At 65.6% G+C, this 111,073-nt stretch carries 103 protein-coding genes, 1 other RNA gene and 3 pseudogenes (2 of these 107 cut by a window edge); 51 read left to right on the forward strand and 56 right to left on the reverse strand.

Annotation, left to right across the window (positions count from 1 at the left end; genetic code table 11):
* Both ABZ720_RS11595 and ABZ720_RS11600 read right to left on the reverse strand, forming a co-directional pair.
* Positions 1-198: the 5' portion of a transporter substrate-binding domain-containing protein gene (locus ABZ720_RS11595; RefSeq protein WP_366555686.1), read on the reverse strand. The gene continues 651 nt to the left of window position 1, outside the view; 198 of the gene's 849 nt are visible here — the first part of the coding sequence; it begins with the start codon at positions 196-198; its stop codon lies beyond the left edge, outside the window.
* A 28-nt stretch (positions 199-226) separates the two neighbouring features.
* Complete coding sequence (locus tag ABZ720_RS11600) at positions 227-1,540, reverse strand: NAD(P)/FAD-dependent oxidoreductase (protein ID WP_366555687.1); 1,314 nt, start codon at positions 1,538-1,540, stop codon at positions 227-229.
* Between the two features lie 145 nt (positions 1,541-1,685).
* On the opposite strand from ABZ720_RS11600, the gene ABZ720_RS11605 reads away from it, so the two are divergent.
* Entirely contained in the window at positions 1,686-2,645 is a 960-nt protein-coding gene (locus ABZ720_RS11605; RefSeq protein WP_366555688.1) for a LysR substrate-binding domain-containing protein, read from the forward strand.
* Positions 2,646-3,081: 436 nt separating this feature from the next.
* Here the strand turns inward: ABZ720_RS11605 and ABZ720_RS17480 are convergent.
* The 3 genes and pseudogenes from ABZ720_RS17480 to ABZ720_RS11625 all read right to left on the reverse strand — a co-directional run bounded on the left by ABZ720_RS17480 (position 3,082) and on the right by ABZ720_RS11625 (position 5,839).
* A pseudogene (locus ABZ720_RS17480) lies at positions 3,082-4,249 on the reverse strand (IS701 family transposase).
* A 71-nt stretch (positions 4,250-4,320) separates the two neighbouring features.
* Positions 4,321-5,133: pseudogene (locus ABZ720_RS11620) on the reverse strand (Vgb family protein); the annotation flags it as partial.
* Positions 5,134-5,194: 61 nt separating this feature from the next.
* Positions 5,195-5,839: a UbiX family flavin prenyltransferase gene (locus tag ABZ720_RS11625; protein WP_366555690.1), complete on the reverse strand. Its 645-nt coding sequence runs from the start codon at positions 5,837-5,839 to the stop codon at positions 5,195-5,197.
* A 138-nt stretch (positions 5,840-5,977) separates the two neighbouring features.
* Between ABZ720_RS11625 and ABZ720_RS11630 the strand changes: the two genes are divergently transcribed.
* Positions 5,978-6,154 carry a YdcH family protein gene (locus ABZ720_RS11630; protein WP_366555691.1) on the forward strand — a complete coding sequence of 59 codons (177 nt, stop codon included), beginning with the start codon at positions 5,978-5,980 and terminating at the stop codon, positions 6,152-6,154.
* 42 nt (positions 6,155-6,196) lie between these two features.
* Here the strand turns inward: ABZ720_RS11630 and ABZ720_RS11635 are convergent, their stop codons facing one another.
* Positions 6,197-7,816: an acyl-CoA synthetase gene (locus ABZ720_RS11635; RefSeq protein ID WP_366555692.1), complete on the reverse strand. Its 1,620-nt coding sequence runs from the start codon at positions 7,814-7,816 to the stop codon at positions 6,197-6,199.
* Positions 7,817-7,951: 135 nt separating this feature from the next.
* On the opposite strand from ABZ720_RS11635, the gene ABZ720_RS11640 reads away from it, so the two are divergent.
* From ABZ720_RS11640 to ABZ720_RS11690, 11 genes and pseudogenes are all read left to right on the forward strand, one after another.
* Entirely contained in the window at positions 7,952-8,449 is a 498-nt protein-coding gene (locus tag ABZ720_RS11640) for an EndoU domain-containing protein (RefSeq protein ID WP_366555693.1), read from the forward strand.
* Between the two features lie 62 nt (positions 8,450-8,511).
* Complete coding sequence (locus ABZ720_RS11645) at positions 8,512-9,303, forward strand: LOG family protein (protein WP_366555694.1); 792 nt, start codon at positions 8,512-8,514, stop codon at positions 9,301-9,303.
* Positions 9,304-9,408: 105 nt separating this feature from the next.
* On the forward strand, positions 9,409-10,923 hold the full coding sequence (locus ABZ720_RS11650; protein ID WP_366555695.1) for a replicative DNA helicase: 1,515 nt from the start codon (positions 9,409-9,411) through the stop codon (positions 10,921-10,923).
* A pseudogene (gene alr / locus ABZ720_RS11655) lies at positions 10,913-12,038 on the forward strand (alanine racemase); the annotation flags it as partial. The gene ABZ720_RS11650 and the pseudogene alr, both read left to right, overlap by 11 nt.
* Positions 12,025-12,798, forward strand: coding sequence for an MlaE family ABC transporter permease (locus ABZ720_RS11660; RefSeq protein ID WP_366555697.1), 774 nt, complete (start codon positions 12,025-12,027; stop codon positions 12,796-12,798). The pseudogene alr and the gene ABZ720_RS11660, both read left to right, overlap by 14 nt.
* On the forward strand, positions 12,795-13,574 hold the full coding sequence (locus tag ABZ720_RS11665) for an ABC transporter ATP-binding protein (protein ID WP_366555698.1): 780 nt from the start codon (positions 12,795-12,797) through the stop codon (positions 13,572-13,574). Before ABZ720_RS11660 ends, ABZ720_RS11665 begins: the two co-directional genes overlap by 4 nt.
* Positions 13,574-14,965, forward strand: a complete 1,392-nt coding sequence (radA, locus tag ABZ720_RS11670; RefSeq protein ID WP_366555699.1) for a DNA repair protein RadA — start codon at positions 13,574-13,576, stop codon at positions 14,963-14,965. Before ABZ720_RS11665 ends, radA begins: the two co-directional genes overlap by 1 nt.
* An 18-nt stretch (positions 14,966-14,983) precedes the next feature.
* Positions 14,984-15,658, forward strand: a complete 675-nt coding sequence (locus ABZ720_RS11675; protein ID WP_366555700.1) for a CvpA family protein — start codon at positions 14,984-14,986, stop codon at positions 15,656-15,658.
* Positions 15,659-15,663: 5 nt separating this feature from the next.
* Positions 15,664-17,148: an amidophosphoribosyltransferase gene (gene purF, locus ABZ720_RS11680; RefSeq protein WP_366555701.1), complete on the forward strand. Its 1,485-nt coding sequence runs from the start codon at positions 15,664-15,666 to the stop codon at positions 17,146-17,148.
* 134 nt (positions 17,149-17,282) lie between these two features.
* Entirely contained in the window at positions 17,283-19,559 is a 2,277-nt protein-coding gene (locus ABZ720_RS11685) for a penicillin acylase family protein (protein ID WP_366555702.1), read from the forward strand.
* Complete coding sequence (locus ABZ720_RS11690) at positions 19,556-21,082, forward strand: GH3 family acyl-acid amido synthetase (RefSeq protein ID WP_366555703.1); 1,527 nt, start codon at positions 19,556-19,558, stop codon at positions 21,080-21,082. The genes ABZ720_RS11685 and ABZ720_RS11690 overlap by 4 nt, the downstream gene beginning before the upstream one ends.
* Here ABZ720_RS11690 and ABZ720_RS11695 read toward each other — a convergent pair.
* The 8 genes from ABZ720_RS11695 to irrA all read right to left on the reverse strand — a co-directional run bounded on the left by ABZ720_RS11695 (position 21,064) and on the right by irrA (position 27,907).
* Positions 21,064-21,723 carry an ABC-type transport auxiliary lipoprotein family protein gene (locus ABZ720_RS11695; RefSeq protein WP_366555704.1) on the reverse strand — a complete coding sequence of 220 codons (660 nt, stop codon included), beginning with the start codon at positions 21,721-21,723 and terminating at the stop codon, positions 21,064-21,066. The two genes, ABZ720_RS11690 and ABZ720_RS11695, sit on opposite strands and share 19 nt — an antisense overlap.
* Positions 21,716-22,675, reverse strand: coding sequence for an MlaD family protein (locus tag ABZ720_RS11700; RefSeq protein WP_366555705.1), 960 nt, complete (start codon positions 22,673-22,675; stop codon positions 21,716-21,718). The genes ABZ720_RS11695 and ABZ720_RS11700 overlap by 8 nt, the downstream gene beginning before the upstream one ends.
* A gap of 3 nt (positions 22,676-22,678) precedes the next feature.
* The gene (locus ABZ720_RS11705) at positions 22,679-23,470 is read right to left on the reverse strand and encodes an ABC transporter ATP-binding protein (protein ID WP_366555706.1); all 792 of its coding nucleotides are present in this window, start codon (positions 23,468-23,470) and stop codon (positions 22,679-22,681) included.
* A gap of 3 nt (positions 23,471-23,473) precedes the next feature.
* Positions 23,474-24,628, reverse strand: a complete 1,155-nt coding sequence (locus ABZ720_RS11710; RefSeq protein ID WP_366555707.1) for an MlaE family lipid ABC transporter permease subunit — start codon at positions 24,626-24,628, stop codon at positions 23,474-23,476.
* An 83-nt stretch (positions 24,629-24,711) separates the two neighbouring features.
* Positions 24,712-25,302, reverse strand: a complete 591-nt coding sequence (locus ABZ720_RS11715; RefSeq protein ID WP_366555708.1) for a DUF3501 family protein — start codon at positions 25,300-25,302, stop codon at positions 24,712-24,714.
* 22 nt (positions 25,303-25,324) lie between these two features.
* Positions 25,325-26,683, reverse strand: a complete 1,359-nt coding sequence (locus ABZ720_RS11720) for a heterodisulfide reductase-related iron-sulfur binding cluster (RefSeq protein WP_366555709.1) — start codon at positions 26,681-26,683, stop codon at positions 25,325-25,327.
* 143 nt (positions 26,684-26,826) lie between these two features.
* Positions 26,827-27,246, reverse strand: coding sequence for a rubrerythrin family protein (locus ABZ720_RS11725; protein WP_366555710.1), 420 nt, complete (start codon positions 27,244-27,246; stop codon positions 26,827-26,829).
* 226 nt (positions 27,247-27,472) lie between these two features.
* A complete protein-coding gene (gene irrA, locus ABZ720_RS11730) occupies positions 27,473-27,907 on the reverse strand; it encodes an iron response transcriptional regulator IrrA (RefSeq protein WP_366555711.1) in 435 nt (144 codons plus the stop codon).
* Between the two features lie 77 nt (positions 27,908-27,984).
* On the opposite strand from irrA, the gene fabA reads away from it, so the two are divergent.
* From fabA to ABZ720_RS11755, 5 genes are all read left to right on the forward strand, one after another.
* Positions 27,985-28,671 carry a 3-hydroxyacyl-[acyl-carrier-protein] dehydratase FabA gene (gene fabA, locus ABZ720_RS11735; protein WP_438264099.1) on the forward strand — a complete coding sequence of 229 codons (687 nt, stop codon included), beginning with the start codon at positions 27,985-27,987 and terminating at the stop codon, positions 28,669-28,671.
* A 65-nt stretch (positions 28,672-28,736) separates the two neighbouring features.
* Positions 28,737-29,957, forward strand: coding sequence for a beta-ketoacyl-ACP synthase I (gene fabB / locus ABZ720_RS11740; RefSeq protein WP_366555712.1), 1,221 nt, complete (start codon positions 28,737-28,739; stop codon positions 29,955-29,957).
* A gap of 70 nt (positions 29,958-30,027) precedes the next feature.
* The gene (locus ABZ720_RS11745) at positions 30,028-30,840 is read left to right on the forward strand and encodes an enoyl-ACP reductase FabI (RefSeq protein ID WP_366555803.1); all 813 of its coding nucleotides are present in this window, start codon (positions 30,028-30,030) and stop codon (positions 30,838-30,840) included.
* 91 nt (positions 30,841-30,931) lie between these two features.
* On the forward strand, positions 30,932-32,308 hold the full coding sequence (locus ABZ720_RS11750) for a glutamine synthetase family protein (protein WP_366555713.1): 1,377 nt from the start codon (positions 30,932-30,934) through the stop codon (positions 32,306-32,308).
* A gap of 74 nt (positions 32,309-32,382) precedes the next feature.
* Positions 32,383-33,324 carry a hypothetical protein gene (locus ABZ720_RS11755; protein WP_366555714.1) on the forward strand — a complete coding sequence of 314 codons (942 nt, stop codon included), beginning with the start codon at positions 32,383-32,385 and terminating at the stop codon, positions 33,322-33,324.
* Positions 33,325-33,367: 43 nt separating this feature from the next.
* Here ABZ720_RS11755 and ABZ720_RS11760 read toward each other — a convergent pair whose 3' ends face one another.
* The gene (locus tag ABZ720_RS11760) at positions 33,368-34,183 is read right to left on the reverse strand and encodes an IclR family transcriptional regulator (RefSeq protein WP_366555804.1); all 816 of its coding nucleotides are present in this window, start codon (positions 34,181-34,183) and stop codon (positions 33,368-33,370) included.
* A gap of 282 nt (positions 34,184-34,465) precedes the next feature.
* Here ABZ720_RS11760 and ABZ720_RS11765 point away from each other — a divergent pair, with 282 nt between their 5' ends.
* The 9 genes from ABZ720_RS11765 (at position 34,466) to ABZ720_RS11805 (ending at position 43,501) form a co-directional block, all read left to right on the forward strand.
* Entirely contained in the window at positions 34,466-35,272 is an 807-nt protein-coding gene (locus tag ABZ720_RS11765; protein WP_366555715.1) for an ABC transporter permease, read from the forward strand.
* The gene (locus tag ABZ720_RS11770) at positions 35,269-36,075 is read left to right on the forward strand and encodes an ABC transporter permease (protein ID WP_366555716.1); all 807 of its coding nucleotides are present in this window, start codon (positions 35,269-35,271) and stop codon (positions 36,073-36,075) included. The genes ABZ720_RS11765 and ABZ720_RS11770 overlap by 4 nt, the downstream gene beginning before the upstream one ends.
* The gene (locus tag ABZ720_RS11775; protein WP_366555717.1) at positions 36,072-36,830 is read left to right on the forward strand and encodes an ABC transporter ATP-binding protein; all 759 of its coding nucleotides are present in this window, start codon (positions 36,072-36,074) and stop codon (positions 36,828-36,830) included. Before ABZ720_RS11770 ends, ABZ720_RS11775 begins: the two co-directional genes overlap by 4 nt.
* Positions 36,827-37,159 carry a hypothetical protein gene (locus ABZ720_RS11780; protein ID WP_366555718.1) on the forward strand — a complete coding sequence of 111 codons (333 nt, stop codon included), beginning with the start codon at positions 36,827-36,829 and terminating at the stop codon, positions 37,157-37,159. Before ABZ720_RS11775 ends, ABZ720_RS11780 begins: the two co-directional genes overlap by 4 nt.
* Positions 37,160-37,161: 2 nt before the next feature.
* Positions 37,162-38,226 (forward strand): ABC transporter substrate-binding protein, encoded by a 1,065-nt coding sequence (locus tag ABZ720_RS11785; protein ID WP_366555719.1) that lies wholly within the window; start codon positions 37,162-37,164, stop codon positions 38,224-38,226.
* Between the two features lie 226 nt (positions 38,227-38,452).
* Positions 38,453-39,235 (forward strand): SDR family oxidoreductase, encoded by a 783-nt coding sequence (locus ABZ720_RS11790; protein ID WP_366555720.1) that lies wholly within the window; start codon positions 38,453-38,455, stop codon positions 39,233-39,235.
* 95 nt (positions 39,236-39,330) lie between these two features.
* Positions 39,331-40,068 (forward strand): SDR family NAD(P)-dependent oxidoreductase, encoded by a 738-nt coding sequence (locus tag ABZ720_RS11795; protein WP_366555721.1) that lies wholly within the window; start codon positions 39,331-39,333, stop codon positions 40,066-40,068.
* Positions 40,069-40,207: 139 nt separating this feature from the next.
* A complete protein-coding gene (locus ABZ720_RS11800; protein ID WP_366555722.1) occupies positions 40,208-41,674 on the forward strand; it encodes a catalase in 1,467 nt (488 codons plus the stop codon).
* 282 nt (positions 41,675-41,956) lie between these two features.
* Complete coding sequence (locus ABZ720_RS11805; RefSeq protein WP_366555723.1) at positions 41,957-43,501, forward strand: Fic family protein; 1,545 nt, start codon at positions 41,957-41,959, stop codon at positions 43,499-43,501.
* Positions 43,502-43,525: 24 nt separating this feature from the next.
* Here the strand turns inward: ABZ720_RS11805 and ABZ720_RS11810 are convergent, their stop codons facing one another.
* The 13 genes from ABZ720_RS11810 to ABZ720_RS11870 all read right to left on the reverse strand — a co-directional run bounded on the left by ABZ720_RS11810 (position 43,526) and on the right by ABZ720_RS11870 (position 55,001).
* The gene (locus tag ABZ720_RS11810; RefSeq protein WP_366555724.1) at positions 43,526-45,274 is read right to left on the reverse strand and encodes a complex I subunit 5 family protein; all 1,749 of its coding nucleotides are present in this window, start codon (positions 45,272-45,274) and stop codon (positions 43,526-43,528) included.
* Positions 45,271-46,785 carry a proton-conducting transporter transmembrane domain-containing protein gene (locus ABZ720_RS11815; RefSeq protein WP_366555725.1) on the reverse strand — a complete coding sequence of 505 codons (1,515 nt, stop codon included), beginning with the start codon at positions 46,783-46,785 and terminating at the stop codon, positions 45,271-45,273. Before ABZ720_RS11815 ends, ABZ720_RS11810 begins: the two co-directional genes overlap by 4 nt.
* Positions 46,782-48,266 carry a complex I subunit 5 family protein gene (locus tag ABZ720_RS11820; protein ID WP_366555726.1) on the reverse strand — a complete coding sequence of 495 codons (1,485 nt, stop codon included), beginning with the start codon at positions 48,264-48,266 and terminating at the stop codon, positions 46,782-46,784. Before ABZ720_RS11820 ends, ABZ720_RS11815 begins: the two co-directional genes overlap by 4 nt.
* Before the next feature lie 6 nt (positions 48,267-48,272).
* Positions 48,273-48,599, reverse strand: a complete 327-nt coding sequence (locus tag ABZ720_RS11825) for an NADH-quinone oxidoreductase subunit K (RefSeq protein ID WP_366555727.1) — start codon at positions 48,597-48,599, stop codon at positions 48,273-48,275.
* The gene (gene mbhE / locus ABZ720_RS11830; RefSeq protein WP_366555728.1) at positions 48,596-49,315 is read right to left on the reverse strand and encodes a hydrogen gas-evolving membrane-bound hydrogenase subunit E; all 720 of its coding nucleotides are present in this window, start codon (positions 49,313-49,315) and stop codon (positions 48,596-48,598) included. Before mbhE ends, ABZ720_RS11825 begins: the two co-directional genes overlap by 4 nt.
* Positions 49,316-49,319: 4 nt before the next feature.
* Positions 49,320-49,595, reverse strand: coding sequence for a Na(+)/H(+) antiporter subunit B (locus ABZ720_RS11835; RefSeq protein ID WP_366555729.1), 276 nt, complete (start codon positions 49,593-49,595; stop codon positions 49,320-49,322).
* Entirely contained in the window at positions 49,592-49,885 is a 294-nt protein-coding gene (gene mnhG / locus ABZ720_RS11840; protein WP_366555730.1) for a monovalent cation/H(+) antiporter subunit G, read from the reverse strand. Before mnhG ends, ABZ720_RS11835 begins: the two co-directional genes overlap by 4 nt.
* Positions 49,882-50,163, reverse strand: a complete 282-nt coding sequence (locus ABZ720_RS11845) for an MrpF/PhaF family protein (RefSeq protein ID WP_366555731.1) — start codon at positions 50,161-50,163, stop codon at positions 49,882-49,884. Before ABZ720_RS11845 ends, mnhG begins: the two co-directional genes overlap by 4 nt.
* The gene (locus ABZ720_RS11850) at positions 50,160-50,672 is read right to left on the reverse strand and encodes a Na+/H+ antiporter subunit E (protein WP_366555732.1); all 513 of its coding nucleotides are present in this window, start codon (positions 50,670-50,672) and stop codon (positions 50,160-50,162) included. The genes ABZ720_RS11845 and ABZ720_RS11850 overlap by 4 nt, the downstream gene beginning before the upstream one ends.
* An 80-nt stretch (positions 50,673-50,752) precedes the next feature.
* A complete protein-coding gene (locus ABZ720_RS11855) occupies positions 50,753-51,733 on the reverse strand; it encodes an HpcH/HpaI aldolase/citrate lyase family protein (RefSeq protein ID WP_366555733.1) in 981 nt (326 codons plus the stop codon).
* Between the two features lie 151 nt (positions 51,734-51,884).
* Positions 51,885-52,892, reverse strand: coding sequence for a site-specific tyrosine recombinase XerD (xerD, locus tag ABZ720_RS11860; RefSeq protein ID WP_366555734.1), 1,008 nt, complete (start codon positions 52,890-52,892; stop codon positions 51,885-51,887).
* Positions 52,893-52,906: 14 nt separating this feature from the next.
* Positions 52,907-54,880 carry a coiled-coil domain-containing protein gene (locus ABZ720_RS11865; protein ID WP_366555735.1) on the reverse strand — a complete coding sequence of 658 codons (1,974 nt, stop codon included), beginning with the start codon at positions 54,878-54,880 and terminating at the stop codon, positions 52,907-52,909.
* Positions 54,861-55,001 (reverse strand): hypothetical protein, encoded by a 141-nt coding sequence (locus tag ABZ720_RS11870; protein ID WP_366555736.1) that lies wholly within the window; start codon positions 54,999-55,001, stop codon positions 54,861-54,863. The genes ABZ720_RS11865 and ABZ720_RS11870 overlap by 20 nt, the downstream gene beginning before the upstream one ends.
* Positions 55,002-55,251: 250 nt before the next feature.
* Here ABZ720_RS11870 and ABZ720_RS11875 point away from each other — a divergent pair, with 250 nt between their 5' ends.
* From ABZ720_RS11875 to purH, 9 genes are all read left to right on the forward strand, one after another.
* Positions 55,252-55,863, forward strand: coding sequence for a shikimate kinase (locus ABZ720_RS11875; RefSeq protein ID WP_366555737.1), 612 nt, complete (start codon positions 55,252-55,254; stop codon positions 55,861-55,863).
* Positions 55,838-56,998, forward strand: a complete 1,161-nt coding sequence (gene aroB / locus ABZ720_RS11880) for a 3-dehydroquinate synthase (RefSeq protein ID WP_438264096.1) — start codon at positions 55,838-55,840, stop codon at positions 56,996-56,998. The genes ABZ720_RS11875 and aroB overlap by 26 nt, the downstream gene beginning before the upstream one ends.
* Before the next feature lie 68 nt (positions 56,999-57,066).
* On the forward strand, positions 57,067-58,368 hold the full coding sequence (locus ABZ720_RS11885; RefSeq protein ID WP_366555739.1) for an HlyC/CorC family transporter: 1,302 nt from the start codon (positions 57,067-57,069) through the stop codon (positions 58,366-58,368).
* A gap of 86 nt (positions 58,369-58,454) precedes the next feature.
* Positions 58,455-58,901, forward strand: a complete 447-nt coding sequence (locus tag ABZ720_RS11890) for a CBS domain-containing protein (RefSeq protein WP_366555740.1) — start codon at positions 58,455-58,457, stop codon at positions 58,899-58,901.
* Between the two features lie 165 nt (positions 58,902-59,066).
* Positions 59,067-59,639, forward strand: a complete 573-nt coding sequence (locus ABZ720_RS11895) for a DUF2889 domain-containing protein (RefSeq protein ID WP_366555741.1) — start codon at positions 59,067-59,069, stop codon at positions 59,637-59,639.
* A 64-nt stretch (positions 59,640-59,703) separates the two neighbouring features.
* Positions 59,704-60,999 carry an RsmB/NOP family class I SAM-dependent RNA methyltransferase gene (locus ABZ720_RS11900; protein ID WP_366555742.1) on the forward strand — a complete coding sequence of 432 codons (1,296 nt, stop codon included), beginning with the start codon at positions 59,704-59,706 and terminating at the stop codon, positions 60,997-60,999.
* A gap of 32 nt (positions 61,000-61,031) precedes the next feature.
* On the forward strand, positions 61,032-61,697 hold the full coding sequence (gene rpe, locus ABZ720_RS11905) for a ribulose-phosphate 3-epimerase (RefSeq protein ID WP_366555743.1): 666 nt from the start codon (positions 61,032-61,034) through the stop codon (positions 61,695-61,697).
* 15 nt (positions 61,698-61,712) lie between these two features.
* Entirely contained in the window at positions 61,713-63,512 is a 1,800-nt protein-coding gene (locus ABZ720_RS11910; RefSeq protein ID WP_366555744.1) for a heparinase II/III family protein, read from the forward strand.
* A gap of 63 nt (positions 63,513-63,575) precedes the next feature.
* Complete coding sequence (gene purH / locus ABZ720_RS11915) at positions 63,576-65,147, forward strand: bifunctional phosphoribosylaminoimidazolecarboxamide formyltransferase/IMP cyclohydrolase (protein WP_366555745.1); 1,572 nt, start codon at positions 63,576-63,578, stop codon at positions 65,145-65,147.
* A 28-nt stretch (positions 65,148-65,175) separates the two neighbouring features.
* Here the strand turns inward: purH and ABZ720_RS11920 are convergent, their stop codons facing one another.
* The 5 genes from ABZ720_RS11920 to ffs all read right to left on the reverse strand — a co-directional run bounded on the left by ABZ720_RS11920 (position 65,176) and on the right by ffs (position 69,549).
* Positions 65,176-66,582, reverse strand: a complete 1,407-nt coding sequence (locus ABZ720_RS11920; RefSeq protein ID WP_366555746.1) for a DUF4139 domain-containing protein — start codon at positions 66,580-66,582, stop codon at positions 65,176-65,178.
* Between the two features lie 70 nt (positions 66,583-66,652).
* Positions 66,653-67,246 (reverse strand): recombination mediator RecR, encoded by a 594-nt coding sequence (gene recR / locus ABZ720_RS11925; protein WP_366555747.1) that lies wholly within the window; start codon positions 67,244-67,246, stop codon positions 66,653-66,655.
* A gap of 19 nt (positions 67,247-67,265) precedes the next feature.
* On the reverse strand, positions 67,266-67,589 hold the full coding sequence (locus tag ABZ720_RS11930) for a YbaB/EbfC family nucleoid-associated protein (RefSeq protein ID WP_275819098.1): 324 nt from the start codon (positions 67,587-67,589) through the stop codon (positions 67,266-67,268).
* Positions 67,586-69,364 carry a DNA polymerase III subunit gamma/tau gene (locus ABZ720_RS11935; protein WP_366555748.1) on the reverse strand — a complete coding sequence of 593 codons (1,779 nt, stop codon included), beginning with the start codon at positions 69,362-69,364 and terminating at the stop codon, positions 67,586-67,588. The genes ABZ720_RS11930 and ABZ720_RS11935 overlap by 4 nt, the downstream gene beginning before the upstream one ends.
* An 88-nt stretch (positions 69,365-69,452) precedes the next feature.
* Positions 69,453-69,549: signal recognition particle sRNA small type (ffs, locus tag ABZ720_RS11940), an RNA gene on the reverse strand.
* Between the two features lie 126 nt (positions 69,550-69,675).
* Here ffs and nudC point away from each other — a divergent pair.
* Complete coding sequence (gene nudC, locus ABZ720_RS11945) at positions 69,676-70,602, forward strand: NAD(+) diphosphatase (RefSeq protein WP_366555749.1); 927 nt, start codon at positions 69,676-69,678, stop codon at positions 70,600-70,602.
* Positions 70,603-70,624: 22 nt separating this feature from the next.
* Here the strand turns inward: nudC and ABZ720_RS11950 are convergent, their stop codons facing one another.
* The 3 genes from ABZ720_RS11950 to ABZ720_RS11960 all read right to left on the reverse strand — a co-directional run bounded on the left by ABZ720_RS11950 (position 70,625) and on the right by ABZ720_RS11960 (position 73,561).
* Positions 70,625-71,704, reverse strand: coding sequence for an AI-2E family transporter (locus tag ABZ720_RS11950; protein WP_366555750.1), 1,080 nt, complete (start codon positions 71,702-71,704; stop codon positions 70,625-70,627).
* Positions 71,705-71,990: 286 nt separating this feature from the next.
* Complete coding sequence (locus tag ABZ720_RS11955) at positions 71,991-72,497, reverse strand: isoprenylcysteine carboxyl methyltransferase family protein (RefSeq protein WP_366555751.1); 507 nt, start codon at positions 72,495-72,497, stop codon at positions 71,991-71,993.
* A complete protein-coding gene (locus tag ABZ720_RS11960; RefSeq protein ID WP_366555752.1) occupies positions 72,494-73,561 on the reverse strand; it encodes a type III polyketide synthase in 1,068 nt (355 codons plus the stop codon). The genes ABZ720_RS11955 and ABZ720_RS11960 overlap by 4 nt, the downstream gene beginning before the upstream one ends.
* A gap of 329 nt (positions 73,562-73,890) precedes the next feature.
* Between ABZ720_RS11960 and ABZ720_RS11965 the strand changes: the two genes are divergently transcribed.
* Complete coding sequence (locus tag ABZ720_RS11965) at positions 73,891-75,423, forward strand: acyl-CoA carboxylase subunit beta (protein WP_366555753.1); 1,533 nt, start codon at positions 73,891-73,893, stop codon at positions 75,421-75,423.
* A gap of 23 nt (positions 75,424-75,446) precedes the next feature.
* Complete coding sequence (locus ABZ720_RS11970) at positions 75,447-76,580, forward strand: alanine racemase (RefSeq protein WP_366555754.1); 1,134 nt, start codon at positions 75,447-75,449, stop codon at positions 76,578-76,580.
* Positions 76,581-76,593: 13 nt separating this feature from the next.
* On the opposite strand, the gene ABZ720_RS11975 is transcribed toward ABZ720_RS11970, so the two are convergent.
* The 6 genes from ABZ720_RS11975 to trpB all read right to left on the reverse strand — a co-directional run bounded on the left by ABZ720_RS11975 (position 76,594) and on the right by trpB (position 81,547).
* Complete coding sequence (locus ABZ720_RS11975) at positions 76,594-76,755, reverse strand: hypothetical protein (protein WP_366555755.1); 162 nt, start codon at positions 76,753-76,755, stop codon at positions 76,594-76,596.
* 48 nt (positions 76,756-76,803) lie between these two features.
* Positions 76,804-77,115, reverse strand: a complete 312-nt coding sequence (locus ABZ720_RS11980) for a hypothetical protein (protein WP_366555756.1) — start codon at positions 77,113-77,115, stop codon at positions 76,804-76,806.
* 74 nt (positions 77,116-77,189) lie between these two features.
* The gene (locus tag ABZ720_RS11985) at positions 77,190-78,488 is read right to left on the reverse strand and encodes a bifunctional folylpolyglutamate synthase/dihydrofolate synthase (RefSeq protein WP_366555757.1); all 1,299 of its coding nucleotides are present in this window, start codon (positions 78,486-78,488) and stop codon (positions 77,190-77,192) included.
* Complete coding sequence (gene accD, locus ABZ720_RS11990; protein WP_366555758.1) at positions 78,472-79,488, reverse strand: acetyl-CoA carboxylase, carboxyltransferase subunit beta; 1,017 nt, start codon at positions 79,486-79,488, stop codon at positions 78,472-78,474. Before accD ends, ABZ720_RS11985 begins: the two co-directional genes overlap by 17 nt.
* Positions 79,485-80,333, reverse strand: coding sequence for a tryptophan synthase subunit alpha (trpA, locus tag ABZ720_RS11995; RefSeq protein WP_366555759.1), 849 nt, complete (start codon positions 80,331-80,333; stop codon positions 79,485-79,487). The genes accD and trpA overlap by 4 nt, the downstream gene beginning before the upstream one ends.
* On the reverse strand, positions 80,333-81,547 hold the full coding sequence (gene trpB, locus ABZ720_RS12000; protein ID WP_366555760.1) for a tryptophan synthase subunit beta: 1,215 nt from the start codon (positions 81,545-81,547) through the stop codon (positions 80,333-80,335). Before trpB ends, trpA begins: the two co-directional genes overlap by 1 nt.
* Positions 81,548-81,787: 240 nt before the next feature.
* Here trpB and ABZ720_RS12005 point away from each other — a divergent pair, with 240 nt between their 5' ends.
* From ABZ720_RS12005 to ABZ720_RS12015, 3 genes are all read left to right on the forward strand, one after another.
* A complete protein-coding gene (locus ABZ720_RS12005; protein ID WP_366555761.1) occupies positions 81,788-82,951 on the forward strand; it encodes an efflux RND transporter periplasmic adaptor subunit in 1,164 nt (387 codons plus the stop codon).
* Positions 82,951-86,127, forward strand: coding sequence for an efflux RND transporter permease subunit (locus tag ABZ720_RS12010; protein ID WP_366555762.1), 3,177 nt, complete (start codon positions 82,951-82,953; stop codon positions 86,125-86,127). Before ABZ720_RS12005 ends, ABZ720_RS12010 begins: the two co-directional genes overlap by 1 nt.
* Positions 86,128-86,238: 111 nt before the next feature.
* The gene (locus ABZ720_RS12015) at positions 86,239-86,832 is read left to right on the forward strand and encodes a GNAT family N-acetyltransferase (RefSeq protein WP_366555763.1); all 594 of its coding nucleotides are present in this window, start codon (positions 86,239-86,241) and stop codon (positions 86,830-86,832) included.
* A 26-nt stretch (positions 86,833-86,858) separates the two neighbouring features.
* On the opposite strand, the gene ABZ720_RS12020 is transcribed toward ABZ720_RS12015, so the two are convergent.
* Both ABZ720_RS12020 and ABZ720_RS12025 read right to left on the reverse strand, forming a co-directional pair.
* Positions 86,859-87,734 carry a DUF1848 domain-containing protein gene (locus tag ABZ720_RS12020; protein ID WP_366555764.1) on the reverse strand — a complete coding sequence of 292 codons (876 nt, stop codon included), beginning with the start codon at positions 87,732-87,734 and terminating at the stop codon, positions 86,859-86,861.
* On the reverse strand, positions 87,731-87,994 hold the full coding sequence (locus ABZ720_RS12025) for a hypothetical protein (RefSeq protein ID WP_366555765.1): 264 nt from the start codon (positions 87,992-87,994) through the stop codon (positions 87,731-87,733). The genes ABZ720_RS12020 and ABZ720_RS12025 overlap by 4 nt, the downstream gene beginning before the upstream one ends.
* Positions 87,995-88,253: 259 nt before the next feature.
* Between ABZ720_RS12025 and dnaK the strand changes: the two genes are divergently transcribed.
* The 3 genes from dnaK to ABZ720_RS12040 all read left to right on the forward strand — a co-directional run bounded on the left by dnaK (position 88,254) and on the right by ABZ720_RS12040 (position 91,833).
* A complete protein-coding gene (gene dnaK, locus ABZ720_RS12030; RefSeq protein WP_366555766.1) occupies positions 88,254-90,179 on the forward strand; it encodes a molecular chaperone DnaK in 1,926 nt (641 codons plus the stop codon).
* Between the two features lie 194 nt (positions 90,180-90,373).
* Complete coding sequence (gene dnaJ / locus ABZ720_RS12035) at positions 90,374-91,513, forward strand: molecular chaperone DnaJ (RefSeq protein WP_366555767.1); 1,140 nt, start codon at positions 90,374-90,376, stop codon at positions 91,511-91,513.
* 14 nt (positions 91,514-91,527) lie between these two features.
* A complete protein-coding gene (locus tag ABZ720_RS12040; protein ID WP_366555768.1) occupies positions 91,528-91,833 on the forward strand; it encodes a DUF3253 domain-containing protein in 306 nt (101 codons plus the stop codon).
* Positions 91,834-91,861: 28 nt separating this feature from the next.
* Here the strand turns inward: ABZ720_RS12040 and ABZ720_RS12045 are convergent, their stop codons facing one another.
* From ABZ720_RS12045 to ABZ720_RS12055, 3 genes are read right to left on the reverse strand one after another with little or no spacing between them, the layout of a single operon-like run.
* The gene (locus ABZ720_RS12045; protein WP_366555769.1) at positions 91,862-93,940 is read right to left on the reverse strand and encodes a molybdopterin-containing oxidoreductase family protein; all 2,079 of its coding nucleotides are present in this window, start codon (positions 93,938-93,940) and stop codon (positions 91,862-91,864) included.
* Between the two features lie 57 nt (positions 93,941-93,997).
* Complete coding sequence (locus ABZ720_RS12050; RefSeq protein WP_366555770.1) at positions 93,998-95,539, reverse strand: bifunctional aminoglycoside phosphotransferase/ATP-binding protein; 1,542 nt, start codon at positions 95,537-95,539, stop codon at positions 93,998-94,000.
* Positions 95,536-96,663, reverse strand: coding sequence for a zinc-dependent alcohol dehydrogenase family protein (locus tag ABZ720_RS12055; RefSeq protein ID WP_366555771.1), 1,128 nt, complete (start codon positions 96,661-96,663; stop codon positions 95,536-95,538). Before ABZ720_RS12055 ends, ABZ720_RS12050 begins: the two co-directional genes overlap by 4 nt.
* A 110-nt stretch (positions 96,664-96,773) precedes the next feature.
* Here ABZ720_RS12055 and ABZ720_RS12060 point away from each other — a divergent pair, with 110 nt between their 5' ends.
* From ABZ720_RS12060 to groL, 3 genes are all read left to right on the forward strand, one after another.
* On the forward strand, positions 96,774-97,676 hold the full coding sequence (locus tag ABZ720_RS12060; protein WP_366555772.1) for a DMT family transporter: 903 nt from the start codon (positions 96,774-96,776) through the stop codon (positions 97,674-97,676).
* A gap of 158 nt (positions 97,677-97,834) precedes the next feature.
* Positions 97,835-98,149 (forward strand): co-chaperone GroES, encoded by a 315-nt coding sequence (gene groES / locus ABZ720_RS12065; RefSeq protein ID WP_366555773.1) that lies wholly within the window; start codon positions 97,835-97,837, stop codon positions 98,147-98,149.
* 20 nt (positions 98,150-98,169) lie between these two features.
* Positions 98,170-99,801 carry a chaperonin GroEL gene (groL, locus tag ABZ720_RS12070; RefSeq protein ID WP_366555774.1) on the forward strand — a complete coding sequence of 544 codons (1,632 nt, stop codon included), beginning with the start codon at positions 98,170-98,172 and terminating at the stop codon, positions 99,799-99,801.
* A 68-nt stretch (positions 99,802-99,869) separates the two neighbouring features.
* Here the strand turns inward: groL and ABZ720_RS12075 are convergent, their stop codons facing one another.
* Complete coding sequence (locus tag ABZ720_RS12075; RefSeq protein ID WP_366555775.1) at positions 99,870-100,199, reverse strand: DMT family transporter; 330 nt, start codon at positions 100,197-100,199, stop codon at positions 99,870-99,872.
* A 158-nt stretch (positions 100,200-100,357) separates the two neighbouring features.
* On the opposite strand from ABZ720_RS12075, the gene cueR reads away from it, so the two are divergent.
* Positions 100,358-100,765, forward strand: coding sequence for a Cu(I)-responsive transcriptional regulator (gene cueR / locus ABZ720_RS12080; protein ID WP_366555776.1), 408 nt, complete (start codon positions 100,358-100,360; stop codon positions 100,763-100,765).
* Between the two features lie 66 nt (positions 100,766-100,831).
* On the opposite strand, the gene hydA is transcribed toward cueR, so the two are convergent.
* From hydA to ABZ720_RS12115, 7 genes are all read right to left on the reverse strand, one after another.
* On the reverse strand, positions 100,832-102,289 hold the full coding sequence (hydA, locus tag ABZ720_RS12085; RefSeq protein ID WP_366555777.1) for a dihydropyrimidinase: 1,458 nt from the start codon (positions 102,287-102,289) through the stop codon (positions 100,832-100,834).
* 75 nt (positions 102,290-102,364) lie between these two features.
* Complete coding sequence (locus tag ABZ720_RS12090) at positions 102,365-103,363, reverse strand: ABC transporter substrate-binding protein (protein WP_366555778.1); 999 nt, start codon at positions 103,361-103,363, stop codon at positions 102,365-102,367.
* Positions 103,364-103,432: 69 nt separating this feature from the next.
* Positions 103,433-104,554: an ABC transporter permease gene (locus ABZ720_RS12095; RefSeq protein ID WP_366555779.1), complete on the reverse strand. Its 1,122-nt coding sequence runs from the start codon at positions 104,552-104,554 to the stop codon at positions 103,433-103,435.
* The gene (locus tag ABZ720_RS12100; RefSeq protein ID WP_366555780.1) at positions 104,551-105,486 is read right to left on the reverse strand and encodes an ABC transporter permease; all 936 of its coding nucleotides are present in this window, start codon (positions 105,484-105,486) and stop codon (positions 104,551-104,553) included. The genes ABZ720_RS12095 and ABZ720_RS12100 overlap by 4 nt, the downstream gene beginning before the upstream one ends.
* Positions 105,476-106,270 carry an ABC transporter ATP-binding protein gene (locus ABZ720_RS12105; RefSeq protein ID WP_366555781.1) on the reverse strand — a complete coding sequence of 265 codons (795 nt, stop codon included), beginning with the start codon at positions 106,268-106,270 and terminating at the stop codon, positions 105,476-105,478. The genes ABZ720_RS12100 and ABZ720_RS12105 overlap by 11 nt, the downstream gene beginning before the upstream one ends.
* A 100-nt stretch (positions 106,271-106,370) precedes the next feature.
* On the reverse strand, positions 106,371-107,624 hold the full coding sequence (locus ABZ720_RS12110; protein ID WP_438264097.1) for a Zn-dependent hydrolase: 1,254 nt from the start codon (positions 107,622-107,624) through the stop codon (positions 106,371-106,373).
* A 58-nt stretch (positions 107,625-107,682) separates the two neighbouring features.
* Entirely contained in the window at positions 107,683-108,552 is an 870-nt protein-coding gene (locus tag ABZ720_RS12115) for a nitrilase-related carbon-nitrogen hydrolase (protein WP_366555783.1), read from the reverse strand.
* Positions 108,553-108,933: 381 nt separating this feature from the next.
* Here ABZ720_RS12115 and ABZ720_RS12120 point away from each other — a divergent pair, with 381 nt between their 5' ends.
* Together ABZ720_RS12120 and ABZ720_RS12125 are read left to right on the forward strand one after the other, a co-directional pair.
* The gene (locus tag ABZ720_RS12120; protein ID WP_366555784.1) at positions 108,934-109,641 is read left to right on the forward strand and encodes a TetR family transcriptional regulator C-terminal domain-containing protein; all 708 of its coding nucleotides are present in this window, start codon (positions 108,934-108,936) and stop codon (positions 109,639-109,641) included.
* Entirely contained in the window at positions 109,638-110,537 is a 900-nt protein-coding gene (locus ABZ720_RS12125) for an ATP-grasp fold amidoligase family protein (RefSeq protein WP_366555785.1), read from the forward strand. Before ABZ720_RS12120 ends, ABZ720_RS12125 begins: the two co-directional genes overlap by 4 nt.
* 91 nt (positions 110,538-110,628) lie before the next feature.
* Here ABZ720_RS12125 and ABZ720_RS12130 read toward each other — a convergent pair whose 3' ends face one another.
* Positions 110,629-111,073: the 3' portion of a class I SAM-dependent methyltransferase gene (locus ABZ720_RS12130; RefSeq protein ID WP_366555786.1), read on the reverse strand. It continues 212 nt past the right edge of the window; the window shows 445 of its 657 coding nt (coding positions 213-657); its start codon lies off the right edge, out of view — the gene reads right to left on this strand; its stop codon occupies positions 110,629-110,631.

Here is a 111,073-nt window from a genome sequence, read left to right on the forward strand (position 1 = left end):
TCCAATGGGTTCCCCATCCGTATTGAGGTATCCATCGGGTGGGTAGTCACACTTCGTGCCAATTCGCACGACGCCCTGTTCTTCAATTGACTCGGGCAGCGGCGGCATTTCATCTGCTACTGCGATGGCAGTGAGCGATGTTGATGCACACAGTACGCCAACGGCTAGCGAACCTTTTACGAGCTTTGTCACATTCATGAAGCCACTCCTCTGACGCGTTCGCCTGTTATTTTGAGGCTTGCCGATCCCGCCAGGCGAAATAAAGCAAGACGGCAGGCATAAACCACGGCTTGCCCCAGTATCCGGGAACCGTGGGATGGATTGTATCGAATGGGTTACAGGCTTCTTTCCGACCTAGTGCCTTGAGCGCTGCTTGATGGCCAAGGTATGGCTGCATGGCTACACCACTACCGCAGCAGCCTCCGACATAATGGACGCCTTGGTGCGAAGCCATATGCGGTAAAGAATCGAAGGTGTAAGCAATGAACCCTGCCCACGCATGGGAAAGGCCAACCCCCCCTAGATCCGGATAGACGCTCAGCATCTGATTTCGCAATTCGGATGCGCTCCGGCGCCGATCATTCAACTCGGTTGCACCCGCGCGGCCTCCAAATAACAAACGCTTCCCATCCGGGGACAAACGCCAATAGTTATGCAACTTCCTCGTGTCACCCATCTGGCGCGATTCTGGGATTAGTCTCCTGAGGTGGTTCTTGTCGATCTCTTCGGTCGCGATGATTTGGCTTTGGATGGGGATGATTCTTTTTGAAAGCCAGGGTGCTAAGCCACGAACCGAGCGATTGGTATAGCCGTTCGTAGCGACGATGACCTGCTTAGCTTCTATGTCACCTTTAGATGTTTTAACCCGAAAGCCGCGCCCGTCCCGTTCATAAGCCAGTACGCGCGTCTGGTCGAAGATAGTTGCTCCTGCTGTTTGTGCAGCTTGTGCTAGACCACTATGAAGCAGCGCGGGCTGAAGATTTCCATCGGAGTGGATTAGCCGTCCGCCGTGATATGCGTCAGAACCAACGATATCTTGCATTTGGCTTGCGGGTATCATTTCTGCATCAAAGCCTATGCTGGCTTTCCGCGCTTCCAGATCCCGAGCCAACGACTGATAATCTTCCGGTTTGTGCGCACCAATGAAGCGTCCGACCTTTCGATAATGACATTCGATGTCATTATCTTGAATTAAGTGGTCGAGATACTGTCGAGCTTCACGAACCCCTAAATAATAGGATTGAGCTGTTTGCTCTCCCCACTTTTGAACCATGTTGCGGAATGAAATTCGCAGTGTTTCACCCACTGCGCCACCATTCCTGGTGCTTGCACCATAACCGAGCACATCCGCTTCAAAGACTACGACACTCATGCCTCCACGAGATGCCGTAAGGGCGGCGGACAAACCTGAGTACCCGGAACCAATTACAACAACATCCGCAGTCTTGGGAAGCTCTGTTGCATTGGTCCAATGGCGCGGTGCTTCACCCCACCAATACGGTTCAAAGATTGTGTTGGCGAAAACGTCGTTTTCGCTCATGTGAAACTCCCCAATATCGTGGCAGGGCTTATCTTTTCTTTGCCCTTAGATGACAGCGTGCGGGAGTTTTTGATATATGGTCAAGTGATTAAAAGTCGGGTATACATTCCGTGACCTCATATCATGGGTGCAGTAGATGCTAACCATGCGCCAGATTGAAGCCTTCCGCGCTGTCATGCTCACGACAAACATGACCGAAGCCGGGCGCATGCTGTCGGTAACGCAAAGCGCTATCAGCAAAATTATGCGTGAACTTGAGGTAGAGGTTGGGTTTCCGCTGTTTTCTCGCCGAAAGGGCGGCCTAGAACCCACAGCAGATGCTTTCGCGCTCTTCGAAGAGGTCCAGCGGTCCTTTAGCGGATTAGATAAGATTGGCCGAGCAGCAAGGCGCATTAGGCACCGAGAGGGTGGCAGACTTCGCATTGCTGCTATGCCCGCCTTAACCTCCGGTTTCCTCCAGATGGTCGTTAGGTCTTTTGCTGAAAATGGCCATGACGCAGAAGTGTCTGTGGACACTTATAACTCACCAGAAGTTGTCGATCTGGTCGCGGCAGGACATTATGATGTTGGTTTCGCGATGACGCCTGTGGACACCGAGCACGTAATGCACGGGCCGGTAATGAGGGTAAACTGCGTATGCCTTGTACCTGAAGGGCACCCTTTATGCCAAAAATCAGTAGTATCTATTAAGGACTTAGAAGGTGAAGCCTTTATATCTCTAGCGGAGGCAACGACTACTCGGTTAAAAATTGATGGTTTGTTTGCCTCAGAGAACATTATTCGATCAAAATTATATGAAGCACGGTGGTCAGTATCAGTGGCTTCTTTTGTGGCAGAAGGCCTAGGATGTGCCATAATTGAGCCATTTAGTGCCAAATTATTCCGAGCAAACGGAGTTGAAATAGTTCCAATAGAAGAGGAAATTAGCTTTTCTTTTGTCGATGTCACCCCAAAACCGAAGAAACCCAATTTTTTAATAACTGATTTTGTGAAATGTTTCAGAGACCTGCTGTACGAGTTGCACTCAAACGAGCGCAATCGGTCCTGGTATAATAGGAACTCTAGATTGGATACTCTGCATAAGAGGGCCTCGGTTCATAGATAGGCCCGCCAACCGAATGCCGCGGGATTCTGCGACATGAACGGGACAGACTGCGCAATTGCCTCGCGTCAGGACAGCAGATCGATTTTAAGCTAGGTAACGTTGTGGCCGCTACGGGCTGCTTGGGTCGCTGAGCCGGAAAGAATGCGCTCCAAGCGTTCCGCTCTAGATTTTGCGGATTCCCTGTGTCGATCATCGCCCTCGATTATCCGCTGGCCCCATGCTTCGACTCTCGCAATGTCAGGCGTCCCTCCGCACATTAGTTACATTTGCATTTTCTGCCGCATTCTTCGATGATATTCAGCGGCATTGGCTTGATGCCGTCGTCGCCACCATGATCAGGTCCATATGAAAGCGGCACTGCTGGGCGGCGTGAACAGTAGCTTGATCATAAGGTAGCGGATTTCCGAGGTGGTGAGTATATCGGCTACCCGGAAGCTCACGCAGCGGCATTTGGACTCGTTTTGTCCCATTTTCTGAAGGCAGCGCGGCGCTGATCGGCGGAAAGCCAGGCAAGGAAAGCAGCCGCCGCCGCGACGAGGCTGACATGACGGTGCCAGCCATGCCAGGAGCGGGCTTCGCAGTGGTCGAGCCCGAGATCGTCTTTTGCCCGCAGGAAGCACTCCTCGATCGTCCAGCGCAGCCCGGCCGCCCCGGCGAGGTCGGCCAATGAAGTGCCAGCGGGTGCGTAGGCGAAGTAGTAGGCCAGTTTTGTCGGCTCGGCCTGGCTTCGGCGCACCAGAACCCAACGTTCGAAGCCGTCTTCACGAGCCGCCCCGAATGGAATTCTGGCCCAGTCATAGAGCCGCAGCCCCTTCGCCCCCTCGCCAGCAGCCAGGGAGCGCCACCGGTCAGCCTCAAGCTCGTCGGCGAGGGTGGCCGGGTCGCTCTGTACCAGCGTCCAGTCCTCGACGAACCGCAGGGTATGGTTGGAACGGATGGCCAGAACATAGGCTTGCCCATGCGCCTGAAGCGGCGATCGCTGCCGTAAGCCGCGTCCGCCAAGACCCAGGCGCAAGACACGCCTCCATCGAGGGTCCGGGCGACCATCTCACGCGCCATGGCGGGCTTTGTCGCAAACTCGAGATCCTCCGGCACGCCTGCCTTTGCCCGCCACTCAGGGTCGAACGCCCAGCTCTTGGGCAGGTAGAGCTGGCGATCGATCAGGGCCTGGCCGAAGCGACTGGCATAGGACAGGAAGACGCCAATCTGGCAGTTCTCGATGCGGCCTGCCGTCCCAGAGTACTGCCGCGCAACGCCAACCGAATGCGCGCCCTTCTTCACAAAGCCGGTATCGTCAACGACCAGCACACCATCGCGATCACCGAGTGCTTCCCAAACATAGTCTCGCACTATGTCGCGCAGCAAATCAGCCGACCAGCGGCTGCGCCCAAGCAGAGATTGGATGCGGTAGGGTAGAGAAAGCCCTGCCTGCTCAGCCAGCATCCAGCCGGTCTTGCGCTCCGCAGGCGACAGCAACCCCTCGAGAAACGCTGAGGCTGATTTCCGTGTCTCCAAGCGGCCTAAAGCGGGAGCCAGCCGCTCCTTCAATACTTCAAGAGAGCCTTTCCAGTCGACCAGTGCCCAGCCCATTCCGCCACCGCCATCGTTTCGTGCTCCCTGTTCCACGATGGCCCAGGGAATCAGAATGGGTTGATAAGCGGGCATCGACGCGGAAGAGCCGGTTGCTCCCGTTGGCCGCCACCCAGGGCGTGTCGGAAGTATCCAGCTTGATGCCATAGGGCCGGCTGTTGGCTGTGGGCAGGGTGACCAGGTCCACCTCCCCTGACGCGGGATCGAGGCGCCCGATCATGTTGGCGCGCTGGAGCGTGAACCAGACCCGCCCGGCCCCGTCGACAATCGCCGAGTGCGGGTCGCGCGCGTCGGGGTCGGGCATCTCGTACTCGGGGATCGCGCCGGTCTCGGGCTCCAGCACGCCCATGGTGGCGTTTCCATTTCCCGTGTACCAGATGCGACCCTCGGCATCGGCCGCTACCGTGTGCGGCTTGGCCCCGCTGGGCAGGTGGAACTCCTCCATCTCGCCGTTTTCGGGGTCGAGGCGCCCGACGAGATCGGCCCACTGCCCGGCCCACCAGAGGCTGCCAACCGGCGCCTCGACCGGATCGCGCGTGCGCTGGCCCAGGGTCGGGGTCACCCATTCCTCGAAGCGGATGGAATGCTCCCCCTCGACCAGGGTCGGGGCGCGGCGGTCATTGAGCGGGAAGTGTTCGCCCAGATAGCCGGCGATCTCGTCGAGGGTCTCGCTGCCCGAGAGATTCATCATGGTGCCGATGAGATGGCGCCATCCGGCCTCATCGTAGCCGCTGCTGTTGGTGATCAGGCTGGGGCGGTGACAGGCGCCGCAGGTCTCCTCCGTGAGTTGCCGACCGGGCCCTTCGGGCCAGGACTGGGCCTGCACCGCGCCTGTCATGGTGAGGCAGCCACCAATTGCCAGCCAGAGAGCGTTGCGGATCATGTCCGGCCTCCCCATTCCTGTTCCGGCAGCAGCATAACCGCTTTTGCTTGCCTGCCGGAACCGAAACCGGAAGCTCTCAGTCCTTGGCGCCCTTCTTCTCGAGGCGCCCGCGCCGCGCGCGCTGCCCCTCCGGCCCGGTTTCGCCCCAGCGCTGCACGGTCTCGGCCTCCAGGTCGAAGAGGTCGAGCACGCGCCCCACCGACTGGTCCACCACCTGCTCGAGGCTGGTGGGATTGGTGTAGAAGGCGGGCACTGGCGGCGCGATCACCGCCCCCATCTCGGCCAGGGACAAGAGGTTGCGCAGATGGCCGGCATGCAGCGGCGTCTCGCGCACCATGAGCACCAGGCGTCGTCGCTCCTTCAGCACCACGTCGGCCGCCCGGGTCAGCAGGCTGGTGGTCACGCCGTTGGCGATCTCCGCCATGGAGCGCACTGAGCAGGGAGCGACCACCATGCCCAGCGTCCGAAAGGAGCCGCTGGAAACGGCCGCGCCCATGTCGTCACGGCCGTGCACCACGTCGGCGAGGCCCTGCAGATCGCGCAGGCTCAAATCGGTTTCATAGGCCAGCGTCAGCTCGGCCGAGCGGCTGACCACCAGGTGGCTTTCAACCGGGAGCGGTCGCAGCGCCTGCAACAGGCGGATGCCGTAGATCACGCCGCTGGCGCCGCTGATGCCGACAATCAGCCTGGTGGGTTTCGACTCGCTTACAGATTTCATCATTTTGCAATATTGCGCCCCGACCGCTTCGCACCCACACTTAATATCAAGGGGTAGCGCTTCCGTCTCCCCTCACGCCGCACCCCCCCGGAAATCCGGCCCGTGCCGCGTTGGCCTACCATTTCAGAGGAGGTCGTTCATATGATCGAACCCCACATCGAGATGCTCCGCGACAAGCATGCCCGTATTGAGCAGACCATCAGCCAGGAAAGCGCGCGGCCCCATCCCGACGAGGCTCGATTGCATGAACTGAAGAGGGAGAAACTCAAACTCAAGGATACCATTTCCAGCCTCAGCAACGGCCACAGCGCCGCCTGAGTCTGGTCCAGCCTGGTCTGAGCGCACCGCGACGGCCTTGCCTCACAGCTGGCCGGCGCGGTCGCGCAGAGTGAATTTCTGAATCTTGCCGGTCGAGGTCTTGGGCAACTCGCCGAAGACCACATGGCGCGGACATTTGAAGTGCGCGAGCCGCTCGCGGCAGAAGGCGATCAGTTCCTCTGCCTCGGCCGTCGCGCCCGACCTGAGTTCGACGAAGGCGCAAGGGGTCTCGCCCCACCTTTCGTCGGACTTGGCCACCACGGCAACCGCCGCCACAGCGGCATGCTTGTAGAGCACATCCTCCACTTCGATGGAGGAGATGTTTTCCCCGCCCGAAATGATGATGTCCTTGGAGCGGTCCTTGAGCTGCACATAGCAATCGGGGTGCACCACGCCCAGGTCGCCGCTGTGGAACCAGCCGCCAGCGAAGGCCCGCTCGCTGGCCGAAGGATTCTTGAAGTAGCCCTTCATCACGATGTTGCCGCGCATGAAGACCTCGCCCATGGTCTGGCCGTCGGCCGGCACGGGCTCCAGCGTCTCCGGATCGCCGACCATGAGCTGCTCCAGCACGGGATAGGCCACCCCCTGTCGCGCCTTGAGTTCCGCCTGCTCCTCGATGGAGAGCGCGCTCCAGTCGTCGTGCCAGGCGCAGACCACAGCCGGACCATAGACCTCCGTCAGCCCATAGACGTGGGTGATCTCGATCCCCTGCTCCTCCATGGCGGCCAGCACCGAGGCCGGTGGCGGCGCAGCCGCGGTCATCATCTGCACCTTCTGCTCGTAGTCCCGCCGCTCCTGCGGCCCGGCGCCGAGAATGAGCTGCATCACGATGGGCGCACCGCAGAGGTGCGTCACCCCATTGTCGGCAAAGGCATCGTAGATGGCCTTGGTCTCGACCCGCCGCAGGCAGACATGGGTTCCGGCCACGGCCGTGATCGTCCAGGGAAAGCACCAGCCGTTGCAGTGGAACATCGGCAGGGTCCAGAGATAGACCGGGTGCGGCGGCAGGCTCCAGACCATGGCGTTGCCCAGCGCGTTCAGGTAGGCGCCGCGATGGTGATAGACGACGCCCTTGGGGTCGCCGGTGGTGCCGGAGGTGTAGTTGAGGGCGATGGCATTCCACTCGTCCTCGGGCAGGTCCCAGGCAAAGTCGGGATCGCCGCCGACCAGGAAGTCTTCATACTCCACCTGACCCAGCCGCTCCCCACCCGGGCCTTGTGGATCGTCGATGTCGATCACGGGAAGGTCGCGGCCGAGCAGCTTCAGGGTCTCAGATATGGTCGAGTGAAACTCGGTGTCGGTGATCAGGACCTTCGCTTCCCCATGCTCGAGGATGAAGGCGATGGTCCGAGCATCGAGACGCACGTTCAGCGCGTTCAGCACAGCGCCCAGCATCGGCACCGCGTGATGCGCCTCCCACATCGGCGGCGTGTTCGGCGCCATGACGGCCACGGTATCGCCCTTGCCCACGCCGAGGCCGGCGAGCGCCGACGCGAGGCGGCGACAGCGTTCATAGGCCTCCGCCCAGGTGAAGCTGGTGCGCCCATGGACCACCGCCGTGCGTTGGGGATAGATCGCCGCGGTGCGCGGCAGGAAAGACAGCGGCGAAAGGGATACATAGTTGGCTGAATTGCGATCCAGATCCTGTTCGAAAGGGTTCACCGCCCTGCTCCTTCCAGCGTCTTGTGACTGTCTCCCGTATGCGTTTATGTAACAGTGCCTGAGGCGGCTGGCCAAGGTCGGAAGCCGGACCGAAACTTCGATCAAGCTTCCTCTGCTTATGTGGGATGGAAACCCGTGCGCTCCGCCTCGCTCCTTGTGTTCACCCTGCTCCTCGTAACGCTGAGCGCGCCAGTGCAGGCTTTCGATTGCACCAGCGATGCGCCCCGTTGGTCGGAGACCGCACCGCCGGTCAATCTCACCCACCTGTTCTGCGGCGAGATCAACCGCCGCGGCGACGCCGTCGGCTTTCACGCCACCCTTGGGGAAGCAACACCCGGCGAAGCGGAGATCGACAGAGTGTTGCGGCCGCGCGATGGGCACGGCATTTACGTTGCACGGGTCTGCCAGCCGGAAGCGCCCGGCCGGCAATGCAAGCGTTCGACGCTCTTTCCCGACGACCTCGATGCCGAGACGATCCTGGCCGCGGTGCTGGAGGCCTATCACCATCGGCAATGGCTGGACGAACGCGGCAAATGGTGCGGCAATAGCGGGCTGGGTTATGCCATCGAGGGCTGGCTGCTGCCCCACCGCGAAGTGATCAACACTGCCTGGCCGGCGGCCAGAGGCTGTTGATCCGTCAGCACTAGGGTCTCGGCTGCCCCAACTTCACCACAACTTCCGGGTAAGCTGCCGCAATGAACGATAACACCCCCACGACCAAGGCCCCCAAGGCCTACGCTAACACTGAGTTCCTGAACAGCCGGGCCGGCCGACCGCTGCGCATCCTTTCGGAATTTCACGAGCCGCTCGACCGCTTCGACCGCTATGGCATCCTCGACACGATTGTCTTTTTCGGCTCGGCGCGCGTGCCTTCGCAAGCCAGCGTCGAGGACGGCAGCGCGCGCGATCACGAGGGCCTGCGCGACCTGGCGATCTACTACGAGGCCACCCGGGAACTCTCCCGCAAACTGACAGAATGGTCCCTGGCACTGCCCGGCGATCCGGGTCGCTTCGTGGTCTGCACCGGCGGCGGGCCGGGCATCATGGAGGCAGCAAACCGGGGGGCCCACGATGCAGGCGGCCGCTCCATCGGCCTGACGATCTCCATTCCCGTGGAGGAGTTCGAGAACCACTACGTCACGCCGGAACTGTCATTCGAGTTCCACTACTTCTTCATGCGGAAATTCTGGTTCACCTACATGGCCAAGGCTGTGGTGGTCATGCCGGGCGGCTTCGGCACGCTCGACGAGATGTTCGAACTGCTCACCCTGATGCAGACGCTGAAGATGAAGAAGCGCATGCCCATCGTGCTGTTCGGCAAGCAGTTCTGGTCCGAGGTCCTCAACCTTGACGCGCTGGTGCGCCACGGCACCGTGAACGAACAGGATCTCGCCCTCTTCCATCCCACCGACTCGGTGGAGGACGCTTTCGACTACATCACGGGCTTCCTGGTGGATGGGCCGCCGGAACGCGGACCGGTTCTGTAACCGATCACACTTAACCGACTGATATAAAAGCGTCTTTCAGGTTATCCCCGCTATTCACCTGATTCACCGCGTCCTTTTCCGGCTTCCACCTGCTAGTCTCCGGCCATGGAACCCACACAGCGTCTTCAGTTCGTCGCATCCGAGGAGGAAACAGCCCTCCAGCGCCTGCCCCCGCACAATCTGGAGGCGGAACAGGCGCTCCTGGCCGCGATCCTGCACAGCAACCATGCCTATGAGAAGGTGTCCGACTTTCTCCTGCCCGAGCATTTTGCCGATGGCGCGCATGAGCGGATCTACCGGGCCTGCGGCAAGCTGATCGAGCGCGGACAGCTCGCCAATGCCATCACACTCAAGGGCTTCTTCGATCAGGACGGCGGTCTGGCCGATGTGGGAGGCGCCGCCTATCTGGCCGAACTGCAGGCAGCACCGGTCAATCCGGACGTCCGCCATTACGGCCGTCTGATCCACGATCTCTTCCTGCGGCGGGAGCTTATCGCCCTCGCGCAGGACATCGACGAGTCCGCTTACGAACAGGATCCGGACAGCGCGGCCACGGACCAGATCGAGCAAGCGGAGCAGCGCCTCTACAGCCTCGCCGAGACGGGCCTGGCGGAAGGCGGCCTGCAGCCTTTCTCCGGCGCCTTGACCGAAGCCGTCTCACTGATCGAGGCCGCCTACCGCCGCGACGGCGCCTTGGCCGGGTTGGCCACACATTTCGCGGAGATCGACAAGCTCCTGGGCGGCCTGCACCGTTCCGACTTGGTCATCCTCGCCGGCCGCCCATCCATGGGCAAAACGGCACTGGCCACCAACATCGCCTTCAATGTGGCCAAGTCGCGCCGGTTGGAGCGCGGGCCGGATGGCCAGAGCTTCGAGGAGCCCGAGACGGTCGCCTTCTTCTCCCTCGAAATGTCAGCGGAACAGCTGGCCGGACGCATTCTCTCGGAACAATCCGGCGTGCGCTCCGATGCACTGCGCAAGGGCGCGATCACTCAGGAGGACTTCGACAAGGTCTTCGATGCGGCGCGCGAACTGCAGGCGCTGCGCCTGTTCATCGACGACACGCCGGCTGTTTCCGTTCCGGCGCTGCGCACCCGGGCCCGCCGCCTCAAGCGCCAGCACGGGCTCAGCCTGATCGTGGTTGATTACCTCCAGCTCATGTCCGCCCCGGGCGGCGGCAAGAACGACAGCCGCGTGCAGGAGGTTTCGGAGATCACCCGCGGCCTGAAAGCCATCGCCAAGGAACTGGACGTGCCGGTCGTCGCCCTGTCGCAGCTCAGCCGCCAGGTGGAACAGCGCGAGGACAAGCGCCCCCAGCTCTCGGATCTGCGCGAGTCCGGCTCGATCGAGCAGGATGCCGACATGGTGCTCTTCGTCTACCGCGAGCAATACTACCTCGAGCGCGCCGAGCCCATGCGCCGCGAGAACGAGAACGACGAGAAGTATCATGAGCGCTACGAGCGATGGAAACAGCGCTGCGAGGAGGTTTACGGGCTGGCCGAAGTAATCGTCGCCAAGCAGCGTCACGGCCCCATCGGCATCCGAAAGCTGACCTTCGACGGCGACACCACCCGCTTCGGCGACTACATAGCCGACGAGTATCTGCCCGATGCCCATTGACCGTGCTGCGGCCCGCGCCGGGGCGATACTGACCATCGACCTTGGGGCGCTGCGCGCGAACCATCAGCGCCTGCAGCAGGAACTGGGGGACGTGCCCTGCGCGGCGGTGGTGAAGGCGGATGGTTACGGCCTCGGCCTGGAACAGGCCGCACCGGCGCTCTGGCAGGCCGGCGCCCGCAGCTTCTTTGTAGCGTTGCCCGACGAGGGGCTGCGCCTGCGCCGCTGCCTGCCGGGCGCCCGGGTGTACGTGCTCGGCGGCCTCTTCGCTGGAGCAGAGCCCGACTATGTGGAATCCGATCTGATCCCGGTGCTCAATACTCTGGAGGAAATCGAGCGCTGGTCCGCCCATGCGCGCAGTCTGGGCAGAAGCCTGCCCGCCGCCCTGCAGACCGACAGCGGCATGAGCCGGCTGGGGCTTCCGGACAGCGAGGTGGAACGCCTGGCCGCGGAGCCGCAGCGTCTGGCAGGCGTCGAGACCTGCCTGATAATGAGCCATCTCGCCTGCGCCGATGACCCGGCCCATGGCCAGAACGCCGAGCAGCTCGAGCGCTTCCGCTGGGCGCGCGAGCGGCTCCCGGCCGCGCCGGCCAGCCTCGCCAACTCCTCGGGGATCTTCCTCGGCCAGGATTTCCACTTCGATCTCGGGCGGCCCGGGGCGGCGCACTATGGCGTCAATCCGGTTCCCGGCAAGCCCAATCCCATGCGCCAAGTGGTTCGCCTGCAAGCAAAAGTGCTGCAGATCCGCTCGATTGACCCCGGTAGGGCCGTTGGCTACGGTGCCGGCTTCCGGGCCTCGCGCCCCAGCCGCATCGCAACAATCGCCCTGGGTTATGCCGACGGCTTCCTGCGCTGCCTGTCGGGACGCAGTTTCGCGTGGTATGAAGGGCAGCGCCTGCCGCTGGCCGGGCGGGTGTCGATGGACGTGGTGACTGTGGACATCAGCGATCTGCCCGAGGGCCGGCTCTGCCCCGGCGATCTGGTGGACCTGCTGGGTCCCCAACAGGGAGTGGATGATTTGGCGGAACAGGCCGGCACCATCGGCTACGAGATCCTGACGTCCCTCGGCCGGCGCTCTCATCGCATCTACCGGGACGACTAGGCGTGGTTCCTCTTCTGACGCCCCTTGGGCGCGCTTTCCTTTCCTTTCTCGAAACCGCGGGCCGACTGTCGCTCTTTGCCGGGCTGACGCTCTGGCACTGCCTACGTGGCCCCTGGTATCCGCGGTTGATCGGCCGGCAGATGATCGAGATCGGCTACTATTCCCTCCCGGTCGTCGGGCTCACCGCCATCTTCACCGGGATGGTCCTGGCCCTGCAGAGCTATACCGGCTTTGCCCGCTTCTCGGCCGAAAGCGCGATCCCCAATGTCGTGGTGGTCTCGATCACCCGCGAACTGGGGCCGGTGCTGGCCGGCCTGATGGTCGCAGGCCGGATCGGCGCCGCCATGGCAGCAGAGATCGGCACCATGCGGGTGACGGAGCAGATCGACGCCCTCGTCACCCTGGCCACCAACCCCTTCAAGTACCTCATCGTGCCGCGCGTGATCGCGGGCGTGACCATGTTGCCGCTGCTGGTGCTGACCGCTGACATCATCGGTGTGTTGGGCGGCTATCTCGTTTCCACCAGCCAGCTCGGCTTCAACCCCCAGGCCTATCTCCAGAACACCTATGATTTCATGGAACTGGAGGACGTGCTCTCGGGCCTGGTCAAGGCTGCGGCCTTTGGCTTCCTGATCACGCTAATGGGCTGCTACCACGGCTATCATTCGCGCGGCGGCGCACAAGGTGTCGGCACGGCGACCACGAATGCCGTTGTCTCGGCCTCGATCCTCATCCTCTGCTCCAACTACCTGATCACCGGGCTCTTCTTCGGATGACCGCGGCGCGCCAGGACCAGCCCAAAATCCGCATTCGCGGACTGAAGAAGTCCTTCGGCGACAATCACGTGCTCAACGGTGTCGACCTGGACATTGCCGATGGGGAATCGCTGGTCATCATCGGCGGCTCCGGCTCGGGAAAATCCGTGCTCCTGAAGTGCATCCTGGGGCTGCTGCCCCCGGACTCCGGCTCGATCCTGATCGATGGCAAGGAAACCGTGGGGCTGCGCGGCGCGGCACTGGACGAGATGCGCAGCCACATCGGCATGCTGTTCCAGAACGCTGCCCTCTTCGACTCCCTGCCGGTCTGGCAGAACGTGGCCTTCGTGCCCCTGGAACACGAGCGGAAGAGCCGCAAGGAAGCTCGGGATCTAGCCCTGGAGCGCCTCGCCGACGTTGGATTGGACGCGGAGGTGGCCGATCTTTCACCAGCCGAGCTGTCCGGCGGCATGCGCAAGCGCGTCGGGCTCGCGCGCGCGATTGCCGTGCGTCCCGAGATCCTCTTCTTCGATGAACCCACCACCGGCCTCGATCCGATCATGGGGGACATGATCGACCGACTGATCCGCCAGTGCGTCACGGATCTCGGCGCCACCGGGCTGACCATCACTCATGACATGGACAGCGCCCGGCGCATCTCCGATCGCATCGCCATGCTCTACAAGGGCGAGATCGTCTGGCAGGGACCGATGGACGCCATCGAGCGCGAGGGCAACGCCTTCGTCGAGCAGTTCGTGGCCGGAGACATCGACGGCCCGATTCAGGTCACCCAGTGATGGCCCGCGCCCGCAGCAACTATGTCTGTCAATCCTGCGGCGCGGTCTCCGGCCGCTGGGCCGGGCGCTGCGAAGCCTGCGGGGCCTGGAACTCAATCGTCGAGGAAGCCGCTCCCGAAGGCACACCCGGCGGCCTGGCCAAGGGCCCCAAGCGCAGCGGACGAAAGGTCGACTTCGTCGACCTGGAGGGCGAAAGCGAACCGGCACCGCGCCTGGTCTCCGGCATCGGCGAGTTCGACCGCGTGTGCGGCGGCGGCCTGGTCCCCGGCTCGGCCGTGCTGGTGGGCGGGGATCCCGGCATCGGCAAATCCACGCTGCTGCTGCAGGCCGCGGCCGCACTGGCGGCCGGCAATGAGGCGATCTACGTCTCCGGCGAAGAAGCCGTAGAGCAGGTGCGCCTGCGTGCCGCACGCCTGGGCCTGTCCAAGGCGCCGGTGCGCCTGGCGGCCGCCACCTCCGTGCGCGACCTCGTATCCTCGCTCGACCGGCCGGATGCACCGCGGCTGGTGATCATCGATTCCATCCAGACCATGCACGTCGACGCCCTGGAATCCGCGCCGGGCACGGTGGCACAGGTGCGCGCCAGCGCGCAGGAACTGGTCCGGGTCGCCAAGCGCCGGGGCTTCTGCCTGCTCCTGGTCGGCCACGTCACAAAGGACGGCATGATCGCCGGCCCCAAGGTGCTGGAACACATGGTGGACTGCGTGCTGACCTTCGAGGGCGAGCGCGGCCACCAGTTTCGCATCCTGCGCGCCGCGAAGAACCGCTTCGGTCCCACCGACGAGATCGGCGTCTTCGAGATGACCGACGGAGGCCTGATGGAGGTCGCCAATCCGTCCGAGCTTTTCCTGGCCGAGCGGCGCGGCAACGTGGCCGGTGCAGCCGTCTTTGCCGGGCTGGAGGGCACGCGCCCGCTGCTGGTGGAGGTCCAGGCGCTGGTCTCCCCCTCGCCGCTGGGCACCCCGCGGCGCACCGTCGTGGGCTGGGACAGCGGCCGGCTCGCCATGGTACTGGCGGTGCTCGAAGCGCGCTGCGGGCTTGTGATGGCCGGCAAGGACGTATATCTGAACATTGCAGGTGGACTGCGCATCGGAGAGCCGGCAGCGGACCTTGCGGTGGCCGCCGCTCTGGTATCCAGCGCCTGCGACCGGCCCGTACCCGAGGAATGCGTGGTGTTTGGCGAGATCGGCCTGTCGGGCGAGATCCGGGCGGTCAGCCAGAGCGAGGTCCGGCTCAAGGAGGCCGCCAAGCTTGGCTTTGCTAGCGCCCTGCTGCCGCCGCGCCGCGGACGGCGCCTGTCTCCGCCGGAGGGGATCCGGCTGGAGGAGATGAGCCACCTCCAGGATCTGGTGGCGCGCATTGCCGCCGGCGGCGGTGCGGACAAAGCCTGATAGGAGCGACGCCCGGCCATGGACTGGCTGCCGATAAACGTCACCGACTTGATTATTCTGGTGGTGCTGCTGCTTTCTGCGCTGCTCGCCTTCTCCCGCGGCTTCGTGCACGAGGTTCTCGGCATCGGCGCCTGGATCGGAGCTGTTTTTGCGACCCTGTGGTTCTTCACTCCGGTGCAGGAGATTGCCCGGGACATGATCGCGATCGAACTGCTCGCCGATATCGGCGCGGGCGTCGCGATCTTCCTGGTGGCGCTGATCCTTTTGTCGGTCCTCTCCCGCATGATCGGGCGACGGGTCCAGGACAGCAGCCTGGGTTTCCTCGACCGGACGCTCGGCGTCGTCTTCGGCCTGCTGCGTGGCGTGGTGATCGTCTGCCTGCTCTGGCTGGGAGTCTCCTGGCTCATGCCGGCGGAAGAGCATCCGGCCTGGTTGCAGGAGGCCCGCGCCCTGCCCCTGGTCGAAACGGGCGCCGACTACATTCGCACCCTGGTTCCGGCGGAACTGCGGATCGAGGATGCGATGGAACAAACCGACAGCGACGGAGAGGTGGTCGACTTCCGCATACCGCCACTCCAGCCCACCCCCCAGGCGGCCGGCAACGGCGAGGCCACCGAGGGATCAGCCGGCTACGACGACATGCCACGCCGTGAGATGGATCGATTGCTGGATTCGATCCGGGAAGGAAATTGAGGCACATGCCCGCGTCACGCTTTACACCTGAGCCGCAGCCTGGTCTGCCTTTCGACGACGACCGGGTTCACGAGGAATGCGCCGTCTTCGGCATCCACGGCCATCCGGATGCGGCCGCCCACGCCGCGCTGGGCCTGCATGCGCTGCAGCATCGGGGACAGGAAGCCTCGGGCATCGTCACCTTCGACGGTCAGCGCTTCAACGCCCACCGCGAACTGGGCCTGGTGGGAGACATCTTCAGCAGCGAGGCGGTGATGTCCCGCCTGCTGGGCCACGCCGCCATCGGCCACAACCGCTATTCCACCACCGGCGACACCCTGCTGCGCAATGTACAGCCGCTTTTTGCCGATCTGTCGCTCGGCGGTTTCGCGCTCGCCCACAACGGCAACCTGACCAACGCCACCACACTGCGGCGCGAACTGGTCAACCGCGGCGCCATCTTCCAGTCCACCTCCGATACCGAGGTCTTCATCCACCTCATCGCCACCTCGGCGGGGGGCAACCTGATCGACCGCATGCTGGGCGCGCTGGCGCTGGTGGAAGGGGCCTATTCCCTGGTGGCGATGACCGATGATGCCGTCATCGGCGTGCGCGACCCCCTGGGCGTGCGGCCGCTGGTGCTGGGTCGGCTGGGGGATGCCTGGCTCTTCGCTTCGGAAACCTGCGCTTTCGACATCATGGGTGCCGAGTTCGTCCGCGACGTCGAGCCCGGCGAGATGGTCGTGCTGGGCCAGGGCGAGCCCCGCTCGATCCGCGTGACCAGCGGCAACCGGCAGCGCTTCTGTGTTTTCGAGTACATCTACTTCGCCCGCCCGGACTCGGTGATCGAAGGCACGTCGGTCTATGAGGCCCGCAAGGCCATCGGCCGCGAACTGGCGCGCGAAAGCCTGCCCGAGGCCGATCTGGTGGTGCCGGTGCCGGACTCCGGCGTGCCGGCGGCCCTGGGCTTCGCCGAGGAATCGAAGCTGCCCTTCGACCTCGGCATCATCCGTAACCACTACGTCGGCCGGACCTTCATCGAGCCGGGTCAGGAAATCCGTAACCTCGGCGTCAAGCTGAAGCACAACGCCAACCGCCCCATGCTGGAAGGCAAGCGCGTGGTGCTGGTCGATGACTCCATCGTGCGCGGCACCACTTCGCGCAAGATCGTGCAGATGGTCCGCGCCACCGGTGCGACGGAAGTGCACATGCGCATCGCTTCGCCGCCGATCACCGATCCCTGCTTCTATGGCGTGGACACGCCGGAACGCGGGCAGTTGCTCGCCGCGCAGATGTCGGTGGAGGAGATTGCCCGTCACCTCGACGTGGACAGCCTGGCCTTCATCTCCATGGATGGGCTGTACCGCGCCATGGGCCGCCCCGGGCGGGACGCCGCGCAGCCGGCCTTCTGCGACGCCTGCTTCACCGGCGACTATCCCACCCGCCTGACCGACCGGGAGAGCCCAAGTTCGCCGCAGCTCTCCCTGCTCAGCGAACTGAAGCGCGCCTGAGCACGAGCATCGCCTGAGAAGGGCGGAGGAAACCTCGGGCGAGTCCGGTTGACTGGCACAGGGCCGGGCCCATCTTTGCTGGTACCAGCAACGCCCCGGCAGCCCGCCGGGCGCCGGAGCCAACCGGAGATCCCGTGACTGCGACGCTCGGCCTACGCCCATTTCCGTTTTTTCTCGCCCTCCTGCTGCTGCTCGGCGGTTGCAGCGCGCTCTGGCCGAGCGAGGTCGACCGTCAGACACGCCTCGCCAGCTTCCCCACCGAGGATTTGCCGCTGGAAGGCGCCGTCACCATCAATTGGTCGGCCGAGATGGTGCCCTTCATCGAAGCCGAGACGGACCGCGACCTCGCCTTCAGTCTGGGACTGGTGCATGCCCACATGCGCGGCGCCCAACTTGGACTGCTGCGCCGCCTGTCGAGCGGGCGGCTTTCCGAAACGGCCGGACCGCTGACCACCGACATCGACCATGCCCTGCGCATCCTCGACTTCGGCCGGGCGGTGGACGAGATCTGGGCCGAAATGCCGCCGGAGACCCGTGACTGGCTGCAGGCCTTCACTGATGGCCTCAATCACTATCAGGAGCAGCAGGCAGAACGCCCGCCGGAAGCGGGCCTGCTCGCCCTCTCGGACGAGCCTTGGACGCCGCAGGACCTGCTGCGCATCGGCCGCATGGCCGGCACCGACGTCAACTGGCTCGCCTACTTCGCCCTGCTGGGCGCCCGCGGCGATCCGGGCTTCCCCGAGCTCTGGCAACGCACTTTGGAAGCCGGCCTGAACGGCGCCGCCAGCTTCCGGCAGAACCAGCAGACCGCCCTGCTCAGCGACGTCCTGGCGGGCGAGAGCCGCTCCGGCTCCAATACGGTGGTGGTTGCCCCGGAACGCAGCGCCAGCGGCGGCGCACTGCTGGCCGGCGACCCGCACCTGGGGCTGTTCCTGCCCAATCTCTGGCTTCTGGCCGGCATCAAGTCCCCCTCCTACCATGCCGTGGGCATGATGGTGCCGGGCCTGCCTTTCGTCGCGCTTGGGCGCACGCCGGCGATGGCCTGGAGCGGCACGCACATGCGCGCCGCCGGCAGCGACCTCTACGACGTCTCAGAGCTGCCTGAGGAAGAGTTCGAAGTGGAGGAAGTTCGGATCGGCCAGCGTTTCTGGTTTCCGGCAAAGCGCGAGGTCCGGACCACCCCCTTCGGCCCGGTGATCACCGATGCCGAGATGATCCCCAATGGCGCCGGTGAGACCCTGGCGCTGCGCTGGGTCGGACATGAGAACACCGACGAACTGAGCGCCATGCTCCGGGCCATGCGTGCCGAAACGCCGGAAAGCTTCCGCGAGGCTTTCGCCGGCTTCGGGCTTTCACCGCAGAACATGCTGTTCGCCGACACTGAGGGCAACATCGGCCAGATCATGGCCCTGGTTCAGCCCGAGCGGCAGCAGTTCCCGCCGGAGGACCTGGTGCTGGATGCAAGCGACCCGGCCACCCATTGGCAGGGCTTGCTGGACGTGCGCGACCTGCCCTGGTCACTCAACCCGCCGGAAGGCTTCCTCGCCTCCGCCAACAACCGTCCCACCGAGGAAGGTATCGAGGTGGGCTACTTCTTCAGCCCTTCGGAACGGGTCGAACGCCTGCAGCAGGTCCTTGCCAGCACGGAGAGCACCAGCCTCGAAGACCTGGCCACCCTGCAGCGGGACACCCGCTCGCTGTCGGCGGAGCGCCTGGCCGCCACGCTGCTCGAGGCCATCGACGACCTGCCCGAGAGTGCCGAGCACGAGGCCTTCCTGGCCCGCTTGCGCGGCTGGGATGGCGACTATGCCGCCGACTCTCCGGCCCCTGTGGCCTTCGAACTGCTGCTGTACCACCTGCTGCCGCAGATCAACGGCCTGGGCGAGGAGGCGGGCGACGACCTGGCCGAGGTGGTGAACGAATGGAATTTCCTCGTCGTCTTCCTGGAGCGCGATCTTGCAGCCATGCCGGAAGCGGCGCGCAACGACGCACTGAGCCGTGCGCTTGCGGCCGCAGCGGAGGATGCCGAAGGCTTCGCCACCTGGGGCGACATGCATCGCCTGCGCGCCACCCACCCCCTGGCGAACGCGCCGGTGATCGGGCGCTTCTTCACCTACGGCGAATGGCCCGTCGGTGGGTCGCGGGAGACACCGATGAAGACCGCGCACGGACTGACCAACGAGCGCCACACGGCCCGCTACGGCTCGCAATCGCGCTTCCTGACCGACATGTCCGATCCCGATGCCACCTGGGCCGTGCTGTTCGGCGGACAGGACGGCTGGCTGGGCAGTGCGCACTTCGACGACCAGATCCCGCTCTGGCTTGACGGCGAGTACCTGCAGCTTCCCCTGACGCCGGAGGGCGTGGCGGCCGTCACCGTGCACCAACAAGCGCTGGAGCCGGGGCGTTGATCGACGTTACGCCGCTGTTCCGCCTCTACTGCCGTCGGCGCCTGAAGCAGCTGCACGCACTCAACGCAGCAGAAACGCAGCAGAAGATCCTGCGCAGCCTGCTCCGGCTGGGCGCCGGAACGCGCTTCGGGCGCGAGCATGAGCTCACCCCCGACCTCACCGTCAGCGAGTACCAGAAGCGGGTGCCACTGCGCAGCTACGAAGACTTCTGGAAGGAATACTGGGAGCCAGCCTTCCCGGTGGTGGAGAATGCCACCTGGCCCGGACGCATTCCCTACTACGCGGTCACCTCAGGCACCTCCAGCGGACGCACCAAGTACATTCCCCTCACCAAGCCCATCCTCAGCAACAACACGCGCTCGGGGCTGGACGTGATCGCCTTCCACCTCGCGGCGCGGCCCCAATCGCGTCTCTTCGCTGGCAAGTCCTTCATGCTGGGCGGCAGCACCGAACTGGTGGAGGAAGCGCCGGGGGTCCACAGCGGCGATCTCAGCGGCATCATCACCCACACCCTGCCGGTCTGGGGCCGCCCCTTCTCCTTCCCCGGGCGTGAGCTGGCGCTGCTGGCCGACTGGGAAGAGAAACTGGAGCGCCTGGCCCAGGCCTCCCTCCATGAGCAGATCCGAGTGCTCGCCGGCGTACCGAGCTGGCTGCTCATCCTCCTGGAGCGGGTGCGCGCCCTGCGCGGCGACAGCGCGGCCAATCCCTATCCGGAGCTGGAACTCCTGGTGCACGGCGGCGTGAACTTCGGCCCCTACCGCCACCGCTTCGAGGAGATGCTCGCCGGCTCCCACGCCGAGCTGCGCGAGGTCTATGCCGCGAGCGAGGCCTTCATTGCCGTGGCCGACCGCGGCGAGGGTGAGGGCATGCGGCTCAATCTCGATCACGGCATCTTCTACGAGTTCGTGCCCCTGGAAGAGCTGAACGCCGAACAGCCGAGGCGACACTGGGTCGGCAATCTGGAACCGGGCGTCAACTATGCGGTGGTCATGACCACCCCGGCCGGTCTCTGGTCATACATCCTGGGCGACACGGTGCGCTTCATCGAAACCGATCCGCCGCGCCTGCTGATCACCGGGCGCACAGCTTACGGCATGTCGGCCTTCGGCGAACACCTGATCGCCGAGGAAATCGAAACTGCGGTGGCCACAGCAGCAGAGGCTATCGGCGCAGATGTCACCGACCACGCGATGGGCGCAGTTCACCCGCGCAACAACGGCGAAGTGCTGGGCCGCCATCGCTACTTTGTGGAATTTGCCGAGCCACCGGCCGAAAGCGCCCTGCAGCGCTTTGCCGAGGTGCTGGATCAAGAACTCTCACGCCTCAACGATGACTATAGCGCACATCGCAGCGGCGGCGTCGGCATGGCCGCACCGGAGATCGCGCTGGTCAGTCCGGGCGGCTTCGCGGCCTGGATGAAACAACGCGGCAAGCTGGGCGGCCAGAACAAGGTGCCGCGGATCATCAACGACGACGACCTCTTCGCCGACCTGGAAAGTTTCGTTCAGCGGCGCGAGGCGTAGTCGCGACTTCCAGAGGTCAGGGTCCAGTCGATCAGCTCCTGCTGCACCTCAGCGAAAGCAGCATCGAGTTCCCCCGCTATGGCCGAGAGGGAGTCACGCTGCGCTGGCCGGCGGCGTTCGAACACCCGCGCGTCGACGGCAACGCGCTCCGGCAGGCGCACGAGTTGGACGCCGATGGCCACTACGGCATCCGGAGGCACGCCCTGTTGCTTGTAGTGGGCCTGGAAGGCGCGCAGGGAGGACCTGAGCTGATAGTCGGCGCGCAGGGTCAAGGTATCCTCCGCCAAGCCGAGAATCCGCCCACTGTTGGAGAAGGACTGCATAAGCACGAGACGCGCGAGCGACGGCAGCCTGTCGCTCCAGCTCGCATTGGCGAAGTAGTCGAACTGGCCATCGGCCCGCTGCAGCGCCATGCGCCCGCGGTTCAGCATTGCCGGTGTCGCCGGCTCGTCGATGGCCAACTGCCAGGATACTGGTGTGCCGGTCGGAGGGTGAACGTCGTTCAGGGTGAAAACCTGACTATCGCTGTCGCGATCGCGTCCGACTAGGCCGCCGCAGCCCGCCAGCAGGAGCAGCGGGGCGGCGGCCAGGGAGCGGAGGAGGAGGCGGCGCTGGGGTCGTACGGGAAGTCGGTCAGTCATTGCTGGGCCTGTAGCCGTCGGGGGGAACGCCGAGCAGGAAGCCGGCGGGATTGCTCTGCAGGTCGCTGGAAATCTGGTTCAGATTGCCGGCCAGCCGCCGCAACTCGCCAAGCAGGCTTGAGAGCTCGCCGAGCCCCGAATTGGTGAAGTCGGACAGCGGGCGGCGATTTTCCTCCACCAGGCCGTTGAGATCGTTGGCGAGCTGGTCGACCGAGCGGGCGGCCTGCCGGAATTCAGCCAGGGTCGGCTGCGCTTCGCGGCTGGCGGCGTCGATGTTGGTGGCCACACCCTCCACGGCCGTGAAGGTGCTCTCCAGCTTCGGCATCAGCAAGCCAAGTTCGGTACGCAGATCCCGCGCCAGATCGGCGACCACGGCGCTCGTGTCATTGATATTGCCCATGGTGGCAGCGCCTTCCTGCAGGATCACTTCTACGTTGCGCGTGTTCTCCTCGCTGAGAATGGCCTCGGCCCGCAGCAGAATGGAGTTGAGGGCCGTGACGATGTCCGGCGCGCCCGCGAGAACCTGATCGATGGGCGAGGCCCGGGTCTGAAGCTGCGGCAGAGTCTCGCCGTTTTCCGGGCTCGGCAGCGGGGCGTCAGCGCTTCCGCCAGTGAGCTGGACGTAGCGACCACCGGTCAAGCCGGCCAGTTCCAGGGTGGCAACCGTATCCCTGCGCACCGGCGTGTCCGCATCGATCGAGATCGTCACACGCACCCGCCCCGGGTCACGCGCGCTGAGATCGACTGTCGTCACCTGACCGACCGGCACGCCTTCGTAGTTGACGGAACTGCCGGTCGAAAGGCCGGTCACCGCTCCGTCGAAGACCAGCAGGTAACTGTTGACCTGGCGATCCGCCTGCAGAGCCGCGATCCAGATGGCAAAGGCGATGGCGCCAACGCCGAGCAGCAGCACGAAGAGGCCCACAAGCACATGGTTTGCGCGGGTTTCCATAGCTCAGGCTTTCGCCCCATCGGTTACCCGCCGGCGCGCATCGGCGGCGGCACGGCCACGGGGACCACCGAAGTACTCGGCTATCCAAGGGTGGGAGTCTTCCATCAGTTCCGCAATCGTCCCCACTTTGATGTGCCGGTCCAGCAAAACCGCTACTCGGTCACAGACGGTGTAAAGCGAATCCATATCGTGCGTCACCATCAGGATGGTGAGGCCCAGTGCACGCTGCAGTTCCTGTACCAGACTGTCAAAACTGGCCGCCCCGATCGGGTCCAGGCCCGCGGTCGGTTCGTCCAGGAACAGGATGTCCGGATCCAGCGCCAGCGCGCGCGCAAGGCCCGCACGCTTACGCATACCACCGGAGAGCTCGCTGGGATACTTGTGAGCGGCATCGGCCGGCAATCCGGCGAGCCCGATCTTGATCGCAGCCAGTTCGGTGCAGGCGCGCTCGGACAGCGCGGTGTGCGTCTTCAGCGGCACCTCCACATTCTGCCGCACCGTCAGGGAGGAGAATAGCGCACCGTCCTGGAACAGCACGCCCCAACGGCTGCTGAGCCATTTCAGGGTTGCCGCGTTCGCCCGATCCACATTCTGGCCCAGCACCTCGATGCTGCCCGCGTTGGGCCGGCGCAGGCCGATGATGGTGTTCATCAGCACGGACTTGCCACTGCCGGAGCCGCCGACAAGGCCGAGGATCTCGCCTCGGCGCACGCTCAGGGCCAGATCCTGATGGATCACGTTGCTGCCGAACTGGGTCAACAAGCCTTCGATACGGATGGCCGGGCCCTGCTCCACCACTCAGACTCCGATCACCGAGAAGAAGACCGAGAAGAAGGCATCGAGAACGATCACGAGAAAGATCGCCTCCACGACGGCCCGGGTGGTCTGGGTGCCGACGGACTCCGCATTGCCGCCGGTGCGCAGCCCCTCGAAGCAGCCGACGAGCCCGATGACGAAGGCGAAGACCGGCGCCTTGAACATGCCGACCAGCAGTGCTTCCACGTTGAGCGACTGGTGAAGCTGGCGCACGAAGGCGCTCGGATCGATCCCCAGCAGCACCCACACCATCAGGCCACCGCCAAGGATCGCCATGAGATTGGCGTAGAAGGCGAGCAGCGGCATCACCAGCACCAAAGCCAGGACACGCGGCAGCACCAGGACCTCGACGGGATCGAGGCCAATGGTGCGCATGGCGTCGATTTCCTGATTGACCTTCATCGTGCCGATCTGTGCCGTGAAGGCGCTGCCGGAGCGCCCGGCCACGATGATCGCCGTGATGAGGATGCCCATCTCGCGCAGGACCGAGATGCCGAGCAGATTGACGGTGTAGATCTGCGCGCCGAAGCGCGCCAGCTGATCCGCCCCCTGATAGGCCAGCACCACGCCGATCAGGAAGGCCAGCAGGCCGACGATGGGCAGCGAGTCCACGCCGGTCTTCTGCATGTGGTGGATCAGGGAGGTGAAGCGGATGCGCGCTGGCCGCAGCAGCGCGCGCAGAAGCACCAGGGTGATCAGTCCGAGAAAGCCGGTGAGGGCCCGGGCATCAGCGCCCAGCGTCAGGGTGATCTTGCCCAGATTGGCCAGGAAACTGAGCGGAAAGCGCAGGCCGCGCGGTGGCGAAGGCGCGGGCTCGGTCTTCTCCACCGCCTCCAGAAGACGCTGACGATCCGCCCCGGCACCCTCGATGGCAACCTCGACCCCGGCATCGCGCAATCGCCGAGCGGTGCGCACCGTCGCCCAGGCCCCTGCTGTATCGAAGTGGGTGACCTGGTCCAGGGACAAGACGGCGCGCTCGACCCCGGCGAGCGCGCGGCGGTGCAAGGTTCCATCGAGCTCGGCTTCGCGATCAGCGAGATTGGCCGTGGTCCAACTTCCGGCAAGCAGCAGCCGCAACTGCGAACCGTCGCGGTCCGCTGTCAGGCGTGCTGCTGCCTCCCGTGCCGCCGTGGCCAAGTGCCAGTCCCCCGCCCTGCCTCTGGTTCAATCATCGGATCCGCATGGACCGAGACGCTAGGATTGGGCAGGAACCAGGTGGGTCAAGCGAAATCGCCGGCCAAGGCCGCGCGCGTGATCTCGTTCAGCACCACCATGTGCGAATATTGCGGGTGACTGAAGCCGAGAATGACCCGCGTGTCCGCCTTCTTGAAGGCCTCGATCTGCTCGGCAGTGAAGACGAAGTGAATGAACTGCACGGAGGAGGCCTTGCCGTCCGAGGTGGTGCGGTCCACGTCCTCTTCCGGCTTGCCGAGCACGCGATGACCTTCGAACTCGAAGAAGGCCGTCTCCTCGACACCGCCCAGGCGCGAAAGGAAAGCCTTGCGCCGCACCGGATCGTCGATCTCGAACATCACCGTGGCGCAGAGCTCGTTGCCCTTGGGGATCAGGGGGTTGTAGGCCGCCAGCTCGTCGGCGATCTGCTCCTCGCCACCCTTCTCGATGTAGAGCATCTCGTGGATCTGCGCCCACATAGTCTCGAAGCTCTCGAAGTAGAAGGTGCAGACCGGTCCGACCTCACAGCGTCGGTTGCGCTTCTGCTCGACGAGCTGCTTGCGCAGATCCTTGCGCTCCGCCTCGTAGCGCTCCATCGGCCAGATGTCGTCGCGGGTAATCTCAGTCTTCTTTGTCATGGCAGAGCCTCCTTGAGGCAGGTCAGTCGATCAAGCCGTAGGCGCGGGCAAACAGTTCGATGGGATGATGCGCGCGCTGCGGCACGGGCTTCTTGTCTTCCGCCGCGGTGTCGGCATCGATCCGCTCCAGCCCTTGCAGGATGTGTGTCCCGGCCAAGGGGCATTCGGAGGCCACGTACTTGTGGCCAGCCTTGTAGGTATCGCGGGCCACCGGCTTGCCCACCTTGAGCGCGGTTTCGAAGTTGCCCTGCAGTACACCCCAGGAGCCGCCATGACCGGAGCAGCGCGGCAGCTGCTTGATCTCGGCTTCCGGCACCAGCTTCATCATCTCGCGCGCCTTGTTGCCCATGTTCTGGGCGCGAGCGTGACAGGCGATGTGCAAGGCCACGCCGCCATCCAGCGGCTTCAGCCCTTCGGCCAGGCCTTCCTTGTTGGCGATATCGACGATGTACTCCGTCACGTCGAAGGTGGCCTGGGAGACGCGCTTGATGGTCTCGTCCTCGGGCAGCAGCAGGGACCACTCGAATTTCATCATCAGCGCGCAGGACGGCGTCAGGGCCACGATGTCGTAGCCGCGCTCGACCCAGCCGATCAGTTCACCGGCGATCTCGCGCGCCGCGTCGGCGACCTTCTCCACCTCGCCCTGCTCGAACTGCGGCATGCCGCAGCAGCGCGGATAGACCACTTCGGTCTCGACGCCGTTGTGCGCCATCACCCGGCGCGTGGCGACGCCGATGTCGGGATTGTTGTAGTTCACGAAGCAGGTGGCATAGAGCACCGCCTTGCGCCCAGCCGCCGGCGCCGCGCTGTTCACCGTCTCGGGATCGCGCGCCTGCTTGACGAAGGTCTTGCCGTGATACTTCGGCAGGTCGGCCTGGCGGTCCACCTTGGCGACCCGTTCCAGCAGCGGCCGCGTTAGGCCGTTGCTCCGCTCGCTGGCCCAGTTGGCAAGCCAGGGGGCAATCGCCGCGAGCTTGCCGTTGCGGTCGGTCTTGGTCAGTTCGCCTTCCATGCCGAGCTTGTGGCCATGGTGCCGCTCGGCCGCGCGGTAGCGCAGCATGAGGTGCGGGAAGTCGAGGTCGAATTCGTGCGGGGGCACATAGGGGCAGGACACCATGAAGCACATGTCACACAGCGTGCAGGCGTCCACGACCTTCTTGTATTCCGCGCGATCGACGCTATCGAGCTCACCGCTCGGCGAATCGTCGATCAGATCGAACAGCAGGGGAAAGGAATCGCAGAGATTGAAGCAACGGCGGCATCCATGGCAGATGTCGAACACCCGCTCCAACTCGTCGTTGATCTTGTCCCAGTCGTAGAAATCCGGGTCGTTCCACCGAATCGGATGCCGGACCGGGGCATCCAAACTGCCCTCGCGCATCGCCGATCTCCCCTGCACCTTGAGTGAAAATCACCCCACAGCGATTGCTTCTCTCCTGCCTGAACGGGCGGAGAGCATCGCTTTCAATCGGAGTGAAAGCAGAAGGCGGGGCCGGACTGGTCCGACCCCGCCTCGCACGCCAATCAGTCGAGCGTGTCGAGCGCCTTCTGGAAGCGACCGGCATGGCTCTTCTCAGCCTTTGCCAGAGTCTCGAACCAGTCTGCGATTTCGTCAAAACCCTCTTCACGGGCTGAACGGGCCATGCCCGGGTACATGTCCGTGTACTCGTGGGTCTCGCCAGCGATGGCGGACTTGAGGTTCAGCGGAGTGTCGCCGATGGGCTCGCCAGTGGCCGGATCGCCCACTTCCTCAAGGTACTGGAGATGGCCGTGCGCGTGGCCGGTCTCGCCCTCAGCGGTGGAGCGGAACACGGTGGCCACATCATTGTAGCCTTCCACGTCGGCCTTCTGTGCGAAATAGAGGTAGCGACGGTTCGCCTGGGACTCGCCCGCGAAGGCTTCCTTGAGGTTGGCTTCGGTCTTGGAACCCTTTAACGCAGCCATTGATCTCTCCCTTCCTGATCAACTTGCAAAAATGCCGGTTTGGCTTGTTGCGGCGCCGTGCTGCGAAGCCCCGATGAGGGGCCCCGCCGGTGACGCATTTGTGATCATAGATAAGCAGGAACAACGGCCAAGGTCAACACTTTAGAAGTGTTCCAATTCGAATTCCAAGAATCTGGCCGATAAGGATTGAGCGAGAAAGAAGCCCGGTCCAACCGGGGCAAAGAGCTTAGCGTTCGTCGTTCAGACGAATGATGACATCGACCCGCCGCACGCTCGCCCCTTCCGGGGCATCGGGCAGGCGGTCGAGATGCACGCTCTCACCGGGAATGTCGAGCAGGCGCCCGCTTCCCTCGAAGTAGAAGTGATGATGGTCGTCCACATTGGTGTCGTAGTAGGAACGGCCAGGCTCGACCACCACTTCACGCAACAGACCGGCACGCGTGAACTGGTTCAGCGTGTTGTATATCGTGGCCAGAGAAACCCGGATCCCGCTGTCGAGCGCTTCGCCATGAAGCTGCTCGGCGGTGACGTGGCGATGACGCTCCGAACTGCCCTCTTCCTCGAAGAGCAGGCGGCTCAAAGCCAGCCGTTGCCGGGTGGGTCGCAGGCCGACCGCCTTCAGGCGGTCGATCAGGCCACTGTATGGTCGCATGGTGGACATGGCTGAAATATAATCGACACGAGGCGAATTGAAAGAGTTTTTCATGCGCTTGAGGGAAAGATTGGAACTTGTCGAAGGTGCAGCCCACCAGCCGATCATCCGGCTGCGGCGGTTATCCCTTGCATCCAGCGGCCCTTTTGGCCCCAATTCGCACCGCCCGCCGGGTTGGCCGAGCGGGCGTATCGTCATGGATGGAAAGCCACTCGCTTTTCTTCCGCAACCCAGTCGCCTATGGTGAGGCCGTGACCGAAACGAAGCAAAGCTACACCTATCAGGACCTGATGGACTGCGCCCACGGCAAGCTGTTTGGCCCGGGGAATGCGCAGCTTCCCTTGCCGCCGATGTTGATGTTCGACCGCATCACACACATCAGCGACCAGGGCGGCGCTCACGGCAAGGGCGAGATCATTGCCGAGCTGGACGTCCGGCCGGACCTCTGGTTTTTCGGCTGTCATTTCGAGAACGATCCGGTGATGCCCGGGTGCCTGGGCCTCGATGCCCTCTGGCAGCTCGTGGGGTTTTTCCTCGGCCATCTCGGCGCGCCGGGTCGCGGCCGCGCCCTGGGAGTCGGCGAGGTGAAATTCACCGGACAGGTGCTGCCGGACGTCAAGCAGGTGACCTATCATCTGGATCTCAAACGCGTCATCATGCGCAGGCTCGTGCTGGGCATTGCCGACGGGGTATTGAAAGCCGACGGCAACACCATTTACGAAGCCAAGGACCTGAAGGTCGGCCTGTTCCAGGACGCGGAGCAGGCGGCCTGAAGGCGAGCGAGTGCCGCCCGGCGCGGTGGGCACCGGCTGAACGCAAGCTACGGGGTTAGAGTATCATGCGACGAGTCGTCGTCACCGGCCTGGGCATCGTCTCCAGCATCGGAAACAATCGTCAGGAAGTGATCGAATCGCTTAGGGGCGGACGCTCGGGCATCGTCTTTGCCGAAGACTATGCCGAGCGCGGCTTTCGCAGCCACGTCAAGGGCTCGATCGACATCACTCTCGAAGACCATGTGGACCGGCGCCTGCTGCGCTTCATGGGCGCCGGTGCGGCCTACAATTACATCGCCATGCAGGAGGCGATTGCCGACGCCGGCTTGGGCGAGAACGATATCAGCCATGAGCGCACTGGCCTGATCATGGGTTCCGGCGGCCCCTCCACCTCGAACCAGGTGGAAGCGGCCGACATCGCCCGCAGCAAGGGCGTGAAGCGGATCGGGCCCTACATGGTGCCGCGCTGCATGTCCTCGACCAACTCGGCCAACCTGGCCACCGCCTTTAAGATCAAGGGCCACAGCTACTCCATCTCCTCGGCCTGCTCGACCAGCGCGCACTGCATCGGCAACGGCGCGGAGCTGATCCAGTACGGCAAGCAGGACGTGGTCTTCGCCGGCGGCGGAGAGGAACTTCACTGGACGCTGTCGATGCTGTTCGACGCCATGGGCGCACTCTCCTCGAAGCACAACGCCACGCCACAGCTTGCCTCCCGCGCCTATGACATCGACCGTGACGGCTTCGTCATCACCGGTGGTGGCGGTGTCGTGGTGCTGGAAGAGCTGGAGCGGGCCAAGGCACGCGGCGCCACCATCTATGCCGAACTGGTGGGCTATGGCGCCACCTCCGACGGTGCCGATATGGTCGCCCCGTCCGGCGAGGGCGCGGTGCGCTGCATGAAGCTGGCCACGGCGGACCTGCAGGACACGTCGGTCGACTACATCAACGCCCACGGCACCTCGACACCGGTGGGCGACAGCGTGGAATTGCGGGCGATCAAGGAAGTCTTCGGCGCGAAGGCACCCAAGGTCAGCTCGACCAAGTCCATGACCGGCCACGCCCAGGGCGCCGCCGGCGTGACCGAGGCCATCTACACGCTGTTGATGATGAAGGAGGGCTTCATCGCGCCCTCGATCAACATCGCCACTCCCGATCCCGAGGCAGAGGGCGTGCCGATCGTGGCCAACAACGCGGAGGATGCGCGGATCGACTGCGCGCTTTCCAACTCCTTCGGCTTCGGGGGCACCAACTGCAGCCTCGCATTCCGGCGTCTGCAGACCTGAGGATGTCCCTGTCCTCCCCCTCCCCCCGCGCCAGCGCAGACGCAGCGGAAAGGCAAGACTCATGGGTTTGATGACGGGCAAGCGCGGCCTCGTGATGGGCGTTGCCAATGACCACTCCATCGCTTGGGGCATTGCCCGAGCCTTGCATGAAGCAGGGGCAGAACTGGCGTTCACCTTTCAGGGGCAGGCCTTTGCCCGCAGGGTGAGGCCGCTCGCCGAGTCCATCGGCAGCGACCTCGTGCTGGAATGCGACGTGGCCGCACCGGGCGCGGTGGAAGGCACCTTCGAGGAGCTGGCCAAGGTCTGGCCCGAGATCGATTTCGTCGTGCATGCCATCGCTTACTCCGACAAGGAGGAGTTGAAGGGGCGCTATCTCGACACCACCCGCGCCAACTTCGCCCAGACGCTGACCATCTCCTGCTACTCCTTCACGGAAGTGGCGCGCGCGGCTGGGCCGATGCTGCGCGAGGGCGGCAGCCTGCTCACCCTCTCCTACCTCGGCTCCCAACGGGTCACGCCGAACTACAATGTCATGGGCGTGGCCAAGGCGGCCCTGGAAGCCAGCGTGCGCTATCTGGCCACCGACCTGGGCTCGGAAGGCAAGCGCGTGAACGCCCTCTCCGCCGGCCCGATGCGCACCCTGGCCGGCTCCGCCATCACCAACGCGCGCTTCACCTACGGCTGGAGCCGCGATCAGGCGCCGCTCAACCGCGCGGTCGCGCTGGATGAGGTCGGGAAGGCCGGCCTCTACCTGCTCTCGCCGCTGTCTGCCGGCGTTACCGGCGAGGTCCACTTCGTCGACGCCGGCTACAACGTGGTGGGCATTCCCTCGCCCGCGCGCATGACCGAGAGCGAGGTGGACAAGGCGCGCACGAACGGGTGAAGGCGGCGGCGCCACGCGCCGCTGCATTACCATTGCCAGCACCGCTGCGGCGAAGGATGATGCGGCAATCGCAACGTCCTTCCAGGGTATCATGCCGGACAGCAGCTCTGATCTACACCCCGAGGTCGCGGCCTTCCTCGCCGACCATCCTGACACCGTCGCCATCGACCTACTGCTCGCCGATCTTTCCGGCGTCATCCGCGGCAAGCGCTATCCGGTCGAGGACCTGAAGAGCGTCTGGAAGTCGGGCGTGACCTTTCCCGCCTCGGTCTTTCTGCTCGACACCAACGGCCAGAGCCATGATCCGGGCGGCAAGGGCTTTTCCGACGGCGATCCCGACGCCATCGCCCGGCCGATTCCCGGCACGCTCAAACCGGTGCCCTGGTCCAAGCGGCCACTGGGGCAGTTGCTGCTGACCTTTTCCGACAGCAAGGACCAGCCATTGGCCTTCGAGCCGCGCAACGTGCTGGCACGCGCGCTGGGGCGGTTGCGCGAGCTGGGCCTGCGCCCGGTCGTTGCCTTCGAGCTGGAATTCTACCTTCTGGACAAGGAGCGTGCCGAGGGCCGGCAACCGCAGCCACCGCTCTCCCCCCTTACCGGCAAGCGCGAGAGCGGCACCCAGGTCTACGGCATGGACCAGGTGGACGGCTTCGAGGACCTGCTGGAAGACGTCACCGATGCCTGCGACGCCCAAGGCATCCCCACCGGGGCGATCAGCGCCGAGTACGCGCCGGGGCAGTTCGAGATCAATCTGCGCCACGAGACCGACCCGCTCATGGCCGCCGACCATTGCGTGCTCTTCAAGCGGGTCGTGCGCGGGGTTGCCCGCAAGCACGGCTATCAGGCCACCTTCATGGCCAAGCCCTATCCCGAGGAGGCCGGCAGCGGCCTGCACCTGCACGTGAGCCTCTACGACGAGGAGGGCAACAACGTCTTCGACGGCGGCGACGCTCTGGCCAGCGACACCCTGCGCCACGCCATTGGCGGCGTGCTGGAACTGCTGCCCGAATCCATGGCGTTCCTGGCGCCGAACGTGAACTCCTACCGGCGTTTCGAGCCGAACATCTTCGTGCCGATCACCCGCTCCTGGGGCTTCGAGAACCGCTCGGTGGCCATGCGCGTGCCCATCGGCTCGGGCAAGGCCCGGCGCATCGAAAGCCGGGTCGCCGGCGCCGATGCCAACCCCTACCTGGCCCTGGCCAGCATGATCGCCGGCATCCACCACGGCATCGTCAATCGCGTCGACCCCGGCGCGCCCCACGACGGCAATGCCGGAGAGAGCTTCGACAAGGCCCTGCCCATGCGTCCGCGCCGGGCACTGGAGCAACTCCTCGCCTCCGAGATCATCCCCCAGTACCTGGGCCCGGACTACCCCAAGCTCTACGCCGCCTGCAAGGAAGCCGAATACGACGAGTTCGACTGGCTGATCTCGCCGCAAGAGTATGACTGGTACCTGCAGGCCGACTAAATAAGCGCCACCCTCACCGAGGCCCCTCGCAATAATATAAATTCTATAATAATTCTTTAAATGTGAGTTATATAATGAGCAATAAATTAAACAAAACTATCTCAAACAAAATACACACTGAGAAAGAGCCAAACCCTGTTTTTGACTTTCTCTATCATGATGTACGACGAGTCGCATCTTTTCTTTCTCAGTTCAATGATGCAGGACACTTAACCGGGGTAACCGTCGGCGACATAAATGAGGAAGCGAAGCACACTCATGGTTCTATAAAAGCATCTGGCAGCATTCCTGGCTTGGCTAAAGCCAACGGATCATACGGCGAGAACGAAAATTCACGAAACTCACATGAGCATACAAGAGTATACGATCCTATATGGAGTAATGCTCGGTCCTTTCTAAATTATTTGGATTCGCATAATTTAATTGAACGGGACTTTGAAAATGCAAGGATTGGCCAATTTTTTCTGACCTCGGGTAAATTAGAAATTACTGACCTGGATATGATTCGCCGCTCGATGGACCTACCATCGATCAAGAGAATTTTCAAAACAATGCAGCCAAACGCACATAAAAATAGAAGCATGCGGCGCTCTTCCAAGGAAGACGCTTCCGACAACCAAACTGCGCACAATCGCGATATTGCATTTGAGCTTTTAACAATATTACCGCACGCCCTGTTAGGCCGCATATTTGCTAACAATGGTCAGGCTGTATGGTCTACGCTGGACAGACCTTCCCTTTTAACAAATTCAGAATATTTGCTTCTTAAGCACGGATCTTCGATAAGCGGAAAATGGAATATGCTTGGAATAATTGACGCGATTCCTGGCGCCTATGGCGATATCGACAATGATAGCGATAGCCTCTATGGAATGAACAGCGCACACAATCAAGGGCAGGAACTCTTTGTAAGTGTTTTCAATTCTATTATACCTTTATCAAAACGCTTTCTAGGACGACCAGAATCATACCATGGAATGACCCCTTTGCTAATTTACCGAGAGGTCAGTGGATGAGTGCCTCTTAGTCGTCTGCAGCCGAAAACCCTGGCCCGCGTTCCTAAACCAGCGTCGCGAGCTCGGCGGAGATGCGGGCAACGGCGCGCTTGAGGTGGCCGATCTGCGCTTCGGCTGTTTGTGCATCGAAGCGGAAGGTCGGGACGCTGACGCTCACGCAGCCAACCGGTGTGCCCTCGCGGTCTCGGATCGCGGCCCCGAAGCAGCGGATCTCCGGCTCCTGCTCCTCGCGGTCCTCCGAATAGCCCTGCTGTGCCACCCGCTCCACCTCGCGCAGCAGGCCGGGCGCATCTGTGATGGAGTTAGGCGTGCGGCTGCGGAACTCGATTCGCTGCACCAGAGCCTCGCGTGCTTCAGGGGACAGCGCGGCGAGATAGGCCTTGCCGACCGAGGTGGTGTGAAGATCCACATAGGTGCCGATGCGCGAGGTCATGCGCACCGTGTGCGGGCTTTCCAGCTTGTCGATGTAGACCATACCCAGGCCGCTCGGCACCGCCAGGTGCACGGTTTCGCCGGTGAGCCGGCGCAGTTCCTCCAGATGATCGTGCGCAGTGCTGCGCAGGTCCGAGTTCTCCCAGCTGCGCGAGGCCAGGCTGATCAGTCGGTAGCCAAGATGGAGCGTGCCGTCGGCGTGTTCGTTCAGCAGATCCTCTGCCTGCAGGGCCGAGACGAGCCGATAGACCGTGCCGCGCGGATAGGGCATCTGGCGCGCCAGGCCCGCCCGATCCAGCCGCCCCGGCTCGTCGGCCACGGCCTGGAGCACGGCCATGTACTTGGAAAAGGCCGCCGCCCCTTGCACCGCAGTCCCGCGCCGGGCGCCCCGCGCCTGTCCCTTTCCGCTGCCCTCGAACACCTCCATCTGCGCCACCTCGTTTCCTGTCGACCGGGTCGCTTGTTCCTCGCGGTGGCCTTTCGGCCGGAAGCCCGGCAGCCTGGCTTGACGGCGGTCAAGCCTGCGACAATACTTCTCCGCGAAATGTGGGCAAATGTCCATAGTGTGGGCAAACAAAGGTGGGTGAGTCGGTGATACCGTCCAGCCGCCGCCCAAGCAAGATGGTCAGGGAGGAGATCCTGGTGCAGGCCAGCCGCCGAAGGGCGCTTGTTCATTTTCACGCCTTGAGTGCAGGGCAGGACCGCAGCGATGGCCGCTGATCAGGCCGCCGCCTTCCGGCCTGCTCCGTCGCGCGTGCGCCAAGCCCTGCGCTTCCTCTGGCCGCTGTTTGGCATGGTGGTGGTCTGGCAGGTGCTGGTCATGGCGCTGGACGTCAATCCGCGCGTCTTTCCCGATGTCCCCACGGTGCTCAGCGCCGGCTGGAAGACGATCATCGACGGCACCCTCCTGACCCATGTGGGGGCGAGCCTGCTGCGGGTTTCGGTGGGCACGGTGCTGGCCATCGTCACCGCGGTGCCGCTGGGCATCGCCATGGGGGTCAGCCGCGGCGTCTCCACCTTCCTGACGCCGCCATTGCGGTTCTTTTCGGTGCTGGCCGGCATCGCCTGGATCCCCATCGCCACCCTCTGGTTCGGCTACGGCTTCGGGGCGATCACCTTCGTGATCTACAACGCCGTCTTCTTCGTGGTCACCTACAACACGCTGCTGGGCGTCTCGACGATTCCCATGCCTCTGCGTAACGCCGCGGCCTCCTTGGGCGCCGGGCGCTGGCAGATGCTCACCCAGGTGCTGCTGCCCGGCGCACTGCCCAACATCGTCACCGGCATCCGGACCGGCATGGGCTTCGCCTGGCGCGGCCTGATCGCGGCGGAGATGATCGCCACCAACACCGGGCTGGGCTACATGCTCTTCCTGGCGCGGGACTTCTATCGCACCGAGGTGATCGTCTTCGCCATGATCGTCATCGGCATCATTTGGCTCCTGCTCGACCGCCTGCTGCTCGCGCCGCTTGAGCGCGCAACGGTCGAGCGCTGGGGAATGGTGCAACGCTCATGAGGCCGCTGCAGACCCTCTGGGGTTACTACGTCCGCATGACGATCAAGTGGCCGGGCCTGGCCGCCCTGATCCCCTTCATTCCACTGATCGCACTCTGGGCCTTTGTGGTCTGGCTCGAGCTCTTTCCGCGCGTCTTCCTGCCCGGCCCCGGTGATGTGCTCATCAAAGCCTGGGAGCTGCTCTACAAAGGCATCCTGCTGGATTATCTGGGCGACAGTGTGGTCCGGCTCGCCGTGGGTGCGGCCGCCGGCATGGCACTGGCCGTGCCTCTGGGCATCTTCATCGGCCTGAACCGCCGCGCCCATGAGGTCTCCTGGCCGATCCTGCTGTTCTTCCAGGCCATCGGCGATATTGCCTGGCTGCCGATCCTCTTGATCTGGTTCGGCTTCGGGTTGACCACCATGACCTTCGTCATCGTCTACACGGTGCTCTTCCCCGTGGTGCTGAACACCGTGCTGGGCATCCGTTCGGTCAACCCCGAGCTCAGGCGCGCGGCCCAGAGCCTGGGCGCCTCGCGGCCCCGGATCCTCTTCGAGGTCACGCTGCCCGGCGCGCTGCCCAACATCATCACCGGCCTGCGCAACGGCCTGGGCTACGGCTGGCGCGCTCTCATCGCCGCCGAAATCATCGTCGGTACGAGCGGCATCGGTTTCCTCATGTTCGACGCGCGGCGCGCCGGCTCGGTCGAGGAAATCGTCGTCGGCATGATCGTGCTCGGCATCCTCTGGTACATTGTCGATAGCTGGATCCTCGCGCCCATAGAGCGCGCGACCGGCCAACGCTGGGGTTTGGTCTCGTCATGAAAAGTCTGGTCCTCGAACATCTCGCCAAGACCTACTTCGACCCCTACCGCGGCACGCAGGTCGAGGCGATCAAGGACCTCTCCCTCACGGTGGAGGAAGGGGACTTCGTGGCTGTGGTGGGTCCTTCCGGCTGCGGCAAGACCACGGTGCTCAACATGATCGCCGGCTTCGTGCCCAAGACCGGGGGGCGCATCCTGGTCGACGGCCGGGAGGTCTCCGGCCCGGGGCCCGATCGCGGCGTGGTCTTCCAGTCCTTTGCGCTTTTCCCCTGGAAAACCGTGCGCGAGAACGTGGCTTTCGGTCCGAAGATGCGCGGCGTCGGCAAGGCCGAGCGGGCGCGCATCGCCGACGAGTACCTGGAGATGGCCGGCCTGTCGCACGCCGCCGACCGCTATCCCAATGAGCTCTCCGGCGGCATGCAGCAGCGCGTCGGCGTGGTGCGCGCGCTGGCCAACAATCCCGATGTGCTGTTGATGGACGAGCCCTTCGCCAGCGTCGATGCGCAAACCCGCATGACGCTGCAGGAAGAGCTCACCCGCATCTGGGAGGAGCGGCGGCCGACGGTGGTCTTCATCACCCACGACGTGGGCGAGGCCGTCTTCCTGGCCAACAAGGTGGTCGTCCTCGCCCAAGGCAACCTGCTGGCCGAGGTGGACATCTCCCTGCCGCGTCCACGGGTCTGGGACAGCCTCGTCCACGACAATGACTTCAAGGACCTCTCGAACCAGGTCCTGCAGTTGGTGCGCTCGGCATGAAGCTGCTGCGCGCAGCCCTGGCCACCACCCGCGGCAAGGTCATCCTTGTCGTGCTGGTGGCGACAGCCATCTTTCAAACCTGGCTCTATCTGGCGGCCCCCGGGAAGATCGCCCCTGGCGTTCCCGACGACCGCCGGCGCGTCGACGTACTCGTGACCCTGCCCTTCCCCCCGGAGCGCTTCCACATCGGAAAGCTCCAGGAACACGGCCGGGTCTCGGGTACCAAGGAGAACTCCGTGCAGGTGCGCGGAGTCAATAGAGCGGACCTCACCTCACTCGCACGCCCCTTCTGGGTCGTGGAGGTGGCGCCGCTCGATACGGGAGGATAAGGATGATCAAGAAAATTGCCCTTGCCGCCGGGTTGGCAGTCACCCTGCCACTCGCGGCCAACGCGCAGGATGACGACCTCATCCCGCTCAACGCCGGCATGGTTTCCGGCATTGACCAGCTCGGCCTGCCCATCGCCCTGGAGCAGGGCTTCTTCGAGAAGCACGGCCTCGACGTGCACATCGCCAACCCCTATGCGACCGGCGTCGACTCCCTCAACGCCCTGCAGTCAGGTGAGGTGGACACGGTCCAGGTCGGCGTGCCCATGATCGGCGCCGTGGTGCGCGGCATGGATCTGGTGGCGCTCGGCAACTACAGCGGCAACGCCGCGCAGCTTGGTTCCGACACCACCATGGCCCTCGCCGCGGCCGAAGGCTCCGGCATCGACGGCGACGACCTCTCCACCCTGGAAGGCAAGCGCGTCGCGGCCTCCTTCGGCACCATCAACCATCTCTATGTCCTGGCCCTGATCGAGGCCGGTGGCCTGGAGGTGAGCGACGTCAATCTCGTCAACACCCCGCCGCCCGACATGACGGTGGCTCTGCTCGCCGACGGCATCGATGCCTTCGTGGGCTGGGATCCCTGGCCGATCATGGCGCAGACGGACGTGCCCGGCGCCTATGAGGTCGTACGCGGCGGCAACTACATCTCCTACGTCGGCTTCAATGTCGCCATGCGCGATTGGGTGAGCGAGAACGGCGAGACGGTCGAAAAGTACCTGGCCGCCCTCTCCGAGGCCGATCAGTGGATGCGTGCCAATCCTGAGGATGCCGCCCAGGTGGCGACCCGCTGGATCCCCGGCCTCGACATCGAGGTGGCCGAGGAAGCCATGGGCTACAACATTCAGCAGGCTGACCGCCGGCTCTCCGCCAACAACTACGCGGCGCTGCATGCCGCGGTCGACACCCTGCATCGCCTGGGCTTCATCGACGACACCTTCGACGTCAATGAGCACATCGATTCGACCCACATCGTGAAGGTGATGGAAGAGCAGCCGGACCTCTTCTCCGATCTGCCGGCCATCCCGGAAGACGCTAGAATCACGGACGGCTATCACTTCGAGCCGTGAGTTAGGTCGTGCTTTGCGGTCCCGCCGTCATTGCGACGGCGGGACCCTTCTTTTCCGCACCACCGCCTTCTAAGGGTTTCAGATTGAACGCGTGAATCCGGTCTAACACTAAAGAGATAGTGCAGATTCACGCGTTCCACTTGGATCGCGAAGCGATTCCAGTGGAACGCGATCTGCACTAAAATCCGACGAACGGCAGCACCACAAAGTCGAGGAGCAAGACAAGATGGATCTGGGAATCAAGGGAAAGACGGCAATCGTCTGCGGCGGCTCCAAGGGGCTGGGCCGTGGTTCGGCCGAGAAGCTGGCCGAGGCCGGCGTCAATCTGGTCCTGAACGCCCGCAGCGAAGGGCCACTGAATGAAGCCGCCGAGGCCATCGCATCTCATCACGGCGTGAGCGTCACCCCCGTGGCCGCCGACGTCACCACCCCCGAGGGACGCGGGAAGCTGCTGGAAGCCGCGCCCGCGCCGGACATCGTCATCACCAACGCCGGTGGCCCGCCGCCGGGGATGTGGCACGACTGGGGTGAGGAGGAGTGGCAGAACGCGCTGCGCGCCAACATGCTCTCCCCGATCCACCTGATCACCGCGGTGCTGCCGGGCATGATCGAGCGACGCTGGGGCCGCATCGTCAACATCACCTCCGGCTCGGTGAAAGCCCCGATCCCGGCCCTGGGCCTCTCGGGCGCGGCACGCAGCGGGCTCACCGGCTTTGTCGCCGGCACCGCCCGCCAGGTCGCCCAGTACGGCGTGACGATCAACAACCTGCTGCCAGGCCAGCATGAGACGGCGCGCATCGAAGCCCTCATCAACAACACGGCCAAGTCCAAAAACATCTCGGTCGAGGAAGCCCGGGCCCAGGCCCAGTCGGCCAACCCCACCGGCCGCTTCGGCACCACGGAGGAATTCGGCGCCACCTGTGCCTTCCTCTGCAGCGCCTATGCCGGCTACGTCGTGGGGCAGAACTGGCTCCTGGACGGCGGCGCCTTCAACTCGACGCTGGGCTGAGCCTTCGCGGGCGCGGCCCTTTCACAAACACTCACACACCCATTGCGGGGCGCAGGCCTGGGTCTGCGCCCCGCTTTGCATCGACGAGGACAGGAATGGCAGTCGAAAGCCAGCAGGTACGCTATGACTTCACCGGTCGCACGGCGGTCGTAACCGGCGGAAGCAACGGCATTGGTGCCGCCATCGCGGCCGCATTGTCGCAGAGCGGCGCGGAAGTGGTGGTCTGGGATCGCGCGGCACGCTCCGACGGCCGCAACGCCTTCACCGTGGACGTCACCCAGCCCGGATCGATCACCGAGGCACTCGACGCCACCCTGGCCAGTCATGGCCGGGTGGACATGCTGGTCAACAACGCCGGATACGCCGGCCCGACCATGCCGCTGGAGGACTATCCGCCCCGGGAATGGCGCAACCTCATCGAGGTCAATCTCATCGGCGTGTTCAACGTCTGCCAGGCCGTGGTCCCCCATCTTCGCCGCAGCGACCAGGGTCGTATCGTCAACATCGCCTCCCTGGCGGGCAAGGAAGGCACCCCCAACGCCTCTGCCTACAGCGCGGCCAAGGCCGGTGTCATCGCGCTTACCAAGTCGCTCGGCAAGGAACTGGCGGACAGCGGCGTGCTGGCCAATGTCATCGCCCCGGCCGCCGTCGACACGCCGCTGCTGCAACAGATGTCCGCAGAGCACGTAGAAACGATGATCCGCAAGAGTCCCATGGGTCGGCTGGGCAGCGTCGAGGAGGTCGCCCGCCTCGTGCTCTGGCTGTGCAGCCGGGACTGCAGTTTCAGCACCGGCGGCGTGTTTGACCTCTCCGGGGGGCGTGCCACCTACTGATACTCCCGCAACGATAGGCCCGTTATCGCTTGTGCTGCGTCAAACCATGGCCACATCCTTGGTGGTACATTGACAATCGTCACGAATACCCGGCTTCCGGAAGCCGGACCTCCTATCACAAGTCAGGGGAGCACCGACCATGAGCGATATCGGCAAGAAAAGCGGCACCGGCTCCACCATGAGCACCGGCGCTCCGGCTCCCAGTGATCGCAATTCACTGACGGTTGGGCCAGACGGACCGATCGTGCTGCACGACGTCCATTTCCTGGAGCAGATGGCGCACTTCAATCGAGAGAAGGTGCCCGAGCGCCAGCCACACGCCAAGGGTTCCGGTGCCTTCGGTGTCTTCGAGACGACCGAGGACGTCTCCACCTACACCAAGGCCGCCCTCTTCCAGCCCGGCGCCAAGACGGAGATGCTGGCCCGCTTCTCCACCGTCGCCGGCGAGGCCGGCAGCCCGGATACCTGGCGCGACGTGCGCGGCTTCTCGCTGAAGTTCTACACGGACGAGGGCAACTACGACCTGGTCGGCAACAACACGCCGGTCTTCTTCGTCCGCGATACGATGAAGTTCCCGCACTTCATCCGCAGCCAGAAGCGCTTGCCGGACTCGGGCCTGCGCGACAATCACATGCAGTGGGATTTCTGGACCAACAATCCGGAATCGGCGCACCAGGTCACCTACCTCATGGGCGAGCGCGGGCTGCCGCGCAGCTGGCGCAACATGAACGGCTACGGCTCCCACACCTACATGTGGGTCAATGCGCAGGGCGAGAAGTTCTGGGTGAAGTATCACTTCCACACCCATCAGGGGATGAAACACTTCAGCAACGCGGAAGCCGCCAAGATGGCCGGCGACGACGCCGACTTCCATCGCCGCGACCTCTTCGATGCCATCGCCCGCAGCGAGCATCCGAGCTGGACCCTGTCGGTTCAGGTCATGCCCTACGCCGAAGCCAAGGCCTACCGCATCAATCCCTTCGACCTGACCAAGACCTGGTCCCACAAGGACTATCCGCTGATCAGGGTCGGCACCATGACCTTGAACCGCAATCCGGAGAACTTCTTCGCCCAGATCGAGCAGGCGGCCTTCTCGCCAGGCAACACCGTGCCGGGCATCGGCCTTTCGCCGGACAAGATGCTGCTGGGCCGCGCCTTTGCGTACAACGACGCCCAGCGCAACCGCATCGGCACGAATTTCCACCAGTTGCCGGTGAACCAGCCCAAGGTGCCGGTGAACACCTACATGTTCGACGGCCAGATGGCTTACCACCACAGCGGCAATGCCCCGGTCTATGTCCCCAACAGCGGCGGGCGAACCTGGGCCGACGAGACGGGTGTCATGGACGAAAGCTGGGAAGCCGACGGCGAATTGGTGCGCAGCGCCTACACCCTGCGCCCGGACGACGACGACTTCACCCAGCCGGGCATCCTGGTGCGCGAGGTCTTCAATGACGCCCAGCGCGCGCAGCTGGTCGAGACGCTCACCGGCGCCCTGAAGGGCGTGCGCGAACCCGTACTCAGCCGCGCCTTCCAGTACTGGAAGAACATCGACGCGGATGTCGGCGCACGCATCGAGGACGCCGTCCGCTCCCAGAACGGATAGTGCCTCATCCGGCTCCGCGGCAGCGACGCCGTGGAGCCGGATATTCTACTGATCTGCGTTCCCTCACCATTGCCAACTGAGTCTGGCTCGCGAAGGTGCAAAGGTTGCAAGCCACCGGTCCTGCCACCCGGCCATCGGTGAAACAGGCGGCGAAGCCCCGCTTCCGAACCATACCCTTTTTCACAGTAGTTCCCTTCCGCGAAGCATTTTTCACGTGCTAGGATCAATTTTCAGGGGAACGGTGTCCCGGGGATCCGCTGTTACGGGAAGGGCACGTTTTTCATGGCTGCCTCGACGCAGACTCGCTTTTCAGGGCCGGTGACGGTTTTTCAGGAAAGGCGCCTCCCGGAGACTGCGACGCCAGCCGGCTATGCCGCGCTGATCGACGCCTACAACCTGGCCGCCCCGCTGCCCCGGGCGCTCTCGGCGATTGGCGAGCGCCACCGAATCAGAGAGCAGGACGGATGGCGGATCATGACGCCGCGTCACGCTCCGCATCCAACCCTCGAAGGAAACCTCACCTTCGCCCTCAAGTATGAGGGTCTCGATCTTGCGGTCCTCAAGCGCCTGTTCGCCGCCACCGGCCCGGTCGCCATCGAAGCGCTCGTGCGGGATAAGCCCACTGGCAGCTACGCCCGCCGCATCTGGTTTCTCTATGAATGGCTCACCGGAAGCCGCCTCGATCTGCCGGATGCCGCCGGGGGACGCTACGTGCCTGTGGTCGATCCTAACCAGCAATATGCGTCGGAAGGGGAGAATGCGCCGCGCTACCGGGTAAGGAACAACCTGCCCGGCACGCCGGATTTCTGCCCGCTGGTCTACCGTACCGAAGCGCTGGAACGCTTTGCAGCGCTGAACCTGCCGCAGCGCGCGCAGGATATCGTCGCCGCCGTTCCGCGCGACATCCTCACCCGCACCGCCGCATTCCTACTGCTCAAGGACTCACGGTCGAGCTATGCGATCGAGGGCGAACGCCCGCCAAAGGACCGCATTCAGCGCTGGGGGCGCGCCATCGGCGAGGCTGGCCGGCGACCGCTCGATCCCGAAGAATTGCTGCGCCTGCAACGCATCGTCATAGGCGATGCACGCTTCGTAAAGCTCGGCTTCCGCCAGCAAGGCGGCTTCGTCGGCGCCCATGACCGCGAATCCCGCATGCCACTCCCGGACCATATCAGCGCCCGCCATGAGGACCTGCCGGCACTGATCGACGGCATGGTCGCGTTTGACCGCGGCCCAGCGCAGAGCCTCGATGCGGTGATCGCCGCCGCGATTCTCGCCTTCGGCTTTATCTATACTCACCCGTTTGAGGACGGCAACGGCCGAATTCAACGCTACCTCATCCACCATGTGCTGGCTGAACGCGGCTTCAATCCGCCTGGCGTCATTTTCCCGGTGTCATCGGCGATTCTGGAACGGATCGACGATTATCGCGCTGTGCTCGAGAGCTACTCCGAGCGCCTACAGCCGCTTATCGAATGGGAGCCAACGGACAGCTTCAACGTGCGGGTTCTGAATGACACAGGGGACTTTTACCGCTTCTTCGATGCAACCCCGCACGCGGAATTCCTTTACGCCTGTGTCCACAAGACCATTGAAGAAGATCTGCCACAGGAAACCGACTTCCTGCGCCGCTACGATCAATTCCGCAGCGAGATCGAAGCCTTCCTCGACATGCCCGAGCGCATGATCGACCTGCTCTTTCGCTTCCTTCATCAGAACGAAGGTCGCCTCTCCCGCCGCACCCGTGAAAAGGAGTTCGCAGTCCTTACCGATGAGGAAGCGGTGCGGATCGAGGAGAGCTACCGCACAGCCTTCGGCCCGGAGTGACGCTCGGAAAGCTGTCGCTCATGTCTATGGCACCAAGATCACCAGCAGCAAAAGCCCTGACAGCAGCAACAGCGTGATCGGCAGTCCTTGTGGCCGGACCAGGGCCTGCTCCCATTTCTGCACAGTATCGGCCAGGCCTTGGCTGGTGGCAGTGACAAACCGGGGACGGCGCCGCAAAGGGCGGGCAAGGGTGATGTAGAGCCGATGGCCGCTCTCGCGCACTCTGTCCTGGCTGGGAGCCAAGGCGATCAGGTCACCCTCGGCAACCTCCGGCCTCGGCAAGCCAAGTCGACGCCCGGCAAGGCTCCAGAGGGCGGCCAGAACGAGCGCCAGCAGCAACGGCCAGGCGCTCTCCCACAGGCCATAGGCAGTGACCGCCTTTCCCGCCACCTCGTCGCCTTCGACCAGAACCAGCCCCCAGGCGAAGAGTTGGGCCAGAACTGCCGTGCCGACGAAGGGCAGCCAGAAGAGCCAGCCTGCCCCGGCGGCCTCCTTCTTCTCTCCACCCTGCTTACGCGGTTCGGCCGCCAGAGCCACCAGGAAACGCAGCATCAGCAAGGCCGTACCCGCTGCCGACCAGGAGAGCAGAGCCCCCACCAGGGCGGCGGCCTCGCCCTGGGCCTCCTCCACACCCTGCTTGACCAGCAACTTCGCCAGGCTGCCGCCGGTCAGCGGTGCGCCGGCAATGGCCACGGCTGCCAGGGCCGCCACGCTCAGGGCCAGGAGGCGCCCCGTGCGACCCTGCTGCACCACACCCACGGACAGGAAGAGCGCGCCCTTGGAGAAGCCGTGGTGCAGGGCATAGAAGACCACAGCCGGCAGTAGCAGCGGTGCGGCCTGGGGTGAGGCCTGCACCACGCCCAGGGCCGAGATCAGCACGCCCATCTGGCTGAGACTGGAATAGGCCAGGATGGTCTTGGGGTTGCGCTGCGGCAGGCCGAGCAGCACCCCATAGAAGGCCGTCAGCATGCCCAAAGCAGCCATCAGCAGCCCCGGGCGCGCCAGCGCCGCCTCCCCCAGCGGCAGGAAGAGCAGCATGCCCAACAGGCCAGCCTTGATCATCGCGCCGGACAGCACGGCCGAGGCCGGCGTCGGCGCGGCTGGGTGGGCGAGCGGCAGCCAGACATGCAGCGGGAACTGCCCCGCCTTGATGGCAAAGCCGAAGAACAGCAGCAGCGGCGTGAGGGCCCCACCCTCGGCCAGTGCGACCGGCATATCGGCGATCATCAGGCTGTCGGCTGCGGAAACGGCACGCAGCAGACCCCAGAGCAGCGCCATCTCGCCGATGAGCGAAAGCACCAGATAGACGCGGCCCGCCCGGTAGGCCCGCTCCCCCCGCTCGAAGACCACGAGCATGTAGGAGCAGAGCGTCATCAGGCTGAAGAAGAGGTAGAAGCCCGGCGCATCCAGCGCAACGATGAGGCCCAGATTGCCGCCCATGGAGGCCAGAAAGAAGGCGTTGTAGCGGTGCTGCGCCGCATCGCGCGGGATGTAGCCGCGCCCATACAAGCCAGCCGCCATCCACAGCAGGGCAGTCATCACCAATAGCAGGCGCCGCGGCCCATCGAGCCCCAGGTCCAGCCCGAGCAAGACCGTTTCCAGCAGCAGATCACCACCCGGCTGCACCAGCAGGGCGGCCGCCAGGGCCGGCAGCGGTGCCAGCGGCAGAAGGCGCGCCACCCACTCCCGACTGCGCGGCGGCACCACCGCCAGCGCCATGAGCAGCGGCAGCAGCGGCGTGAGCGCCAGGCTGACAGCGGCAAGAGGGGTCATGGCAGGGTGTACTCCCGCGCGACGATCAGGCGGGCCCACTCCAGCGGGCTGACCGGAAAGGCGGCAAACACGCCCGCACCCAGCGCGGCCATGGCGGTGAAGACGCCCGGCAGCACCAGCCAGAGCGGAGCCTCCCACCGACCCGCCGGCCGCTCGGGCCAGTCCACTCGCGCCGGTCGGAACCAGGCGCGATAGAGCGGCGGCAGGAAGTAGGCGGCGTTCAGCAGGCTGCTGCCCACCAGGACAGGTATCACCCACCCCTGCCCGGCCTGCAGGCTGCCCAGCCCCAGGTACCACTTGGAAATGAAACCCGCCATGGGTGGCAGGCCGATCATGCCCAGCGCCCCGGCACTGAAGGCCAACATCGTCAGAGGCATGCGCGCGCCCAGCCCGTCCATCTCGTCGATGCGGTGGATGCCCAGCTTTTTCTGGAAGAGCCCGGCGCAAAAGAAGAGGGTGATCTTCATGATGCCCTGGTGCACCAGATGCGCCAGGCAGCCGATGAATCCGAGCGGCGTGAGCAGCGAGGCGCCGAGCACGATGTAGGACACCTGGCTGACCGTCGAATAGGCTAGGCGGCGCTTGATCTCCTCCTGCCGCAGGGCGATGAGCGACCCCAGCAGGATCGTGGCCGAGGCCAGGATGGTGAGCGGCAGGCCAAGGTGCAGCGCCTGCATCAGTTCGATGCCGTAGACATCGAAGACCACGCGCACGACGCCGAAAGCCCCCGCCTTGACCACCGCCACCGCGTGCAGCAGCGCACTGACCGGCGCCGGGGCGACCATCGCGGCCGGCAGCCAGCCGTGCAGCGGCATGACGGCTGCCTTCACGCCCAGGCCGCCAATCAACAGGGCGAAGATCACCGTCAGCGTGAGCGGTGACTCCTGGGCCAGCGCGACCATGCCCAGCGGCGGCTCCAGGAAGCTGCCGCTGCCCGCCGCCACTTCCAGCCAGAGAATGCCCAGCAGCAGGACGGCACTGCCGGTCAGGGTATAGCGCAGATAAGTGCGCCCCGCGGCCAGCGACTTGTCATCGCCCTGGTGCGCCACCAGCGGCAGGGTCGAGAGGGTCAGCAGCTCATAGAAGATGAAGAAGGTGAAGAGGTTGCCTGATAGCGCGATGCCGACAGTCGAGGCCACACAGAGGCTGAAAAAACCGAAAAAGCGGCGCTGCTCGCCGTCGTCCTGCAGATAGGCAATGGCGTAGATCGTGGTCACGAACCAGAGCAGGGCCGACAGCGTGATGAACAGCAGTGCCAGTGCGTCGATGTGCATCAGCAGCTCAAGGCCCGCCCCCAGAGGCAGGCGGAAGCTGTAACTCTGCCCCTGATAGACGCCCCAGAGCATCGCCATGACGACGAGCAGCTTCATCCCGGCGCCGGCCAGGTTGACCAGATTGCGCAGTCGCTGCGCGTCGCGCCCGAGAAGGAAGATGGTGACCGCCGGCACCAGCGAGCAGGCGAGCAGCAACAAGGGGTAACTCCACCCGGGCAGGAGCAGAAGGGGCGTCATGGCGAGATCTCCCCTGCGCCCGGATAGCTCAGGCTGAGCAGCTCGATCAGCGGCTGCGCTGCCAGGCCGAGCAGCAGCGAGAGACAGGCGAGGCTCATGGCGGCGGCGCTTTGAAAGCCGCTGCCACCGCGTTCGTGCTGTGCTTCTTCCGCTGGCGGGCGAAAGGCCGGCAGAATGAAGCGCAGCAGATAGCCAGCCGCCAGCAGACCGCCCACCAGCAGCACCGCAACCTGCCACCAACTCCGGGCCTCCAGAGCCGCACCCAGGAGCAGCCACTTGGCCAGGAAGCCGCCGCTGGGCGGCAGCGCCATGATGGACAGTCCCGCCAGAGCCAGCGCGAAGAGCGGCACCGGCGCCAGTCGGCTGGCACCGGCCATGGCTTCGCGCCGGTCACTGCCCAAGCGCAACACCAGGGCACCGGCAGCCAGGAACATCGCCGCCTTGGCGACGCCGTGGGAGAGCAGATGCAAAAGCGCGCCGCTCCAGGCCCGCTCGCCCAGCGCGCCGCCGGCCTGGGCCAGCGGAAAGACGAACAGGAGATAGCCGAGCTGCGCCACCGTGGAGTAGGCGATCATCAGCTTCAGCCGCTCCTGCCTCAGCGCCAAGAGGGAGCCCCAGAGCACGGCCACGGCGCCGAGCACTCCCAGCAGTGTCCAGGCGCCAGGTCCGGGCACCTCCGGGAAGACCTCGAACCAGAGGCGCAGCAGCAGATAGAGCGGTGCCTTGACCGCCAGCGCCGAGAGCACCGCACTGATCGGTGGCAAGGCGCTGGAATGCGCCGGCGGCAGCCAGAAATGCAGTGGCCAGATGGCCGCCTTGAGCAGCAAGCCCAGGGTGATAAGGGTCAGGGCCGCCAGCATGACCGGCGCGGCCGTCGCGCCTTCGGCCACCAGCGTCAGGTCCAGCACCCCCAGTGCCGCGTAGATCAGCGCCACGCCAAGCAGGTAGAACAGCGACCCCAGCGTGGCGAGCAGCAGGTAGCGCATCTGCGCCACCAGCGCCGTGGTCGCTCCGGAGAGCGCCACCAGGGCCACGCCGCCCAGGCCGGCGATCTCCAGCGCGACGTAGAGATTGAAGAGGTCGTGGGAGAGATAGACGGTGTTGAGACCGGACCAGAGAAAGAGCAGCAGAGCCCAGAAGATCCGGCCCTCACGGGCCGGGCTCTGCGCGCGCCACTGATAGAGCAGCACGGCCGCCATGACCGCAGTGGTCATGAGCATGAAGGCCAGCGCCAGGCCGTCGGCGCGCAGGCCGATGCCCAGAGGCGCGTTCCAACCGCCCAGCCAGACCAATAGCCTCTGGTCGTGGCCAATAGCCTGCCCAAGAGCCAGCAACAGCACCAACTGCAGCGCGACCGCCAGGGGAGGAACCACGCGGAGCAGGGCCGCGCCCGGCAGCAGCAGGATTGCCGCAAGCCCGGCGGGCAAAACCACCAGCAGCGGCAGCAGCAAGCCCGGTTCCAGTAGGAAGCCCGCGGCCATCCAGCCTCAGTCCTGCTTCTGCTCGCGCTCGGCAGCCGCCGCGGCGGCTTCCAGCTCGATGCAGCCGGTGGCGCGATAGAGCCGAAGCGTCAGGGCCAGGGCCAGGGCCGTGGTCGCCAGCGAGACGACGATGCCGGTGATCACCAGGGCCTGAGGCACGGGATCGGTGGTTTCGCCGCGGGCCGCCATGGCGCCGAAGAAGAGGAAGATCCCGCCGGCCATGACATTGAGCGCAATGATCCGTCGCACCAGGTGCCGGCGGGTGAGAAAGGCGTGCAGGGCGAGTAGGAAAAGCGCCAGCCCAGCCAGGGCAAAGAGCAGGCTTTGTGTCATTGCGGCTCGCCCTCCTCCCGCGGTAGCCCGCTGGCCAGCAGGAATAGGAGCACCGCCACGGACAGGGCGATGCCCGCCTCGATGGTCAGGATCAGCGGCTTGGCCAGGGCCTCTGGATAGTCGAGGAAGACGCCACTACCCAGCCCCACCGCCAACCCGACCCCGGCGAAGAGCAGGAAGCCGGCCACGGCCGCCGCGCGCAGCCAGGCTGCTCCATGGGGCGGCGCCGGCAGGACCTTGCCCAGCACCAGCAGAATCGTCACGGCGGTCAGAATCGTCCCGGCCTGAAAGGCGCCACCAGCCTCCTCGGCACCGAGCCAGAAGAGGTAGAAGGCGGAGAGCAGTACCAGCGGCGCCAGGGCCTTCAGCAGCAGCAGCAACTGCGGCTCCGCCGCGCCGGGTGTCAGGAAGTTGCCACTGGGGGCCGACCAGGGTGCCTCCGGCATCAAGCCCCAAAGCCCCACCAGCGCCAGCAGCAGCACCGCCTTCTCCAAGAGGGTGTCGAAGGCGCGAAAGTTAATCAGCACGGCGTTGACCGGGTTGTCGAGGCCACTGCGCGGCAGGGCGGCGCGCACAGGCTCGGCAAGGCCGGTCGCCTCACCGGCGAGGGTGACGGCGACATAGGCCAAGCCGGCAAAAGCCACCAGAGCCGCCAGCGCCAGCAGGGTGGCGCTCAGGCCGAAGGGCGGCTCCTGCTCGTCGATGGCGCCGAACACCGCGTCAGTCCTCCTGGGACTTGCGTGACTTCGACGACTGGGCTGACAGCCGAGACAGCGTGGCGATCACCAGCGCGCCGGTGACGCCGGCCCCCACCGCCGCTTCCGCCAGAGCGATGTCCGGTGCCGACAGCCGCAGCCAGGCCAGAGCCAGCAGCAGTCCGAAGACGATAAAGAAGACAGCCGAGGCGAAGATCCGCCGATGCCAGAAGGCAAGCGTCGCCACGCCAAGCAGCAGCAGAACAAGAAGGCCATCGAAAACGGCTTCTGCCAGGCTCATTCCCAGTCTCCCTGCCGTTCGTCACCATGGGCGTGCTGCGCCACGAGCTGTGCTGCCGTGGCAGCGGCGAGCATCGCGACGATCCAGACCAGCAGCAGCTTGATCGCCTGCAGGACGTCGGCGGCCTGAAGCGCCAGCCCCACAACCACGAAGCCCAGGCCCAGGTTGTCGGCCTTGGTCAGGGCATGAAGGCGGGAGAAGACATCCGGCAGGCGCAGCAGCCCCAAGGTGCCGGCAAGAAAGAACAGGGCCCCGACCAGGATCAGCGAGATGGACACAAAGTCGATCATGGCCGCCGCTTCCGTTCAGCCGGCGGAATGCGCCGGGCGCAACGCACAAAGGCAACCGTGCTGAGTGCCGCGAGCAGGGCGAAGGTGAGCGCGATGTCGACGGCGGCCCCCTGGTCGCTGGCCGCACCGAGAAGGAGCACAGTCGCCAGACCGGTGGTGCCAAAGAGCTGCGCGGCCATCATGCGATCCGCCGGTGCCGGTCCGCGGAGCACGCGCCAGAGACCCAACAGAATGGTGAGCAGGAGGAAGGCTGCAACGGCGAGGTAGAAGTCTGTCATCGCGGCGGCTCCCGGCTGAACAGGCGGGCAATCGCCTCTTCTTCCCGCGCGAGCTGCCGTTGCTCCCCGCCAGCGCGACTGAGGAGATGAATCAAGGCGTCACCGCCTTCCAGGCGCGCACCCAGCGTACCGGGCATCAGGCTGAGGCTGTCACAGAAAAGGACGCGCTGGGTCTCTTCGGAAACGCGGCAGCGGTAGTGCAGGAACTCCGGTGAGACCGGTAGGCGCGGGTGAAACACCCGCCAGGCCACATCCACGCCGCCGACGAAGGAGCGCCACAGGAAATGCAGGAGGTAGCGCGGCAGTGCGAGAAGCCGCAGGCGGCGACCGCCTCTCTTCCAGATGGTGAGGCTGACACTTGCCGCCGCCAGCGCAGCGACAACGCCCGGAATAAGGAAGTCCGCCCGGCCGCCGGAGAGCAGCAGCCAGAGCGCGTAGAAGAGGGGAAAATGAACGCAGAGCCGGCGAAACCAGTCCGGTCCCCACCTTTGCTCCGCTTGACGGGGCATCACACCTCCCTTTCGCCGGCCCGCCCCAGCGGACCGGCGTCATCGATGGGGGTGCCAAGAGACGATAGCGCCGTCTCCCCTCACCCGGCGTCGGCGATGGCCTTTGCCTTTTCGACCAGAACCTCGGCCTGCTTGATGGAGGCGATGTCGATCAGACGCCCATCGAGCGTGACCGCGCCCTTGCCTTCCTTCTGGGCCTGAGCCATGGCCTCGATAATGCGGTTGGCCTTCTCTATTTCCTCGTCGCTGGGGGCGAAGAGTTCGTTGGCCAGGTCAATCTGGGTCGGATGGATGGCCCACTTGCCTTCGCAGCCGAGAACCGCTGCGCGGCGCGCCTGGGCCTTGTAGCCTTCCTGGTCCTGGATGTCGCCGAAGGGACCATCCACAGGGCGCAGGCCGGCGGCACGGGCCGCCACCACCATGCGGGCGATGGCATAGTGCCACATGTCGCCCCAGTGATAGTCGCGATTGCCCTGGTCGTCGGCATCGGTCAGCACGCCATAGAGCGGATTGGGACCACCGATGTTGGTCGTGCGCGCGCGGGTGGAGGCGGCATAGTCGGCCACGCCGAAGTGCAGAGACTCATTGCGCTTGGAGGCATGGGCGATGGCATCGACATTGGACATGCCCAGGGCCGTTTCGATGATGTGCTCGAAGCCCAGCCGCTTCTTGCGGCCGACCGCGTCTTCTACCTGCGTGACCAGCATGTCGACCGCATAGACATCCGCCACGGTGCCAACCTTGGGGACCATTATGAGGTCGAGCCGCTCGCCGCCCTGCTCGATCAGGTCGACCACGTCACGATACATGTAGTGGGTGTCGAGGCCGTTGATGCGCACGGACACGGTCTTCTTGCCGAAATCGACTTCGTTGAGCGCGCGGACGATATTCTTGCGCGCCTGCGCCTTGTCATCGGGCGCCACCGCATCTTCCAGGTCGAGGAACACGACGTCGGCCGGAGCCTCGGCCGCCTTCTCGATGAAGCGGTAGTTGCTCCCCGGCACCGCCAACTCACTGCGGTTCAGTCGGGCGCGCGCCTGTTCGACGATCGTGAAACTCATTGCCCTGTCCTTCCTCGTTATCGGGCGCGGCCGGGACGGCCCGCGCTCGTGTTACTTCAGCCCGGCTGTGCGTGCGGCACGGACGACCAACAGAATCGCCGCCCGCGCCGCATCGGCGAACAGGCAAAATTATAGACCGGCCTTGCGGCTTTCAACCGCGATTGGCGACCCGCTTGGCCGGAGGCGGCTCCACCTCGTCGCTCGGATCATTGGCCACGGGCTTGGCAAGGGGATGGTTCTCCCGCACCAGCGACTTCAAGCGCTCATCGACCACATGGGTGTAGATCTGCGTGGTGGCGATGTCGGCGTGTCCCAGCATCTGCTGCACCGCCCGCAGGTCGGCGCCGCGCGCCAGGAGATGGCTGGCAAAGGCATGGCGCAGCACATGGGGCGAAACCTTGCCCGGCTCCACTCCGGCGTCGGAGGCCAATTCCTTGAGCAGCTGCGCCATACGATGGCGGGTCAGATGACCGCCGGCGCTGCGCGAGGGAAAGAGCCAGCGCTCATCCTCGCCACGCTTCAGGAACATGAGTCGCACTGCCTTGTAGTCGGCCAGGGCCTGCCGCGCCGGCTTTCCGAGCGGCACCATCCGCTCACGCCCGCCCTTGCCCCGGATCAGCAGCGTTTCCGTGTCGCGCGCCACCGCCGAATAGGGCAGCCCCACCAGTTCGGAAACGCGCAAGCCGGTGGCATAGAGTACTTCCAGCAAGGCCACCAGGCGCAGTCCCTCAGGCCCGTCCTTGCGCCGGGCCGCATCGAGCAGCCGGTCGACCTCCTGTTCGCTCAGGATCTTGGGCAAACGACGGCCCTGCTGCGGGCTTTCCAGTTGGGCAGTCGGGTCTTCCTGGCGCCAGCCTTCTTCCTGCATGAAACGGAAGAACTGCCGCAGGGCAGACAAGCGCCGGGCGACGGTGCGCGGCGACAGGCCGCTCTCGGAAAGGTGCGCAACATAGGCGCGCAGGTCGTCGGCTTCCGCCGCGCCCAGCTTCACATCCCGGCCGTTCAAGAAAGCCGCAGCATCGTGCAGATCGCGACGATAGGCATCGAGCGTGTTCCGCGCCGCCCCCCGTTCGGCCGCCAACATTTCGAGAAATGCGTCGACGCGCCCGTCAACTTCGGTGACTGGAATCCGTCGAGAAGCCCTGCGCGCAGCGGACATGATCTTTGTGTTCCTCAATAGTCTTGAACTAGTAGTGTTTCGATGGCGATGGCCCGCGCTTCGGTCGTGAGATCGACACGGGTCAGAGCATCCAGAACTTCGATAAGCGCCTGGGGGTGGGCCTCATCGAGCGGCCCCTCACCCAGAAGATGGAGCGCCTGCAGCAGCGTTTCACCCCGAAACCCATCGGTTGCGGCGCCGCGTAGACCGTAGAGGCCGGAGGCCGAGGGTGGCCCCATGCCACCCACCCGCGACACCATGCGCGGCGCGTCTTCGCCGCTGCGACCATCCAGCGCGGCGATCATGCCGCGCAGCTGGCTTTGCATTTCCTCGACCTGCAGCGTGTTGCCATTGCCTTGCACGAGCCGGCGCCAGCCATCGATGTCGAGCACGGCGTCGGTCTCTAGGCCAGCGACACGCGCCAGCGGCCAGATTTCCGCATAGGCGCGGCGCGCGGCATCACTGCTGCCCGCCGCGCTGCGCAGTAGCGAGACCCAGGCCGCGGCACGCTCCAGGCGCCCGGAGACGATCAGCGCCTTAGCAGCCAACGCCGCACCCTCGCGCAGTTCCATGCCGGGATTGACACCGAGCAGAAGCCCGCCGGCGGCTTTCAGCCCGGCCAGGGTCAAGCCGTCGGCGGCCGCAGCGTCCACGTAGGCCTGCAGCAGCGCCACCTGCTCCTGCGGATCATGGCTGCGCCAGGCGCCCTTGTAGAGCAGGGCGCGCGCAAGCGCCGGCTCCAGGCCGGCCGCCGCGCCGCGTGGATCATTCAGTTCCGCACCGGAGAAGCGGGCGCGCTCGTAGGCTTCCGCCAAGCTGCGAGCGGGCAATAGATCGCGGCCCACCGCAGATTCCGTCAGGCGCAAGCGCTCCTCCGCCGGCACCGCGCTCAATCGGCTGACGGCGGCGAGAATGCGCGCATCGCTCGTCTGCAGCAGCGCCGGCGCCGGAGCGGCATCCAGCGCCGCCAAATAGGCAAGGGTCAGGGCATCGGCTTCCCGCGGCTCTGGTGGCTGGCCCCGTCCCAGCGCCGCCTCGGCCAGAGCGATGCGCTGCGCATCCCCTTCATCCAGTTCGCGCAGCAGCGACAGCCCCAGGCTGGCGGCCGCTTCCTCTCCTTCGCTGATCTGGCAATAGATCAGGGCTTCCTGCCAGAAGGCCGTATCGGAAAAGCGTTCGATGGTGCCGCGCGTCACCCGGCAGGCCTCGGCCCGGTTTCGGGTGAGCAAAGCAGCCTCCACGTGCAGCCGGGCAAGACGCTGATTCTGCTCGGCATTGCGCGGCAAGCGCCGCAAGAGCTCGAGCAGCTCTTCCTGGGCACCGAGATTGGCAAGCGCCTCTGCGCGCGCTTCGAGCAGATCGCCCGACCCGCCGAGGGCACTGCGATTTCGCGGCGGCGCGGCCGTGGACAGCAGGAGGCGCACGGCACCGTTGCGCAGCGCCGGTGATTGCAGGGAGGGCAGCGTGCGAATGAGGCGCACGATCTCTTCCCGATCGCTCCCCTGCCAGAGATCGTAGCCCAGGCCGCCGTCCCCCGGATCGAGCGTGCCGGCCGTTTCCGGAATGCCGCTGCTCAGCGGATCGACCTCGATGCCGCCGCGAATGACGTAGGGTCCATCGCCGGGGTCCGCCTGTGGGCGGTCCAGAGCGGGGGGCTGTACCAATCCGGTCCGTGCAGGCTCGCTACCGGGTGCGGGTGCGGCCTCGAAGGAGTCGCCGGGCTGCTCATACGGATCGGGTACCCGCGGGAATCCGCTGCCGGAAGGCTCCTGGACATCGCCGCCCCGGACTCCAGCGCCGCCGGAGCCGGAAGCGCTGTCACCCTGCGGGAAGAGCTGGCGCGGCTGACCGGTGGCATAGCTGCTGGTCTGCGCCTCAGCCTTTGGCGACAGCGTCAGCAGGGCGAGCGCGCCGGCCGTCAGCAGCGCCAGGCGGCCCAGGGCGGCCGCTCTTCCAGCGCTCCGGGCGTCAGTCGTCCATGCGCGCATCGGGAACCACCTTCTCGACGGTCTGGGTTGGCCGCTCTACGTCCACCACCAACAGGGCGGCAGCGGCCCCGACCAGACCGACGATGAGCAGCAGAATGAGAAAGAGTCCGACCCGACGCATCACTGACTTCCGTACCGTAAATTGCAGGCTCCACGCCTCGGAGCAGGCGACCCCGCGGCGACGCTCATGCGACAGGCAATGACCGGGCTTGCCCCAAACCCCAACGATGGTGATAAGGTTCGACCATGGCGAAAACGCGGCATCACCGCCCGAAAGATAAGTGCGCGCCCCCGGTGGCGCAACGACAGTCGGTTACCCAATCGGCGGCCACGACGGCATGCACCACGCCGACGCGGGGAAAGCGCGCGTCATGACGGGGCTGTCGCAAGAGCATAATCCGGTGCCGGTACGCGATATCGACCAACGACGGCACATCGTGCTGATCGGCCTGATGGGGGCAGGCAAGTCCTGCGTCGGACGTCGGCTGGCCACTCGACTTGGCTGGGACTTCGTCGATGCCGACAGCGAGATCGAAACCGCAGCCGGCTGCAGCATTCCCGAGATTTTCGAGCGCCACGGCGAGCGCTACTTTCGCGACGGCGAACGCCGGGTGATCGCCCGTCTGCTGGCTGCCGAGCGCCCCCAGGTGATTGCCACCGGCGGCGGAGCCTACATGGATGCGGAAACCCGTGCCGCCATAGCGCACGCTGGCGTGGCCGTTTGGCTGCGGGCGGACCTCGATGTGCTGGTGCGGCGCACCGCACGCCGCGACAATCGGCCACTGCTGAAAAAGGACAATCCTCGGCGAGTCCTGAAGGACCTGATGGAGGAGCGCTACCCCATCTACGCGCAAGCCGACCTGACGGTGGACAGCGCCGATGGACCACTGGAGGCCAGCGTGGCGCGCGTCCTGCAGACCCTGCAAGACGAAGGATGGCTGCCAGCAGCCGCAAGCAATGGAGAGACGCGTGAGCGGTCATGACCGGCTGCTCGTCGGATTGGGCGAGCGCAGCTATGAAATCCTGATCGGCGAAGGCCTGATCGCAAAGGCCGGCGAACTGATCGCGCCGCTTCTGGCCAGCCCGAGGGTGCTGATCGTCACGGACTCCCAGGTGGAGCAGCTGCACCTGCCCATCCTGCAGCGCGCCCTGGACCACGCCGGCATCCGGCACGAAGCCTTCGTGGTACCCGCCGGCGAGGCCAGCAAGAGCTTCGAGCGCTTTGCCCAGCTCTGCGAGGAACTCCTGCGCGCCGGGGTCGACCGCCACAGCACCCTGGTGGCGCTGGGCGGCGGCGTGGTGGGCGACCTTTGCGGCTTTGCGGCTGCCGTGCTGCTGCGCGGCATTGAGTTCATCCAGATTCCAACCACCCTCCTGGCCCAGGTGGACAGCTCCGTCGGTGGCAAGACCGGCATCAACACCGGCATCGGCAAGAACCTGGTGGGCGCCTTCCACCAGCCGAAGCTGGTGCTGGCCGACACGACGGTGCTCTCCACCCTGCCCGAGCGCGACCTGCTCGCCGGCTATGCCGAGGTGGCGAAATGCGGCTTGCTGGGCGATGCCGCTTTCTTCACCTGGCTGGAAGGGCACGGCCACCTGGTAATCGAAGGCGACAGCAAGGCAAGGCGTGAGGCGGTGCGACGCGCTTGCGCCATGAAGGCCGACGTGGTGGCAGCCGACGAGAAGGAAGGCGGTCAGCGCAAGCTGCTGAACCTCGGGCACACCTTCGGCCACGCGCTGGAGGCAGAGTGCGGCTACGACGGCGACCTCTTGCACGGCGAGGCCGTGGCCATCGGCATGGTGCTGGCCTTCGAGCTGTCAGCCCAGCTCGGCCACTGTTCCGCTGACGACGCCGATCGCGTTCGGCGCCACCTGTCGGCGCTGGACCTGCCCACCGGCTTCGAGCGCCTGGCAGCGCGTGCCTGGCATCCCCAGCAGCTGATCGAGCACATGCGCCACGACAAGAAGGCACGCGACGGTCGGCTGACTTTCATCCTTGCCCACGGCATCGGCCAGGCTTTCGTGACCGATACGGTTCCGGAAGCGGAGGTGGAGCATCTCTTGACGGAACGGATCGGCGAGATCATCGCGGATGACTCCTCCGCCCTGCTGACCTGATCGCTCCACACTGAGAACTCCAGAACCGCCTTATGGCCCTTATTGCCCAACAGCCGGACGACTGACGAATGGATAGTGCACTACTCCTCAGCGCCGCGGCGATTCTGACCCTGCTGGTTTTCTCGGCCTTCTTCTCAGGCTCGGAAACGGCGCTGACTGCGGCCTCGCGCGCACGTATGCACACCCTGGAACGCCAAGGCGATGCCAGGGCCGCGGTCGTCAATGTGCTGTGGCAGCGCAAGGAGCGGATGATCGGCGCCATCCTGCTCGGCAACAATCTGGTGAACATCCTCGCTTCCGCGATGGCCACCTCGGTCCTCATCTCGCTCGTTGGCGAAACGGGCGTGGTTTACGCCACTCTGGGTATGACCGCCCTGGTCCTGATCTTCGCCGAGGTACTGCCCAAAACCTTCGCGCTCTATCACGCCGACCGCATGGCGCTGACCGTCTCCAAGCCCATGCGGGTCATCGTTCTCCTGCTCAGCCCGGTGGTGCAGCTCGTCCAGTTCATTGTTACCCGCACGCTGCGCAGCGTCGGTGCCGGTCCCGACTCCCATGCGGCTGCAGAGCGCTGGGAGGAAGAACTGCGTGGCGCCATCGACCTGCACCAGAGCGAGGGCGATGAAGAGATCCGGCATGAGCGGGAGATGCTGCGCTCCATCCTCGATCTCGCCGATGTCGAGGTCGTGGACATCATGGTCCACCGCCGCAACGTGCTCGCCCTGAACATCGATGACGAGCCGGCCAGGTTGGTTCAGATGGTCATGAACAGCCCCTACACTCGCCTGCCATTGTGGAAGGACACGCCGGAGAACATCGTGGGAATCCTGCACGTGAAGGCGCTGTTCCGCGCAGTGCAGGCGGCAGAGGGCCATCTGGACACGCTTGACGTGAAAGCCGTCGCCGGCAAGCCCTGGTTCATACCGGATTCCACCGATCTGCTGTCCCAGCTCCAGGCCTTTCGCACCCGCAAGGAACATATCGCCGTGGTGGTGGACGAGTACGGCGAGATGATGGGCATCGTCACCCTGGAGGATATCCTGGAGGAGATCGTCGGCGACATTTCCGACGAGACCGACGTGGGCATCGAGGGCGTCGACCTGCTGCAGGACGGGACCGCCATCGTCGCCGGCACGGTGACGATCCGCGACCTCAACCGGCGCTGCGACTGGCGCCTGCCGGATGAGGAGGCCTCCACCGTCGCCGGCCTGGTTCTGCACGAGGCACGGCTCATTCCGGAAGTCGGCCAGAACTTCTCCTTCCACGGCTTCCGTTTCGAGATTCTCGGTCGTCAACGCAACCAGATCACCCTGCTGAAGATCACACCCCTGGCCAACGAGGAACCGGACGGCGAACAGTCGCCCTCTTGACCTCCTCTGCCATCGCCCCTCATCTTATGGTTAATGGCCACGGCCGCAGGCCCCCGCCTGCGGTGAGGGCGCCGGGAGTAGTGAGCATGCAACACCGCATCGTTCCCGACATTGTCAGCAATCAGGAACTCAGCATTCTTTCGCCAGAAACCACGGTGCGCGAGGCGACCGCGGTCATGGCCGAACGGGGCATCAGCGCCGTCATGGTCGGCGAACCACAGAACCTGCTTGGAATCTTTACCGAACGCGATCTGGTGCGCCGTGTGGTCGCGACGGAAAGGGATCCCGCCGCCACCCGGCTCTCGGAAGTGATGACCGCGCAACCCTACACGCTACGCCCAGGCGATACGGCCGCCGAAGCGCTGCAGCGCATGCGAGCGAATGGCTTTCGCCATCTTCCGGTCCTCGATGGCAGCCAAATCGTGGGCATGGTCTCGATCCGCGACCTTTTCTCCGTGGTGCTCGAAGAGGTGGAGGACGACCTGCGCCAGCGCGATATGCTGCTGTTCGATACGGGCTATGGCCACGGCTGAGGCTGCTTGACCCCCGGCCGAGAGCGCCTAATCTGCCGCGGGAACGCATAACCCGCGCACAGCCCACGTGCAGAACGCCTGCGCTTGTCAGAACAATTGAGCCCTCCCCTCGCGCGCCTGCCCGGCACGCCCGAACCCTGGGGACGGCTCGAGAGAGGATGGTCCATGCCCTTGTCGCCGCCGAGCGAACGTGAAGCCCTGCACAATCGGCAGTATGACTTTCACGGCTATCGACGCGCCGATGGCCTATGGGACATCGAGGGGCGGATTGTCGATACCAAGACCTACGGCTTCGACAATGAGCATCGCGGCCGGGTCGAGGCCGGTACACCGGTGCACGACATGCAGGTGCGCCTGACGCTGGACGATTCCTTCACCGTCCGCGCCGTGGAGGCCGTCACCGACTCTTCGCCCTTTGAGATCTGCCCCGGCGCCACCCCGAACTACGAGCGGCTGGTTGGCATGCGCATCGCGCCGGGCTGGCGGGAGAAGCTGCGCCAGGAATTCGGCAGCACCGGCGGCTGCACCCACATCACGGAAATGCTCATGGCCATCGGCACGGTAGCCTTCCAGACAATCATGCCCATCAAGAGTCGCGAAAGCGATCCCAGCAAGGCCCGGTCCGACAAAAAGCCGCGCCTGCTCAACAGTTGCCACGCCTTCGCCGCGGACGGCCCGGTTGTCGCGCGCCTCTGGCCCGAGCACTGGACGGGCAGCGAGAAGAAGAGCGCATCGTGATACCTTTCTGGCACCACGGACCGTGGACGCTGCAGCAACTGCCTGAACACTGTTGACCCCCCGGATGCCCAACACCGATCCCCGCCGTCTCGCCCTGGATGTGATCCAGCCCGTCATTCACCAGGGTGCCGGCCTGGAGGAGAGTTTCGCCGGCCATCCGCGCCTTGCGGCACTCAGCTCGCGGGACCGGGCTTTTGCCCGACATTTGGTCGCCACCACGCTGCGACGCCTGGGCGAGATCGATGCCGTGCTCGACGCCTTTCTCGAACGCCCGCTCACCGGCAAGCGCGCACGCGGGCAGGATCTGCTCCGCCTGGGCGCCGCTCAGCTGCTCTTCCTCGATACGCCGCCCCACGCGGCGGTGGCCACAAGTGTCACCCTGGCCCGCGCCGTGGGCCTGGAAGGCTTGGCGGGGCTGGTCAATGCTGTGCTCCGCCGGGTGGCTCAGGAGGGCAAAGCCCGCCTGGCCGCACTGGATGTCGACCGCCTGACTCTGCCAGCCTGGCTCTGGGACCGGCTGGTCGCCGCCTGCGGCGAACCCGCAGTGCGTGCGCTGGCCGCCGTCCAACGCCAGGAACCGCCACTCGATCTCAGCCTGCGCCGTCCGGAGGAGGCCGCCGAATGGGCCGAACGCCTGGGCGCCACGGTGTTGCCGGGCAACAGCCTGCGCCTGCAGGCAGGCAGCGGCGAGATCCGACGATTGGCGGGATACGACGAGGGCGCCTGGTGGGTTCAGGACGTGGCCGCCGCCCTGCCCGTCCGCCTGCTGGCGCCTCAGGCCGGAGAGACCATTGCCGACCTCTGCGCCGCGCCAGGCGGAAAGACGTTGCAGCTCGCCGCAGCCGGGGCGGAGACCTTTGCCATCGAACTGCACGCCCGCCGTCTGGCATTGATCCAGGACAACCTGAGGCGCACCGGCCTCTCGGCCGCCTGTGTTCAGGGCGACGCCGCGACCTGGAAGCCGCCCCAGCCGCTGGACGCGGTGCTGCTCGACGCCCCCTGCAGTGCCACCGGCACCCTGCGCCGGCATCCCGACGTGGCTTTGCACCGCAACGAGCGGGAGCTGAATGCCCTCACCAAGCTACAGTCGCGGCTCTTGGCCCACGCCGTCAAACAGCTCCGTCCGGGCGGTCGCCTTATCTATGCCGTCTGCTCGCTGCTGCCCGAAGAGGGGCCGGAGCGCATCGCCGCACTTCTGTCCTCCGGAGCCCCCCTGGCCGTGGAGCCGGCCGCGCCGCAAGACTTCGGCCTGCCTGCCGAAGCCGCCAGCCCGGAAGGAGGCCTGCGCACGCTTCCCGGCTTCTGGGCCGAGCGCGGCGGCATGGACGGCTTCTACACCTGCCGACTGCGGCGGCTTTGACCTGCCGCAGACCTGCTGATAGGTAACGCTTCATGCCCCAGTCATTGAAAATCTCTCCCTCCATCCTCTCCGCCGACTTTGCCCGGCTGGGGGAGGAGGTCGCTGCCGTCAGCCAGGCCGGCGCGGACTATATCCACGTGGACGTCATGGACGGGCACTTCGTGCCCAACATTACCATCGGCCCGCAGGTGGTTAAGGCACTGCGCCCGCACAGCGCTCTCCCCTTCGACGTGCATCTGATGATTGCGCCCGTGGACCTCTATATTGCCGACTTCGCGGAGGCCGGTGCCGACATCATTACCGTGCATCCCGAAGCCGGACCGCACCTGCACCGTACGATCCAGCTCATCAAGGCGCAGGGCAAGAAGGCCGGTGTGTCGCTCAACCCCGGGACACCGGTGGAGGTTCTCGATCCCATCCTCGAGGACCTGGACCTGGTGCTGATCATGAGCGTCAATCCAGGCTTCGGTGGCCAATCCTTCATCCCCTCGGCGCTGCGCAAGATCGAAGCGGTACGCAAGCGCATCGACAGCCTGGGCAAGACCATCGACCTGGAGGTCGACGGTGGGATCAACGAGGAAACGGCGCGCCAGGCCATAGCCGCCGGGGCCGACGTCCTCGTCGCCGGCACTGCGACCTTCCGCGGCGGGCCCGAGGCCTATGCAGCCAACATTCGTCGCCTGCGCGGCGAGGCCTGAGCCGAGGTGACTGCGGTGGCCGAGGAGCCCCGGACCGCTGCGCCGCCTCAATCCGTGCGCCCACCACCGGCGCGCAGCAAGCGGGGTTCAGACGCCGTTCGGCCCGACCCCGGCTTTCTCGACCATCTCAGGGCGCTGCGCGCCATGCCGCGCGGGCTGCTTCTCGGCCGGATCGCCTATCGGCTGCGACGGCCCTTCATGGCTCTGCCCTTCTATGTCGCGCTGTTGCCCGGCTCGCGCGCCGCGCAGCCGCTGGCCCTGCCGCCTGATCCCTGGCCCGGCGATGCCGCCCAGGGCGCGGCGCTGGTGGAGGGGCGCTTTCGCTTTGCCGGCCTGGCCCTGCGCGAGCCGAAGCCCTTGTGGAAGCCGCGCGGCGCCACCAGCGAGTGGCAGGCGGAAATGCACGCCTTTGCCTGGCTGCGCGACCTGCGCGCGTGCAATGGCGACGCCGCCCGCCGCCTGGCCCGCAGCATGACGGCGGAGTGGATCGAGACCTTCGGGAGCCGCTGGAGCGAGCCCGCCTGGGAGCCTCTGGTGGTCGGCCGCCGCCTGTCGCACTGGATGGGCCAGTACGACTTCTTCGCCAGTTCCGGGGAGATCGAGTTCCGCAAGGCATTGCTGAACAGTGCCGCGCGGCAAGCGAACCATCTCGCGCGCGTGCTTCCGGCCGGCCTGGCCGGTGCCGATCTCATCCTTGCCGTGCGCGGCCTGGCCCTGGCCGGCACCTGTCTGCCGGGGGGCGAGAAGTGGCTGCACCGGGCGCTCGACCTTCTGGTTAACGAGCTGCCTGAGCAGATTCTGCCCGACGGCGGACACTGCGAGCGCAGCCCCGCCCGGCACCTGGGCGTGCTGCGCGACCTGGTCGACATCAAGTCCACCCTGCATGCCGCCGGCGTCGAACCGCCGGGGGAACTGCAGCTTGCCATCGAGTCCATGGGGCCGACGCTACGCCTCTATCAGCATGGCGACGGCGGCCTGGGGCTGTTCAACGGCTCGCAGGCTGAACAGGGCTTCAAGGTGGACATGGTGCTGCGCCGCGCCGATGCCCGCCGGCGTCCGCGCCTTTCCGCCCCACAGACCGGCTTCCAACGCATCCAGGCCGGCCGCACCCTGGTGATGGTCGATGCCGGTGTCCCGGCGCCGCCGGGCCTCGACCGCTATGCCCACGCCGGCACGCTGGCCATGGAGGTGAGCGTCGGGCGTGAACGGCTGGTGGTAAACTGCGGTGCTCCCGGGGCTGGCGCTGCGGGCCGGCACTGGCGTCAGGCGGTGCGGGCCACCGCGGCGCACTCGACCCTCACACTGGCGGAAACCAATTCCGCGGCCCTGGCCACCCGCAAGCACTTCCTCGGGCCCAGCCTGCTGCAACGGCCCGAGACGGTACACTGCCGCCGCGAGGAGCAGGAAGGCGCCGCCCTGCTCGAAATGCAGCACGACGGCTACCGCCTGCCCTATGGCGCCATTCATCACCGGCGGCTCTATCTGGGGCCCGGCGGCGATGACCTGCGCGGCGAGGACCGCGTCGAGGTGCTGGATCCCGACAAGGCGGTCGGACTGCCCTATGCCATCCGCTTTCATCTCCATCCGGACGTGCAGGCCGCGCTTCTGACTGGCGGCGGCGTGCTGCTGCGCCTGCCCAAGGGCGGCGGCTGGCGTCTGCGCGCCGCCGGCGCCGAGGAATTGACCCTGGAGGAGAGCATCTACTTCGGTGACGGTGAAGCCCGGCGCACCACCCAACTCGTCCTCTTCGGGCATCTCGACACCAAGGGGGCCCAGGTGAAATGGGCCCTGCATCGAGAAACCACGCCGCGTTAACCTCATTCTGCCTGAAGGCACCATGAGCCGTTCCGGTGCCGCAAACCAAATGTGGAGCAACCCATGACCAGCGAAGCCCCTGTCAAGATCGAGCGCGCCCTACTCTCCGTCAGTGACAAGAGCGGTCTGGCGAATCTCGGGCGCGGCCTGGCGGCGCGTGGCGTGGAGGTGCTGTCGACCGGGGGGTCGGCCAAGGCGCTGCGCGATGTGGGCATTCCGGTGATCGAGGTTGCCGACTACACCGGCTTCCCGGAGATCATGGACGGGCGGGTCAAGACCCTGCATCCCAAGATCCATGGCGGCCTGCTCGGACGCCGCGATCTCGAAAGCCACCGCCAGGCCATGACCGAGCACGGCATCGGCCGTATCGACCTCTTGGCCGTCAACCTCTATCCCTTCCGCGAAACGCTGGCCAGTGGGGCCGATCGCGCCACCTGCATCGAAAACATCGACATCGGCGGACCGGCCATGATCCGCGCGGCAGCCAAGAACCACAGTGGCGTGGTCGTTCTTACCGATCCGGCCGACTACGAGGCCGTCATGGATGAAATACGGACCAACGACGGCAAGGTCAGCGCCGCTACCTGCCGACGGCTTGCGGCAAAGGCCTATGCCTGCACCGCGGCCTACGACGCGGCAATCGCCGCCTGGATGAGCGAGCAGAAAGAAGCCGCCCTGCCGGCCAACCTGACCCTGGCGGCCGAGCGGGTGCAGACACTGCGCTACGGCGAGAACCCGCACCAACAGGCGGCCTTCTATCGCTACGGCACGGCACGGCCCGGCGTCGCCACCGCCGAGCAGCTTCAGGGCAAGGAGCTCAGCTACAACAACCTCAACGACACCGACGCTGCCTTCGAGGCGGTCTGCGAGTTCGAGAAGCCGGCTGTGGTGATCGTCAAGCACGCCAACCCCTGCGGTGTCGCCGAAGGCACGACCTCGGCCGAAGCCTATCGGCGGGCGCTGGCCTGCGATCCGATCAGCGCCTATGGCGGCATCGTCGCACTCAATCGCCCGCTGGACGCGGAGACTGCGAGCCTGATCGTGCAGGTCTTTGCCGAAGTGGTGATCGCGCCGGAGATCGAGCCCGCCGCCCAGGAAGTGCTCGCCGGCAAGAAGAACCTGCGCCTCCTGCGCACCGGCAGCCTACCCGACCCGGCCGCGCCCGGCTTGGCCATGAAGTCCCTGGCCGGCGGGCTGCTGCTCCAGGAGCGCGACCACGGCCGCATTGCGCCCGGCGACCTCAAGGTGGTGACGCAGCGCACACCAAGCGATGCCGAACTGGCCGATCTGCTGTTTGCCTTCCGCGTGGCGAAGCACGTCAAATCCAACGCCATCGTCTACGCCAAGGACGGACGCACCATCGGCATCGGCGCCGGCCAGATGAGCCGGGTCGATTCCAGCCGCATTGCCGCCTGGAAGGCCCGCGAAGCCGGCGGCGAGGAGGCCACCAAAGGCAGCGTCGTCGCCTCGGACGCCTTCTTCCCCTTTGCCGACGGGCTGCAGGCGGCCATCGATGCCGGCGCGACCGCGGTGATCCAGCCCGGCGGCTCCATGCGCGACGAAGAGGTGATCGCCGCCGCCGACGCCGCCGGCCTGGCCATGGTCTTCACCGGAATGCGCCACTTCCGGCATTGATCGCGCCCCATCCGGAGCAGCCCCTGGATCAGCGGTTCACTCGGACGCGGTAGGTCAGGGTGGTTTCGCCCTCTGCCGGCACGCTCAGGGTCCAGACCGGGCGTTGAACGCTTTCGGCTTCGTGGGGGGCGCTTTCTTCGAGGATGCGCGCGCCCTGGGGCAGCTGGCCAGCCACCTCGACGGTCACCTCTTCTGTCTTGGCATTGCGGATCGTGACCTCGCCTGCGGTCTCGTAGCTGCTGTCCGACAGGCGTTCGAATGCGGTCTGGCGCGTCGTGGCGGTGACGTCGAAGGCCTCGCCCAGGCGCAGTGCCAGTTCACCGCCGACGGGGGTGTGGCTGATCCGGGTCTCGCCGGCAAAGAGGCTCGGGCCCTCAGCGACCGGCTCATAGACGCGTAGCGTGCCGGCCGGCAGCGGCCGCGCCGGCTCGCCCTCGTTCGTGAAGGTCAGGTGCAGTCCTGCGCTCACCGGCCCGCGGCGCTCCTGCCCGCCGGCGGTGACCAGGCCCTCGAAGCGATAGCTGCGCTCCACCGCAACGCCCTCCTGGCGGAAGAGGCCGACGCGCTTGCGCTCGCCCGGCAGCAGGTCGACCTCCCGCCCGGTATCGAAAAGATAGCGATCGGAAACGGCTTCCGGGGCCGGCATGCTGTCGAAGGCCACGGCCGACTCGGCTCTTGCCTGAAGCATCATGCTCCTGGGCGCCACCTCCGGGCCACTCTGGGCCACCGACCCGGCCACCAGGCGCAGGTGCGCGCGCCGATAGGGTGCCTGGGTGTCGTTCGCGAGCGTCGCCCAGCCCTCGAGCATCAGGCGATCCTCCTCCGCGTGCAGGGTGGCCACGTAGTCGGCCTCCCAGCTCAGGCCGCGGGTGAGATAGGCGAAGGCCAGTTCCTGCGGTCCGTCGCTTTCGGTCTGTACGGCCATGCCAAGCTGCGGCTCGGCGTGCAGGCCTTCCGGCAGGTCGAGCAGCACGATGCGCCCCGGCGGATCGATCTCGATGCGCTCGCCCACACGCAGCACCGGGCCGGCGGCCATGGACAGCAGCGTGGCCGCTTCGCTGCGCTCCCCGCCTTCCTCGTCCTGGGTCACCAGCCGCACCTGCTGCCCCACCGCCCGGCGGAGCAGTTCATGCGGGGTCAGGTCGGCGGGAAGCAGGGACTGCTCCAGTATGCGCAATCCCTCTTCCTCCGCCTGCAAGGCGAGGCTGCCGCCGATGAGCCTGTCGCTCACCCCGGCGATGGCAAGGCGGTTTTCGCCCTGAACCAAAGGAACCCAGCGGTTGTCGTGCACCAGGGCCAGATCGTCCTGGTACAGAGTGATGGAAAGGCCCTGCTGCGCCTGCAGCGCCACGGCTCGTTCCTGTGCCGCCAATGGTGCAGCGGCCAGCAGGCTGGCAGCCAGCGTGCCGCAGAGGAGCTTCGCGCCCTTGGTCATTCCGGCGTCTCCGATTGCTTTTGAACTGCCCGGCACGTTCCGCCCGGAATGCGGCGTCAGTTTGGCCCGATCATGCCGGCTTGCGGGCGGAAAAGGCGGCGAGCAGCGTTCCGTCGTCCAGATAGTCCAGGTCCCCGCCCACCGGGACACCCTGCCCCAGCCGGGTCACCTGGACCGGCAGGCCAGCCAGGCGTTCGGCGAGATAGTGCGCGGTGGTCTGGCCATCGACCGTGGCACTCAACGCCAGCACGATCTCCTTGACCGCCGGATCGCGCGCCCGTCGCCACAGGCTGTCGAGATTGAGCTGTTCCGGCCCGCGACCATCCAGGGCGGAAAGGCAGCCACCAAGCACGTGATAGCGCCCCTTGAAGGCACCGCTGCGTTCCAGGGCCCAGAGATCGCCCACCTCTTCCACGACGCACAAGGCGCTCAGGTCCCGCACCGGATCACGGCAGATGCGGCAGGGATCGCTGTCGTCGAGGTTGCCGCAGACATGACAGGGGCGGATGCGCTCCGCCGCACGCGAAAGTGCTTCGGCCAGCGGCAGCAGGCTCTGCTCGCGACGCTGCAGCAGATAAAGCGCGGTGCGGCGGGCCGAACGCGGTCCCAGCCCCGGCAGGCGCGCGAGCTGTTGAATCAGTCGATCGATTTCTGAAGGCGCCATGACGGCCGGCGACAAGACCTCAGAACGGCAGCTTGAAGCCCGGGGGCAGGTTCATTCCGCCGGTGAGCTTCTCCATCTCGTCCTGCATGTAGGTCTCGACCTTGCCGCGCGCGTCGTTCACCGCCGCGGCAATCAGGTCTTCCAGGACCTCCACGTCCTCGGGGTCGACGAGGCTGGGATCGATCTTGACCGCCCGCACCTCGTGCTTGCCGTTGATGGTGACCTGGATCATGCCGCCGCCGGACTGGCCGACCACCTCGGTCTCCTGCAGGCGCTGCTGCATCTCCGCCATGCGGGACTGCATCTCCTGGGCCTGCTTCATCATCTGGCCGAGATTCTTCATCCCTCTTCCTCCATATCGCTGCCCGCTTCGTCCGGCACGGTCGTGCCGGTCTCGGCGTCGCTGTCCATCGGCCCCGATACCCGGGCCAACTCGGCCCCGGGAAAGGCCTCCAATACCGCCTGCACCAGGGGGTGTTCCAGCACCTGGTTGCGCAGGCGCAATTCCGCGGCGGCTTCCTGCTGCGCCAGGCTCGGCTGCCCGGGTGCATCACTCACACTGACGACCCAGCGGCTGCCGGTCCAGTCGGTCAGCAACTTGCCGAGCGTACCCGTCAGATCGCGCGGCGCATGCTCGCCCGGATTCAGTTCGATCCGGCCCGCCTCGAAGCGGACCAGATGCACGTCATTGCGGAGATGACCGGCCAGGCGCAGCTCGCCGTGCTTGCGTGCCAGATCGACCACCGCTTTGAGGGACTGCGGCTGAGGACCGCTCGCCTGGGCCTGTGGTTGAGGCACTGAGGGCGTTTCGGGCGCTGCCTGAGCCAGCGCCTGCCCGCCCTGCTCGACACGCAGGGAGGCACTTGCACCGCCACTCGCGCCACCACCGCCAGAGCCGCCGCTCATCGGAACACCGCCACCGCCGGGCGCTGCCGCAGCGTCGCTCAGGCGGCGCACCAGATCGCCCGGTGTGGGCAGTTCTGCGGCAAAAGCAAGGCGAATCAGCACCATCTCCGCCGCCTGGAGCGGCTGCGGCGCCTGCTGGGCCTCGCTGATGCCTTTGAGCAGCATCTGCCAGTTTCGCGTCAGGGCCGGCACCGAAAGCTTCTCCGCCATGGCGCCGCCCTGCACCCGATCGGTTTCCGGCAGTTCGGCCGCCGCCTGCTGGGGCAGGAGTTTCAGCCGGGTGAGCGTGTGGGTGATCTCCAGCATGTCTTGCAGCACCACCACGGGGTCGGCGCCCACGTCATAGAGGCTGCGCAGGCTCTCCAGGGCGGCGGGCACCTCGCCACGCATGACCGCATCGTAGAGCTCCAGGATGCGACTGCGGTCCGCCAGACCCAGCATCTCCTTGACCACCGCGGTCTGCACCTGCTCCTCACCAACCGCCATGGCCTGATCCAGCAGGGACAGGCCATCACGCACCGAGCCGTCGGCGGCACGCGCGATCAGGTTGAGGGCCTCAGGCTCCGCCGTGACGGCCTCCCGCTCACAGATGCGGGCGAAATGTTGGGCCAAGGTTGTCTGATCCACCCGGCGCAGATCGAAGCGCATGCAGCGCGAGAGCACCGTCACCGGCACCTTGCGTATCTCGGTCGTGGCGAAGATGAAAACGACGTGCGGCGGCGGCTCTTCCAGCGTCTTCAGCAGCGCGTTGAACGCGGCCGTGGAGAGCATGTGCACTTCGTCGATGATGTAAACCTTGTAACGCGCCCGGGTCGGGCGGTAGCGCACGCCCTCGATCAATTCGCGGATATCGTTGACCCCGGTGCGGCTGGCGGCATCCATCTCCAGCACATCTGTCAGGCGATCCTCGGCGATGGCCTGGCAGATCGGGCAGTCGTCGGTGGGTCCCGTGGTGGGGCCGGCGCTGCCATCGGGGCCGGCATAGTTGATCGCCTTGGCGATGATCCGCGCCGTCGTCGTCTTGCCCACGCCGCGCACACCGGTCAGCACGATGGCGTGCGGCAAACGTCCGGTTTCAATGGCATTGCTGAGTGTGCGGACCAGTGCATCCTGGCCGATCAGGTCGGCGAAGGTCTGGGGGCGGTACTTTCGCGCCAGTACACGGTAGGGGGCTGTGCCGCCGGCGGGCGCTGGACCGGTCCCTTCGCTCATGACCTCGCTCGGACGCTTGCAGGAAAAAGACGTTCCACGACAGCCCGCCCTGGCGCCGTCCCTCCCATGAAGCCTCGGCGGGTATAAGGCGGGAGGCTGGACCGGCGACCCGGACCTCACTCGTTACGGCTGCTTCCTTCCGGATCTGACCGGGTTGGCGAGCGGCCCGTCCGCAGCCAACCTCCCGAGGCGGTTATATCAGCATCGGGGGGCGGGTCGGCAAGGCCCCTTTCACGCTTCGGCCAAAGCCGGGTTTTGCCGGAGCGCAAGGCACCTTGTCGCTCCCGGGGCCGCGTGGCAGTTTTTCGCCTATGAGCAACACCTTGAACTTCTACACCTGCAACGACCTGAACCGTGCCGACGACCATCGCAACGATGCGCAGTGGCTTGCGGCCAGGTTGGCGGATTCCAAGACTCGGGTACTGCCGCTCTGGCAGCACCGGTCGCTGTTCAACAACATCGAGGGCGAGGCTCCGCGCGCCGTCGCCCTGGAGATCGATGCGATGGAGCGGCTCGCACGCTACGGCGGCGAACCGATTTTCCTCGGCATGCGTGGCGAGACGGCCTACTTCGCGCTCGATCTGGTTGACCTCTCCGAGCCGGATCACGAACCGGCGCTCGCCGGCCGCGGCAGCTTTGCCGACCTGCGCGCCGTGGGCATGCTCCTGCCGCGCGAGGAAGGGTCACTCCTGGCCTATGCCCGCGCCATGACCTTCTGGCACGCCCGGCACCGCTTCTGTGGCGTCTGCGGCAGCCCGACGGAAATCCGCCGCGCGGGCCATCAGCGGCAATGCGGCAACGAGGCCTGCAAGGCGCCGCAATTCCCCCGCATGGACCCGGCCGTGATCATGCTGGTGCACGACGGCAAGGACCACTGCGTGCTGGGCCGACAGAAGATCTGGCGGCCGGGCATGCATTCGACGCTGGCCGGCTTCGTCGAGCCGGGCGAAGCCCTGGAACAGGCAGTGGCGCGCGAAGTGTTCGAAGAGGTGGGACTGCACATCGAGGAGGCGCGCTATCACTCCTCCCAGCCCTGGCCCTTTCCCTCCTCGCTCATGCTTGGCTTCCACGCCATTGCCGAACACGGGCCCCTGCGCGTTCAGCTGGAGGAACTGGAAAGCGCGCGCTGGTTCAGCCGGGAGGAACTGCTGAACTTGCCGGAAGACGAGAGCTTCAACTTCCCCCGACGCGACGCCATCTCCTTCCGCCTGATCCAGGACTGGCTCGAGCAGGACTGAAGCCTGGGCTCGCCGAAACTCGTCACCGCTCCGGCGGGTGCTGCTTGGCGCGCCTTGAACCTGCCTCGCTCACCTCTGACGCAGGCGCCTGCCCCAGCAACTGCGTCAGCCACTGCGTGCTCTCGAAACGCCCGCAGGCCGTTGCCAGGCCGATCGTCAGCGGCACCCCGATGAAGGCGCCGGGTACGCCCCAGACCAGGCCCCAGAAGAAAATCGAGATCACCACCACGAGCGGTGAAAGAGACAGCGCCCGCCCCTCCAGGCGCGGGTCCACATAGTTGCCCATGGTGACCTGAATCGCCGCCATACCGATGAAGGTGACGATCGGCAGCGACCAGTCCCCCGCCTGCACGGCAGCGAAGAGCACCGGCGGAACGATCGCCAGAATCGAGCCGACGAAGGGGATGTAGTTGAGCACGAAGGCGATCAATCCCCAGGTCACGGCCAGTTCCAGCCCGACGATGAGCGCGAACAGCCAGGTGAGCACGCCGGTCACCACGCTGACGAAGGTGCGCACCAGCATGTAGCGCCGGAACTTGCGCCCGATCTCGTCGGCGGCGGCGCGAAACTCCGCGCCCGCCGGCAGTCGGCGCAGCTTCGCGCCAAAACTGCGCGCTTCCAGCAGACCCAGCAGCATAAAGACCAGGGTGAGGCCCAGCAGGCCCACGGCGCTATAGAGCTCTTCGAGGGTGACCCGCAGCACACTCAACAGCGGCGCGATATCCACATCCTCGAGCTGGGTGTTCGGCAGCGCAACGCCATTGCGCCGCGCCCAGCGCAAGAGATCGCCCCAGCTCTGATCCAGGGAGTCCCGATACTGCACCACGCCCTGGCCCACCAGGCCGACACCGGCCCAAAGCAGCCAAACGAAGGCGGTCAGCAAAGTCAGCACGCAGAGAAGGGTCCCGACATAGGCCAGCCAGCGTGGCAAACGCCGCTCCAGCCACAGCTGCACGGGCCAAGCCAAAGCGATCAGGAAGACCGCCAGGGCAAGCGGCAGGCTGACCGGCCGAGTCCATTGGAGGGTGAGCACGACCAGCACCGACCCCAACAGGACCAAAGGCCAGCGCAAGGGCGGCAAGGCGCCGCGCGGCAGCATCATTCATCCTCCAGTTCATTCACCCACCACTCTAGGATACCGACTCATAAGAACGCAGCCAGATTCTGATGGCAGCGAGATTGACGAGGTCGAGGTCGCTCCCGGCTGTAGATTCCGTAGCGCGGGGCGACACGCGGAAGTGTTTGAACTTGTTGAAGAAGCGCTCGACGGGGTTGCGCTGGCGATATAGCCTCAACCCACACGCCCAGGATGGCCTTGGGCATGTCCAGCACACAGGGACCCAAGCCCAAGCCGAGTCGCGATCTCCATGGTATCTACGCGCGGAGGATCAACCTGAACTCTGCTTACGGGCCATCTGCAGACCTGCGTTTTCCGCACGGATGCGGATCGTGAGGATCGCGGCGTTGAGCAGCGTGAACACAAACGCCAACCACGGCAGCCCCAGGCAAAGCGGCAAGATCGCAATCTCGCCAATCACAACGATGTAGTTGGGGTGCTTTACGTAGCGATACGGTCCTGTGGCGACCAGCCGCTCGCCCGGCACAATGATGATGCGCGTTGTCCAACGGGGACCAAGCGTTGCCAGAACCCAGACCCGTGCCACCTGCAGGCAAAGGAAGGCCGCGAGCCAGAAGGGGTTGACGGGCTGGTCCATCCCAAACAGCCAAAGTGTGCCAAGCCATAGCGCGTGCAGCAGTACGATGGCCGGATAGTGGCCCGGCGCCACCTCGACCGCGCCCTGCGCAAGCAACCTTCGCGTGTTCGAGCGCGCCAGCCACAGCTCGCCCAAGCGCCCGACGGTGACGAGAGCAAGCAAGAGCGAGGCGACCGTCATGCGGCAGCCCGCAGGGAAACGCAGCTTGCGGTGAACCCCGGGCCCATCGCGGTAAGCAGCGTTCGTGGCGGCAATCCGGCTTTCACCAAGCGGTCAAGCACGAACAGTGCGGTTGGGGCGGACATGTTGCCATAGTCGGCAAGCACCGAGCGTTCATGATCCAGCGTGCCTTGATCCAGAGACAAGGCACGTTCCAACGCCGTGATCACCTTGGCGCCACCCGGATGACAGGCGACCCTGTCCACATCCTCAAGACCAAGGCCATGCCGGGCCAGAATTCCCTTCACAGCAAGCCCGAGATTCGCTTCGGCAAAGGGAGGGATGGCGCGGTCGAAAATGACACCAAGGCCGGTGTCATCAACGCTCCACCCCATGATGTCGAGCGTATTGGGCCAGGTGTGCTGGCCTGACAGTTCCACGCTTGCCAGCCCTTCTTTATGTGTCCGCAGAACGCAGGCAGCCGCGCCATCACCAAACAGCGCGGTCGCGACGATGTTTTCCTTGGTCAGCTTGTCGGGGCGAAAGGCTACTGAACACAGTTCAACTGCGACCACCAGCACGCTGCTTCCCGGCCGCGACTGCGCAAGCCGCGCGCCAATCCCCATCCCAGTGACCCCGCCCGCGCACCCCAAGCCAAAGACCGGCACCGATTCAATTCCAGTACGAAAACCGAGCTGTTCCGCCACCCGAGCATCAATACTGGGCGTCGCAATCCCGGTGGAGGATACTGTGACGACGGTATCAACTTCGGCCCCGGAAAGGCCCGCGTCCGCAAGGGCCCGTGATGCGGCATCGACAAAGAGGGAACAGGCACCATCGAGGTAGGCTGCATTGCGTTCCCCCCATCCAAGCGGCTTCAGATACCAGTCAAGTGGCCGCACAAGGTAGCGCCGCAGTATGCCCGAACTTTCGAAGACCTTCGCGAGACGTTCGAAATCCTCGTATCGAGCTGAAAACAACTCGCGGGCAGTTGCTGCCGCGTCGCACTGGGTAACGAGGTAGGGCGGCACCGCCGAGTTGACAGAGAGCAGATTGGCCTGATGCGACATCAAAATCTCCAACATCAAGGCCTTGTTGCAGGGAAGTGCCGGGGCGCGCTTTTAGCTACTAGAACGAGATGCGACGTGCGTTGTTCCTTTATTATCACTCGATCGCTAAACTGTGATCGAGCAGGGAAAGCGGCAACCCTGCGCTCCAGGATACCGACTCACAAGTACGCAGCCGGAGTCCGATGGCGGCGAGTTTGCCGTGCGGCTTCTCCGGCAACAACGACTGAATCTTCGACCATTTGACGTCAGCGATCTCACAGCGGGGTCGCTTGCTTGGCGCAGGCGGTCGTGCGTGCTATCAGCGGAAACCCTGGCCGATCCGGGGCACCTTCAGGGGATCTTAGATGCAGGAAATCCTTCAGGAACTCGAAGAACGCCGCCAGCAGGCGCGTCAAGGCGGCGGGGAGCGGCGCATCGAGGCGCAGCACCGCAAGGGCAAGCTGACTGCGCGCGAGCGTATCGCCGTGCTCCTCGACGAAAGCTCCTTCGAGGAGTGGGACATGTTCGTCGAGCATCGCTGCGTCGACTTCGGCATGGACGAGCAGAAGATCGCCGGCGACGGCGTGGTCACCGGCCATGGCACCGTGGACGGCCGCCCGGTGCTAGTGTTCAGCCAGGATTTCACGGTCTTTGGCGGCTCCCTGTCGGAGACCCACGCCGAGAAGATCTGCAAGGTCATGGACCAGGCCATGAATCTTGGCGTGCCCGTGATCGGGATCAACGATTCCGGCGGCGCGCGCATCCAGGAGGGCGTGGCCTCGCTCGGCGGCTATGCCGACGTCTTCCTGCGCAACGTCCAGGCCTCCGGCGTCATTCCGCAGATCTCCATGATCATGGGGCCCTGCGCCGGCGGCGCGGTCTACTCCCCGGCCATGACCGACTTCATCTTCATGGTCCAGGACACCTCCTACATGTTCGTGACCGGTCCGGATGTCGTGAAAACGGTCACGCACGAGACCGTCACCCAGGAGGAACTGGGCGGCGGCATCACCCACACCACGAAGTCAGGCGTGGCCGACCGCGCCTTCGAGAACGACGTGGAAGCGCTGCTGGAACTGCGCCGCTTCCTGTCCTTCGTGCCGCTGAACAACCGCGAGAAACCGCCGCTGCGGCCCACGCGCGACCCGGCCGACCGCGACGACTTTTCGCTCGACACCCTGGTGCCGCCCCACCCGAACAAGCCCTACGACATGAAGGAGCTGATCCATAAGGTCGTGGACGAGGGCGAGTTCTTCGAGTTGCAGCCTAACTATGCCGCCAACATCATCACCGGGTTCGGGCGCATGGACGGCCGGCCGGTGGGCATTGTCGCCAATCAGCCGATGGTCCTGGCCGGCTGCCTCGACATCGCCAGCGCCACCAAGGCGGCGCGCTTCGTGCGCTTCTGCGACTGTTTCAACATCCCCATCGTCACATTTGTGGACGTCCCCGGCTTCCTGCCCGGCACCTATCAGGAGTTCAACGGCATCATCAAGCATGGCGCCAAGCTGCTCTTCGCCTTTGCCCAGGCGACCGTGCCCAAGGTGACGGTCATCACCCGCAAGGCCTACGGCGGCGCCTATGACGTGATGAGCTCCAAGCACCTGCGCGGCGACGCCAACTATGCCTGGCCCACGGCCGAAATCGCGGTGATGGGGCCCAAGGGCGCGGTGGAGATCATCTTCCGGCAGGACGCCAACGACCCGGAAAAGGTCGAGGCGCGCACCGAAGAATACCGCAAGCGCTTCGCCAATCCCTTCGTGGCCGCCAGCCGCGGCTTCATCGATGACGTGATCATGCCCCACGGGACGCGCCGGCGCATTTGCGGCGCCCTCAAGCTCTTGGAGAACAAGAAGCTCGAGGATCCCTGGCGCAAGCACGACAACATGCCGTTGTAAGAGGTCTGAAAGGAGCGCTGGTCATGGACACGAGTCTCGAGAACCTGGACACCCCGGCCCTCCTTCTGGATCAGGAGATCCTGTCCCGCAACTGCGCCCGGATGGGCAAGCGGCTGCGCGCTGGCGGCATCGACCTGCGGCCACATCTTAAGACCGCGAAGTCCCGGGCGGTTGCCAAGCTGGCGACCGAGGGACACAGCGGCGCGGTGACCGTCTCCACCCTGGCGGAAGCCCGCTATTTCCTTGAAGGCGGCTTCACCGACATCCTCTACGCCGTGGGCATGGTTGCCGGCAAGGCCGCAGCCGCAGCCGCGCTCCAGCGCGACGGGGCCAGGCTGACCCTGGTGCTCGACAGCGTTGCGGCCGCGAAGTCAGTGGGTGAAGCGGCGGAAAAGCTGGACAGTCGCTTCCGCGTGCTGGTGGAACTGGACACCGGTGGCGGCCGGGCCGGTGTGGCACCGGACTCCGATGACCTGCTCGCGGTGGCGCGGGCCATCGAGGCACAGCCGGCCTTGGAGCTGGCCGGGGTCATGACCCATGCCGGCCACTCTTACCACTGCCGCGGCGCCGAGGAGATCGCAGCCGTGGCCGAGGAAGAGCGCCAAGGGCTGATTCAAGCCGCGCAGCGCCTGCGCGAGGCGGGCCTCCCCTGCCCCATCGTCAGCGCCGGCTCGACCCCGACAGCGGCACACGCCCGCAGCTTCGAAGGCCTGACGGAAATGCGTCCCGGCGTCTATGTCTTCAATGACGTGGACCAGGTGGGCATCGGCTCTTGCGCGCCCGAGGACATCGCCCTGACCGTGCTGGCCACGGTCATCGGTCATAACCACCGTGCCGGTCGCATCCTGATCGACGCCGGCGCCCTGGCGCTTTCAAAGGACGTCAGCGCGCAGGAGTTCTTTCCCGATGTTGGCTATGGCCGGGTCTGCGACCTCTCGGGCCGCCCGCTGCCCGGGCTCTACGTGGAATCGGTTCACCAGGAGCATGGACTGATCGCGGCCGCCGAAGGCGCCCTGCCCTACGACAGTCTGCCGATCGGCAGCCGCGTTCGCATCCAGCCGAATCACGCCTGCATCACCGCCGCCGCCTACCCGCACTATCAGGTGATCAGCGACGGCCGCGTCATCGAGCAGTGGGACCGGGTGAACGGCTGGTAGGCCTCGCTTAGGCCTACTTGTCACCCTGCGGGTGCTTGGGCGGGATGGTGGCTGCGGGCGGGTCGCTGGCGGGGAAGCTCTCATCCAGCGCTTCGTCGAGCGCGTCCTCTTGGTGCTTGTCTTCCTCGCTCTGAGGCTTCTTGGGATCGTTCTTGCCGGGATCTTTCGCCGTCATGTCCGTCTCCTTGAAACGTTCCCCATCCACCTAGCAGATGGGTCGCGGCTACTGCCCCGGCAAGGGTGGAGAGTTGCCGCCGCCCGAGCCCAGCATGTCCTCGCACATGGGCGGCACCCGGGCGAGCAGCGTCTCGCGCCGGCCGGCCATCGAGGGGTTCTCCTCGATCATCGCCTCGATGTCGGCGCTGCGCTCGGCAATGCAGCGGGCGACCGGATCATCAGCCGCCACCTCGGCAGGGTCGGGGCCGAACAGGTCCTCCCAGTGGATCGCCGTCAGGCTGGCGATGACCAGCAGCAGCACGATGGCCGCGCCGATCCGCCCTGCCGCTCCATCCAGAGCGCTGCGTCTTGCACTCACTATCTTCCTCCCAGCAGATCATCGACCACCTTGCGTAGCGACCACCTTGCGTAACGTTGGGCCGCTTCGATGAGTCAGCCGTTCTCCGCCAACACCTTGCCGGCCAGATAGAGCGAGCCGCAGATCAGAACTCGGCCTTCCGGCCCACTGTCGGCAAGCGCTGCCGCCATGGCGGCGTCGAGGTTGGGCCGGGCGGTCGCGGCGATCCCGCAGGCCCGGGCGTGTTCGGCCGCGGCCTCGGGGCTGAGGCTGTTCGGCTCTCCCGGAATGGCGATGGCCTCGAGTCGCTCCGTGAGCGGCGCCAGGGGGCGCAGGAAATCGGCGGCCGCCTTGGTGTTGAGCATGCCGTAGATCAGGCGCAGAGGCTTGCGGTCGCGCCCGAGCCAGGCGGCCAGGGCCTCGGCGGCGGCCGCATTGTGTCCGCCGTCGAGCCAAAGGCTCCAGTTGGCAGGCAGTTGTGCCACCAGAGGTCCGCGCGTGAGCTGCTGCAGGCGCGCCGGCCAGCGTGCTTGCGTCAACCCCTGTCGGCAGGCCTCCAGACTTGGCCCCAGATCGCCCAGGCGCCGGGCGGCGGCCATGGCGAGAATGGCGTTCTGCCGCTGATGGTCGCCGGGCAGCGCGGGGAAGGGCAGGTCCATTTCTCCCGCCTCGTCGCGATAGGTGAGTGCATCCGCGCCGGCCGCGCCCTCGAAATCGCGACCCTGAACCCAAAGGGGTGCCTCGATCTCGCGCGCCCGCGCCTCGATCACTGCCAGGGCTCTTGGCGACTGCAGACCCACGACCGCGGGCACGCCGGGCTTCAGGATGCCCGCCTTCTCGAACGCGATGGCCTCCAGGCTGTCGCCCAGGTACTGGGTGTGGTCCATGGAGACGGGGGTGATCACGCTCAAGGCCGGGCGGTCGATGACGTTGGTGGCATCGAGGCGGCCGCCCAGCCCCACTTCCAACAGCAGCAGGTCCGCCGGCTCGCGCGCGAAGGCGAGAAAGGCAGCCACCGTGGTGATCTCGAAAAAGGTAATCGGGGCGCCGCCGTTGGCGGCCTCGCACTCCTCGAGCAGCGCGAGCAGGGCCGGCTCCTCGATCAGTCCGTCGCTCAGACGAATGCGCTCGTGGAAGCGCACAAGGTGCGGCGAGGTATAGGCCTGCACACGCCGCCCCTCGGCCTCGTGCATTGCCCGCAGGTAGGCCAGAACGGAGCCCTTGCCGTTGGTGCCGGCAATATGGACCACCGGCGCCAGGCGCCGCTCCGGATGCCCGAGCGTGGCCAGGAGCGTTTCGACCCGCCCGAGTGACAGGTCGATGATCTTGGGATGCAGCGCGTTGAGACGGGCGAGAACGGCGTCGCTGCACGACACCTCAGCCGTCTGAGGCACGCTCCGCCTCTTTCTCTTTCTTGCCCGCCGCTTTTTTGCCCGCAACTGCGGCTTCGGGCTGTTCGGGCTCCTCGGCCTTGGCATCGGTCTTGACCGGCTCGGCCGGCGTCGCGGCTGCGACCGGCTGCGTGGCCATGCCACGAACGGCCGGGCTGTTCATCAAGTGTCCCAGGAGGCGCCCCATGGTCTCGCGCAGTTCGGTGCGCGGCACCACCATGTCGATCATGCCGTGTTCCAGCAGGTATTCGGCACGCTGGAAGCCCGGCGGCAGGGTCTCGCGAATGGTTTCCTCGATCACTCGCGCCCCGGCAAAACCGATCACTGCGCCGGGCTCGGCAATCTGCACGTCGCCCAGCATGGCGAAGGACGCCGAAACGCCGCCGGTGGTCGGGTCGGTCAGGAGCACGATGTAGGGCAGCCCCTCGTCACGCACCATCTGCACCGCGATCACGCTGCGCGGCATCTGCATGAGGGAAAGAATGCCCTCCTGCATGCGCGCGCCGCCCGAGGCCGGCACAGCGATAAGCGCCGCACGGCGGCGCACCGCTTCGCGCGCAGCCGTCACCAGCCCCTCGCCCACGGCCAGCCCCATGGAGCCGCCCATGAAGGAGAAGTCGAAGGCCGCGACCACCGCCGGCTGGCCGCCGATATGGCCATGGCCAACGCGGATGGCGTCCTGCTGGCCGGTCTTGGTGCGCGCCTTCTTCAGCCGCTCACTGTAGCGCTCGCGATCGCGGAACTTCAGCGGGTCGGCCAGCGCTTGCGGCAACTCGACCTTCTCGTAGGCGCCGTCATCGAACAGCACTTCCATACGCCGCTCGGGCCCGATGCGCATGTGGTGGCCGCAGTTCGGGCAGACGCGCAGCAGCTCCTCGAGTTCGCGGTGGAAGATCATGTGACCGCAGGAGGTGCACTTGTCCCAGAGATTGTCAGGGATGTCCTCACGCGGGGCCACAAGCGCCCGGATTTTCGGGCGCACATAGTTGGTGATCCAGTTCATGCGGGAACCTTACCTCGCATTCCTCCGGCCAGCGCGCTGACGAGATTCAGCGCCGCCGGCACTGTTTCAGCCGTTGCCTTGCCGTCCTGGTCCAGGGAGTCCTCGATCCGGCCCACGATGGCCGAGCCGACCACCGCGGCATCGGCAACCTTGCCGATGGCGGCGGCCTGTTCCGGCGTCTTGATCCCGAAGCCGACGGCCACGGGAATGTCGGTATGGCGGCGGAAGCGCGCAACCGCCGCGGCGACCTGATCCGCCAGGGCCGAGCGCGTGCCGGTGATGCCGAGCACGGAGACGTAATAGAGGAAGCCGCCGGTGTTCTCGAGCACCTTGGGCAGGCGCTTGTCATCGGTCGTCGGCGTGGCCAGACGGATCCAGTGCAGCCCTGCGGCAACGGCCGGGTCGCAGAGTTCGTCATCCTCTTCGGGCGGCAGGTCGACGATGATCAGGCCGTCCACGCCCGCAGCCACGGCCTCCTCGATGAAGCGCTGCGGCCCCATGGAGTAGATCGGGTTGTAGTAGCCCATCAGGATGATCGGGGTTACCGCATCTTCCTGCCGGAAGCGGCGCACCAGACCCAGGGTCTTGGCAAGCGTCGCCCCGGCCTTCAGCGCGCGCTGCGAAGCGGCCTGGATTGCCGGGCCGTCAGCCATGGGGTCGGAGAAGGGCATGCCGATCTCGATGATGTCGGCGCCGGCCGCGGGGAGCCCCTTCAGGATCTCCCAGCTGGTGTCCATGTCCGGGTCCCCGGCGGTGACGAAGGTCACGAGACCGGCGCGGCCTTCCTGCTTCAGCGCGGCGAAGCGCGTCTCCACTCGGCTGGGTGTGGTACGGGTGGCAGCCATCACAAAGACACTCCCAAACGCTCGGCCACAGCAAAGACATCCTTGTCGCCGCGCCCGCAGAGATTCATCACCAGCAGGTGATCGCGGGGCAGGTCCGGCGCCATCTTCATCACTTGCGCCAGTGCATGTGCCGGCTCCAGCGCCGGGATGATCCCTTCCGTACGCGTACAGAGCTTAAAGGCCTCCATGGCCTCGTCATCGGTCACCGAGACATAGTCGACCCGGCCCGACTCGTGCAGCCAGGAGTGCTCCGGGCCGATGCCGGGATAGTCGAGACCGGCGGAAATCGAGTAGGCGTCGAGGATCTGACCATCGTCGGTCTGGAGCAGATAGGTGCGGTTTCCGTGCAGCACGCCCGGGCGCCCGCCATTGAGGGACGCTGCATGCTCGCCGCTGGCGATGCCGTGCCCGGCAGCCTCCACACCCACCATGCGCACGTCCGGCTCATCCAGGAAGGGATGGAACAGGCCGATGGCGTTGGAGCCGCCGCCGATGCAGGCCACCAACGTGTCCGGCAGTCGCCCTTCAGCCTCATGGAGCTGCTGGCGGGTTTCCTCCCCGATCACGCACTGGAAATCGCGCACCATGGCGGGATAGGGATGCGGGCCGGCGGCGGTGCCGATGATGTAGAAGGTGCTTTCCACATTGGCGACCCAGTCGCGCAGCGCCTCGTTCATCGCGTCCTTGAGGGTGCCGGTGCCGCTGGTGACCGGAATCACCTCGGCGCCCAGCATCTTCATGCGGAAGACGTTGGGCTTCTGCCGCTCGATGTCCGTGGCGCCCATGTAGACCACGCAGGGCAGGCCGAATCGGGCGCAGACCGTGGCCGTCGCCACGCCATGCTGGCCGGCGCCGGTCTCGGCAATGATCCGGGTCTTGCCCATCCGCCGGGCCAGCAGAATCTGGCCCAGGGTGTTGTTGATCTTGTGCGCGCCGGTGTGGTTCAGCTCGTCGCGCTTGAAGTAGATCTTGGCGCCGCCGAGTTCATCGGTGAGCCGTTCGGCAAAATAGAGCGGGCTGGGCCGGCCGACGTAGTGGGTCAGGAAGTAGTCCTGCTCCCGCTTGAAGTCCTCCGAGTGCCGGGCCTCCTCGTAGGCCTGTTCGACCTCGAGGATGAGCGGCATCAGGGTCTCAGCCACGAAACGACCGCCGAATATGCCGAAATGGCCGCGTTCGTCCGGGCCGGAACGATAGGTGTTGAGCGCGTCTGTCATGGGTTCCGGAACCTGCTGTGCATTGCGACGCACTCTGCCGCAAGCGGGCCCGCCGCGCAACGCAGGCGCTGCGCGGCTGACAGCGACGTCTTGGAGTGCAGCGCCAAGCATCAAGAATGCTTCGGATCAGACCTCAGAAATCTGTTGGCGCCTTCACTGCAGGTGGTACGCTAAAGTGGCACTAGAAGACGATAATCCATCCAGTGCTCGCAGCTGCACAAGAGGCGAACGGGGGAAGCCATGCAAAACAACAAGAAGCTGTCTCTGTGGACGAAAAGCGCGCTGCGCGGACTGGCGCTCGCCGCCGCCTGCAGTCTGTCGCTGCCCGCTGCAGCCCAGATGCCGGGCCTGGAAATGCCGCCCCCGGCGGTTGTGGTCGAGCCGATCGAGGTGCAGGTGATCGACCACCCGGAAGAATTCCTGGGTCAGGTGGAAGCCATCGAGGCCGTCGACCTGCGCGCGCGGGTGCAGGGTTTCCTGCAGGAGGTCTCCTTCGCGCCGGGTCAAAGGGTCGAAACGGGGGACCTGCTCTTCATCATCGAACCCGATCAGTACGACGCGCAGCTCTCCTCGGCCCAGGCGCAGCTCTCCCGCGCCGAAGCAGGAGCGGATGAGGCGCAGCGCAGCCTGGCCCGCACCCAGGAACTGGCGAATCGCGGCACCTCGCCCCAGGCGTCCCTGGACCAGGCACGCGCGGCGGCAGCCATGGCCGATGCCGATGTTGAGGCTGCCAAGGCCGCGGTAAGCGCAGCGGAACTTGACCTCTCCTACACCCAGATCCATGCGCCGATTGGCGGCCAGATCGGCCAGTCGCAGTTCAGCCACGGCAACCTGGTGGGTCCTGACTCCGGTTCGCTCGCGCGCATCGTCCAGCTCGACCCGATCCGCGTGGCCTTCTCGGTCACCGACGACCGCTATGCCACACTGCGCCAGCAGGTGGTCGATGCGGGCGGTGTTCTCGAAACCGATGCCCTGCTGTTGCGGCTGCGCCTCCCCAACGGCGTCGACTACCCGTCACAAGGGCGGCTCGAATATGTCTCCAGCGAAATGGACACCCGCACCGGCACGGTGCCGGTGCGCCTGATCTTCCCCAACCCCGACGGGCTGCTGTTGCCCGGTCAGAACGTGACGCTCTACATCCAGGAGAGCGCGCAGCGCGAACTGCCGGTAGTGCCGCAGTCCGCGGTACTGCAGGACCGCAGCGGCCGCTATGTCTACACCCTGCAGGACGACGACACGGTCACCCAGCAGCGCATCGAGACCGGCGCCCGCGTGCCCAATGGCTGGGCGGTGGTCGAAGGGCTGGAGGGCGGCGAACTTGTCGTCACCCAAGGCATCCAGCGACTGAGCGAAGGGGCTTCCGTACAAGCCAGCCAGGGCCGCCCGGTCGGGGATGACGGCTGATGGGCCGCAACATCTTCATCTCCCGCAACCGACTGGCGATAGTGATCTCGCTGGTCATTGCGATTGCCGGCCTGATTTCCATCCGGGCGCTGCCGGTGCAGCAGTATCCCGACATCACACCGCCGACCATCAACGTCTCGGCAACCTATCCCGGCGCCAGCGCCGAGGTGATCGCGGACGTCGTCGGCGGGCCGCTGGAAACGGCAATCAACGGCGTGGAGGACATGATCTACATGTCGTCCACCAGCACCAATGCCGGCCAGTACTCGCTCTCCGTCACCTTCGAGGTGGGCACCGATCCGGATATTGCCCAGGTCAACGTGCAGAACCGCTCGCAGTTGGCCATGTCGCAACTGCCCCAGGAGGTGACCGAGCAGGGCGTGACGGTCCAGGCGAGTTCGCCCGACTTCCTCTTCGCGCTCGGCTTCTATTCGCCGGACGGCAGCATATCCGCGCTCGACATCACCAATTTCGTCTCCTCCCAGGTGATCGACGCCCTCAAGCGCATCGACGGCGTGGGCGACGTCTCCCTGGTCGGCGCCTCCGACTACTCCATGCGGGTCTGGTTCAATCCGGCGCGCATGAACGCGCTGGGCATCACGACAGATGACGTAACCGACGCCATTCGCGCCCAAAGCATCCAGGCTTCCCTGGGCCGGGTCGGAGCACAGCCGGCGCCGGCCAACACCGCCGTTGAGTACAGCCTGGTTGCGGAGGGTCGCCTGCGCACTGCCGAGGAGTTCGAGCGCATCGTCATCCGCACCGGCGATCAAGGCTCCGTGGTGCGCCTGGGCGACATCGCGCGCCTGGAATTGGGGGCGCAGGACTACTCCTCCACCGCCCAGTTGAACGGGCAGGAAACGGCGATGCTGATGATCTCGCAATCGCCGGGCGCCAATGCGATCGCCACCGCGGACGCGACGCTGGCCGAGTTGGAACAGCTGTCGACAAGCTTCCCGGAGGGCCTGGAGTACAGGGTCGTCTACGACGCCACCCAGTTCGTGCGCACCAGCGTCGACCAGATCGTCGAGGTGCTGATCGAGGCCTTCATCATCGTCCTCATCATTACCTTCCTCTTCCTGCAGGACTGGCGCGCCACGCTGATCTCCGCCCTGGCGATTCCGGTTTCGCTGCTGGGCGCCATGGCGATCCTGCTGGTGCTGGGCTACTCGGCCAACACGGTGACGCTGCTGGCGCTGGTGCTCGCCATCGGACTGGTGGTCGACGATGCGATTCTGGTGGTGGAGAACGTGCAACACGTGCTCGAGGAACACCCCGGTATCGGTGTCGCCGAGGCCACCGGCCGAGCCATGAGCCAGATCACCGGCCCGATCATCGCCACCACCTTCGTACTGCTGGCCGTGGTGTTGCCCACGGCGTTCCTTCCGGGGATCACCGGGCAGCTTTACCGGCAGTTCGCCATCACCCTGTCTTCGTCCCTTGTGGTCTCGGCCCTGGTCGCCCTGACCCTCAGCCCGGCGCTTGCGGCCACGCTGTTGCGGCCGGCCAAGCAGGGCTACCGCCGCGGGCCGCTGGGCTGGTTCGCGCGCGGCATCGACATCACCCGGTCCGGCTACGGCCGCGTGGTGGGATGGCTGCTGCGCGCACCCTATATCGCGCTCGGCGTGCTGGCGGCCGCCTTCGTCGGCGCCTACCTGATGTTCACCAGCCTGCCCTCGACCTTCCTGCCCAATGAGGACCAGGGCGCGATCTTCGTCGAGATTCAGCTTCCCGACGCCGCTTCCCTAAATCGCACGCAGGAGGTGGTGCATCACGTCGAAACCCTCCTGGGCGTGACGGAAGGCGTGGCGAACGTCATCTCGGTGGCCGGCTACAGCATGCTGCAAAGCACCGTCACACCCAACAGCGGCATGGCCATCGCCTCGCTCGACTCCTGGGATGAACGGGGCGAGGCCGGCATCAATCTACGCGACATGATCATGGGCCTGCAGAGCCAGTTCTTCACCATGCCGGGCGCCAACATCATGGCCTTCGTGCCGCCGCCGATCCCGGGCGTAGGCACCGTGGGCGGCCTGGACTTCCGGCTGCAGGCCCTGCGCGGCCAGCCTCCGGAGGAAGTGGCACAGGTCGCCCGCTCCTTCCTGGGCGCGGCCAACCAGGCGCCGGAAATCGGCGGGGCTTCCACCACCTTCAATGCCGACGTGCCGCAGCTCTTCGTCAACGTCGACCGCGACCGCGCGCAGCTTCTGGGCCTCAGCGTAGGGCAGATCTACTCCACCCTGGGCGCGCACTTCGGCTCGCGCTACGTCAACGACTTCACGCTGGATGGCCGCGTCTATCAGGTGAAGCTGCAGGCGGAAGCCGACTACCGCAACGACGCCGAGGACATCATGGGGCTCTATGCCCGCAGCACCAATGGCGACATGGTGCCGCTGCGCAGCGTGGTGTCCGTGACGACGGTGCTGGGCCCCTACATCATCCCGCGCTACAACCTCATGGTCTCGCCCTCGATCAACGGGCAGACCGCACCCGGCGCCAGCACCGGCGACGCCATGGCCGCCTTCGAGCGCACAGCCGCCGAGGTCCTGCCGGAAGGCTACGGTTTCGAGTGGTCGGGCATGTCGCTGCAGGAGACCCAGACCGCCGGCACGGAGGTCTTCATCTTCGCCCTGGCGCTGATCTTCGCCTACCTCTTCCTGGTGGCGCAGTACGAAAGCTGGATGCTGCCGCTCTCGATCATCTTCTCGCTGGGCATAGCGCTTTTCGGCGCGGTGGGCGCGCTGACGCTGGTGGGGCTGCAGAACAGCCTCTACGCCCAAGTGGGCATGGTGCTTCTCATAGGACTTGCGTCCAAGAACGCCATCCTGATCGTCGAGTTCGCCAAGAGTCAGCGCGAGGCCGGCCATTCGATCCTGGAAGCGGCCCGTAACGGTGCCGAGCAGCGCTTTCGGGCCGTGTTGATGACGGCCCTGGCTTTCATCTTCGGCGTCCTGCCGCTGGTACTCTCCACGGGTGCCGGCGCCGGTGCGCGCGTGCCGGTGGGCATCACGGTGCTCGGTGGCATGCTGGCGGCAACTCTGGTTGGCCTCTTCATCATCCCCAACCTCTACGCCGTGGCGGCGCGTCTGGCTGAATGGCGCCCGGGCCGCAAAAAGCGCGTGACGGAGCAGGAGGCAACCCAGGCAGCAGGCGAGTCATCATCGAGCGAGGGGTGACGCCGGCCGGCCGGCGCTGTATGCGGGCAGCAAGCAAGGTGTCTGCAGTCCGGCGTCATGCCTGACGTCGTGCAGCACCTCCCGACAACGAAGACTGGACTTGCGAACGGCATGAGCCTCTCCGACGGCTTCCATGACATTCCCGCCGGCAAGATCGCGGCGGTCGTGACCTATCTCGAGATGCGCGCCCGGCCCGAGCCGCGCCCCGAGCCGACGCCGGCGCCCTGGCACCTGAGACGTGTGGCCCAGCCCGATGGCGACTGGTACCGCGCGCTCTACCGGCGCGTGGGGGAGGACTGGCTCTGGTTTTCCCGCCTGGTCATTCCCGAGTCGGAGCTGGACGCCGTGCTGCGCGATCCGGGCGTTGCCTTCTATGCGCTGGAAGCCGATGGCCGGGACATGGGACTGCTGGAGTTGGACTTTCGCCAGGACGGCGAATGCGAACTCGCCTTCTTCGGCCTGGCCGGCAGCCTGCACGGTCAGGGCGCCGGGCGCTGGCTGATGAACCGGGCGCTGGAACTGGCATGGGAGCGGCCGATCCAGCGGCTCTGGCTGCACACCTGCACACTGGATCACCCGCAAGCGATCGCCTTCTACTCCCGCAGCGGCTTTCGCCCCTACGCTCGCCAGGTGGAAGTGGCGGACGACCCGCGCCTGATCGGCAAGGCGCCGCGCGACTCGGCGCCGCACATCCCGATCATTTGACGCCAATCATCTGACGCAGGGGCCGATCAACCGCCGAGCAGCTCGGCCTTTGGATCCTGGGCCGCATGCTTGGCCTTGGCCTGTTGCGGCGCGCGCACCGCGTAGCAGTAAACGCAGCCATGCGGGCAGGTGTCGTAAGCACCGATGTCGCGGCTTTCGGCACAGAGGCAGCCCGGCCGGTTACCTTTCTTGCGCGCCGCGATCCGACGCCCGGCCACGGCAGACAGGCGGCCGGCGTCGATGCAGCGCGCCGACTCCAGGCCCGCACCCAGCAGGTCCGGCTGACTGCAGAGCGTGGGACGAAGACCGCGGTCGTGGGCGATGTGCGCCAGTTCGCCCAGCAGCGCCTGCTTTTCCGCCACCGGCGGATCGCTCCAGTCAAAGCCGTGCCGCCGGGCAGCGGCATCGCTGTTGCGCCGGGTCTTGGCGTAGATCTGGGCAAAGGACAGGACCACCTCGTCGCTCAACCCGCCAAACCGATCCGCCAACTCAGCAAGCTGCGTGCGGTGGAAGTCCGGCGGCGTCAGGTCGCTGAGGAACACCGGATCATAGCGCCAGACCAGGCAGTGCGGGCCGTAGCGCCGCCGGATCTCCTGCAGCGCCGGCAGCACGCGCTCCGGCGCCGGTACCGAGGCTTCCAGGGCCCGTGGGTAGCCGGTCATGGTGACCTGCAGCACGAAGGGCCAGCCGGCCTCGGCCAGTTGCTCCAGGACCGGCAGGAAGGGCGCCGGGTTGCGCGTCCAGAAGACGAAGCCCTCGACCGCCTCGCGGGTGAGCGGCAGGCGGTACACCGCGCCGCTGTAGGGATTGCGCCAGGACACCTCTCCGGCGCGCAGGCGCTCCAGGAACCACTGGCCGTAGAAGGCGGGAATGTCGCTGCGATAGCTGGCCGAGACGATCATTGCCCGGCGCTGTCGCCCCCCTCCCCGTCCTGCTGCCGGCGCTGCGCTTCGCGCCGCTGGAACCAGCGGAAGAAAATGTAGAACCCGGCACTGAGCAGCGCCAACCAGGAGCCGAAGCGGCTCACCCCGGGATCGTCCCAGACCTCTCCGCCCAACAGCATCAAGGCGACTCCGAGCACCACGTTGAAGCCGAGCAGCACCATGATGGCCAGATGGATGCCATCGCGTGGCAGCGGTTCTCTGTCGCGACGATAGAACATGGCCGGGAATGTGGCCGACGCAATTCTCCGGTGCAAGCAGCGCGTAAACCTCACGGCTTGTAGGTGATCGCTTGCTTCTTATATACCCATTCGACGCCGACGCTGGCAGGACCGATGCGTCCCGCCGGCGCTCAGGCTGGCAAAGATCGCGAGCGCGGTGTGCCGCGCCGACCTTACGACGAAGTGTGATGATGGGGACCGCAGAACGGTGCTCAGTTGAGGCCGTCAAAGACGGTTCTGCCGAACGAAGAGGAAGCACATGAGCAAAGTCATCGGTATCGACCTTGGCACGACAAACTCCTGCGTCGCGGTAATGGACGGGAAGAATGCCCGCGTTATCGAGAACGCAGAAGGCACGCGCACAACCCCGTCCATGGTGGGCTTCACCGACGATGGCATCGTGGTTGGCCAGCCGGCGAAGCGCCAGAGCGTGACCAACCCGGAGAACACGCTGTTCGCCATCAAGCGCCTGGTTGGACGGCGCTACGGCGATCCCACGGTGGAGAAGGACAAGAAGCTCGTCTCCTACGAGATCGTCGAAGGCTCGAACGGCGATGCCTGGGTGCAGGTGAAGGACAAGTCCTACAGCCCGAGCCAGATTTCCGCCTACATCCTTCAGAAGATGAAGGAAACGGCCGAGAGCTATCTTGGCGAGACGGTGGAGCAGGCGGTCATCACCGTTCCGGCCTACTTCAACGACGCTCAGCGCCAGGCCACCAAGGACGCCGGCAAGATCGCCGGACTCGAGGTGCTGCGCATCATCAACGAGCCGACGGCAGCAGCGCTCGCCTACGGTCTGGAGAAGAAGAAGACCGGCACCATTGCGGTCTATGACCTGGGTGGCGGCACCTTCGACGTCTCCATCCTCGAGATCGGCGACGGTGTCTTCGAGGTGAAGTCGACCAACGGCGACACCTTCCTGGGCGGTGAGGACTTCGACAACAAGATCATCACTTACCTGGCCGACGAGTTCCACAAGGAGCAGGGCATCGACCTGCGCCAGGACAAGCTGGCACTGCAGCGCCTCAAGGAGGCCGCCGAGAAGGCGAAGATCGAGCTGTCGTCCAGCCAGTCGACCGAGGTGAACCTGCCCTTCATCACGGCCGATCAGAGCGGCCCGAAGCATCTCAATATTAAGTTGACCCGCGCCAAGCTGGAAGCCCTGGTGGGCGAGCTGGTCGAGCGCACCCTGGGCCCCTGCAAGGCGGCGCTGAAGGATGCCGGCGTATCGGCCGGTGAGATCGACGACGTGATCCTGGTCGGCGGCATGACCCGCATGCCGAAGGTCTTCGAGACAGTGAAGAACTTCTTCGGCAAGGAGCCGCATCGTGGCGTGAACCCGGACGAGGTGGTGGCCATCGGCGCTGCCATTCAGGCCGGCGTGCTCAAGGGTGAGGTCAAGGACGTCCTGCTCCTCGACGTGACCCCGCTGTCGCTCGGCATTGAAACGCTCGGCGGCGTCATGACCAAGCTGATCGAGCGCAACACGACGATCCCGACCAAGAAGAGCCAAGTCTTCTCGACGGCCGAGGACAACCAGACCGCCGTGACCATTCGCGTGTTCCAGGGCGAACGGGAAATGGCGGCCGACAACAAGCTGCTGGGTCAGTTCGACCTGGTCGGCATCCCTTCGGCGCCACGCGGCGTGCCGCAGGTCGAGGTCACCTTCGACATCGACGCCAACGGCATCGTCAACGTCTCGGCCAAGGACAAGGCCACCGGCAAGGAGCAGGCCATTCGCATCCAGGCCTCTGGCGGTCTGTCGGATGACGACATCGAGCACATGGTCAAGGAAGCCGAGTCCCACGCCGAGGAAGACAAGCGCAAGCGTGAGCTCGTGGAGGCGCGCAACCAGGCAGACAGCCTCGTGCACGCCACCGAGAAGACCCTGGCCGATGCCGGTGACAAGGTGTCCCCGGAAGACAAGGCCGAGGTCGAGACCGCGCTCAACGACCTGAAGGGCGTCAAGGACGGGGACGACCTCGAGGCCATCAAGGCCAAGACCGAAACCCTGGCCCAGGCCTCCATGAAGCTGGGCGCCGCCATGTACCAGCAGGGTGAAGAGAGTGGCGCCGAAGCTGCCGATGGCGGCGAAGGCACCAGCGGTTCGTCCCAGGCCGATGAAGGTGTCGTCGATGCCGACTTCGAAGAGGTCGACGACGACAAGAAGGGCAAGTCTGCCTGACGCCGAGCAATCGGTGCGGTAACCGGCCCACGCAGCGGAAAACTGCGTGGGCCGTTGCCCGTTAGGGCAGTCGTGTTCGGGTCGGTCCAGGGCAGGACTCCCGAAAAGGACAGGATGAGAACAACGCCGTTCTCATCCCACAAGGCGAGGCCGGGAGAGCGGCCTCCTGGGGAAGCACAGTCGACGGCGAGGTCATGGCCAAAAGAGATTATTACGAAACGCTGGGGGTCGCGCGAGGAGCCAGCGACGACGAACTCAAGAAGGCCTATCGCAAGCTGGCCATGCAGTATCACCCGGACCGCAATCCGGGCGATGCCGAGGCAGAGAAGAAGTTCAAGGAACTCAACGAGGCTTACGGAGTCCTGAAGGAGTCCAAGACCCGAGCGGCCTACGACCGCTTCGGCCACGCTGGCGTCGACGGCGCCGCGGCCGGGGGCGGAGCGGGGCCGGGCGGCTTCGACTTCACCGGGTTTGCCGACATCTTCGACGAGATGTTCGGCGACATCATGGGCGGTGGCGGCCGACGCGGCGGCGCGCCTTCCGGTGCCGATCTCCGCTACAACATGGAAATCACCCTGGAAGAAGCCTACCAGGGCAAGGAAGCGCAGATCCGCGTGCCCACTTGGGTGGGCTGCGAGTCCTGCGACGGCAGCGGCGCAGAACCCGGTTCCAAGCCTATCACCTGCAACACCTGCAACGGCCGCGGCCGAGTGCGCATGCAGCAGGGCATCTTCTCCATTGAGCGGGCCTGCCCCGCCTGCGGCGGCCAGGGCCAGGTGATCGAAACGCCCTGCAAGGCCTGTGAGGGGGCCGGGCGGATCCATCGCGAGAAGACGCTGCAGGTGAACATTCCTGCCGGTGTCGAGGATGGAACGCGCATCCGGCTCTCCGGCGAGGGCGAAGCCGGTCGTCGCGGCGGCCCGCCGGGCGATCTCTACATCTTTCTTTCCGTCGCCCCGCACCGCTTCTTTCAGCGCGAAGGGCCCAATCTCTTCTGCCGCGTGCCGGTGCCCATGACCACGGCCGCCCTGGGCGGCGCGATCGAGGTGCCCACTCTCGAAGGCGGCCGGGCCAAGGTCACCATTCCCGAAGGCACCCAGGCCGGCACGCAGTTCCGCCTGCGCGGCAAGGGCATGCCGGTGCTGCGCTCCAAGGCCTTGGGCGATCTCTACATCCAGGTGAACGTCGAGGTGCCGGTGGAGATCACCAAGCGTCAGCGCGAACTGCTGGAAGAGTTCCAGCACGAATGCGGCGAGGACGGCGGCAGCCATCACCCGGAAAGTCGCGGGTTCTTCTCGCGCGTGAAAGAGTTCTTCGATGATCTCCGCGATTAAGGCGCTGCACGAGCATGACTGAGAGTGAGATCGGCGCGAAAAAGCGCGACCCCGTGGGCGCCACCATCCTGGAGATGCTGGCCGTGGCCGGTCCGGGCGCGGCCATCAGCCCGGATGAGGTCGCACGCAGCTTCGCCGAGACCAAGCGCAAGGCCGGCGATCCGCCGGACCTCTGGCGCCGCTACATGAACGCCGTGCGCCAGCAGGCAATCCATCTGGCCCGCCAGGGCGAGATCGTCATCCTGCGCAAGGGCGAGCCGGTCGATCCCGAGGCACCCTTCCGCGGGCTGGTGAAGCTGGCGCTGCCGCCGGAGCAGTAGCGCTCCGCATCGGGGACGCTCTGACTCATCAGGCAGGCCTGATCCACACGGCCGTGTCGTGGAAGACGGCGCCGCCGCGGGGCGCGCCGGCGTCTGCGCTGGTCAGAACATTGATGCCCACGCCCTCCTCGAAGGCGGCGTTCGGCCAGATCGATTCCACCACCAGAACCTCCGGCTGCACCCCGTCGAAGGGCTCGACCGCGATGAGCAGCGAGCCACGCTCGTTGCCCAGCCGCACGCGCTCCCCAGCCCCCAGTCCCAGCCGTTCCACCGTGGCCGGGTGCATCAGCACCGTCGGCCGCCCTTCGCGCTTTTGCGAACCGGGCGTCTCGGTGAAGGTCGTGTTGAGGTAGCTGCGCGCCGGCGCCGCCACGAGGCGGAAGGGCTTGTCCTCCGTCACTTGATCGTGCGCCGGCCAATAATCCGGCAGCCGCGGCATCTCCGCATGCGCCGCCCCGATGGCCGCCCAGTCGGCATGAAAGTGGAAGCGCTTGTCCGGGTGGGCAAAGCCCTCCAGGAAGTGCTGGCGCTCGAAACTCTCCGCACAGTCATGCCAGCCGGCGTCATAGACCTCTTGCGCCCCCGGGTGGCCCGAGGCCCGGAAGGTGGCATCGATCATCTCCCAGGCCGTCATCTGGAAGCCGGGATGCTGCACGCCGAGCCGCTGGGCCAGGCCGCAGAGCACCTCGTGGTTGGAGCGGCAGGCACCGGGCGGCTCCACAAGCTTGCGGGTCACCTGCAGGGTGGTATGGCCGCTGGCGGTGTAGAAATCGTCATGCTCCAGGAACATCGTGGCCGGCAGCACGAGATCCGCCATGGCCGCCGTTTCGGTCATGAACTGCTCGTGCACGCAGACGAAGAGGTCGTCGCGGGCCAGACCCTCCAGGCACTTGCGGGTTTCCGGGCAGACCACCGCCGGGTTGGTGTTCTGGATGAAGAGCCCCGTCACCGGCGGCCCCGCGCCCAGGTCCTGCGGATCGCCGGTCATCACCGGTCCGAAGCGCGACTGGTCCAGCACCCGCACAGACGGATCATGCACGTCCAGCCCTTCGATCAAACGCTTGTCGAGGTTGTAGATGGCCCCGTTGCCCCAGAGCGCACCGCCGCCACGATGCTGCCAGGCGCCCGACAGGCCGGGCAGGCAGGAAACGGCATGCACCGAGACCGCCCCGTTGCGCGTGCGTGCGAAACCGTAGCCCACCCGAATGTAGCTGCGCGGCGTTGCGCCATAGAGCGCAGCGAAGGCCTCGATCTGCGCCGCCGGCACGCCGGTGATGGCCTCCGCCCAGGCCGGTGAGCGCTCGGCATAGAAGGCCTCTGCCGCCGCATCGAAATCGGTTAAACGCGCGAGATAGGCGCGATCGGCCAGGCCGTCGCGCAGCAGCACATGCCCCACTGCCGCCGCCAGTGCCGCGTCGGTGCCGGGCCGGACCATCAGGTGCATGTTCGCCTGTGCCGCGGAGCCGGTACGATAGGGATCGACCACCACGAGCTTCGCCCCGCGCGCCTTCCGGGCCTTGGCGATGTGGGTCATGACATTGACCTGGGTGTTGACGGGATTGCCGCCCCAGACCACCACCAGATCGCTCTCGGCAATCTCGCGTGCGTCCACGCCGGCCTTCACGCCGGTGCCCGCCAGCCAGCCGGATTCGGCCAGCGTGGTGCAGATCGTCGACTGCTGGCCTGAATAGCGCTTGGCGTGCCGCAGGCGGTGGATCCCATCGCGCTGCACATGCCCCATGGTGCCGGCATAGAAGTAGGGCCAGATGGTCTCGCTGCCGTAGCGCTCCTCGGCGCGCAGGAAGCGCTCGGCCGCCAGATCGAGTGCTGCGTCCCAGCCGATGGGCTCAAAGGCGCTGATGCCCACACCCTTCTCGCCGCGCCGCACGAGCGGCTGCGTCAGGCGTGCCGGGTGGTGCAGGCGCTCGGCGTAGCGGGCCACCTTGGCGCAAACCACGCCATCGGTGTAGGGGTGCGCCGGATTGCCCCGCACCTTGCCGATGCGGTCTTCGGCCAACACCTCCACCTCCAGGGCGCAGGTGGAGGGGCAGTCGTGCGGGCAGGTGCTGCGGGCCCACCGGGGGTCCTCCGTTGCATCCAGGGGCATGGGCGTCACTCTCTCCTGCTGCCGATAGCGGCCGACGTCAGTCTCTCTCAGCCCCAGTCATTGGAGCAAGGCTTTCGCCGCGACGCAGACCGCCTCCGGCCCGCGACCGGCATCCAGCCGCGGCCAGTCGATCGCGCCGAGATCATAGGCGAGTTGACGTTCGACCACGGCTCCGGTGGCGTCCGACGCATCGCCGACGCGCCGCTCCACCCGCTCCTTCAGGGACTCGCCTGGCGCGTCGAGCCAGATGCCCTGAAAGGCCGCGCCAGCCTCCCCTGCGATCGCTTCCACCGCACTGCGCTCGTGAGGACGCGCGAAGACCGCATCCAGCACCACGCACTGCCCGGCCGCCAGGGCGCTGCGGGCTTCGGCGAAGAGCGTGTCGTAGACCGCCCGGTTGCTTGCCTTGGTGTAGGCCTCAGGCGGCAGGCGCTCCTCGGGCGCGATGCCGGCCAGGCGCTTGCGCATCACGTCGCTGCGCAGATGCAGCGCTCCCGGTGCCCGGCCCAAGTCCGGAGCCAGGGCTTTGGCCAACGTGGTCTTGCCGCTGCCGGACAGGCCGCTCACGGCCAAAAGCCGCGGCGGCGCGGCGTCGGCAAGGAACGCTTCGGCAGCGGCAAAGAAGCGCTCGGCCATCTCCCGCAGATGCTGCGCCTTGGGCCCCTCCTCCATGCCGGACAGGGCCAGTCCGCTGACCTTTGCCCGCACGCCGGCGCGCAGGGCCAGCATGAGCGGCAGGGCCCCCAACACCTCGACCCCACCCTGGCGCCCGAAGTAGCGATTCATGGCGCGGTTGGCGTGTTCGCGTAGTCCGCGCACCTCCAGATCCATCAGCAGGAAGGCCAGATCATAGGCCACGTCGATCGACCCGATGTTCTCGGAGAACTCGATGCAGTCGAAAGGGGTCGGTCGCCCCTGCCAGAGCACCACATTGCCCAGGTGCAGGTCGCCGTGGCAGCGCCGCACCCAGCCCTGGTCACGCCGCGTATCCAGCAGGGCGGCGTTGCGCTCCAGCGCCTGGCGCTTGGCCGCGATGAGCCGCTCAACCCGGTCCGGCGCAAAGAGATCGGGAAGACGCGCCATGTCCTCGGCATTGTCGTCGATGATGGCGTCCAGCCCTTCGGCCCCGCCATAAGGCGGCCCCCGCCGCTCCGCCTCGCCGTGAAAGGCCACCACGGCATCGACCAGCTCGTCGATCCACTCCGGGCGCAAGGTGCCACGGTCGGCGAGGTGATCCAGCGTCTGGTTTTCATCGAAGCGGCGCATCTTCACCGCCCACTCCACCGGCTCCCCCTCGCCCGCGAGGTTGAGACTGCCATCGTCCGCGCGGCAGATCGGCACCGCATCGAGGTAGATGTCCGGCGCGGTGCGGACATTGAGCCGCAGTTCCGCCTCGCAGGCCGCCCGGCGCGCCTCAAGGTCGGAAAAGTCCAGAAAGGCAAAGCGCACGGCCCGCTTGACCTTGTAGACCGTGTCGCCGGCCAGGAAGACCTCGGCCACGTGCGTGTGGATGCGCCCAACCTCCCCGGCCGCAAGCCCGTGAGTGGCCGGATCGGCCAGGAAGGCGAAGACCCGCTCCTGGTCGCTGTTCCCGGTCACGAGGGGATAAGGACCTGTCGCACCGTCTCGCCGCTGGCGAGCCGGTCGAAGGCCGCATTGATGTCGTCGAGCGCCACCCGCTCGCTCAGCAGGCGGTCCACCGGCAGCTTGCCGCGCTGGAACAGCCCGACGTAGCGCGGAATGTCGCGCAGTGGCACGCAGGAACCGATGTAGCTGCCTTTGAGCGTGCGTTCCTCGGCCACCAGCGTCACGGGGAAGAGCGACATGGCCTTGCCCGGGTTGGCCAAACCCGCGGTGACGGTCGTGCCGCCGCGGCGGGTCACCTTGTAGGCCAGTTCCAGGGCCGGAACGGAGCCGGCCATCTCGAAAGCGAAGTCCACGCCGCCCTGGGTGGCTTCGCGCACCTGCTCTGCCACATCGGCATCACGCGCATCGAAGACGTCGGTTGCGCCAAGCTGCTTTGCCATATCCAGCTTCGAGGGCAGGATGTCGATGGCCACCACGCGCTCGGCCCCCACCAGCAGCGCGCCCAGCAAGGAGTTGAGTCCCACGCCCCCCAGGCCGATCACCGCAACGCTGCAGCCGGCACTGACCTTGGCGGTGTTCACCACGGCCCCCAGGCCGGTCATCACCGCGCAGCCGAACAGCGCGGCCTGCTCCAGGGGAAGGCTCGGGTCGACCTTCACCAGCGAGCGGCGCGAGACCACCGCCGCCTCGGCAAAGGCGGAAACGCCCAGATGGTGATGCACCGGTGCGCCGTTCAGCGACAGGCGGCGCGCACCGCTCAGCAGGTGGCCCGCGTTGTTGGCCTTGGCCGCCGGCTCACAGAGCGCCGGCCGCCCTTCGGAGCAGGGCAGGCAATGGCCGCAGGAGGGCACGAAGACCATGACCACGTGATCGCCGGGCTGCAGATCGTCCACGCCCTCACCGACCTCGGCCACCACGCCGGCTGCCTCGTGGCCCAGGGCCATGGGCACGGGGCGCGGGCGATCGCCGCTGATCACCGAAAGATCGGAGTGGCAAAGGCCGGCCGCCTTGATCTCGACCAGCACCTCGCCAGGGCCGGGCCCTTCCAGGTCGAGCGTCTCCACGGTGAGCGGGCGGGATTCGGCGTAGGGCCCAGCCCGCCCGATCTCGTTCAAAACCGCGGCCTTGATCTTCATGCAGTTCTCCCTTGCGTCCTGCGCGCTCGCTTCGCGCGCTTCCTGACGGTATCCATAGCAAAGGGAGTCTTGCGCCGCGAGGGGCGTACAACAAGCGAGAAGTCGATTGCATGAGTGAAGCCGCCGGCAGCCAATCGGGCCTGGCTCAGATGGCTGCAAATCGCCGCGGCATCCTTTGGATGCTGCTCGCGGTCATGCTCTTCGTGGTACTCGACACCTTCGCCAAGCTACTCAGCGAAACCTATCCGGTCTGGCAGATCGTCTGGGCCCGTTACACCTTTCACCTGGTCCTCATCGCGCTGTTCCTGCGCGGCGCCCTGCCCCGCACCCTGCGCACCCGCCGCCTGCCGCTGCAGCTGCTGCGCTCGCTCCTGCTGGTCATTACCACGGGACTGTTCTTCATGGGCCTGAGCATGCTGCAGTTGGCGGAAGCCGCCGCCGTCATGCTGCTGGGCCCGCTGTTCATCACTGCGCTCTCGGTGCCCTTTCTGGGCGAGAAGGTGGGTATGCGGCGCTGGGCCGGCGTCTTTGCCGGACTGGTGGGCGCGCTCATCGTCATCCGACCGGGCACGGACGTCTTCGTGCTGGCCTCGCTCTTCCCCCTGGCTGCGGCCCTGGTGAACGCCTTCTATCACATCACCACGCGGCTGCTCAGCCACAGCGACTCCTCCATGACCACGCTGACCTACAGCTCCCTGGTGGGCGCGGTGGTGATGACGCTGGGCGTGCCCTTCTTCTGGGTCCAGCCCGACCTGATCGGCTGGATCATGATGGTGGGCGTGGGCCTGATCGGCGGCAGCAGCCATTTCTGCCTGATCAAATCCTACAGCGAGGCTCCCGCCGCGGTGGTCGCCCCCTTCGGATATTCCAACATCGTCTGGGCCGTGCTGTTCGGCTTCGTGGTCTGGGGTGACCTGCCCGATGCCTGGACCCTGCTCGGCGCCGGAATCCTCGTGGTTTCAGGACTTTACGTCTTCCACCGCGAACAGGTCCGCAAGCACCAGAAGCGCTGAAATCCGCCAGCGCATTTTCCGGCATTTCTGCCTCTTGAAAAGCGCCGCGACCCGCCGTAGATAGCGCTTCGGCAGCGCTTGGCACTCGCCAATCGGGAGTGCTAACAGACCTGCCATCATTGGCAATCATCCGTCAGTCTCTATTGGGAGGACGATATATGACCTTCAGGCCGTTGCACGACCGCGTGGTGGTCCGTCGCATCGACGAGGACCAGAAGACCGCGGGCGGCATCATCATTCCGGACACCGCCAAGGAGAAACCCCAGCAGGGCGAAGTCATCGCCGTTGGCCCGGGCGCCCGGAACGAAAAGGGTGACATCGTGGCACTGAACGTTCAGGTCGGTGACCGCGTGATCTTCGGCAAGTGGTCCGGCACCGAGGTGAAGATCGACGGCGAAGAGCTGTTGATCATGAAGGAGTCGGACATCATGGGCGTGCTCGAGGCCGGTGCGGCTTCGGCCAAGGCCGCCTGATTTCGGAGGTTTGAGAAAAGATGGCAGCCAAAGACGTCAAGTTTTCCCAGGATGCCCGCCAGCGCATGCTGCGCGGCGTCGATATCCTGGCCGATGCAGTGAAGGTGACCTTGGGCCCCAAGGGCCGCAACGTGGTGCTCGACAAGTCCTTCGGCGCCCCGCGCATCACCAAGGACGGTGTGACGGTCGCCAAGGAGATCGAACTCACCGACAAGTTCGAAAACATGGGCGCCCAGATGGTGCGCGAGGTTGCGTCCAAGACCAATGATCTGGCCGGCGACGGCACGACGACCGCGACCGTGCTGGCCCAGGCCATCGTGCGCGAAGGCTCCAAGTCGGTGGCCGCGGGCATGAACCCCATGGACCTGAAGCGCGGCATCGACGCCGCCGTGGCCGCCGTGGTCGAGGACCTGCGCAGCCGTTCGCGCAAGATCTCCAACCCGGGGGAAGTCGCCCAGGTCGGCACCATCTCCGCCAACGGTGACCGCACCATCGGCGAAATGATCTCCGAGGCCATGCAGAAGGTCGGCAACGAGGGTGTCATCACCGTCGAGGAGGCCAAGAGCCTTGAGACCGAACTCGAGGTCGTCGAGGGCATGCAGTTCGACCGCGGCTACCTCTCGCCCTACTTCTGCACCGACACCGACAAGATGCGTGTCGAACTGGAAGACCCTTATATCCTGATCCACGAGAAGAAGCTCTCGAACCTCCAGGCGCTGCTGCCCGTGCTCGAGGCGGTGGTTCAGTCCTCGCGCCCGCTGCTGATCATCGCCGAGGACGTCGAGGGCGAGGCCCTGGCCACCCTGGTGGTCAACCGCCTGCGCGGTGGCCTGAAGGTCGCAGCCGTGAAGGCGCCGGGCTTCGGCGATCGCCGCAAGGCCATGCTGCAGGACATCGCCATCCTGACCGGCGGCACCGCGATCAGCGAAGACCTGGGCATCAACCTCGAGAATGTCACCCTCGACATGCTCGGCACCGCCAAGAAGGTCTCGATCACCAAGGAAGACACCACCGTCGTCGATGGCGCTGGTGAGAAGAAGGAAATCGAGGCCCGGGTTGCCCAGATCAAGGCGCAGATCGAGGAGACCACCTCCGACTACGACCGTGAGAAGCTGCAGGAGCGGCTGGCGAAGCTCGCCGGCGGCGTTGCGGTGATCCGCGTCGGCGGCGCCTCCGAGATCGAAGTGAAGGAGAAGAAGGACCGTGTCGACGACGCCCTGCACGCGACCCGTGCGGCGGTCGAGGAAGGCATCGTCCCGGGCGGCGGCACCGCGCTGCTTTACGCGCTGAAGGCACTGGACAAGGTCTCCGTCGCCAACGCCGATCAGAAGGTGGGTGTGGAGATCGTGCGCCGTGCCATCCAGGCCCCGGTGCGTCAGATCGCCCAGAACGCCGGCTTCGACGGCTCGGTGGTCGCGGGCAAGTTGCTGGAGAGCACTGACGTCGAGTGGGGCTTCGACGCCCAGGCAGGCGACTACACCAACCTGGTGAAGGCTGGCATCATCGACCCGACCAAGGTCGTGCGCACGGCCCTGCAGGACGCTTCCTCCGTGGCCGGCCTGCTCATCACCACCGAGGCCATGGTCGCCGAGAAGCCGGAGCCAAAGAAGGCCGCCGGCGGCGCCCCGGGCATGGGCGACATGGACTTCTAAGTCTCAAGTCTAACCAACCCGATATATCAAAGGGCCGCGGGGCATCCCCCGCGGCCCTTTCTCTGTTCTCAATGCCCCACGGTCTTCGAGAAGAGGTTCACCACCAGGACGCCGGTGATGATGAGGGCGATGCCGATGACGGCGGGGAGGTCGAGGGTTTGGCGGAAGACCAGCCAGCCGATGGCGGTGATGAAGACGATGCCAAGGCCGCTCCACACGGCATAGGCCACGCCCACCGGCATGACCTTCAGCACCAGCGATAGCAGGTAGAAGGAGGCGGCGTAGAAGAGGATGACGAAGATCGTCGGCACGAGGCGCGAGAACTGCTGCGAGGCTTGCAGGAAGGTGGTTCCGATGGTCTCGAACAGGATCGCGAACGCGAGATAGACGTAGACCATGGATTCCCTTCCTCACCCGCCTTACGCTCGTGCTGATCGCGCTCAATTGGAAGCGGGACGCGATGCGATCAAAACCTCCGCTCTGTAGCAACATTGCACCGGGCGGCCAAGGCGCCTCGCTCTCGGCGCCGGCCGCGCAAGGGAGGAAGGCACAGGCGATGAACATCGGTGCTGCAGCCGGGGCCTCCGGGGTCTCCGCGAAAATGATCCGCTATTACGAGTCCATTGGGCTGATTGCCCCCGCCACGCGCAGCGCTGCGGGCTATCGTCTCTATGGCGACACGGAGGTGCACAGCCTGCGTTTCATCCGCAGGGCACGGGACCTTGGCTTTTCCCTGGATCAGATCGGTACGCTGCTGGCGCTGTGGCAGGACCGCTCACGCGCCAGCGCCGACGTCAAGCGACTGGCGCTGGAGCATGTCGACGAACTGGAGCGCAAGGCCAAGGATCTGCAGGAGATGGCCGAGACCCTCAAGCACCTGGCGCACACCTGCCACGGCGACGGGCGGCCGGACTGCCCGATCATCGAGTCTCTGGCTGCCAGCGGCCCCACTTCGAAAGGCTGATTGAAAGGCTGGCTGCCGGCCGGGGCGCGGGGTCTCAGCCCCGCACCGCGGCCAGACAGCTACACCTTACTCGGCAGCGGCCTTCTTTCGTTCCACCGCGCTGGGCTTGGTCGCCTCGTTGCGGGTGTGCACCGCTTGGTGATAGGGGGCAAAGCAGGGCCGCCCCACATAGCGGCCACGCCCCTTCTCCACCCGCAGGTCGCCGTCCTGATAGACCAGATCGCCGCGGCTGAGCGTCACCCGGTTCAGACCCTGCACCTCCATGCCCTCGAAGATGTTGAAGTCGATGTTCTGGTGGTGGGTCTTGACCGAGATGGTGCGCGTCGCCTTGGGATCCCAGACCACGACATCGGCATCCGCCCCGACCGAGAGCGAGCCCTTGCGCGGATAGATGTTGAAGATCTTGGCGGCATTGGCCGAGGTGACGGCCACGAACTCGCTGGGGGTCAGGCGGCCGCTGTTGACGCCGGCATGCCAGAGCACGCCCATGCGGTCCTCGACCCCGCCGGTGCCGTTGGGAATGCGGGAGAAGTCCTCCAGACCGGCGCGCTTCTGGTCGGTGCAGAAGCAGCAGTGATCGGTGGCGGTGGTCTGCAGGCTGCCGCCCTGCAGGCCGCGCCAGAGCGCCTCCTGGTTCTCCTTCGGGCGGAAGGGCGGGCTCATGACGTGGTGCGCCGCATAGTCCCAGTCGGGATGGCGGTAGACACTGTCGTCGATCAAGAGATGCCCCGCCAGCACCTCGCCGTAGACCCGCTGGCCGTTGGCCCGGGCGTGAGTGATGCAGTCCATCGCCTCCTTGGCCGAGACATGAACCACGTAGAGCGAAGAACCCAGGACCTGGGCGATGCGGATGGCCCGCTGCGCCGCCTCGGCTTCCACCTCGGGCGGGCGTGAGATCGGATGGCCCTCGGGCCCGGTGATCCCCATGTCCCTCAGCTTCTGCTGCAGGCGGAAGACCAGTTCGCCGTTCTCCGCATGCACGGTGGGAATGGCGCCGAGTTCCAGCGAGCGCATGAAGGAATTGGCCAGGATCTCGTCGTCGGCCATGATGGCGTTCTTGTAGGCCATGAAGTGCTTGAAGGAGTTGACGCCGTGCTCCTTCGCCAGCGTGCCCATATCTGCGTGCACGCTCTCGTCCCACCAGGTGATCGCCACGTGGAAGGCATAGTCGGCGCAGGCCTTTTCCGCCCACTCGCGCCACTGCTTCCAGGCCTCCATCAGGCGCTGTTGCGGGCTGGGGATGACGAAGTCGATGATCATCGTCGTGCCGCCGGCCAGCGCCGCCCGGGTGCCGGTGAAGAAGTCCTCGCTTGCGACGGTGCCCATGAAGGGCAGCTGCATGTGGGTGTGCGGATCGATGCCGCCGGGCATCACGTAGCAGCCCCCGGCGTCGATGGTTTCCGCGCCGGCCGGCACATCCAGCTTCTCACCCACGGCGACGATCGTCTCGCCTTCGATCAAGAGATCGCCCCGGACCTCGTTCTCCGCCGTCACGAGGGTGCCGCCCTTGATATGGATGGCCATGCTATCCTCCCAGTCGTCAGATGTTGAAGGCTCCCCGGCGGCCGATCCGCCGGGGAGCGGTCTATGTCTCGGCCCTTACTCGCCGAAGGCCGCGTCGGTCACCACATGGGTCCAGGCGCCGTCCGGCCGCTCGGTGATCACCGGGTCGGAGCCGCCGGCCAGCAGGATGTCGACCGTGCGCTCATAGTCGGCCGGGTCCAGCGTACCGTTGGAGCCCTCGGTCAGCTTGGCGACCTCGGTCATCATCCGGATCTGATGATGCTCCTGCTGCGCGCCGGTCTCATCATACTCCAGCACGATCATCGCCGCTTCCTCGGAGTTCTCCTTGGCCCATTCCCAGCCCTTCATGGAGGCGCGCACGAAGCGGGCCATGCGATCGACGAACTCCGGATCCTCGAGGTTTTCTTCCATGACGTAGAGGCCGTCTTCCAGCAGGGCCACGCCCTGATCCTCGTACCTGAAGACCACCAGCTCATCCTCGGTGATGCCGGCGTCGAGCACCTGGCCGTACTCATTGTAGGTCATGGTGGAGATGCAATCGGCCTGGCGCTGCAGGAGGGGATCGACATTGAAACCCTGCTTGAGGACGTTCACGCCCTCGTCACCGCCCTGGGTGGGAATGTCTAGATGAGACATCCAGGCCAGGAAGGGATACTCATTGCCGAAGAACCAGACGCCCAGCGTGCGCCCGCGGAAATCCTCCGGCCCCTCGATGCCCGTGTCCTTGAGGCAGGTGAGCATCATGCCCGACTGCTTGAAAGGCTGGGCGATGTTCACCAGGGGCACGCCGCGCTCGCGCGATGCCAGTGCCGAGGGCATCCAGTCGACAATCACATCGGCACCGCCACCGGCGATCACCTGCGGCGGGCCGATGTCCGGGCCGCCGGGATTGATGGTGACGTCGAGGCCTTCCTCCTCATAGAAGCCATTCTCCAGCGCCGCGTAGTAGCCGCCGAACTGCGCCTGGGTCACCCACTTGAGCTGCAGGGTCACCTCATCATTGGCCAGCGCCACCCCCGACAATGCGGTGAGGCCTACGGCCATGCCGCTCAACAAACCAATGCTCTTCTTCATTGCCAATCTCCCTGTTTGAAGCCCTAACTTATCCCTGGTCACTTCCGAGCCTTGTTGTTGCGTTCCTTCTCAACTTCTTTGGCGATAGGAGGGATGCCAGGACGTGAGGCCGCGCTCGATCAGCGCGACCAGCCCGTAGAAGGCGGAACCGGCCACCGCAGCGACTGCAATTTCCGCCCAGACGGTGTCGAGGTTCATGCGCCCGACCTCAGTCGAGATGCGAAAGCCCATGCCCACGATCGGCGTGCCGAAGAACTCGGCCACGATGGCGCCGATCAGCGCCAGGGTGGAATTGATCTTCAGCGCATTGAAGATGAAGGGCAAGGCCATCGGCAACCGCAGCTTGATGAGCGTCTGCCAGTAACCGGCCGCGTAGGAGCGCATGAGATCGCGTTCCAGATGGCCGCTGGCCGACAGCCCCATGACGGTGTTCACCAGCATGGGGAAGAAGGTCATGATCACCACGACGGCGGCCTTGGAATGCCAGTCGAAACCGAACCACATGACCATGATCGGCGCCGTGCCGACGATGGGCAGCGCGGAGATCAGGTTGCCCATGGGCAGCAGGCCGCGGCGCAGGAAGGGCACGCGGTCCACCAGGATCGCGGTGAGGAAGGCGCTGCCACAGCCGATGGCATAGCCTATCAGGACTGCCTTGAGGAAGGTCTGCTGGAAGTCGGCCCAGAGCATGGACGAGGAGTTGCCGATGCGCTCGCCGATCACGCTGGGCGCGGGCAGCAGCACCTGCGGGATGCCGAAACCACGGCAGAGCAGCTCCCAGACCACCAGCAACCAGATACCGAACAAGGTCGGCACCAGGAGATCGCGCCCGCGCCGCCAGCCAGCGGCCGCCAGCTCGGCCTTGGAGAGGCAGTCGACGCCGTGCCAGACCGCGGCCCAGACCCCCAGGCCATAGAGCCAGAAGCCGAGCCCCGCTGCGCCAGCGGCACCGGCCTGCAGCAGGCTGAGCAGACCGAAGACGGCAAGACCGCCCGCGATGACATAGACGAGGCCGCGCCGCGCCTTGCCCCCACTCCGCCAGAAGGCCAGCAGCAGGAAGACCGGCACCAGGGCGAGCAGCAGGCTGCCGGCGCCGCCGTCGAACCAGCGCGCCTCCCCACCGGGCGCAAAGGCAAGTGCCACCAGAGTGAAAAGACCGGCGAGCAACGGGAGGAGGCGACCGGCCATCATGGCTTAACCCCCATGCGCTTGAGCACCAGGCGCTCGACCAGGCTCACCAGCGCAACCAGCAACGCGGCGATGAACGCGGCGGTGAAGAGTGCCGACCAGATCTGCACCGTCTGCCCGTAGTAGGAGCCGGCCAGCAGGCGCGCCCCCAGTCCGGCCTGCGCCCCGGTGGGCAGTTCGCCCACGATGGCGCCCACCAGCGAGATCGCGATGCCGACCTTGAGACTGGTGAAGAGGAAGGGCACGGACGAGGGCCAGCGCAGCTTCCAGAAGGTCTGCCAGCGGCTGGCGCTGTAGGTGCGCATCAGGTCGAGCTGCAGCGGATCGGGCGAACGCAGGCCCTTCACCATGCCGATGGTCACGGGGAAGAAGGAGAGATAGGTGGAGATGATCGCCTTGGGGATCAGGCCGCGCAGCCCGATGGAGCCCAGCACCACCACGACCATGGGCGCGATCGCCAGGATCGGGATGGTCTGGGAGGCGATGACCCAGGGCATGAGCGACTTTTCCAGCGCCTTCACATAGACGATGCCCACTGCCAGCAGGATGCCGAGCAGCGACCCCGTGACGAAGCCCAACAGCGTCGAGGAAAGCGTAACCCAGGAGTGGTAGACGAGGCTGCGTCGGGAGTCCGGCGCCACCTCGAGGATGGTTTTCCGCATCTCCGCCAGCACCTGATGCGGCGCCGGCAGGACGGGGCGATCCTGATTGAGGGTCTCGCGCACCAGATCGGTCGTGGTCCACTCCACGTCCTGGCGCTGGAAGACGTCGTACTGCCAGGGCGAATTGAGCCAGACCGCGCCCGCGTACCAGAGCGCCACCATGGCCAGCGCCACCACCAGCACCGGGCCGGTACGCCCCTGCCAGAAGGCGCTCAGCAGGCCCGGCCGGGCGGCGGCGGGCAGCGGCTCGATGTGCGCCACCTCACTCGTCATAGCTGTGCCCTGCCCGCAGCCCCTCTCGCACGCGCTGAGCCACCTCCAGGAACTCCGGCGATTCCCGGATGTCCAGCGGCCGTTCGCGCGGCAAGGGGCTTTCGATGATGTCGATGATCCGGCCCGGGCGCGGCGACATGACCACGATGTGGGTGGAGAGGAACACCGCCTCGGGAATGGAGTGGGTGACGAAGACGACCGTCTTGCCGGTCTTGTCCCAGAGCTGCAGCAGCTGTTCGTTGAGGTGATCGCGGACGATCTCGTCAAGCGCCCCGAAGGGCTCGTCCATCAGCAGCAGGTCGGGGTCGAAGCAGAGCGCGCGCGCAATCGAGGCGCGCTGCTGCATCCCGCCGGAGAGCTGCCAGGGGTACTTCTTGTCGAAGCCGGTGAGGTTGACCAGTTCGAGGTACTTGCGCGCCCGCTGGCGGCGCTCCTCGCGCCCCAGCCCCATGATCTCCAGCGGCAAGGCGACGTTGCGCTCGATGCTGCGCCAGGGGTAGAGCGCTGGCGCCTGGAAGACATAGCCGTAGGCGCGCGCCAGGCGGGCCTCCTGCGGCGAGACGCCGTTGACCGCGATGCTGCCGCCCGTGGGCTGTTCCAGGTCGGCGATGACACGCATCAGGGTGGTCTTGCCGCAGCCCGACGGGCCGATGAAGGAGACGAAATCGCCGGCCTCCACCTCCAGATTGACTTGCGACAAGGCGTAGACCGGGCCATCCGCCGTTTGAAAGGTCAGTGAAAGATCGCGGACATCAACTGCCCGCTCCACCCCGTTACGCGCCATTACCACCCTGCTTCGTCGCTATGCATTCTTGCTTGTTGTTTGCCCGGCGGACCGCACTTGCGGCCGCCCGCCGGCACCCCGGTTCCGCCTCCCGCGGGTCTTAGTCCGCCTTGCCGGCGCGCTGCATCATGGCGCGCAGGAGGACGTCGGTTCCGGCACTCACCCATTCGGGCTTGGCGTCCTCCACCTCGTTGTGGCTGATGCCGTCGATGCAGGGCACGAAGACCATGGAGGTCGGCGCCACCTTCGACATGTAGCAGGCGTCGTGGCCGGCGCCGGAGACCATGTCGCGGTGGCTGTAGCCCAGTTCCTCGGTGGCGGCGCGCACGGCGGCAATGCAGTCCTCGTCGAAGTGGATCGGCTTGTAGTAGAAGATCTCCTCGACCGCTTGCTCCAGGCCGATCTTGCCGGTGATCTCGTCGATGCCGGCGCGCAGCTTGCGATCCATCTCGGTGAGCACATCGTCCTCGGGGTGACGGAAATCGATGGTCAGGAAGACCCGCCCCGGAATGACGTTCCGGGAGTTGGGATAGACGTCCATCATGCCCACCGTGGCGCAGGCATAGGGCGCATGCTCCAGGCCGATGCGGTTGACCAGGTCGACGATGCGCGAGGCGCCGAGCAGCGCGTCGCGGCGGCGGTTCATCGGCGTCGGGCCGGCGTGGGATTCCTGGCCGGTGATGGTGACTTCGTACCAGCGCTGGCCCTGGGCGTCGGTGACCACGCCGATGGTCTTCTCCTCGGCCTCCAGGATCGGCCCCTGCTCGATGTGCAACTCGAAGAAGGCGTGCACCTCCTTGCCCACCGGATCCTCGCCGGCGTAGCCGATGCGCTGCAGCTCCTCGCCGATGGTCTTGCCCTCCTGGTCCTTGCGGCTCAGGCCGAACTCCAGATCGTAGGCGCCGGCGAAGACGCCCGACGAGATCATGGCCGGGGCGAAGCGCGAGCCCTCCTCATTGGTCCAGACCAGCACCTCGACGGGGCGCTCGGTCTCGTAGTTGAGGTCGTTCAGGGTGCGGACCACCTCGAGGCCCGCCAGCACGCCCAGCACGCCGTCGAAGCGCCCGCCCGTGGGCTGGGTGTCCAGGTGGCTGCCGGTCATCACCGGGGCCAGGGAGTCGTTGCGCCCGGCGCGGCGGGCATAGATGTTGCCCATCTTGTCGACGCGGATGGTGCAGCCGGCCTCCTTACACCAGCGCACGAAGAGATCGCGGCCGTCCTTGTCGAGATCGGTCAGCGCCAGGCGGCAGTTGCCGCCCTTCTCCGTCGCGCCGATCTTGGCCATCTCCATCAGGCTCTCCCAGAGCCGGTCGCCGTTGATCCGTAGATTGCTGCCCGCGAGGTTGCCGTCCATCGTCATCCCTTCCTTCTGCCTGTCGCCCTTTTTGGCGCCGAGCCCGGCGCCGTTCCCGTCAGCGTCCCACGTCCGCCAGCGGGCCGTAGGTCTCCGGCCGGCGGTCGCGGAAGAACTGCCATTTGTTGCGGATTTCCTTGAGCAGCGCGAGGTCCATTTCGTGCACCAGCAGTTCGTCCTGGTCGCGGCTGGCCTCGGCCTCGATCTCGCCGCGCGGATTGACGAAGTAGGACTGGCCGTAGAACTCGCCGATGTCCCAGGGCGCCTCGCGCCCCACGCGGTTGATCGCCCCGATGAAGACGCCGTTGGCCGCCGCCGCGGCCGGCTGTTCCAGCTTCCAGAGATACTCCGACACGCCCGCGACCGTGGCCGAGGGATTGACGATGTACTCCGCGCCGTTGAGCGCCAGCGCGCGCCAGCCCTCGGGAAAGTGCCGATCGTAGCAGATATAGACGCCCAGGCGGCAGTAGGCGGTGTCGAAGACCGGCCAGCCCGAGGCGCCGGGCTTGAAGAAGTACTTCTCCCAGAAGCCGGCGACCTGGGGAATGTGGGTCTTGCGGTACTTGCCGAGATAGCGCCCGTCGGCGTCGATCACCGCGGCGGTGTTGTAGTAGACGCCGGTGATGTCCTCCTCATAGATCGGAACGACGATCACCATCCGGTGCCTGGCCGCCAGCTCCTGCATCAGGGTAACGGTCGGGCCGTCGGGAATGCGCTCGGCGGCGGCGTACCACTTCTCCGACTGGCTCGGGCAGAAGTAGGGCTGGGTGAAGACTTCCTGGAAGCAGAGCACCTGCACACCCTGGCGCCCCGCCTCTTCGATCAGCGGCAGATGCGCGTCCAGCATCGCCTGGCGAATCGCCTCCGGCGTGGAGTCGGTGCTCGCCTTCAGGCCCATTTGAATCAGGCCACCCTTGAGCTTGGCCATAAGCCCTCCCTCGTCTTCCCACGGCGGCCGTGACACGGCCAACCCTTGTACCACCCTGTCGCTCCAGCGCCGCCTTATATTGCTGCAGCCCGCCTTGCTTTTTCTTCGGCCTCTGCATTACGACGCTGCCCCCTCCGACGCCGGTTCCGGCGCGCGGGGCCAATTCGTTCTTTGGTCAGGGGCCCGCTTGCGTGTAGGCTCATGATCCTGACCAATCGGTCAAAATTAGCCTAGGACGACAGCGCGCGAGCGGTCAAGGAGCCAGTGGCGAAATCGACAGCGCCCGCGCATTAGGGGAAGGTATCAGGCAGCGGAGGGGCTTGTGAGAGTGGTAGGGGAATTGCAGGTGCCGATGGGGAAGCCAGAGGGGCCCGGGGTCGCGTGAGCGTGACGAAGCAGGCGCCGCTGCCGACGGCGGCGCGCATCACAGGGCGGGCGGCGCGCACCAAGAAGCGCACCCGCATCCAGGTCGGCAACGAGGAGCGCATTCTGGACGCCGCACTCGCGGTCTTTTCGCGCTACGGCTACCGCGGCGGCACCATCGACCAAATCGCCGCGCGCGCCGGCATGTCAAAGCCCAACCTGCTCTACTACTACCGGCGCAAGAAGGACATCTACGTGGCGGTGCTGGAGCGCACGCTGACCATGTGGCTGGCGCCGCTGGAGTCCCTGGACGCCGCCGGCGACCCGCAGGAGGAGGTGCGCCGCTATGTCCGGCGCAAGCTGGCGCTCTCGCGCAGCCACCCCGAGGCCAGCCGGCTCTTCCTCTCGGAGATCCTGCAGGGCGCGCCGCTGCTGCGCCCCAAGCTGGAGCAGGAGCTGCGCGCCCAGGTGCGGCGCAAGGCGGCGGTGCTGCAAGGCTGGATGGACCAGGGCCGCCTCACGCCCCTGGACCCGGTCCACCTCCTCTTCACCATCTGGGCAACCACCCAGCACTACGCCGACTTCGACAGCCAAATCCGCGCCGTCCTCGGCCGCGAAGCCATGACCGAGGCCATGTTCGAAACGGCGGAGGCGACGATCTTGAAGCTGTTCTTTGAGGGCTTGGGGGTGGAGGGGCAGGTGGACCTCCAGAGGGGAAGCCGATGACGGCTGAGAAGAAGAAAAGAAGCCATGCAAACCTGGATGCGCTGAGCAAGCTTTCCCTTCCCGCCAAGCGGGCCTCATTCACCTACAAGATTCGCGAGTCCATAACCTCCGCGCGTTACCTGAAATCACAGGGTGTCGAAAATGCGGTTCGGCTCATCAGCAACAAGCGTGCGCATCGCCAGATTGCCCGACAAACGGGGGTTCGCCCGCCAAAGCTCTATGCGGGGCCTGCGACCAAAGGCGACCTGAAAGAGCCACGCCAGAGCAAGTTCGTGATCAAGCCCATACATGGCGCGAACGGAAAGGGCGTCCAGTTGATTCGTCGCACAGAGACCGGGTTCAGAAATATCAGGACCAAGGAAACTCTTCCCGACTGGCCGTCGATCCTGGCAGCCTATCCGTCGAAGACGCAGCTCTTGCAGGTCGAAGAGCTGATACGAAGCGATGACTACAAGCTCTACTCCTTCTATGGTGAAGTCGCTCTGATCCTCCAGAAGCGCATGGTCGACAACAAGCCGCGATATCGTTGGTACGATGCCGCGTGGCGACCCATTCGGACCGGCAAGTACAGGATAAGCCCGGGCCGTAAGCGGCCAAGCCAGGAGGGCCAGACAGCGCTGATGGAAGCAGCACGGCAAGTCTCCCTCGCCATACCCCTGCCCTTTGTACGGGTCGACTTCTATCTGACGCGCAAGAACGGTGTCCGACTTGGAGAGGTGCCCCCCCACCCGGGCAGCTACTTCAAGTTCAACCAAAAGTGGGATGAGCGTCTGGGCCGGCTCTATGAGGAGGCCACTGCACGATTGCACACCGACCTGCTCAACGGGCGGGGGCCGCGCAACTTCCCTGAGAGACTGTCGATTGGCAGTGTGATCCGGGCGCTTCTTTCTCGCTGATTCTTCGCCCCGCGCTCAAGCAGCGCCATAGCGAAGTGGATAACGACGTTGTTAAACCGAATTGTGACCAATCTGAATTGCAAGATCTGTCCTAAGAGTAACCTTCCTCTATGCACGCCCAATGAGCTTTTCGTTCTTCGACGCAGAGGGTGACTGCTGCCGAAGGGAACAGTTCGTTAATTTTCTTCATATTAAATCTCTGCTTGTGATATTTTGGTAAGGGCTTCTTTTCGCAATATGGTACGGTAATTATAGTCCCGTACCTTCCGACTCTTCTTATTTCTTTCAGGACGCGTAGCATAGCGTTGTTACCAAGATGCTCAATAATCTCCATCGCCAATACGTAGTCGAAGGCGTCATCCTTGAACGGCATATTCTCAGCATTGGCATAGGTTACATTGACCGGTTTCGGTTCTGGAGCCAGGAACCGGGAATGCCTCGCTATATCCAATCCTTCTACAGTTCCGAACCGTCCGGAACGGCTAGCAGCACTGATGAACTGCCCAGCCCCCACTCCAACATCGAGAACCGAAACA

This window comes from Aquibaculum sediminis, from assembly GCF_040712085.1.
Taxonomy (GTDB): Bacteria; Pseudomonadota; Alphaproteobacteria; order Kiloniellales; family DSM-21159; genus Aquibaculum; species Aquibaculum sediminis.

What these genes read in the sequence shown, in the direction of transcription:
- ABZ720_RS11600 (WP_366555687.1), bottom strand. Translation starts at nt 1,540, where the DNA reads ATGAGCGAAAACGACGTTTTCGCCAACACAATCTTTGAACCGTATTGG.
- ABZ720_RS11605 (WP_366555688.1), top strand. Translation starts at nt 1,686, where the DNA reads ATGCGCCAGATTGAAGCCTTCCGCGCTGTCATGCTCACGACAAACATG.
- ABZ720_RS11625 (WP_366555690.1), bottom strand. Translation starts at nt 5,839, where the DNA reads ATGATGAAATCTGTAAGCGAGTCGAAACCCACCAGGCTGATTGTCGGC.
- ABZ720_RS11630 (WP_366555691.1), top strand. Translation starts at nt 5,978, where the DNA reads ATGATCGAACCCCACATCGAGATGCTCCGCGACAAGCATGCCCGTATT.
- ABZ720_RS11645 (WP_366555694.1), top strand. Translation starts at nt 8,512, where the DNA reads ATGAACGATAACACCCCCACGACCAAGGCCCCCAAGGCCTACGCTAAC.
- ABZ720_RS11650 (WP_366555695.1), top strand. Translation starts at nt 9,409, where the DNA reads ATGGAACCCACACAGCGTCTTCAGTTCGTCGCATCCGAGGAGGAAACA.
- ABZ720_RS11665 (WP_366555698.1), top strand. Translation starts at nt 12,795, where the DNA reads ATGACCGCGGCGCGCCAGGACCAGCCCAAAATCCGCATTCGCGGACTG.
- radA (WP_366555699.1), top strand. Translation starts at nt 13,574, where the DNA reads ATGGCCCGCGCCCGCAGCAACTATGTCTGTCAATCCTGCGGCGCGGTC.
- ABZ720_RS11675 (WP_366555700.1), top strand. Translation starts at nt 14,984, where the DNA reads ATGGACTGGCTGCCGATAAACGTCACCGACTTGATTATTCTGGTGGTG.
- purF (WP_366555701.1), top strand. Translation starts at nt 15,664, where the DNA reads ATGCCCGCGTCACGCTTTACACCTGAGCCGCAGCCTGGTCTGCCTTTC.
- ABZ720_RS11695 (WP_366555704.1), bottom strand. Translation starts at nt 21,723, where the DNA reads ATGACTGACCGACTTCCCGTACGACCCCAGCGCCGCCTCCTCCTCCGC.
- ABZ720_RS11700 (WP_366555705.1), bottom strand. Translation starts at nt 22,675, where the DNA reads ATGGAAACCCGCGCAAACCATGTGCTTGTGGGCCTCTTCGTGCTGCTG.
- ABZ720_RS11715 (WP_366555708.1), bottom strand. Translation starts at nt 25,302, where the DNA reads ATGACAAAGAAGACTGAGATTACCCGCGACGACATCTGGCCGATGGAG.
- ABZ720_RS11720 (WP_366555709.1), bottom strand. Translation starts at nt 26,683, where the DNA reads ATGCGCGAGGGCAGTTTGGATGCCCCGGTCCGGCATCCGATTCGGTGG.
- ABZ720_RS11725 (WP_366555710.1), bottom strand. Translation starts at nt 27,246, where the DNA reads ATGGCTGCGTTAAAGGGTTCCAAGACCGAAGCCAACCTCAAGGAAGCC.
- irrA (WP_366555711.1), bottom strand. Translation starts at nt 27,907, where the DNA reads ATGTCCACCATGCGACCATACAGTGGCCTGATCGACCGCCTGAAGGCG.
- fabB (WP_366555712.1), top strand. Translation starts at nt 28,737, where the DNA reads ATGCGACGAGTCGTCGTCACCGGCCTGGGCATCGTCTCCAGCATCGGA.
- ABZ720_RS11745 (WP_366555803.1), top strand. Translation starts at nt 30,028, where the DNA reads ATGACGGGCAAGCGCGGCCTCGTGATGGGCGTTGCCAATGACCACTCC.
- ABZ720_RS11750 (WP_366555713.1), top strand. Translation starts at nt 30,932, where the DNA reads ATGCCGGACAGCAGCTCTGATCTACACCCCGAGGTCGCGGCCTTCCTC.
- ABZ720_RS11755 (WP_366555714.1), top strand. Translation starts at nt 32,383, where the DNA reads ATGAGCAATAAATTAAACAAAACTATCTCAAACAAAATACACACTGAG.
- ABZ720_RS11760 (WP_366555804.1), bottom strand. Translation starts at nt 34,183, where the DNA reads ATGGAGGTGTTCGAGGGCAGCGGAAAGGGACAGGCGCGGGGCGCCCGG.
- ABZ720_RS11765 (WP_366555715.1), top strand. Translation starts at nt 34,466, where the DNA reads ATGGCCGCTGATCAGGCCGCCGCCTTCCGGCCTGCTCCGTCGCGCGTG.
- ABZ720_RS11770 (WP_366555716.1), top strand. Translation starts at nt 35,269, where the DNA reads ATGAGGCCGCTGCAGACCCTCTGGGGTTACTACGTCCGCATGACGATC.
- ABZ720_RS11775 (WP_366555717.1), top strand. Translation starts at nt 36,072, where the DNA reads ATGAAAAGTCTGGTCCTCGAACATCTCGCCAAGACCTACTTCGACCCC.
- ABZ720_RS11780 (WP_366555718.1), top strand. Translation starts at nt 36,827, where the DNA reads ATGAAGCTGCTGCGCGCAGCCCTGGCCACCACCCGCGGCAAGGTCATC.
- ABZ720_RS11785 (WP_366555719.1), top strand. Translation starts at nt 37,162, where the DNA reads ATGATCAAGAAAATTGCCCTTGCCGCCGGGTTGGCAGTCACCCTGCCA.
- ABZ720_RS11790 (WP_366555720.1), top strand. Translation starts at nt 38,453, where the DNA reads ATGGATCTGGGAATCAAGGGAAAGACGGCAATCGTCTGCGGCGGCTCC.
- ABZ720_RS11795 (WP_366555721.1), top strand. Translation starts at nt 39,331, where the DNA reads ATGGCAGTCGAAAGCCAGCAGGTACGCTATGACTTCACCGGTCGCACG.
- ABZ720_RS11800 (WP_366555722.1), top strand. Translation starts at nt 40,208, where the DNA reads ATGAGCGATATCGGCAAGAAAAGCGGCACCGGCTCCACCATGAGCACC.
- ABZ720_RS11805 (WP_366555723.1), top strand. Translation starts at nt 41,957, where the DNA reads ATGGCTGCCTCGACGCAGACTCGCTTTTCAGGGCCGGTGACGGTTTTT.
- ABZ720_RS11810 (WP_366555724.1), bottom strand. Translation starts at nt 45,274, where the DNA reads ATGACCCCTCTTGCCGCTGTCAGCCTGGCGCTCACGCCGCTGCTGCCG.
- ABZ720_RS11815 (WP_366555725.1), bottom strand. Translation starts at nt 46,785, where the DNA reads ATGACGCCCCTTCTGCTCCTGCCCGGGTGGAGTTACCCCTTGTTGCTG.
- ABZ720_RS11820 (WP_366555726.1), bottom strand. Translation starts at nt 48,266, where the DNA reads ATGGCCGCGGGCTTCCTACTGGAACCGGGCTTGCTGCTGCCGCTGCTG.
- ABZ720_RS11825 (WP_366555727.1), bottom strand. Translation starts at nt 48,599, where the DNA reads ATGACACAAAGCCTGCTCTTTGCCCTGGCTGGGCTGGCGCTTTTCCTA.
- ABZ720_RS11835 (WP_366555729.1), bottom strand. Translation starts at nt 49,595, where the DNA reads ATGAGCCTGGCAGAAGCCGTTTTCGATGGCCTTCTTGTTCTGCTGCTG.
- mnhG (WP_366555730.1), bottom strand. Translation starts at nt 49,885, where the DNA reads ATGATCGACTTTGTGTCCATCTCGCTGATCCTGGTCGGGGCCCTGTTC.
- ABZ720_RS11845 (WP_366555731.1), bottom strand. Translation starts at nt 50,163, where the DNA reads ATGACAGACTTCTACCTCGCCGTTGCAGCCTTCCTCCTGCTCACCATT.
- ABZ720_RS11850 (WP_366555732.1), bottom strand. Translation starts at nt 50,672, where the DNA reads ATGCCCCGTCAAGCGGAGCAAAGGTGGGGACCGGACTGGTTTCGCCGG.
- ABZ720_RS11855 (WP_366555733.1), bottom strand. Translation starts at nt 51,733, where the DNA reads ATGAGTTTCACGATCGTCGAACAGGCGCGCGCCCGACTGAACCGCAGT.
- xerD (WP_366555734.1), bottom strand. Translation starts at nt 52,892, where the DNA reads ATGTCCGCTGCGCGCAGGGCTTCTCGACGGATTCCAGTCACCGAAGTT.
- ABZ720_RS11865 (WP_366555735.1), bottom strand. Translation starts at nt 54,880, where the DNA reads ATGCGCGCATGGACGACTGACGCCCGGAGCGCTGGAAGAGCGGCCGCC.
- ABZ720_RS11870 (WP_366555736.1), bottom strand. Translation starts at nt 55,001, where the DNA reads ATGCGTCGGGTCGGACTCTTTCTCATTCTGCTGCTCATCGTCGGTCTG.
- ABZ720_RS11875 (WP_366555737.1), top strand. Translation starts at nt 55,252, where the DNA reads ATGACGGGGCTGTCGCAAGAGCATAATCCGGTGCCGGTACGCGATATC.
- aroB (WP_438264096.1), top strand. Translation starts at nt 55,838, where the DNA reads ATGGAGAGACGCGTGAGCGGTCATGACCGGCTGCTCGTCGGATTGGGC.
- ABZ720_RS11885 (WP_366555739.1), top strand. Translation starts at nt 57,067, where the DNA reads ATGGATAGTGCACTACTCCTCAGCGCCGCGGCGATTCTGACCCTGCTG.
- ABZ720_RS11890 (WP_366555740.1), top strand. Translation starts at nt 58,455, where the DNA reads ATGCAACACCGCATCGTTCCCGACATTGTCAGCAATCAGGAACTCAGC.
- ABZ720_RS11895 (WP_366555741.1), top strand. Translation starts at nt 59,067, where the DNA reads ATGCCCTTGTCGCCGCCGAGCGAACGTGAAGCCCTGCACAATCGGCAG.
- ABZ720_RS11900 (WP_366555742.1), top strand. Translation starts at nt 59,704, where the DNA reads ATGCCCAACACCGATCCCCGCCGTCTCGCCCTGGATGTGATCCAGCCC.
- rpe (WP_366555743.1), top strand. Translation starts at nt 61,032, where the DNA reads ATGCCCCAGTCATTGAAAATCTCTCCCTCCATCCTCTCCGCCGACTTT.
- purH (WP_366555745.1), top strand. Translation starts at nt 63,576, where the DNA reads ATGACCAGCGAAGCCCCTGTCAAGATCGAGCGCGCCCTACTCTCCGTC.
- ABZ720_RS11920 (WP_366555746.1), bottom strand. Translation starts at nt 66,582, where the DNA reads ATGACCAAGGGCGCGAAGCTCCTCTGCGGCACGCTGGCTGCCAGCCTG.
- recR (WP_366555747.1), bottom strand. Translation starts at nt 67,246, where the DNA reads ATGGCGCCTTCAGAAATCGATCGACTGATTCAACAGCTCGCGCGCCTG.
- ABZ720_RS11930 (WP_275819098.1), bottom strand. Translation starts at nt 67,589, where the DNA reads ATGAAGAATCTCGGCCAGATGATGAAGCAGGCCCAGGAGATGCAGTCC.
- ABZ720_RS11935 (WP_366555748.1), bottom strand. Translation starts at nt 69,364, where the DNA reads ATGAGCGAAGGGACCGGTCCAGCGCCCGCCGGCGGCACAGCCCCCTAC.
- nudC (WP_366555749.1), top strand. Translation starts at nt 69,676, where the DNA reads ATGAGCAACACCTTGAACTTCTACACCTGCAACGACCTGAACCGTGCC.
- ABZ720_RS11950 (WP_366555750.1), bottom strand. Translation starts at nt 71,704, where the DNA reads ATGATGCTGCCGCGCGGCGCCTTGCCGCCCTTGCGCTGGCCTTTGGTC.
- ABZ720_RS11955 (WP_366555751.1), bottom strand. Translation starts at nt 72,497, where the DNA reads ATGACGGTCGCCTCGCTCTTGCTTGCTCTCGTCACCGTCGGGCGCTTG.
- ABZ720_RS11960 (WP_366555752.1), bottom strand. Translation starts at nt 73,561, where the DNA reads ATGTTGGAGATTTTGATGTCGCATCAGGCCAATCTGCTCTCTGTCAAC.
- ABZ720_RS11965 (WP_366555753.1), top strand. Translation starts at nt 73,891, where the DNA reads ATGCAGGAAATCCTTCAGGAACTCGAAGAACGCCGCCAGCAGGCGCGT.
- ABZ720_RS11970 (WP_366555754.1), top strand. Translation starts at nt 75,447, where the DNA reads ATGGACACGAGTCTCGAGAACCTGGACACCCCGGCCCTCCTTCTGGAT.
- ABZ720_RS11975 (WP_366555755.1), bottom strand. Translation starts at nt 76,755, where the DNA reads ATGACGGCGAAAGATCCCGGCAAGAACGATCCCAAGAAGCCTCAGAGC.
- accD (WP_366555758.1), bottom strand. Translation starts at nt 79,488, where the DNA reads ATGAACTGGATCACCAACTATGTGCGCCCGAAAATCCGGGCGCTTGTG.
- trpA (WP_366555759.1), bottom strand. Translation starts at nt 80,333, where the DNA reads ATGGCTGCCACCCGTACCACACCCAGCCGAGTGGAGACGCGCTTCGCC.
- trpB (WP_366555760.1), bottom strand. Translation starts at nt 81,547, where the DNA reads ATGACAGACGCGCTCAACACCTATCGTTCCGGCCCGGACGAACGCGGC.
- ABZ720_RS12005 (WP_366555761.1), top strand. Translation starts at nt 81,788, where the DNA reads ATGCAAAACAACAAGAAGCTGTCTCTGTGGACGAAAAGCGCGCTGCGC.
- ABZ720_RS12010 (WP_366555762.1), top strand. Translation starts at nt 82,951, where the DNA reads ATGGGCCGCAACATCTTCATCTCCCGCAACCGACTGGCGATAGTGATC.
- ABZ720_RS12015 (WP_366555763.1), top strand. Translation starts at nt 86,239, where the DNA reads ATGAGCCTCTCCGACGGCTTCCATGACATTCCCGCCGGCAAGATCGCG.
- ABZ720_RS12020 (WP_366555764.1), bottom strand. Translation starts at nt 87,734, where the DNA reads ATGATCGTCTCGGCCAGCTATCGCAGCGACATTCCCGCCTTCTACGGC.
- ABZ720_RS12025 (WP_366555765.1), bottom strand. Translation starts at nt 87,994, where the DNA reads ATGTTCTATCGTCGCGACAGAGAACCGCTGCCACGCGATGGCATCCAT.
- dnaK (WP_366555766.1), top strand. Translation starts at nt 88,254, where the DNA reads ATGAGCAAAGTCATCGGTATCGACCTTGGCACGACAAACTCCTGCGTC.
- dnaJ (WP_366555767.1), top strand. Translation starts at nt 90,374, where the DNA reads ATGGCCAAAAGAGATTATTACGAAACGCTGGGGGTCGCGCGAGGAGCC.
- ABZ720_RS12040 (WP_366555768.1), top strand. Translation starts at nt 91,528, where the DNA reads ATGACTGAGAGTGAGATCGGCGCGAAAAAGCGCGACCCCGTGGGCGCC.
- ABZ720_RS12045 (WP_366555769.1), bottom strand. Translation starts at nt 93,940, where the DNA reads ATGCCCCTGGATGCAACGGAGGACCCCCGGTGGGCCCGCAGCACCTGC.
- ABZ720_RS12055 (WP_366555771.1), bottom strand. Translation starts at nt 96,663, where the DNA reads ATGAAGATCAAGGCCGCGGTTTTGAACGAGATCGGGCGGGCTGGGCCC.
- ABZ720_RS12060 (WP_366555772.1), top strand. Translation starts at nt 96,774, where the DNA reads ATGAGTGAAGCCGCCGGCAGCCAATCGGGCCTGGCTCAGATGGCTGCA.
- groES (WP_366555773.1), top strand. Translation starts at nt 97,835, where the DNA reads ATGACCTTCAGGCCGTTGCACGACCGCGTGGTGGTCCGTCGCATCGAC.
- groL (WP_366555774.1), top strand. Translation starts at nt 98,170, where the DNA reads ATGGCAGCCAAAGACGTCAAGTTTTCCCAGGATGCCCGCCAGCGCATG.
- ABZ720_RS12075 (WP_366555775.1), bottom strand. Translation starts at nt 100,199, where the DNA reads ATGGTCTACGTCTATCTCGCGTTCGCGATCCTGTTCGAGACCATCGGA.
- cueR (WP_366555776.1), top strand. Translation starts at nt 100,358, where the DNA reads ATGAACATCGGTGCTGCAGCCGGGGCCTCCGGGGTCTCCGCGAAAATG.
- hydA (WP_366555777.1), bottom strand. Translation starts at nt 102,289, where the DNA reads ATGGCCATCCATATCAAGGGCGGCACCCTCGTGACGGCGGAGAACGAG.
- ABZ720_RS12090 (WP_366555778.1), bottom strand. Translation starts at nt 103,363, where the DNA reads ATGAAGAAGAGCATTGGTTTGTTGAGCGGCATGGCCGTAGGCCTCACC.
- ABZ720_RS12095 (WP_366555779.1), bottom strand. Translation starts at nt 104,554, where the DNA reads ATGATGGCCGGTCGCCTCCTCCCGTTGCTCGCCGGTCTTTTCACTCTG.
- ABZ720_RS12100 (WP_366555780.1), bottom strand. Translation starts at nt 105,486, where the DNA reads ATGACGAGTGAGGTGGCGCACATCGAGCCGCTGCCCGCCGCCGCCCGG.
- ABZ720_RS12105 (WP_366555781.1), bottom strand. Translation starts at nt 106,270, where the DNA reads ATGGCGCGTAACGGGGTGGAGCGGGCAGTTGATGTCCGCGATCTTTCA.
- ABZ720_RS12110 (WP_438264097.1), bottom strand. Translation starts at nt 107,624, where the DNA reads ATGGACGGCAACCTCGCGGGCAGCAATCTACGGATCAACGGCGACCGG.
- ABZ720_RS12115 (WP_366555783.1), bottom strand. Translation starts at nt 108,552, where the DNA reads ATGGCCAAGCTCAAGGGTGGCCTGATTCAAATGGGCCTGAAGGCGAGC.
- ABZ720_RS12125 (WP_366555785.1), top strand. Translation starts at nt 109,638, where the DNA reads ATGACGGCTGAGAAGAAGAAAAGAAGCCATGCAAACCTGGATGCGCTG.